Below are 115343 nucleotides of genomic sequence, written 5' to 3' on the forward strand. Positions count from 1 at the left end.
TGCCTTCACGTAACTTCCACAAAGAGATTTAGATCACACCGGTTTCGGGGTAACCATCCGGTGGGTTCGTGAGTCTTAGAGTGCGAGCCAAGGATGTCTTGGGGGACGTCCGATGGAGTGTCTTGGGGGACGCTCCTGTGGCAAGCGTTGGCCGGGGCACGTGCACCGGGGAGCTTTGAGCGGCCCTCCCGTGCGTACGTACCCCGGCGGACCGCGGCACAACAGAACAACGGGAGCTTCGGCTCCCCGCAGACGCCCGGCCGGATCCCGTGGGGGGAATCCGCTCCGGGATATGGGAAACGCCCCGACCGTCGACCCGTGGGGGGATCGGCGGCGGGGTGTTTCTCGCTTTCCAGCCCGCTCAACCCCGTACGCGCCCGCAGGAGCCCGCTCAACCCCGTACGCGCCCCGCGCAAGCCCCGTACAACGCCGAATCGCCCCGGACACCGCGCTCTGTGCGAAGCGCGGTACGCGGGGCGAAGGCAGTCGGCCGAAGAGGCCGGGCAGTACAGGGGGTTACGAGGTCCGGGTCAGCGGCCCTCGACCGGGACGAAGTCGCGCAGGACCTCGCCGGTGTAGATCTGACGCGGGCGGCCGATGCGAGAACCCGGCTCCTTGATCATCTCGTGCCACTGGGCGATCCAGCCGGGAAGCCGGCCGAGCGCGAAGAGCACGGTGAACATCTCGGTCGGGAAGCCCATGGCCCGGTAGATCAGACCGGTGTAGAAGTCCACGTTGGGGTAGAGGTTGCGCGAGACGAAGTACTCGTCGGAGAGCGCGTGCTCCTCCAGCTTGAGCGCGATGTCGAGCAGCTCGTCGGACTTGCCGAGCGCGGACAGCACGTCGTGCGCGGCGGCCTTGATGATCTTGGCGCGCGGGTCGAACGACTTGTACACCCGGTGGCCGAAGCCCATCAGGCGGACGCCGTCCTCCTTGTTCTTCACCTTGCGGATGAAGGAGTCGACGTCGCCGCCGTTGGCCTGGATGCCCTCCAGCATCTCCAGGACCGACTGGTTGGCGCCACCGTGCAGGGGACCCCACAGCGCCGAGATGCCGGCGGAGATCGAGGCGAACATGTTCGCCTGTGAGGAGCCGACCAGACGCACGGTGGAGGTCGAGCAGTTCTGCTCGTGGTCCGCGTGCAGGATGAGCAGCTTGTCCAGCGCCGAGACGACGACCGGGTCCAGCTCGTACTCCTGGGCGGGGACCGAGAAGGTCATGCGCAGGAAGTTCTCGACGTACCCGAGGTCGTTGCGCGGGTAGACGAAGGGGTGCCCGATCGACTTCTTGTAGGCGTAGGCCGCGATCGTCGGAAGCTTCGCCAGGAGGCGGATCGTCGAGAGGTGACGCTGCTGCTCGTCGAACGGGTTGTGGCTGTCCTGGTAGAACGTGGACAGCGCGCTGACGACCGAGGACAGCATGGCCATCGGGTGGGCGTCGCGCGGGAAGCCGTCGAAGAACCGCTTGACGTCCTCGTGCAGCAGCGTGTGCTGGGTGATCTCGTTCTTGAAGGTCGCCAGCTCGTCGACCTTCGGCAGATCGCCGTTGATCAGCGTGTACGCGACCTCGAGGAACGACGAGCGCTCGGCGAGCTGCTCGATCGGGTATCCGCGGTAGCGCAGAATGCCCTGCTCACCGTCGAGGTACGTGACGGCGGATTTATAGGCGGCGGTGTTGCCGTATCCGCTGTCCAGCGTCACCAGGCCGGTATTGGCCCGGAGCTTCCCGATGTCGAAGCCCTCGTCGCCGACGGTGCTGTTGATCACCGGGTAGGTGTACTCATCGTCGCCGTACCGCAGTACTACAGCGTTGTTGGTGTGCTCGCTCACGTCATCCCTCACCGACGTAGTGCCTCTTCTTCGAGGTGCCCTGACTGTCTTCCACCCTCCCCCATTCGGCTCAGGAGAGTGCACTCGGGGTCGTCCATTGGACTCATTGGCGGCACTGAGTGCCGCCAACTTACTCATCCTGCCCCCTTGACTGCGGTTCCGGAAGACCTCCGTGATGTTTCCCACCGATTTGATCGATCATTTTTGCCACGGCTCACACGAAGTCTTCTCCCGAGCCGCCCTGGAGCCGGAAATCCAGTGCCGTACAGCGTCTGCCTGCGGAAACCGTGCGGACCGCCTGGCCGATCGCCTTACGGGAGCCGACCAGGACCACCAGCTTCTTGGCCCTCGTCACGGCCGTGTAGAGCAGGTTGCGCTGGAGCATCATCCAGGCACTGGTGGTGACGGGGATGACGACGGCCGGATACTCGCTGCCCTGGGAGCGGTGGATGGTCATGGCGTACGCGTGGGCGAGCTCGTCCAGCTCGTCGAAGTCGTACCCGATCTCCTCGTCCTCGTCGGTGTGGACGGTGAGCTTCTGTTCGTCCAGGTCAAGGCCGGTGACGACGCCGACCGTGCCGTTGAAGACGCCGTTCTCGCCCTTGTCGTAGTTGTTGCGGATCTGGGTGACCTTGTCGCCGACCCGGAAGACCCGGCCGCCGAACCGCTTCTCGGGGAGGTCGGGGCGGCCGGGGGTGATGGCCTGCTGGAGCAGCCCGTTCAGATTCCCCGCCCCCGCCGGGCCCCGGTGCATCGGGGCGAGTACCTGCACGTCACGGCGGGGATCGAGGCCGAATTTGGCCGGAACGCGACGGGCCGCCACATCGACGGCGAGTTTGCCCGCGTCCTCCGTCTCGTCCTCCACGAAGAGGAAGAAGTCGCTCAGCCCCTCCGTGAGCGGCGGCTGCCCGGCGTTGATCCGGTGGGCGTTGGTCACGACGCCGGACTGCTGGGCCTGGCGGAAGATCCGGGTGAGCCGGACGGCGGGGACCGGGCCGCCCTCCGCGAGCAGATCGCCCAGCACCTCCCCCGCGCCGACCGAGGGCAGCTGGTCGACGTCGCCCACGAGGAGGAGGTGGGCACCGGGTGCCACCGCCTTCACGAGCTTGTTGGCGAGCAGCAGGTCGAGCATCGACGCCTCGTCGACGACGACCAGATCCGCGTCCAGCGGGCGGTCCCGGTCGTAGGCCGCGTCCCCGCCCGGCTTCAGCTCCAGGAGCCGGTGCACGGTGGACGCCTCGGCCCCGGTCAGCTCCGAGAGGCGTTTGGCGGCGCGCCCGGTGGGGGCGGCGAGCACGACCTTGGCCTTCTTGGCCCGGGCCAGCTCGACGATGGAGCGTACGGTGAACGACTTCCCGCAGCCGGGGCCGCCGGTCAGGACGGCCACCTTCCGGCTGAGCGCGAGCCGTACGGCCTGTTCCTGCTCGGGCGCGAGGGCGGCCCCCGTACGGGTGGCGAGCCAGGCCAGGGCCTTGTCCCAGTCCACGTCCCGGAAGGCCGGCATGCGGTCCTCGCCGGTGTTCAGCAGGCGGCGCACCTGCCCGGCGAGGGACAGCTCGGCCCGGTGGAAGGGGACGAGGTAGACAGCGGTGATCGGTTCGCCGCCCTCGGGGGACGGCACCTTCTCCCGTACGACGCCCTCCGGATCGGCGGCCAGCTCGGCCAGGCACTCGATGACCAGCCCGGTGTCGACCTGGAGCAGCTTGACGCCGTCCGCGATGAGCCGCTCCTCGGGGAGGTAGCAGTGCCCTTGGTCGGAGGACTGGGACAGGGCGTACTGGAGGCCGGCCTTGACCCGCTCGGGGCTGTCGTGCGGAATGCCGACGGCCTGGGCGATCCGGTCGGCGGTGAGGAAGCCGATGCCCCAGACGTCGGCGGCCAGCCGGTAGGGCTGGTTCTTCACGACGGAGATCGAGGCGTCCTCGTACTTCTTGTAGATGCGGACGGCGATGGAGGTGGAGACCTCGACGCTCTGGAGGAAGACCATGACCTCCTTGATCGCCTTCTGCTCCTCCCAGGCGGTCGCGATCATCTTCGTGCGTTTGGGGCCGAGGCCGGGGACCTCGACGAGCCGCTTCGGCTCCTGCTCGATGACGTCGAGGGTGTCGACGCCGAAGTGGGTGGTGATCCGGTCGGCCATCACCGGCCCGATCCCCTTGATCAGCCCGGAGCCGAGGTAACGGCGGATGCCCTGGATGGTGGCGGGCAGCACGGTGGTGTAGTTCTCCACGGTGAACTGCTTGCCGTACTGGGAGTGCGAGCCCCAGCGGCCCTCCATCCGCAGCGACTCGCCGACCTGCGCGCCGAGCAGCGCGCCGACGACGGTGAGGAGGTCACCGGCTCCGCGTCCGGTGTCGACGCGGGCGACCGTGTACCCGTTCTCCTCGTTGGCGTAGGTGATCCGCTCCAGGACACCTTCGAGGACGGCCATGTTGGACATGACCCGACGCTACCGGGTGGCACTGACAGGGCGGTTCGCGGGCCGGGCCGGCCCCGTCAGGGAGACAGCGTGTGTCCGGCGGGTCATTCCGTGCCTGTCGCAGGCCCGCCCCAGGTCTCGCGGCGTGCCTGGTCTTCCGGGTGAGCTATGCGGCGCGGTCGTAGTGGAGGGGTTCGTCGGGGCAGCAGGGGTCGGCATCCCCGCACTCGGCGCCGGCGGTCAGGCGGTGAAGCCTCTTCTGGGCGGTCCGGAGAAGGGCCCAGGCGATGAACAGGACGGCGGTCAGCGCCCACATGACGACCCACCAGCCGGCCGTCGGCCCCAGCATGGCCTCGGCGGCGGTCAGGACCATAGCGGCCGCGTGGGCCCAGCACAGCAGAATGCCTGCCCATCGGGTGGCGTGGTCGATCGTTCGAAAGCCGGCCCTCTCCCCCGGTCCGCCCTGCTCCTGCTCCATGATCCTCCCGTTCCGCCATGCGCCTTTTTCCCGACCTTGACTGTTCATGCGTTCGAGTGCGCGGAACGGACGCGTCCGGGGTGCACTTTCGGCCCCGTCCTGGTTGACGCCACAACAGTTGCCACAAGGCAAGAGAGAGACCGCATGGGGCTTATTTCGGAGTGAATCGGACGGAGAAGTCGGCTCGTTCTGGCCGGTCTGCGTATTTCTGGTCGAGCGTGCGTTCACGTCTCGTGAAGAAGTCGTGGTGGTTCACGGAGTACGGGGGTCCGGGCCGGCGCCCCGGTACTCGTTCGCCAGCAGAGTGTCGTGGTCGCGCGCACCCCGCCGAGGAGCCGCTCGAACCGCTGAATCTCCTGCGGGGAGTACGCGGCCATCGCCTCGGCCATCCGCTCGACGTACGGGCCGAAGCAGGCGCTCAACTCGAGGGCTCGCGTCGGCCGGCGTTGAAGCGCGCCTTCTTCTGACGGTTGCCGCAGGTGTTCATGTCGCACCACTTGCGCGTACGGCTCTGGCTGGTGTCGAAGAATGCGGCCCGGCAGGTCGGGGAAGCGCACAGGGCCAACTTTCCGTCCCGCTCGCCCGAGATGACGTCGACCGCGTCGGCGGCGATCACGCTGAGGGCGTCCTCCACGGAGGAGGAGTCGAGCTGCCAGCGCCGCTCTCCCCCGGGTGTCAGGACCGCAGCGGCCCGCCCAGTGATGCTGCGGTCGCCGATGACCTGGACCGGGGCGACGGGAAGAGGCTCGTGCAGCGCGGCGGCCGTCGCGGCGGTGTGGATCGCCTCCCTCAGCTCCCGGGCGCGGTCGAGCTGGGCAGGGGTGCAGGAGTCCACGGCGAGCCCGTACACCGCCAGCCAGTCGATGAGCCGTTGCGGAACGGGGATGCGCTCCACGGCGTCGCCGAAACGCTCCGACAAGGTCCCGGTGAAGCTCGTCGCGAGCACGCTGCCGAGGCGGAAGTCAGGAAAGCCAGCACGCATGGAACCACCTTAGCCGGTTGCGACATCCACCTAGGGGCTGTTAGAACCGTCTTAGCCGGTTCACGATGAGTCGGCGTCGTTCCGGTGGCGGATCAGCACGAGTCCGCGGTGGATCGACGCCGGTCCCCACCATGGCCAGGAGGCCTCATGCCGCGTCCGATCAGCGATGTCCACGCCTACGAGACCCACGCGACCGACGCCGACCTCGACAATCTGCGGGCACGACTGGCCGCGGCGCGACTGCCGGAGGCCGAGACCGTGCAGGGCACCGGGCCCGGCCCACGCCGATGGGATCAGGGCGTTCCGCTCGCCGACCTCATCGATGTCGTGGAGTACTGGCGCACCGGGTACGACTGGCGGTCCTTCGAGAAGGGCCTCAACCGCATGGGCCAGTTCCGCACGGTCATCGACGGCCTGGGTATCCACTTCCTGCACCGTCGGTCCGCGCGCACGGACGCCACCCCGCTGCTCCTGACGCACGGCTGGCCAGGCAGCGTGGTCGAATTCCTCCACGTCATGGATGAGTTGGCAGACCCGGAGGACGCGGAAGCGCCGGCGTTCCACGTCGTGGCCCCGTCGCTGCCGGGCTTCGGGTTCAGCGACAAGCCGACCACCACCGGGTGGGGCACCGAGAAGATCGCGGCCGCGTGGGTGGAGCTGATGGGAAGGCTCGGCTACAGCACGTTCCTGGCCCACGGCGGCGACTGGGGCGGCAACATCACCACGGTTCTCGGCGGCAGGTTCCCCGATCACGTGCTCGGCGTCCACTCCACGTTCGCGGAGGCCCCGCCCGGCCTGACCACGGACGGCCTGACGGAGACCGAACGAAGGTGGACCGAGGAGACCCACCATTTCTGGCGCCGCCGCGCGGCCTACGCCAAGCAGCAGGCGACCCGGCCGCAGACCGTGGGCTACGCGCTCGTCGACTCACCGGTCGGACTGCTCGCCTGGATCCTCGACAAGTTCGCCGAGTGGACGGACACCGAGGACAGCCCGTTCGAGACCATCTCCCGGGACCGCATCCTCGACAACGTGACCCTGTACTGGTTGACGCGGACGGGTGCGTCGTCGGCCCGCATCTACTACGAGAGCCACAACTCGCTGGACCCCGAACTCCGGGTCGACGTCCCGGCGGCCATCACCATGTACCCCCGCGACATCGACAAGACGCCCCGCCCGTGGGCCCAGGAGCGGTACCGGAACATCGTGCGGTGGCGGTCTCCCGAGGCCGGAGGACATTTCCCGTCGCTGGAGATGCCCGAATTCTTCGTCGCCGATCTGCGGGAGGGTCTTGGGGCGGTGCTGGCCGCGCGCCGGTGAGCGGCAGGGAGGCCGCCCACGACGGGCCGTCTCACGGAAGGCGCTCGGCCGCTTCGCCTCCCCCCGTACACGGTTCGGACCGGTCCGGCAGGAGCGCGTCGAGCCGAGAGCCGCGGCTCTCCGCGACGCGCACGATCTGGTGCAGCGACTCGGTCAGCCTGCCCGCGAGAAAGCGGACCTGTGGTCCGGTGGCCCCGCCGTCGGCCAGCAGATCGACGGCATGCCCGAGGAGTTCGTCCGCCATGTCGAGCTGGATGCCCTCCACGTCATCGGCCATCCGCGAGACGTGGCCGGCGCCGTCCCCGACGACGTAACAGGGCTTTCCGCCCGTGCCGGTCCACGGCAGCAGCCGCATCGCGGGGGCGGCGGCACGGTCGGCGTGTTCGCTGCTCATCCTCATGCCGCGCCCCCGCTCAGCCGGCCGAGGTGCACTCCGCGAGCGGCGATCAGCAGCGCCCCGCCCCGGATACGCCGCCGCCTTGTCTCGGCCGCCCGCTCCTCGGCCACACGTCGTTCGTGCGCCACGAAGTAAGGGCGCACGAGCGGACTGTCCTCGCCGCGCGGAGGACGCTCGCCGGTGCGGTAGGTGGTGGGCCCACCGACGTAGGCGCAGGAGTAGGGGTAGAGGTCCGGCTCCAGGAAGTGCCGTTTGCGCGATGCGGGGACCAGGAAGTTCAGGAGCCGGGTGAGGGAGTGCTTCATGGGGCCTGCTTTCCCAGGGTGCGTGGAAGTGCGGAGGCCGCTTCTTTCTGTAGCGAACCCATCACAGAGTGAGGTCAAAGATCGCTACGCTTCCAGGGGGTCGGGCATGACAGCACACCGGTCAGGTCAAGGAGTTGCGTGCGGATGAATGCGAATGGCAGGCCGCGTACGGCACGGGAGAAGTACGGCGAGGAGCTGAAGCTGCGGCGCATCGCGGCGGGGCTGACGCAGGAGGCACTGGCCGATCTGGTCGTCTGCTCGCCGACGCTCATCAGCCACTTCGAGGCGGGGCGGCGGCTGCCGAACCCGGACGACGCGCAGCGGATCGACCGGGCGCTGAATACGGACGGGTTTTTCGCTCGGTGGCTGGAGGATCTGGACCCGGCGTTCGCGCACTACTTCGGCGTGGTCGCCGAGCTGGAGCGGGAGGCCAGCGCGATCCGCCAGTACGGCGGCTCACTCATCCCTGGGCTGCTTCAGACGAAGGCGTACTCGCGGGCCGTGTTCGAGGCATACCGCCCGAACTACTGCGCGGAGGAACTTGACGAACTGGTTGTCAGCCGTGCCAAGCGAGGCCTGTTGCTCGACAGCCCGTCAGCTCCGGAGGCGTGGGTTCTACTCGACGAGGGCGCACTACGGCGTCGTGTCGGCGGACCGCAGGTGATGGCGGAGCAACTGCACAAGGTGGCGGACATGGGCGACTCCGGTCGCGTACGCCTGCATGTGCTGCCTCTCTCTTCTGGAGCGCACGCGCTCCTGGAGGGCATGGTCTATCTGCTGTACTTCGCTGACGCGGCCCCCATGGCCTATATCGAGGGCCTTCAGAACGGACGCCTCTTGGATGATCCGGCGCTGGTTGCCGCCTGCCACACCTCCTACACTCTCGCCCTGAGTGACGCGGCACCACGGCACGAGTCGGTGGCGCTGGTCAGAAGCATCGCGGAGGAGCACGAACATGCACATCACCGAGCCCAGCATCGCTGACAGCGCCGGCCTGACCGGATGGCGCAAGTCCAGCTACAGCGGCGGGGCCAACGGCGAGTGCCTTGAGGTCGCGGACGGCCACACCACCGTCCCCGTCCGCGACAGCAAGACCCCCGCAGGCCCGGCCGTCGCCTTCTCCGCAGACGGCTGGTCGTCGTTCGTCACCGCGATCAAGGACGGCCGCCTCGCCTCCTGATCGCCCCTCTCCTGGAGTGGCCCCACGCGAGCGGGGCCGCCGAGCCGAGGTCACGCCCGGGACAGGAACGCCGCTCGCAGATCCCGGTCCCGCAACAGCCTCAGAGTCTCTTCCTCGCCGTCGAACAACAACGCCGCGGATCGATGGCCGGCTTGATGGAACATCGCGGCGAGTACGTCGGCGAGCGGACGGTTCCAGGCTGTTCTGACAGTCTGCGCCGCCTTGTCGTGCCGCCCTCGATCCGTGGCGGTGCGCCAGATTTCCACCGACTCCCTGGCAGTCTCGTAGGCGGTTCTGCGTCCCTCGACGAGGACCCCGCGCGTGTTGAGCCCGAACACAACTATGGAAGCGTCTCCCTGGGGTGTCAGCCCCTTGTACTCGCCGATCGGCAGCACCAGGCGGAGGTGCTCCAGTGGTTCCTGAAGCGTGGGGTCGAGAAGAAGCGGAGTACCGTTCTCCGCCGAGCAAGGGAAGATGGTCCGCTTCTGATTGCTGTTGCAGTACGCGCAGGCCAACAGATGGTTGAGCCACTCGAAGGTACGCAGCGGGGCGAGGCTCTTGGGTTCGAAGTGGTCAATGTCCGTGCCTTGGCTGTCACCGCAGTACATGCAGCGCTGGTGGCCGGGGGCCATGTCCGCAAGGATGCCCAGCAGCCCTCACGTACCCGTCGGCGGACGTTGGTGTGGGCCCACAGCTCGGCGGCCTTCTCCTTGCGGTCGACTTCGCTCTCCTGCTCGATCTGTTCGGTGCAGGTCTTGAGATGAGCCGTCGTATCGGGGGCAGTTGGGCCCGCGCCAGTCGGATCACCCCGCCTCGCCGCCCTCTCCGTCCCTGATCTCCTCGGCGATCCGGTGGAGTTGCGCGGACACCTCGTGGACACGTGCGGCCGGAGAACTGGTGAGCAGGTCCTTGAGCTTCTTGTAGCGCTCGACCGTCTCCGGTGCGGTGTCGCCCTCGTACACGCGGGACTCCAGCGTCATGAACTCGGCACGTCGGCGCTCGGCCTGCTCGGAGTACGGAGTGTCGAGCCCGAACAGGTCGGAGAGCACCGCGTCGTCGCCGCTTCCGTAGACCACTCGCTCGTAAAGGTCTTCCGACACGACCTCGGGAGCGGCGTTCTCCTCCACCCCGGGCAGGCGGATCAGGCCACCGGGATCAGCGGCCTGGCAGATGTACGGGCTGTGGGTCGTCACGATGAACTGGATGTTCGGGAAGTGCTCGGTCAGCCAGGGGCCGATGCGGCGCTGCCAGGAGACGTGGAGGTGGGCATCGATCTCGTCGATGATCACGACACCGGGCACCTGGAGAGGGCTGGGGCCGTCGCCGCCATCAGCCCCGACGAACGCGTCGTCGCCGAAGGCGTCATGGATCTGCTTGAGCAGGTCGACGACGAGCGCGGCCACTGTACGGAATCCGTCGCTCATCTCCCGCAACGGATACCGGTGGCCGTCGCGGGTGACCCACAGCCCTTCGGAGTCGACGTCCTCCACCCGGTAGCCGTCGGGGAGCAGTCCGTGGCCGAGGACCGACAACGCTGCCTGTTTGAGTGCTGCGGCCCCTTCCCGGTTCTCCAGCGCGCGCAGGTGCTGCTCGATCAGCCAGGCGACGCCTTCGGCAAGTGAGGCGTCTTCGTGAAACAGGCTTGCCTGCCTGGCCACCGGACCCGATGCCAGCATCAACCGCTGGACCTCTCCCGAGCCCCCGGCCATGCGCCGGAAAGGGCCATACGCGGCGCAGAACCAGCCCACCGGGTTGTCCGCCCAGGGGCCGCGTTGAGCGGGGGTGGCGCTGGTGGTGTTGGGATCCTGCCGGATGCCCTCCAGGGCCGGCTGGGCGCTCTTTCGGCTGCTCATGCCTTCCGCCGGAGCGGTCCAGCGCAGCCCCGCCCAGAAGTTGGTCTGGGTCCGTCCGGAGGAGCTGAACTTGTCGAAGCTCGCGTTCCTGACGATCTTCGCTTGGGCCGAGCCGGTGGCCTGCCCCCGCGACATCCAGTTCTCGAACCCCTGGACAAGGCCACGTGCCGCGACCGGCCCGCTGAGGGCCAGGGCCAGCGCCCGGAGCAGCGTCGTCTTTCCCGAGCCGTTCCGTCCCGCGAGGACCGTCCAGCCGGCGTGCGAACCGTCCGGGCGGGTCAGGGTCAGGTCGACGACGCGCGGGCCGTGGAACGACTTGATGTTCTCGACGTACACACGGGAGACGTACATGGTGGCGGTTCCGTCCGGTGTGGGAGGTGCGGGGCGGGCTGTTCCGGTTCCGCGTCGGCAGCTACTCGTCCATGTCGTTCCCACACCGTTGCCGCCGCCGCTCGGATCGCTCAGGCGGTCGAGTCTACGAGACGTGATGCGGCACGGACCGCCGCTCAGCCCATGCTCGCCGCGACCTCGCTGCGGAGCTGCGGCAGCTTGTCGTGGAGTACGCCCGGGCAGAGGGTGTCGCCGAAGTCCTTGTGCCCGTAGATGCGGCTCGGCGCGATGCCGTACTGGTGGCAGGTGTACGCGCAGAGCGCCACCAGGACCTCCCACTGCGCCCGGGGCGGCTGTGCGCCGTCGTGGTACGCGCCTTCGTTGGCGATCCCGATGCCCGCTCCGTTCTGGCCGGCGGTATGTGCACCCAGGACGAAGTCCCTGCCGGCCCGCAGCGTGCTGAGGCTCTGGTGGCGACCCTCGGTGATCCAGCCGCCCCGGCTGACGAGGAAGTGGTAGCCGGTGTCGGTCCAGCCGTTCTTGTCCATGTGCAGGTCCTGGACCCAGTGGGCGTGTTCGTGGGCCTGGGCGCGGGAGACGTCGGAGGTGTTGGCGCTGACCGTGTGGTGGACCACGATCATGGTGGGCCGCTTTCCGACCAGGTCGATCGGGCCCTGTGGCGGACGGGCTTTCCACTGGGACGTGCCGTCGATGTCCGGTTCGACGACGTCGAGGGCATGGGCCGTGCCGGGTAAGGCGACTGCCGCCAGACCGCCGGCACCGGCGAACAGGACGTGGCGGCGGGACGGCTGTGGAAGGTTCACGGCAGGCTCCTGGCGTGTTCGGGCAGTAGGAGTGACAACGGCGGTGACTGCTTCGGGTGTCGGCGGTACGGCCGGGTGAGCCGCCGTGCTCACCCGGCCGTACCGAGGGCGGGGCCTCTTACGCCGTGTTGTTGGCGAGGGCCTGGAGCCGGGTCATGGAGCCGTTGAACTTGTTGCGGTCCACGTCGCCGGATATCCCGGCGACCCGGCCGGTGGCCGTGTACTGCCAGATCGTCCAGGTGGGGAAGCCGCTGGGGATGTTCGGGCTGCTGGTGCCCCAATGGGCCACCCAGAGGGGCGACTTGGCGGCCATGCCGGTCCAGTTTCCGGTGCAGGTGTTCCACCAGCTGGCCGTCGTGTAGATGACGACGTCCCGGGTGGTGCGCGCCTTGTACGTGTTGTAGAAGTCGTTGATCCATGTGCGCATCTGGGTCGTGGAGAGCCCGTAGCACATGGCGCCGTACGGGTTGTGCTCGATGTCCAGCACCCCGGGCAGGGTCTTGCCGTCCTTGGACCATCCTCCGCCGTTGCCCGCGAAGTAGCCGGCCTGCGTCGCCCCGTTGGAGACGTCGGGGCGGGCGAAGTGGTAGGCGCCCCGGATCAGGCCGGCGTTGTAGGAGCCGGTGTAGTTCGCGCTGAAGCGGCTGTCCTTGAAGGACGTGCCCTCGGTGGCCTTCATGTAGGCGAAGTCGATGCCCGCGGCCTTCACCGAGCCCCAGTTGATCGCCCCCTGCCAGTGGGACACGTCGATGCCCTGGACGCCGCTGGTGTCCATCGGCGTCACGCCGCCCGCCGCCGAGGACGCCGGGCCCTGCTCGATGCGGGTCCCCGCCCCCATCCACGCCTGTCCGGACCGGACCGGCTCATCGGGGGCGGGAGGCGCGGCGGCGGCCGTGCCCGTGGCGGACAGGATCAGCGCCGCGGCGCTGCCGAGAGCCCCTGCGAGCAGAGCCCCTCTGGATCTCTTGAGCCGGCGGGACGGAGAGCGGTACGCGGGCATAGCAACCTCCGGGCACGTTGACGGGAAGAGATCCACGGCATCCGCCTGCCATCCGATTACCGGACGCCATGGACATGACATGAGTAACGCACGGGCGGCGAGAGGCGTAAAGAGGCCGTTCGGTCTAGACCTGTGCCGCCAGACCCCACCTGCGAAAACACCGCCGGAGCGGCGAGAACTTTCACTCCTGAAGGCCCCGGTGCCCGGTCCTGCCCCGCAGGCGCATCAGGACACATAGGTGCGGCGGCCGGACGACGGCCACTCCTTGCCCCAGTACTCAAATTTGACTACGCTGCGGGCATGACCGAGACGACCATCCCGATGCTGCCCTGCCGTACCTCGCTGATCGAGACCACCGTCGACTTCTACACCGCCCTGGGCTTCGAGACGACGTCCCTCCAGAAGAGCCCGTACGCGTACGCCGTCGTCGAGCGGGGATCGGTCGAGCTCCAGCTGTACGGCATGAAGGAGTACGAACCGGAGTCCTCCCACTCCGGGTGTTATGTCCTCACCGAAGATGTGGACGACCTGCATGCGGCGTTCCGCGCGGGCCTCAAGAAGGCCTACGGGCACGTCCCGGCGCGGGGGCTGCCGCGCATCGGCCCGCTGAAGGACATGTCGTACGGGGTGCGGCAGTTCCTGGTGACCGACCCGACCGGGAACACGATCCGGATCGGGCAGCCGATCAGCGAGGACCTGAACCACCGGCCCGCACCGAAGGAGACCTTCGCCCGCGCCCTGCACATGGCGGATCTCTTCGCGGACTCCAAGCAGGATCTGCCGGGCGCGGCGAAGATCATCGACCGGGCGCTCGGGCTGACGGACGAGCACCCGACTCCGGTGCAGAGGCTGCGGCTGCTCGTTCTGCGCGGGGACATCGCGCAGCGGACGGGGGACGGGGAGCGAGCGGTCGCACTGCTCGAAGAGGCTGCGGAGATCCGCCTCGGGGCCGAGGAACGGGAGGCCGCCGCCGACACCCTGTCCAGGCTCGCCGAACTGCGGAGCTGACGTCCAGGCTCGGCCGGGCGGGGGTCAGCTCGTCAGTTCGTGCGGCGCGCCGCTCGCCGGGTCCGCCCGCACCGCGCCCCGACTCACCTCGGCGGGTCCTCGCCCGTCAGGCCGTCGACCGACTCACGGATGAGGTCGGCGTGGCCGACGTGGCGGGCGTACTCCTCGATGAGGTCCAGGAGGATGCGGCGGAGGTTTGGGCGTTCGCCGCCGCGCGTGACGTGGGCGCCGAGCTGGTCCAAGCCGCCGCCCGCGCTCAGTGCCGCGTCGACGACGGCCCGGGAGCGGGCCGCCGATTCCCGCCAGAGCGCGCGGAATTGCTCGGGGGTGTCCTGGGCGGCGGAGCGGTAGGCCCAGTCGGGGTCGCTGTCCCAGTCGACCGCGTCCCAGGGGGCGCCGACCGGAGTTCCGAGCCACAGGCGGGCGAAGTGGCTGTCCTCCACGTGGGCCAGGTGCTTGAGCAGGCCGCCCAGCGTGACGGCGGACGCGCCGACCGTGGTGTTCAGTCCGGCGGCGTCCAGGCCGGAGCACTTCCAGGCGAGCGTGGCCCGCTGGCGCTCCAGGGCGCCTAGGACGGCTGCCGCCTCGGTGCCGGCGAGGGGCGGCTCGGGCCACGCTTCCGCCGCACTCTCCGTCATGGCTTCCGCCGCGTTCTCCGTCGTGGCTTCAGCCGTCTTCTCCGTCGTGGCAGAACGGTAACGCGAGGCCAGAGACGCGAAATGGGGCCCGGCCTCGCGGCCGGACCCCCTCGCTTTCCCCTCCCGTCGGGTCTTCCCGTTCCCCCCGGACCCCTCCCCGGAAGTCCCGACGCCATGTGTGACACGGGAGGGTACGCAAAGGTTGCACCCCTTGACGATCTCTTTACCCGGGGCCCCGCGCGCGGCTCTCAGCAGGCGTGTCGCACATAGCGCTCCGCGACTTCCGCCAGGGCCTCCGCCCCGTCCCGGGCCCACAGCGCCTCGTTGAAGATCTCCACCTCGATCGGGCCGTCGAAGCCGGCGGCCTCCACCTGGCGGCGGAACGCGCGGAAGTCCACGCTGCCGTCGCCCAGTTGACCCCGGCCGAGCAGGACGCCCGCCGGGAGCGGGGTGATCCAGTCGGCCAACTGGAAGGAGTGGATGCGGCCGCCCGCACCCGCGCGGGCGATCTCGGCCGGGGCCCGGTCGTCCCACCAGAGGTGGTACGTGTCGACGACCACCCCGACCTGCTCGGCCGGGAATCGTTCCGCGAGGTCCAGGGCCTGGCCGAGCGTGGAGACGACGCAGCGGTCGGAGGCGTACATCGGGTGCAGCGGCTCGATCGCCAGGCGGACGCCGCGCGTCGCCGCGTACGGGGCCAGTTCCGCCAGCGCGTCGGCGACCCGCTCCCGGGCCCCGCGCAGATCGCGGCTGCCGGGCGGGAGGCCGCCGGAGACCAGGACCAGGGTGTCGGTGGACAGGGCCGCCGCCTCGTCGATCGCCGCCCGGTTGTCGTCCAGGGCGCGGGCGCGTGTCCCCGGGTCGAGGGCGGTGAAGAAGCCGCCCCGGCAGAGGCTGGTGACGGTGAGCCCGGCATCGGCCAGGAGCCTGCCCGTACGCTCGACGCCGTACGCCTGCACGGGGGCCCGCCACAGGCCCACCATGCCGATGCCCGCCTTGACGCAGCCCTCGGTCAGCTCGGGCAGCGACCACTGTTTGAGGGTCTCCTGGTTGAGCGAGAGGCGGGAGAGGTGGTCGTGGCTCATCGTGCGCCTCCGTGGACCGCGAGCAGGGAGCGCATCCGGTGTTCGGCCAGCCCTGGGTCCGGGAACAGGCCCAGTCCGTCGGCCAGTTCGTACGCCTTCGCCAGATGCGGGAGCGAGCGCGCCGACTGGAGTCCGCCCACCATCGTGAAGTGGTCCTGGTGGCCGGAGAGCCAGGCCAGGAACACCACACCCGTCTTGTAGAAGCGGGTCGGCGGCCGGAAAAGGTGGCGGGAGAGCTCGACCGTGGGGTCCAGGAGGGCCCGGAAGCCGTCCACGTCTCCCGTGTCCAGCACCCGTACCGCGTGCGCCGCCAGGGGGCCCAGCGGGTCGAAGATGCCCAACAGGGCGTGGCTGAAGCCGCGTTCGTCGCCCGCAATGAGTTCCGGGTAGTTGAAGTCGTCGCCCGTGTAGCAGCGCACCCCGCCCGGGAGGCGGCGGCGTACGTCGATCTCGCGCGCCGCGTCCAGGAGGGAGATCTTGATCCCGTCGACCTTGTCGGGGTGTTCGGCGATGACCTTGAGGAAGGTGTCCGTGGCCTCGTCGAGGTCGGCGCTGCCCCAGTAGCCCTCCAGGGCCGGGTCGAACATCGGGCCCAGCCAGTGCAGGACCACCGGCTCCGACGCCTGGCGCAGGAGGTGGGCGTAGGTGGCGAGGTAGTCCTCCGGGCCCCGCGCGGCACGGACCAGCGCGCGGGAGGCCATGAGGATCGGCTGGACGCCGTTCTCCTCGGCCAGGGCCAGTTGTTCCTCGTACGCCGCCGTGACCTCGGCCAGGGTGGGCGCCGGGCCGTCGGGCAGTTGGTCGGTGCCGACGCCGCAGGCGATCCTGCCGCCCACCGCCTTCGCCTCGGCGGCCGAGCGGCGAATCAGTTCGGCGGCGCCCGCCCAGTCCAGGCCCATGCCGCGCTGCGCGGTGTCCATCGCCTCCGCGACGCCCAGGCCGTGCGCCCACAGGTGGCGGCGGAAGGCGAGTGTGGACTCCCAGTCGACGGCGGCCGGGCCGTCCGGGCTGATGTCCGCGTACGGGTCGGCGACCACGTGCGCCGCCGAGAAGACCGTACGGGAGGTGGGGGCCGGCGCTCCCGGAACGAGGCCGAGCGGTGTGGCGCGGGGCGTGTAGGGGCCCTGCGGGAGGTGGATCGTCATGTCAGCGGCCTCCGGCGGCGCCGCGAGGCGGTCGCGTGGATCGTCATGTCAGCGGCCTCCGGAGCCGCGCGCCGGTCGCGCGGGTCACAGGGTCAGCTCCGGGACGTCGAAGCGGCGGCCCTCGGCGGACGACTTCAGCCCCAGCTCGGCCAGTTGGACGCCCCGGGCGCCGGCCAGCAGGTCCCAGGCGTACGGCTCGTCCAGGACCACATGGCGCAGGAACAGCTCCCACTGCGCCTTGAAGCCGTTGTCGAACTCCTGGTTGTCGGGGATCTCCTGCCACTGGTCGCGGAACGACTCGGTGACCGGGAGGTCCGGGTTCCAGACCGGCCTGGGGGTCGACGAGCGGTGCTGGACACGGCAGTTGCGCAGGCCCGCGACGGCGGAGCCGTGGGTGCCGTCGACCTGGAACTCGACCAGTTCGTCGCGGTTGACCCGTACCGTCCAGGAGGAGTTGATCTGCGCGACGGCCCCGCCCGCCAGCTGGAAGATGCCGTACGCGGCGTCGTCGGCGGTCGCCTCGTACGGCTGGCCCTGCTCGTCCCAGCGGCGCGGAACGTGCGTCTGCACGTGGGCCGTTACGGAGGTGACCGAGCCGAAGAGCTCGTGGAGCACGTACTCCCAGTGCGGGAACATGTCGACGACGATGCCGCCGCCGTCCTGGGTGCGGTAGTTCCACGACGGGCGCTGGGCCTCCTGCCAGTCGCCCTCGAAGACCCAGTAGCCGAACTCCCCGCGTACGGACAGGATCTCGCCGAAGAAGCCGCCGTCGATCAGACGCTTCAGCTTCAGCAGGCCCGGCAGGAAGATCTTGTCCTGGACGACACCGTGCTTGATGCCCGCGTCCCGGGCGAGCCGGGCCAGGTCGAGAGCCCCCTCGGCGTCCGTGGCGGTCGGCTTCTCGGTGTAGACGTGCTTGCCCGCCGCGATCGCCTTCTTGATCGCCTCCACCCGGGCCATGGTGACCTGGGCGTCGAAGTAGACGTCGATCGTGTCGTCCGCGAGGACCGCGTCCAGGTCGGTCGACCACTCGGCCAGGCCGTGGCGCCCGGCGAGCTCCTCCAGGGCGTGGGCGCGGCGGCCGACGAGCACGGGCTCGGGCCACAGCACCTCGCCGTCGCCGAGATCCAGGCCTCCCTGCTCACGGATCGCGAGGATCGAGCGCACCAGGTGCTGCCGGTATCCCATGCGTCCCGTGACGCCGTTCATGGCGATGCGCACTGTCCTGCGTGTCACGAAAGTCCCTCCATACAGCCGTAGCAAGCGCTTTCTATCCAGGATGACGCTAGCCTGCCGACAGCGGCCGGACAAGAGGGGGCCGCACGTGATCTCACGGAGGACAGCGATGACAGTCACCCTGGCGGATGTGGCGGCCCGCGCCCGGGTGTCCCCGGCCACCGTCTCGCGTGTGCTGAACGGCAACTACCCGGTGGCGGCGTCGACCCGGGAGCGGGTCCTGCGCGCGGTGGACGACCTGGACTACGTGCTCAACGGGCCCGCGAGCTCGCTCGCCGCTGCCACCTCGGACCTGGTCGGCATCCTGGTCAACGACATCGCCGACCCGTTCTTCGGGATCATGGCGGGGGCGGCCCAGACGCAGATCGGCGGCCCCGGGGACGGTTCCGGACGGGCGGGCGGCGAGAAGCTGGCCGTCATCTGCAACACCGGCGGCTCCCCGGAGCGCGAACTCACCTATCTCACCCTCCTCCAGCGCCAGCGCGCCGCCGCCGTCGTCCTCACGGGCGGCGCGGTCGAGAACCCGGCCCACCAGGCCGCGATGTCCGCGAAGCTGGCGAAACTCGCGGACGCGGGCACCCGGATCGTCTTCTGCGGGCGGCCCCCGCTGCCCGAGGGGGACGCGCTCGTCGCCGCGCTCGCGTTCGACAACCGGGGCGGTGGACGTCGGCTCGCCGAGCACCTGATCTCGCTCGGCCACCGCAGGATCGGTTACGTCGCAGGGCCCCCGGAGCGCACCACCACCCGGCACCGGCTGGAGGGCCACCGGGAGGCGCTGCGCGCCGCCGGCCTGGCCGCCGCCCCCGGCGATGCCGACGGGGGCCGGGGCTCCGACGATCAGCAACTCCTCACCGTGCACGGCCCCTACGACCGGCGCTCCGGCTACGAGGCCACCCTCGAACTCCTGCGCAGGGCACCGGACGTGACCGCGATCGTGGCCGCCAACGACACCGTGGCGCTGGGCGCGTGCGCGGCCGTCCGGGACCAGGGGATGCGGATCCCCCAGGACATCTCGGTCGCGGGCTTCGACGACCTGCCGTTCTCGGTGGACGCGGTGCCGGCCCTCACGACGGTGCGGCTGCCGCTCTTCGAGGCGGGGGCCCGGGCCGGGCGGCTGGCGATGGGCAAGGAGGACCCGCCGCCCGGCGGCATCGCGACCATCGCGGCCGAGCTGATGATCCGGGGGTCCACGGCGGCGCCCCGGGGGTGAGCGGGCGGCCCGGGGGGGGGCGGGGGCCTGCGGGGCCGGGGGCTCTGCGGGGCGCGAGGGCCTTCGGGGCGCGGGGGCCGGGGCCTGCGGACAGCCCTTAGCCCAGCAGTCCGAGCAGCCGTCCCAGCGCGTCCGCGACCGGCTGGGCCACGGGCCCCAGGCTGTTCGCGAGCTGGCCGAGCCGCGCCAGGGTGAGGCCACGCTCGGTCATGGCCTCGCGGTCCAGGGCGAGCACGGGCAGGGTCTCTTCGACCGTACGGGCCTGGTCCGGGGTGAGGTGGGCGGTGAGATCGCGGAGCCGTGCAGTCAACTCCCCTACCGCAGCGCGGAGTTCAGGATCCTGTGCGGCGGCTCCGACGATGCCGTAGTTGATTCCGATCACCTGCTCCCCCCGCTGGTTGAAGACGGGGCCGTTGTAGGTCGAGTGGTGCGTCGGTTCGGTCATAGCCTGATCCCCGTGTTCTGACCGCCGTTCTGGTTGAAGACGGGGCCGTTGTAGTTGTTCAACTGGTGCACGTGTGCGGTGAACTCGGCTTCCGGATGGTCGATCGCGTGCACTATCTGCCCGGCGATCACTCGCAGTTCGTCCACGCTCGGCAGGGTCACGAGCACCAGGGAGCCGCCGGCCGTCTCCACGACCAGGACCGGCCTCTCCGGTGCGATGAGCGCCTTGACGAAAAAGAAGACCAGGACGAACAGCAGGACGAGAACCGGCGCCCAGTCGGTCATCGAATAGACGAAGGCGACCACCGCCAGGCCCGCCAGGAAGCGGAACACGTTCCGCTCCGGCTTGATCTTGATCGCCTCGACCCGAGTGAGGTTGTGCAGCGGCAGGGCCGCCGCTCCTATCCAGAGCATCCGGCGCTTGACCGAGATCTCCAGGATGCCGCCCGGACGCGGCAGCGGCGGTAGCGGCGGTGGCGGCGGTGGCGGCGAGGGAGGTCCGGCCGGAGGATTCGGTGGTGGTGAGGCAGGCGGTCCAGACGGTGGTGTCGGCGTCGATGGCGGCCCGAAGTTGCCCGTGGCGTTCATGCGTTCCCCCGTGCACTCGTCTCCCACCCCGCATGCGCGGGAGCCCTATTAAGCATCAGCCCGGCCCTGAGCGGCAGGCGAGAAACCGCCAATCCTGCTGCCACGGAGGCGCGTTACGGCCACCTGCGGGGGCCGAAGGGCGAAAGATGGGGGCGACTCCCCCATGCGCCCCACCCGCTCCCCCGCCACGATGAAAGCGGGCGGCCCGACCGGGGCCGGCCCGGGACCGGGGAGGTGCGGAGCTGTGGCGGAGAAGGATCTGATCGACAGAGGCGCGAGCCGTCGCCCCTCCCCTGCTGTATCCGTCGAGCCGGTCCCTGCTCTATCCGTCGATCCGGTCCCTGCCGTTTCCGTCGCGTCCGCTTCCGTCGAGTCCGTCGAGTCCGCCCCCGCCGCTTCCGTCGAGTCCGCTCCCGCCGCTTCCGTCGCGTTCAGGGACGCGGCAGGAGCGCCGTGGTGGCTCCCCGGTGTCGTCGGCGGCAGTCCCGCCGGCGAACCCGGCTGGGCGGTCTTCGCCCGGGAGGCCGTCGCCTCGGCGCCGCGTGACGTGGTGGTCCCCGACCGCGCGTACCCCGGGCTCAGCGGCTTCGGGCCGGTCGTCGCACCGTTCGTCGAGGCGGCGGTCCGGCGGCTCCGGGACGCGCTCGCGAAGGACGGCCCGGCGGCCGGCAGCGCGGGCAACGGCAGCTCGGGCAACGGCAGCCCGGGCAACGGCTCGGGGAACGGCCGAGCGGTCGGTCCGGCGGCAGACGGCTCCTCGCCCCTCCTGGCGGACTTCCGGCGGCAGCTGACGCGTCGGCTCTCCCGGATCGCGGCGCGCACCCTCGTCACGGAACTGCACGAGGCCCGGCGGCTGGACCGGCTGAGCGGCGAGGGGTCCGAGGAACGCTTCCGGGACTTCGTACGGCGGACCGCCCGCCGCGACGGTCTCGCCCTGCTCGTCACCGGCTATCCCGTGCTGGCCCGCCTCCTCGCGACGGCCTGCCTGAACGCGGGGGACGCGTTCGCGGAGATGGCCGCGCGGCTCGCCGCCGACCGGCACCTGCTGACCTCCTCGGGAGTGCTCGGCGACCGGGCCGGTTCCCCGGAGGGCAGGCGCGGCGGGAGCGCGGGGCCCGGGGCGCTCACCGGGGTCGAGGCCGGGGCGGGCGACAGCCACCGCGGCGGCCGGTCGGTGATGCTGCTGCGGTTCGCCGACGGCGCCCGGCTCGTCTACAAGCCGCGTCCGCTCGCGGCGCACCGGCACTTCAACGCCCTGGCGGAGTGGTTCAGTTCGCTGCCCGGCGCGCCGGAGCTGCGGGTGCTGCGGGTCCTGGACCGGGGGGAGTACGGGTGGGCCGAGTTCGTCGAGGAGCGGCCCTGCGCCTCGGCCGCGGAGACCCGGCAGTTCTACCGGCGCCAGGGTGCGCTGCTGGCGCTGCTGCACACGCTGGACGGTACGGATCTGCACCACGAGAACCTGATCGCCCGCGGCCCGCACCCGGTGCTGGTCGATGTGGAGACGCTGTTCCACCCGCCGCTGGGACCCGCCCGGTCCGCCGATCCGGCCGCCCGGGCACTGCACGACTCGGTCCACCGGGTGGGCCTGCTGCCCCAGTTGCTCGTCGGGGACACCACCGCGATCGACATGTCCGCGATCGGTGGGGGCCGGGCCGCGTCGTCGCCGATCGAGACCGCCGACTGGGCGGACGCCGGTACCGACCGCATGCGGCTGGTGCGGCGGGCGGGCCGGTTCACCGAGTCCGCCAACCGGCCCCGACTGGGCGGAGTGGCGGCCGACCCCTCCGCGTACACCGAGGTCCTGTGCGGCGGCTTCCGCGCCGGATACACCGCGATCAGCAAGCACCGTGGCGAACTTGTCGGCGACGAGGGGCTGTTGAGGCTCTTCGCGCGGGACGAGGTGCGCGTCGTGCCCCGGCCGACCTGGACGTACACGACGCTGCTGGACGAGTCGACCCACCCCGATCTGATGCGGGACGCCACCGAACGCCACCAGGTCCTCTCGCTGCTGCGCACCCCGCTCCTGGGCATGCCCGCGCTGCCCGGCGTGGAGGACGAGGAGGTCGCGGAGCTGTGGCGCGGTGACGTGCCGGTGTTCGGCACCCGGCCGGGAGACACGGAGTTGTGGAGCGGCACCGGCCGTACGGTTCCGGGGCCGGTCGGCGGCGGCCCCGTCGGCCCCACCGGGCTGGCTCGGGTCGAGGCGAAGGTGCGCGCGATGGACACCGTGGACCGCCAGGACCAGGAACGGATCATCCGGGCCGCCATGGTGAGCACCTCGCCCGAGCCGCCGCACCGGGCGGCGCCGGGCGGCCGGTCGCGGAGCGCGGCGACCGCGCCGGAGCCCGAGCAACTTCTGTCCGCCGCAAGGTCGGTGGGCGACCAGCTCGTCTCCCTCGCCTACCGGCACGAGCGCCGCACCAACTGGATCGGGCTCGAACTGCTCGGCGAGCGCTACTGGCGGCTCACCCCGATGGCCGCGGACCTCGCGGGCGGTTACACGGGGCCCGCGCTCTTCCTGGCGCAGCTGGCCGCGCTCACCGGCGCCTCCCGGTACGCGGAGGCGGCCCGTGAGGCGCTCGCCCCGGTCCCGGGGCTGCTGGACGCGCTGCACGGGCGGGCCGACGAGCTCGGCTCCCTGGGCTCCGGCGCCTTCGCGGGCCTCGGCGGCATCGCGTACGCGCTGACCGAGGTGGGCACGCTGCTGGGCGACCGGGAGGTGCTGGACCAGGCCGGTCCGGCCGTCCGGCTGAGCTGCGCGGCGAGCGCGGCCGAGGACGGGTACGGGGTGCGCGGCGGGGCGGCGGGCGGGCTCGTCTCGCTGCTCGCGGTGCACCGCGCCACCGGCCGCCCCGAGGCCTGGCGTGGCGCCGAGCGCTGCGCCGAGCGGATCGCCGCCGCCCCGCTCCCCGACGCCGGGGGCTTCGCCGACGGGGCGGCGGGGATCGGCTGGGCGCTGCTGCGCTTCGCCGGGGCCGGGGGCGGCGCCCGCCACCGGAGCGCCGGACTGGACGCCCTGCGCCGGGCGACGGCCGGAGCGAACCGCGTGACCAGCGCCGGAGCGCCGCAGAAAGCGACCGCCGGGCCGGTTCACGAAACGGCGGCCGGGCCATCGGCCGGACCGGCCTGGTGCGACGGGGCGGCCGGCATCGCGCTGGCGATCGCGGACAGCCCCGACGCGCTGGCGGACCCGGAGCTGTCCGGCTGGCTCGCGGCGCGCTCCGGCGAGCTGGCGGGCATCGGTCCGCTCGCCGACGACAGCCTGTGCCACGGGGAGTCGGGGCTGCTCGAACTCCTCGGCCACAGCGCGCTCCCCGCGGCGCGGCCCGCGTGGATGCGCCGGGCCGGGACGCTGCTGGCCTCGGCGGACCGGGCGGGCCCGCAGTGCGGGACACCCGGCCGCGTACCGCACCCGGGGCTGCTCACCGGGCTCTCGGGGATCGGGCACGGGTTGCTGCGGGCCGGGTTCCCCGACCGGATCGGGTCCGCGCTGCTCCTGCGCCTCTCCGGGACCCCTTGACCGAACCACGGCTTTGACGACGACGACCACATCACCACCATCACGGAAACCACCACCATCACCGTCACCACCGAGAGAATGAGGCAGAGATGAAGCAGTTCGGCGAAGCGGCCCTGCGGGCGTCCGGCGAGATCGCGCACGAGGGCACACCCGAGCACCCGGCGGGGCAGATCTCCTTGGGGTCCACCGGAGGCCTCGGTGCGCGCGGCAGACTTCTCAGCGCCTCGGAGGGCGAGAGCGGCTACAGCCACGACCTGCCGTGGACCACCATGACGGCCCCGTGGTGACCGGTTCCGGCCAACTCAACGGTAAATGAGCCGAATTGGCCCGCTGTCGTAGGGGTTGGGGCTCCAGTAGCCTGCGGCCATGCGAGCCACTTCGCCGGTCATCGTCGGGCGGGACGAGGAGATCGGACTGCTGAGCAGCGCCCTGGACGCCGTACGACGGCGTTCGGGGCGCGCGCTGTTCCTCCTCGGGGAAGCCGGTATCGGCAAGTCCCGGCTGGTGGGCGAGTGCGCCTACCGGGCGTACGGGCTCGGCATGCCCGTGCTGCGCGGCCGGGCCACCTCGACCGGGCTCGTCGTGCCCTTCCGTCCACTCGCGGAGGCGCTGGCGTCCCGGTTCCGGGCCGCGGGCACCCCGACCGATCCGGAGCTCGCGCCCTACCACCCGGCGCTGGCCCGGCTGGTCCCGGAGTGGCGCAAGGACGGGTCCCCCGGCTATCCGGAGACGGTCGTTGAGCTGGCCGAGGCCCTGCTGCGGCTGCTGTCCGTGCTGGGCCGGGAGGCGGGTTGCGCGATCCTGCTGGAGGATCTGCACGACTGCGACACGGAGACCGTCGCGGTCGTCGAGTACGTCATCGACAACCTGGCCGATCTGCCCATCCTGTTCCTGGGCACCCTGCGTCCGGAACCGGGCGCGGCCCTGGACCTCGTACGCTCCGTCGAGCGCCGGCACGCCGCGACCGTACGGGAGCTGGGTTCGCTCCGCGAGGACCGGGTGCGGGCGCTGACGGGCGCGTGTCTGGAGGCGCGGCCGGAGGAGATACCCGATGCGGTGCACCGCCGGCTTTCCGAACGCGCCGCGGGCAACCCGTACTTACTGGAAGTTCTGCTGGCGGACCTGCTCGACACCGGTCGGCTCCGGCGGACGGACGACGGGTGGGAGGCGGTGGAGCAGCCGGGCGGTTCGGTCCCCTCGGACATCGTCCGCAGCTGGGCCCGCAGGCTGGAGCGGCTGGACGAGCCGGTGCGGGACCTCTTACTGGCGTCGGCCACCCTGGGCAGCCAGTTCTCGGTGACCGTGCTCCAGACCGTCACCGGTTTCGAGGACCGGGCCCTGTTCACGCATCTGCGGTCGGCGGTGGAGGCCGGTGTCATCGCCCCGGACGGCGCGGCCCCCGACCGCTACGCCTTCCGGCACTCGCTGACCGCCGAGGCCCTGATCTCCTCGCTGGCGCCGGCCGAGCGCGCCTCGCTGGCCCGCCGTGCCGCCGGGGCCATCGAGCACGCGGGGCAGCCGCTGGACGAGGACGGCCGGCAGCTCGTGGCCGCGCTGCAACTGGCCGCGGGCAACCGGGCCGGGGCGGCCCGCCAGTTCGCGGAGGCGGGAAGACGGATGCTCGCTTCGGGGGCGCACGGCTCCGCCGTGGTGCTGCTGGAGCGGGCGCACCCGCTGGCCGCCGAGAGCGACCGGGCCGCCGTCGCCGAGTCGTTGGCGGTCGCCCGTGCCGAGGGCGGCGATCTGGACGGCGCACTGGCGCTGGCGGACGCGCTGCCGCCGGTTCCGGCGCGTTCCGAGGCCGCCGCCCGGCGCGGCCTGATCCACATCGAGCTCGCCTGGGCGGCGGTCATGGCGGAGCGCCCCGCCGACGCGGCGCTCCAGGTCGAGGCGGCCCGCGTCCTGCTGGGCCCGTCGCCGCCGGCGGGCCGCCGGGCCGCGCTCGTGGTGGTCGACGGGTATCTGGCGCTGCTCCCCGGACACGGGCAGAAGCCCCGGGACCCGGCGGAATCCGAGCGTGCCGTGCGGGAGGCCGCCGAGACCGCCGAGGCCGAGGGGCTGCCCGTGGTGGCCTGTCAGGCCTGGCAGTTGCTGGCGCTGCTGCGGCGTGAGGAGGGTTTCGACGCGGCGGACGCGGCACTGGAGCGGATGCTGTCGATCTCCGCCGAACACGCCCTGCCGGTCTGGCGGGTGGAGGCGTTGGTGCGGCTCGGGGCGAACGCCTTCATGCGGACCGGGGACGCGGCCCGGCTGCTCTCCGCGCGGGCGGCGGCCACCGAGCTGGGGGCGCTGCTGCTGACCCGTACGGTCGACGGGCTGCTCGCGATGAACGCGGTGATGTGCGCCCGGTGGGAGGAGGCGCAGGAGATCATCGACCGTTCGGCGGAGGCCAGTGCCCGGGTCGGTGACCGGTCCGCCCACCGTTATCTGCTGCTGGCCGGGGCGACGATGGCCGCGCACCGGGGGCGGCGGCGGGACATGGACCGGGCGCTGGCCGCGTTCCGGCGGGCCGGGGGCGAGCAGTCGCTGCTGGTGCCGCTCCGGTCGGGGCTGTGCCGGGCGTTCGGCGCGCTCCTGGAGGAGGACCGGGAGCGGGCGGCGGCGGGGCTCGACGAGGCGCTGGCCTGGGAGGCGGACCACCCGAGCTACTACTACCTGAGCGGGCGGTACGGGCTGCGCCCGCTGCTGCGGGTGCTGGCGGGCGACGCGGGCCGGGCGGAGCTGGCGGAGGCACGGGCGGCTCCCGGGGGGTGTCTCGCCTGGAACCGGCAGTTCCTGGAGCTGGCGGACGCGGTGCTGCTGGGCCGGGAGGGGGATCCGGCCGGGGCCGCCCGGCTGATGGCGTCGTTCGATGTGCGGTCCGCGCCCTTCCCGGTCGCCCGCCACCTGGGTCTGCGGCTGGTCGCGGACGCGGCCCGCGCGGACGGGTGGGGCGAGCCGGTGGCGTGGCTGCGGTCCGCCGAGGAGTACTTCTACGCGGCCGGGGTGCAGCCGGTCGCCTCCGCGTGCCGGGCGGCGCTGCGGCAGGCCGGGGCCAGCGTGGGCCAGCACCGGGGCGGCTGGGACCGGATCCCGTCGCCGCTGCGGGCCGGCGGGGTGACCCCGCGCGAGTACGAGGTGTTCGTGCTGCTGCCCGAGCGGCCAGGGAACCAGCAGATCGCCCGGCGGCTGTCCATCTCGCCCCGCACGGTGGAGAAGCACATGGCCAGTCTGCTGAGCAAGACCGGGCGCGCGGACCGGGCCGCGCTGTGCGAGTTCGCCGCCGAGTGCGCCGCCGAACCGGCCTGAGGCGGGGTCCGCCCGAGCCGGCCCGATGCCAGGTCCGCCCGAGCCGACCCGACGCGCGGCCCACCCGAACCGGCCCGACGCGAGGCACTCTCCGGGGCCGTGGGGGCCGGGGCGGGCAACATGGGGGCGCCGGGCGGTTTCGGTCGGGTGGCCGGGCGGAAAATGCGTGCGGGGCCCCGATGTGCGGGGGCCGGGGCGGCAGCAGGATCGGGGCGTACGTACGGCCCAGTCCGCCGCCCGTCCCCGTTCCGGAGGCCCGCTGATGACCCGACCTCCCGCCCGTCCCCGTTCCGCCGGCCCGCTGATGACCCGACCTCCCGCCCGTACCGGTTCCGCAGGTGCGGTGTACGTCTCGCTGCTCGGCCCGCTCACGGCCCGGCTGGACGGCCGTGAGCTGCCGCTCGGCCCGCGAAAGCAGCGCCTGGTCCTCGCCACACTGCTGGCCCGCCCCAACACCTCAGTACCGGTAGGGGTGTTGACCGACGCGGTGTGGCCGGACGACCCGCCCCGTACCGCCCGCAAGAACCTCCAGGTCTACGTCAGTGCCGTCCGTGCCCTCCTGGGGCCCGCCGGGGACGGGGGCCGGGACCGGGTGGTGCACGGCTGCGGGGGCTACCTCCTGCGGATCGCCGAGGACGAGCTGGACACCCTGCGGTTCGGGGCGCTGGCCCGCGCGGGGCGGGCGGCGGCCGGTCGGGGCGATCTGCCCGGCGCGGCCCGGCTCCTGCGTGAGGCACTGGACCTGTGGGAGGGGCCGCCGCTGAACGATCTGCGGGACTCCGCCGAGGTCGCCGGGGAGGCCGGCCGGCTGGAGGCCCGTTGTCTGACGGTGTTCGAGGACTGGGCGGAGACCGAGATCGAGCTGGGGCGGGCCGCCGTCGCGGTGGACGGGCTGCGGGATCTGGTGGAGCGCCATCCGCTGCGGGAGCGGCTGCGGGCCGCCTGGATGACCTCCCTGCACCAGTCGGGCCGGCAGGCCGAGGCGCTCGCGGTGTACGACGACTACCGGCAGCTGATGTCGCGGGAGCTGGGGCTGGAGCCGAGCCCGGCGATGGCGGCGCAGTACCGCTCGATGCTCGGCCGGGGGCGCGAGGCCCGGCGGCCCGCCGCTCCCCGGGAGGCGGGAAGCGCCGAGGCGCTGCCCGCCTGTACGGGGGCCTTCACCGGCCGTCGCGATGAACTGCGGGATCTGCTCGACGTGTTGGGTGGCGGCGAGGAGCGTGTGGTGGTCGTCTCGGGCCCGGCCGGGACGGGGAAGTCGGCGCTCGCGGTCCGGGCGGCGCATCTGCTCGCCGACCGCTTCCCCGACGGCCGCGTCCATGTCCGGGCGCGCCGGGAGGACGGTACGGCGCGGAGCCGGGCGGAGGTGCTGGCGGAGCTGGGGCGGCTGTGCGGGGTGGCGGGTGGCGCACTCGCGGAGCCGGCAGGCGGGCCGGCAGGCGGGCCGGCGGACGGGCCGGCGGACGTCCGCGTGGCGACGGCCGCCCTCGCGGACGCCTGGCAGGGGTGGCTGGCCCGGCACCGGGCGCTGGTCGTCCTGGACGACGTGCCGGACGAAGCGGCCGTACGGGGGTTGCTGCCCCGGTCCGGGAGGTGTTCCGTACTGGTCACCGCCCGGGGGCAGTTGGCGGGGCTCGCCCCGGTGCACCGGATCGCGTTGCCCGCGCTGGCGGACGGTGAGGCGCTGGAGCTGCTGGGGAAGCTGATCGGGGCCGGGCGGCTGCGGACCGACCCGGCGGCGGCGTTGCGGATCGTCCGGGCCTGCGGGGCGCTGCCGCTCGCGGTGGAGGTGAGCGGGATGCGGCTGGCGGTGCTGCGGCATCTGCCACTGGCGGAGTACGCGGCCCGGCTCGGCGACCCGTCGGCCGCACTGGACGAACTGGTCGCCGGGGACGTCTCCGTACGGGAGCGGATCGCGTCCGGCTGGCGGGATCTCGCGGACGGCGACCGGCGGGTGCTGGGGCGGCTGGCGGGGTTCGCCGAGGACGGGGGGTTCACCCTGGACCGGGCCACGGCGGCGCTGGGCTGCGGGGAGCGGGCGGCGATCCGGGCCGTCGAGTCGCTCATCGGCGCCGGTGCGGTGACCTCGCCCGCCGGGGAGGTCACCGCACACGCCGCGCTGTACGAGGTGCCGAGGCTGCTCGGCCTGTACGCCCGCGAGCGGGAGACCGCCCCGGACCGGCCGGGCGTATCGGCCAGAGGGAAGGAGGCTTCGGACCTCCCGGGAGGGCCGGCCGAGCGCGAGGCCTCCCACCGGCCCGGAGTACCGGCCGGGCGGGAGGAGACCCACGACCGCCCGGGAGGACCGGCCGAGTGCGAGGCCCCCGACCGACCCGGCGTACCGGCCGAGCAGGAGGAAGCCTTGGACCGCCCGGGACGACAGACCGAGCGCCAGGCCCCCGACCGACCCGGCGTGCCGGCTTCCGCGCTCATCCCAGGGTGAGCAGCTCCAGCAGACCGTGCGGCCGGTCGCCGGCGCGGGCTCCGTGGGAGGGGCCGCCGGCTTCCGCGCCGGCCAGGTGGTGCAGGGCCATCAGCAGCCCCGCCGCGCCGGTGGCCAGGTCGGCGGAGCAGCGCAGCAGCCCAGCCCCCGGGACGAGCAGCCGGTCCTCGTCGGCGACCAGGTGCCAGGACAGGTTGCGTACGGAGGCCAGGACCTCGGGGGCCGTGCGGCCGTCCGGCGACAGGGCGCCCGCCACGGCCATGAGCCCCGCCCGGCCGGTGAACAGGCCCGGCTCGCGGACGAATTCGAAGGCGCAGCCCTTGGCCACCCCGGGCAGCAGGGCGGCCAGTGCCGCGTCGGCCGAGGTGTGCGACGGGGCGAACCCCGGCCGACGCCGCACTGGCTCCGGGGAGGCGCGGCGGGCCAGATAGGCCCGGGCCACCAGGGCGAAGCCGCTACTCCCCTGGTCCAGGTAGAGGAAGTGCCGCCGGCCGTCCTTCACCTGGACGGTGCCGTCCGGCATGGTCACGCAGTGGGCCGCCTCCGCCGCGAGGGCCCGGCCCGCGGCCGCCAGGAACTGCTCGTCGCCGGTCAGGGCGTGCAGTTCGAGGTGGAGCAGGGCCGCGCCGCTCAGCCCGCGCAGCAGACCCGCCGACGCGGGTGTGCGCAGCCCCGGCAGGGACTCGCCCCGCACCAGCCGGTCCAGGTCGTGGGCGGTGCGGGCCGCGGCGTCGACGAGGTCGTGGTCGGTCTTGGCGTCGGGTGATCCGTCCCCCGCACGGTCCGGCCGGGCCAGGCGCAGCGCGGCGAGCGCGATGCCCGCGCGACCGTTCATCAGGTCGGCCGAGGCGGACGGGGGCGCGGCGGCGGACCGTTCGAAGAGTTCCCGGCCCTCCTCGCGGCGGCCCAGCGCGGACAGCACCACCGCCGTGCCCGGCAGCCCGCCGTAGAGGCCGCCCGGCGCCGCGGGGTCCCGCCGCCGGGCCGTGTCGACGAGCCAGTCGGTCCAGGCGCGCGGCACCGGGGCGCCGATGCGGTGCAGGGCGTGGAGCACCCCGGCCGCCCCGTGCGCGACGTCGCTCCCGCCGGTCGAGAAGACGTCGGGGTCTCCGGGGAAGAGGCGGTCGGTGCGGTCGGGCGTCGCCCCCGCGTGGATGCCCCGCAGCAGCCGGTCCCGCAGCCCGGCCCAGTCCGGCTCGGGGCCGTCGAGCAGCGCGGCGGTCTCCCTCTCGCGGCCGTCGGCGCTCTCCGCGGCCCGCAGCGCGGCGGGCCGGCGCGGTCCCGCTCCGGCGTCGAGGCCGTACCTCCGGCGGGCCCACCGTTCCAGGGTCAGGGCCTTGGCCCGGTCGTGGCCGGCCATCTCCATGATGGGCATCAGCATGTAGAGCCAGGTCGCCCAGAGGGCGTAGGCGTCGGCCTCCGCGCCGATGGTCCCGGCGGGCGCCTGGAGCCCCGGGGCGCCCGCTACCGGCGTGTCCGGGTCGTCGAGGGCCGTGGCGTACTCGAAGTCGATCAGGGCCACGCGGCCGTCGGGCCGGACGATGATGTTGTTGGGGTGGAGGTCGCCGAAGCGCAGCCCGCGCCCGTGTACGGCGGCCAGCGCCTCGGTCAGCCGCTCGGTCACCGCGTCCACCCAGGCGATGTACGGGGCGAGTTCGGCGGCCGTGCCGGTGCTGTGGAGCAGGGCGAAGCGGCCGACGATCTCCTCCAGGAGGGTGGTCCCCTCGATGTGCTCCTCGATCAGGAAGTGGTGCTCCCACACGGTCCGTACGCCGTACACCTCGGGAACGCACTCCAGCCCTGCCAGCGTGGTCAGGGCCCGGTGCTCACGGTGCAGCCGTGTCACCGCGTCGTCGCCCGCCTCGTCGAGACCGCTGTGCGGCCGGGCCTCGCGGAGCACCACCTGACGGCCGGTCTCCCGGTGCCGGGCCAGGTAGATGCCGCCCGCGTTGGAGAACTGGAGGGCTTCGGACACGTCGTAGGGGAAGGTGGCGTCCCCGGCGGCGGCGCGGGCCGCCAGGTGCGGGCGCAGTTCGTCGGGGACGGTGACCCACGGCGGCACCCGGAACACCACCCCGCGCTCGTCGGGCACCAGCTCGCCGGACGGGTGGCGCAGGGCCAGCACCCGTTCGCCGTTCTCGTCGAGGCACCAGCGGGAGACGAACGCCCCGTACCGGACGTACACCGGGGCGTCGCCGATCCGCAGGTCGCTGAGGATGTAGGGGCCTCGGCGGCCGGCGAGGGCGCGGGTCAACTCGTCCAGCACCCGCAGGAAGACGGTCTCGTCCGGTGGGTAGAGGGTGATGAACTTCCCGGCGCCCGCACGGGACATGTACTTGCCGGACATCAGCAGGAGCGCCCGCTCGCTGCGGAGGAACTTGAACGGCACCCCGTGGGCCCGGCAGATCCCGGCGGTGTGGAGCAGCGTCTCCTCGGCCTCATCGGGGACGGTGGAGACATGGATCTTCCAGCCCTGCCCGGCCGGTTCGCGGCCCTCGGGGAGCAGGGAGGTCCACAGGCCGCCGGCGACCCGGCGCCAGCCGTCGGCCGGCGGTTCGGAGTCCAGCGGGTAGCGGGTGCCCGCGTCCTCCAGCCGGGCGGGGGTCTCGTAGTACGTGCGGTCGGCGAGGCAGTAGAGCTGGGTCTGGTGGAGACCGGGCACGGGGTTCCTCCTCAGGGTGCGCCGGGACCCGCGGCGTCGGGGGCCGACCCGGCCGTGGTCCGCTCCGGGGCGGTCGCCGGGCGGGTGGAGACGGTTGCGGCCGGTTGCGGGCGGTCCGGCTGGTCGGACGTCGGCGGCGTCTGTGGCGTCTGTGGCGTCTGTGGCGTCGACGTCTTCTCCGGCGGCTCAGGTGTCCCGGCCCTCCCCGGCTCCCCGGCCGCCGCCTCCGGCTTCTCCCGGGACGTGCCCGCCCCGGCGCGGACGGAGGGGGCGCGCGTCACGACGGCCGCCGAGACGGCCAGGACGCAGCCGATCACGACGAAGGCGGCGCTGCCGCCCAGCGTGGTCAGCAGGAAGCCGCCGACGAGCGGTCCGAACGGCTGGACGATCGAGGAGAGGAAGCCCGCGGCGCTCTGCACCCGCCCGATCCGGTCCTCGGGGGTGACGACCAGCAGGGTCGAGAGGAAGCCGATGCTGGCGACCGTCGAGAGGCCCATGCAGAGCGCGCAGAGCAGTCCGGCCACCAGCGGGCTGCTGAGCCAGGCCAGCACGGCGGCCGTCCCCACGCAGCTCCAGCAGGTGAGGACGATGAGCGTCCGGACATGGCGCTCCGCCGCGAACCGGGGCGCGATCAGGGCGCCGGCGAGGGCGCCCGCCGAGACGCAGGTGATGACGAAGCCGCCGCCGAGGCCGGAGCGCCCGCTGTCGGAGAAGACGGCGAGCGCCGTGAAGGTGAGGGCGCCGAAGGAGAAGTTCATGCCCAGCCCGAAGACGAGCAACACCGTCCGCAAGTAGGGGAGTTCCCACAGGAAGGAGAGCCCTGCGGTGAGTTCCCGGCGGCTGAACACCGAACCCGCCCTGGTCCTGGCCTCCGAGCGGGTCCGCACGAGCGCCACACAGACGGTCGAGAGGAACAGGCCGAGGAACTGGGCGGTGAAGGGCAGGGCCTGGTGCACGCCGAACAGCGCGCCGCCGACGAGCGGGCCGACCAGCCGGGCCGTGGAGGTGCGCGCCTGGAGCCGGGCGGTCGCCGTGCCCATCTGGTCCGGCGGCACGACCGCGCGCATCAGGCCGAACGCGGCGGGGGCGTAGAAGCTGTTCAGTACGGCGCCGGAGGTCGCGACCAGCAGGACGAGGACCATCGGGGCGTGCCCGTTCCACACGGCGACGGCCAGGGCCGTGACGGCCGCCAGGCTGCCCGCGTCGCACAGCCGCATCAGACGGCGGCGTTCGACCCGGTCGGCCATGACCCCGCCCGGCAGCATCGTGATCAGCACGGCGCAGACGGCCACGGTTCCCACGGCGCCGGCCTGCACGGCGGAGCCGGTCTCCTTGAGGATCAGCAGGGGCAGCGCGATGGCGCTCATCTGGCCGCCCAGAGCGGCGAAGAGGCCGCTCAGCCAGAGCAGCCGGAAATCCCGGTTGGAACGGAGCGGCTCAGCCATCGGGGCTCCTGTCGTCAGTGGCCGTCGGACGCGCGGGACGGGGCGGCCTCCGTGGTGCGCGGAGGCCGCCCCGGCTTCGGCCGGCGCCGCGACTGCGGCGCTACGACCGGGTGGTCCGTGCGATCAGCCCAGGACGAGGCTGATGGTGCTGACGCAGTTGCCGGGAGGCTGGATGATGTCGTGGTTGTTGGCCGTCTCCTGGAGGTCCAGGACGGAGTGCGCCTCGACCTCGGGGGTCTCCTCGGCGTCACCGGCTGCGGGCTTGGTGTTCTCGGACATGGTGGTCTCCATCCACTCGTCACAGCGGGGCCGGGTTCCGTCGGGGGTCGCCCCTCGGTTTCCGGTGCGGCCGGCCGGTGCCTGCCGTTGCCGAGAAAGTTAGGGAGCCGGGCCTGGCGATCGCTTCGGCGGCGGTATGGCCCTGGTATCGGGCCAGTTGACGGCGTACGGAGCCCCGCCCCCGGGCCTCGGCGGCGGGCCCGGCACCCGCCCCGAGCTGGGCCCATACCGCCGCCGAAGCACCGCCGGACCGTCCCCGAACCGGTGGCGCGCAGCCTGGGTACGCGCCCGACGCGCCCCGGCCCCGAAGGAGGCGGCCCGCATGCAACTCGCCGAACTCGTCGCACGGCGGCCCTTCCCGGCCGCCGGTCTGCTCCTCGGCCTCACCCGGCGCTGCCCGCTGAGCTGCGCACACTGCTCGACCGGGTCGGACCTGTTCACCCGGGAAGAGCCGGACGGCGGTCAACTGGAGCGCTTCGTCGGCTCGTTCAGCGCGCAGGACCGGCCCGATGTCGTCATGCTCACCGGCGGGGAACCGCTGCTGCTGCCCGCCCTCGCCGAACGGCTGAGCACACTGGCGCGCCGCGCCGGGTCCCGTACCGCGCTGCTCAGCGGCATGTTCTTCGCCCGGTCCGGGAGCCGGCGGGGCCGTAGAGGTGCTGCGATTCCTCCCGCGATCCTGCGCGCGATCCGCTCCGTCGACCACTTCTCGGCCTCCCTCGACGTCCACCACGAGCGCGAGGTCCCGCGCGCCGACGTGTTCCGCGCCCTGCACCGGATCCGGGACGAGGGCGTGGCGGTGAGCTTCCACCTCACCGGGACCGGCGCGTCCGACCCGTATCTGGCCGACATCACCCGGGCGGTGGGGCGGGAGTTCGGCGGCCGGGTCCCCTGTCTGGTCAACGAGGTGCGGCCGTTCGGCCGGGCCGCCTCCTGGGCCAGGCCCGCCCGCACCGGCCCCGACCCGGCGGCGGCGTCACCGTGCTCGATGGCCGCCTGGCCGGTGGTCGCCTTCGACGGGCGGGTGCTGGCCTGCTGCAACCAGGACACCGTCGACCGGCGGCCCGTCCCGGCCCATCTGGACCTGGGGCACATCGGCGTCGACGACTGGGCGACCGTACGCGGCCGGGCGCTGGAGTCGCCGGTGCTGCGGATGCTCCGCACGGTCGGGCCCACGCATCTGGCCGCCCGGTACGGCTCCGGCCCCGGGACGGGCTCCTACTGCGACGGCTGCCGGGCACTGGGCGGCGACGAGGCGGCGGCGGCCGGGGCCCTCGCCGTGGCTGGCGGGGCGGCCGGGGCGCTGCTGGACCTGACGGCCGCGGTGCGCGGCTCCCGGGAGGGCGCGCAGGGCGTCGTGCGCCGTCACGGCTGCGCGGCGTACGCGCCCCTGGTCGTCACGGGCGGGCCTCCGCAGCCGGAGACCGACAGGCAGGACGTCCGATGAGCACCACGACCGACGGGCGGGATGTCCGATGAGCACGGCGACCGACGGTACGCGGCTCGGGCGCGCGGGGGCCTCCGCGCGGCTGCGGGTCAAACTCCTCCTGCTGGAGCCGGAGTTCCGGGACGCCACGCACCACATGTGGCGTGCCGAGGGGCTGTTGCCGCGCTACCGGACGTATCTGTGCACGATGCACGCCGTCATCCGCGCCTCGGTCCCGCTGATGGAGCTGGCTCTCGACCGCGCCCGCTCCCTGGCCGCGTCCGGCGATCCGCTGGCAGCGCCGCTCGCCGCGTACCTGGAGGAGCACATCCGGGAGGAGGAGGGCCATGACGCCTGGCTGCTGGAGGACCTCCGGGCGGCGGGCGGCACGCCCGAGGACGCGCTCGGTCCGCTGCCCTCTCCCCTGGTCGCCGCGCTCGTCGGGTCCCAGTACTACTGGATCGAGCACCATCACCCGGTCGCCCTGCTCGGCTACATCGCCGTACTGGAGGGCTACGCCCCCGCCGCCGGCCTCACCGCCCGCATCGCCCGGCTGACCGGGCTGCCCGCCGCCGCGCTGCGGACCGTACGGGAACACTCGGTGATCGACACGGAGCACCTGGACGAGCTGTACGCGCTGCTGGACCGGCTGCCGCTCGACCGGGGGCCGGAAGCGGCCGTGGCGGTCAGCGCACTGCACTCCCTCGACGCGCTCACCCAGCTGTTCGTCCGGCTCGGGCGCTCCGCACCGGCGCCGTCGCTGCGGGGGGCCGGACTCGTCCCACCGATGGGAGTCACACCATGACCGGACCACCCGAGAACCGCGGACGGCACGAGCTGCCCGCCGCGTTGTACGAGGCGGGCTTCCCCGTGGATCTGCTCACCGAGGAGCAGCGCGAGGTGCTGTGCGGGCTGACGCCGGAGGAACTGGCGGTGCTGCTGGACGTCAAGGGCCGGCTGGACGCCGTGGGGCCGGAGGTCCAGGCACACGGCGAGATCGCCGGCGGGGCCCTGTTCTGACCAGTGCCCTGTTCTGACAGGCGCCTGTCCTGACCGGCGGGCGTCCTGACCTGGCGGGCGTCCTGACCTGGCGGGCGGTGACCGATCACCGTTGCGGGCCCGGCGGCGGGTGCACCGCCGTCGGGTCCGTACCCGCCGGGGCGCGAGCGCCCGGTGCGACCGCCCGCCGCCCCTGACCGCACGGCACTCCGACCGCTCGGCCCCCGACCGCACGGCCCCCGGGAGAGAAGGACCCGCCATGAACTGCTCCTCGTGCCAGCAGGATCTGCCGCCGACGGCCCGGTTCTGTTCGTCCTGCGGGACGCCGTGCGCGACCACCGGGGCCGCCGGGACCGGACCGGCCCCCGCCGCACCGCCCGGTGACGAACGCAAGCCGGTGACCGTGCTGTTCTGCGATCTCGTCGGGTCGACCGCGCTGTCGGGGGTGCTCGACCCGGAGACGCTGCGCGCGGTGACCCTGCGGTACTTCGAGGCGATGAGCGCGGAGATCGTGGCGCGGGGCGGCACCCCGGAGAAGTTCATCGGGGACGCGGTGATGGCGGTGTTCGGCGTACCGGTGGTCCGTGACGACGACGCCCGCCGGGCGCTGGCGGCGGCGCTCGGGATGCGCCGGGCGCTGGCCCGGCTGAACGAGGAGCTGGGCGCCACCCTGGGCATCGAGCTGACCACCCGGGTCGGTGTCAACACCGGTCAGGTGGTGGCGGGTTCGGACACGACCGCCCGGCAGGCGCTGGTCTCCGGGGAGACCGTCAACATCGCCGCCCGGCTGGAGCAGAACGCGGGCCCCGGCGAGATCCTGATCGGTCCGGAAACCCTGCTCGCCGCCGGCCCGACCGTGCGGGCCGAACCCACCGGGCCGCTGCGGCTGAAGGGCAAACGGGACAGCGTGGAGGCCCACCGGCTGCTGGCTCTGGGCGCGGACGACCCCGAGCTGCTACGCCGCTTCGACGTCCCCTTCGTCGGCCGCGACGCCGAACAGCGGGCGCTGGACGCCGCTCTGGAGCGGGCCGTCCGGGGCGGCGGGGCCGGGCTGCTGCGGGTCACCGGGGAGGCGGGCATCGGCAAGACCCGGCTGGTACGGGAGTGGCTGGCGCAGCGGTCGGCGTCCGGCTCACTCACGTACTGCGCGGGGCGGTGCCGCAGTTACGGGGACCACGGCACCCTCGCCCCGCTGGCCGACGCGGTGCGCACACTGGTGGCGGCGGGGTCCAGGCCCACGTCCGGGGCGGGTCCCGGGCAGCCCGGCGCCGGGCCGGAGGCTGATCCCGGGCAGGTGTCCGATGCCGGGGCGGCATCCGGCTCCGAGCCCGGGCCGGTGCCCGATTCCGGGGCCGCGTCCGGCTCCGAGCCCGAGTCGGCGTCCGGTCGGTTGCCCGGTCCCGTGGACGACGGGAAGGACGCGGTCGGCGGTCTCGCGGTCGACGGGAAGGACGCGGCCGGCGGTCTCGCGGTCGACGACGCGATGGCCCTGCTGTCCGGGGGCCTGCTGCGCGACGGCACGCCGAACGCGCCCTTCGAGGACATGTGCGCGGCCCTGACGGCGGCTCTGGAGCGGGCCGCCCGGACCCGCCCGGTCGTCCTCGTGCTGGACGACTGGCACGCTGCGGCCCCCTTGCTGGTCCGCACGGTGCGCCGACTGACCGACGGCTCGGGGTGCGCGGGGGTATTGGTGCTCTGCGCCGGGCGGCCCGACGGGCCGGACGATTCGGACAGTGTGGATGGTTCGGACAGTGCGGAGGGTTCGGACGGGCCGTGCGGACCGGACGAGGGAGCCGAGGGAGCCGAGGGGGACGAGTCGTCCTCCGTCGGTGCGGGACGCCTCCAGCTCACCGGCCTGCCGCCCGAGGAGGCGGCGCGGCTCGCCGCCGGCCTCGCGGGGCCGGACGCCGGGACGGCCCCGGTGGACGACCGGCTCCTGGCGCGGGCCGGGGGCAATCCGCTCTACCTGGAACAGCTGTTGGTCGGCGACCGGGCGGACCCGGCGGTCGCCGCCCGCCCGGGGGAACCGGCCGCCGAGGAGGATCTGCCGCCCACGCTCCAGGCCCTGCTGGGCGCGCGCATCGGGGCCCTGGCCCGGGCGGAGCGCGGGGTGGTGGACCTGGCCGCGGTGATCGGCCGGGAGTTCACCGCGCCGGAGCTGGTTCGGCTGGAACTGTCCGTACGGGCCGGGGAGGGCCACGACGCCGGGCAGCTCGCCGGGGCGACCGGCGCCGCCGGGGCTGCTCCGGAGCACCGGCGGCGCGTCGAGGAGGCGTTGGCGGCGCTGGGCCGGCGCCGGCTGGTGGAGTCGGGGGCCCCGGGGGCCCGGGAGTCGGCGCCGTACCGGTTCAGCAGCGGACTGGTGCACGAGGTCGCGTACGCCTCGCTGTCCAAGCGGGCCAAGGCCGAGCGCCATGCCTGGGCCGCTGAGCTGCCCAGCGTGCTGCGGAGCGGCGACGGCGCGGTCGGCGGCCATCTGGAGCGCGCCTACCGCTACCGGGCGGAGCTGGGTCTGCTGGACGATCCGGCCCGGCGGCTGCGCGAGCGGGCCGCCGCCGCGCTGGGCCGGGCCGGGGCGCAGGCCGCCGCCCGGTCCGATCTGCACTGGGCGCACGGTCTGCTGGAGCGGGCGGTGGACCTGTGCCCCGGGGACCCGGCGGCGACACGGCGGCTCGGCGAGGTACGGGTGGCGCTCGGCCGAACCGGTGAGGGAGCCGAACTGCTGCGCCTCGTAAGGGACTCGGGGGCCGACCCGGTGGAGGCCGCGCATGCCCGCCTCGCGCTCGCGGTGCTGGATCCGGGCGGCCCGGGTGCCGGCCCCGCCGCCGTGGCCCGGGCCGTGCTGCCGGTGTTCGAGGCGGCCGGGGACTCGGCGGGCCGGGCCCGGGCCCATCTGCGGCTCGCCCAGCAGTTCCAGCGGTCCGGGCGGCACGAGGAGGCGGAGCGGGACCAGGCGCGCGCCCTGGAGCACGCGGTGCTGGCCGGTGCGGAGCCGGAGCGGGCCGGGGCGCTCGGCGCGATCGGCGTCTCCCTGTGGCGGGGTCCGGTTCCGGTGCCCGCCGCGGTGGTCCGCTGCCGGTCGCTGCTCTCCGCGCACGGGGCGGGCCGGCCCACGGTCCGGGTCACCCTCAACTGCCCGCTGGCGGTGCTGTACGCGCTCCAGGAGCGGGCCGACGAGGCGTACCGCTGCCTGGCCGAGGCGGAACGGCTGGCCGGGAAGCTGGGGTTCGCCGAGGCGGAGGTCTTCCTCCCGGTGTTCCGGGCGACGGTGGAGGGGCTGCTCGGCAACGGCACGGAGGCCCTGGGCCTGCTGGCCCGGGCGGACGCGGCGGCCCGGCGTGCGGGGGCGGCCGGGATGCGGACGGCGGTGGCGCTGGACGCGGCCCGCCTGGAGCTGGACGCGGGCCGGGAGGTGCCGGCGGCCGCCCGGCTGGCGGGCTTCGGCGACACGTCGGGGCTGAGCCGTGCGGACGCGGTGGACCTGGCGGGGCTGCGGGCCCGGCTGACCGTGCGGGACCGCCCGGAGGAGGCGGCGGAGCACGCGGACCGGGCGGTCAGGGCCTCGCTGCTCACGGACTCCCCGCTGGTGCAGGCGACCGCCGAGCTGGACCGGGCGCAGGCGCTCGCCGCCCTGGGCCGGTGGCCGGAGGCCGTGGCCTCGGCCCGGTCGGCCGGGGCGCACTTCACGGGCAAGGGGCATCTGCCGGGGACGCGCCGGGTCTCCGGCTTCCTCGCGCACCCGCCCCGGCCCCTGGCCACGACGAGGGAGAGGAGCTGACCGATGACGACCACGGAACCGGAACGGCCACGGGCGGAGGCGGAACAGCCGGGGACGGAACCGGAACGACCACAAACGGAAACGCGACAGCCGGGAACGGAACCGGAACGCCCGCGAACGGAGACCCGACAGCCGGTGACGGCCCCGGGAGCGCGCGGGGCCCCGGGGCTGGGGCTGACCTGGAGTCTGCGCGGCCGTGGCCCGGAGGACGTACCGGTGCTGGCGGACCCCGGGCCGCCGCTCGGCCGCCCCGCCGGGCCTGCCACCGGGCACGGGGTACGCGTGTGCGTGGTGGATTCGGGCGTGGAGCGGGACCATCCGCTGATCGGCCCGCTGGCCGGTTCCTGGGTGGTCGTCAAGGACGCGGAGAGCGGGGAGATCACGGTCGAGCCGACGACCACCGGGGACACCTGCGGGCACGGCACCGCGTGCGCGGGCATCGTCCGCCGGACCGCCCCGGAGTGCGAGATCCACAGCGTGCGGGTGCTCGGGGAGCGGTTCTCCGGCACCGGCGACGTCCTGATGGCCGGGCTGCGCTGGGCGGTGGAGCAGGGCTTCGACGTGGTCAACCTCAGCCTGTCGACGACCCGCACACGGTTCGCGCAGGAGCTGCACAGCCTGGCCGACAGCGCCTACTTCGCCCGTACGGTGATCGTCGCCTCGGCCCACAACACCCCGGTGGAGAGTTTCCCCTGGCGGTTCGCGTCCGTCATCTCGGTGGGCAGCCACCAGGAGGACGACCCCGAACTGCACCTGTACAACCCGGAGCCCCCGGTGGAGTTCTTCGGCCCCGGCCAGAACGTGACCGTGCCGTGGCTGGGCGGCCGGACGATCCGCACCACGGGGAACAGCTTCGCCACGCCGTACGTCGCCGGGCTCTGCGCCCGCGTCCTGTCCGCGCATCCGCGGATGACGGCCTTCCAGCTCAAGAACGCCCTCTATCTGTCCGCGGCCAATGTGCGCCACACGCCGCGTCCTTCCACTGCGGCAGGAGATATCCGTGATGACTCCGAGAACTGATCCCGCTCCCTCCCTCTCCCCCACCGCCGCCCCGGTCGCCGACGCCGACGCCCGGACCGCCGACGCGCCGCGCCGCGAGTTGCTCCAGTCGGTGGTCGACGTGGCCCGCGCCATCTTCGGGGCCGAGGCCAGCTCGGTCTTCCTGCTCGACGAGGAGGCGGACGAGCTGGTCTTCCAGGCCGTGTCCGGGCAGGGCGAGGAGTTCCTCGTGGGCCGCCGCTTCCCGGCCGGCCGCGGGATCGCCGGATGGGTGGCGACCTCCGGCGAGCCGATGGTGGTGGACGACCTGAGCGCCGATGCGTCCTTCGACCGCTCGCTGGCCGAGTCGACCGCGTACGTGCCGAACGCCCTGATGGCGGCCCCGCTCATCAGCGACTCCCGGATCCTCGGCGTACTGGAGGTGCTGGACCCGTCCCCGCAGGCCAGGTCGGGCCTCCGGGAGCTGGACCTGCTCGCGATGTTCGCCCGGCAGGCCGCCGCGGCGCTGCGGGTGGTCACCCCGGAGCGGGTGCGGGAGGCCGAGCAGCGCGCGGCGTCCGGCGCGGGCCTGCTGGAGGGTGCGCGGCGCGAGGACGCGCTGAAACTGCTGGGTAGCCTGGAGCGACTGCTGCGGGGCGTCGGCTGAGGAGGCCGGCGGCCGCACCCGTCGTCCGGACGGGAGTAGCCACCGGCCCGGCGGGCAGGAGCGGGGCGTCGGCACAAGGAAAGGGACCCGAACGATGAAGCTCGCATTCTCCACCCTCGGAGTGCCGGGAACGCCGGTATCCGAGGTCGTCCGGCTCGCCGCCGGGAACGGCTACGGCGGGGTGGAGCTGCGCGTCCACCCCGAGGAGCCGGTGCACCTGGGGCTCTCGTCGCTGGAACGGGCCGATGTGGTCGAGGCGTTCAAGGCCGGCGGGGTGGAGATCCTGGCCCTCGCCGGTTATGTGAAGGCGGCTGCCGAGGGGGACGACGAGCCGGTCCTGGCGGAGCTGTCCGAGCTGGTGAAGCTCGCCCGGGACCTGGGCGCGTCCTACGTCCGGGTCTTCCCGGGCGGCGGCGACCAGGAGCAGGCGGAGGCCGACGCGACGGCTGCCCGGCGGCTCGGTGCGGCGGCGCCGGCCGCCGCCGACATGGGTGTGAGCATCCTGCTGGAGACCCATGACTCGCACCGGGCGGGCCTCGACGTCGCCCGGATCGTCGCCGCGGTCGGGCACCCCCGGGTCGGCGCGATCTGGGACGTGCTGCACACCTGGCTCGCCGGTGAGGAGCCGGCCGCCAGTCAGGCGGTGCTCGCCCCGCACCTGGGCTACGTCCAGGTGAAGGACGTCGCGTCGGCGGACGACCTCACCCCGGTGGCGCTGGGCTCCGGGGTGGTTCCGCTGGCGGTCTGCCTGGACGGGCTCGATCCGGACACGTGGGTGTGCTGGGAGTACGAGAAGCGCTGGCACCCGGAGGCGGCGGAGCTGCCGGGGCTGCTGGGCGCGGGGCGCGAGTACCTGCTGCGGCTCGGAGCGCCCAAGCAGTAGAGGCAAAGCGGCAGAGCCAAAGCGGCAGCCGCAGGGCGGCAGCGGCAGGGCAGCAGCGGCGGGGCGGTACGAGGGCGCGGGGGCCGACACGGAGCGGCGCACCCCGCGCTTTCGCGTGCGCGCGGGCGGTGTACGCCCGTGCGCTCCGTGTCCGTGCGGGGCGGCGCGCCCCTGCTTCCGGCCCGCCCGCTCCCGCCCCGCCGTTCGCGTGCGGGTCGTGACGTGGGCGGCCGGGCCCCTTGACCGGAAGTTATTTTCCATATAAGCGTACTCACTTGGAAGTTTCTTTCACCCCGGGAAGGAGCTCACGTGCCCCACCGCACCTCAAGACGCACCCTCCTCACCGCCACCGCTGCCGCCACGGCGGCGGCGGCCACCGGCGCCCTCGCCGCCACCCCCTCCGCCGCGTCCGCGCCCACCACGAACGCCTCCACCGACCGCCGGCTGCGACGGATCATCGCCGGGATGAGCCTGGAGGAGAAGGTCGGCCAGCTCTTCGTGACGCGGGTCTACGGGCACTCCGCCACCGACCCCGACCAGGCCGACATCGACGCGAACCTCAAGGAGATCGGGGTCCGTACGGCCGCCGAGTTGATCTCCACGTACCACGTCGGCGGCATCATCTACTTCACCTGGGCGCACAACACCCGCGACCCCCTCCAGATCGCCGACCTCTCCAACGGCCTCCAGCGCGCCGCGCTCGCCGAGCGCTCCCGGCTGCCGCTGCTCGTCTCCACCGACCAGGAACACGGCATCGTCTGCCGGGTCGGCGAACCCGCCACCCTCCTGCCCGGCGCGATGGCGCTCGGCGCGGGCGGCTCACGCTCCGACACCCGCCGGGCGGCCTGGATCGCGGGCGCCGAACTGGCCGCGCTCGGCGTCAACCAGAACTACGCGCCGAACGCCGACGTCAACGTCAACCCGGCCAACCCGGTCATCGGCGTACGGTCCTTCGGCTCCGACCCCACCGCGGTCGCCGCCCTGGTCGCCGAGCAGGTGAAGGGCTACCAGGGCGCGGGCATCGCGTCGACCGCCAAGCACTTCCCCGGTCACGGGGACACCAGCACCGACAGCCACACCGGGCTGCCCGTCATCAACCACACCCGCGCCCAGTGGGAGGAGCTGGACGCCCCGCCGTTCCGCGCGGCGATCCGGGCCCGTATCGACTCGATCATGACCGCGCACATCGTGGTCCCCGCACTCGACCCGTCCGAGGACCCGGCCACGCTCTCCCGGCCGATCCTCACCGGCATCCTCCGCGAGGAGCTGGGCTACGACGGGGTGGTGGTCACCGACTCGCTCGGCATGGAGGGGGTGCGCACGAAATACGGCGACGACCGCGTGCCGGTCCTCGCGCTGCTGGCGGGCGTGGACCAGCTGCTGAACCCGCCGAACCTCTCCGTCGCCTGGAACGCCGTGCTGGAGGCGGTACGGGGCGGCGAGATCAGCGAGGCGAGAGTCGATGAATCGATCCTGCGGATCCTGCGGCTGAAGAGCCGACTGGGTCTGTTCCGCGACCCGTTCGTCAGTCGGCGGGGCGTCGAGCGCACGGTCGGGAGCCGCGCCCACCGGGCCGCCGCCGACCGGATCGCCGAGCGCACGACGACCCTGCTCGCCGATCCTGGCGCCCTGCTGCCGCTCTCCCGCCGCAGCCACCGCGACCTGCTGGTGGTGGGGGCCGATCCGGCCTCCCCCTCCGGGACCACGGGCCCGCCGACCAGCACCCTGCGCGACGCCTTCGGCGAACTGGGCTTCGCCGCGACGGCGTTGTCCACCGGTACGGCTCCGAACCAGGCGAAGATCGCCGAAGCGGTCGCCGCCGCCGAGGGCAGGGACGCGGTGGTCGTGGCGACGTACAACGTCACGGCGACCAGCTCGCAGCGCACCCTGGTCACGGCCCTCGTGGCGACCGGCGTCCCGGTGGTCACCGTCGCGGTCCGCAACCCCTACGACGTCGCCCACCTCACCGGGACCGGAGTCGCCGCGAGCCTCGCCGCGTACTCCTGGACCGACGTCGAACTGCGCGCCGCCGCCCGGGTGATCGCGGGCCACGCCGATCCGGAGGGCACCCTCCCGGTCCCGGTGCAGCGCGCGGACGACCCGACGCGGGTGCTGTATCCGGTGGGCCACGGGCTGTCGTACTAGGGCCTTTCGTCCGCGAGGCCGCCCCAGCCCTACGGCGACCGGACGGCACCGCGCCCCGTACACCTGGCGTGGCCCGCGCCGGGTGTACGGGGCTGCGCCCGCCGGTCACCGGGAGAGTGACCGAAGGACGCAGCCCCTGGGGACGACGGCGCCGAGAACCGCACGTGGGCCGCCGCTACGGCCGCCGCTACGGCCGCCGCTACGGGCGCAGCGTGGCCTCGTCGCGCTCGATCTCGCCGTTGCGCTTGTCCAGCTTCTTGTCGAACTTCGCCAGCGGCTTCGCCTTGGCCGGGTCCGCCTCGACGGCCGCGGGGGCGACGCCCGCCCAGCGCAGGATCGCGGCGGTGGCCTTCGCCTTCTCGTCGGCGACGAGACCGGAGACCTTCGCGCCGTGGTTGCCGCCGGGGACGGTGTAGACGTAGCTGTCCTTCGCACCGCGTCCGAGACGGAACGGCTCCGCGCTCCACGGGTCGTTCTCGCCGTTGACGTACATCATCTGCCGGGCGTTGCGCTTGACCCAGCGGTCGACGTCCCGCATCGCGCCCCGGTCGAACTTCATCGGGATGGAGCGGGGCACGAAGTTGCGCGGGGGCTGGTAGCCGTAGCGGCTCAGGTTGCCGAGCCAGGGCTGCTTGATGTCCGGCGACCCGAGCTGGGTGCCCGCCTGGTAGTAGTACGGGGTGTACGTCTCCAGGCCCTGGTCGATGTAGCCGGAGAAGCCGGCGATGGCGTCGACGGAGTTCCAGATGTCCTCGTCGGTGGCCTTCTTGGCGTCAGCCGGGATGTCCACGCAGTCGGCGAGCAGGCTGTACTGCCAGAACGCGAACGTGTAGTCCATGACCGTGGCCTCGTAGGCGCGGTCGAGGGAGCCGACGGTGTTGAAGGTCCAGCCGTTGGCGGCGGCCAGCTCCTTGTACTTCTTCTGGAGCGGGGCCCGGCGGATCAGCGCCTCGCGCTGCACGCCCGCCAGCTTGTCGCGGCACTCCTCGGTACCGACCTCGGCGAAGAACCGGTCGTACGCCGAGTCCTCCTTGTCGTTGATGTCGTTGGGCGCGACGTAGGCGACGACGCCGTCCATGTCCTTCGGGTAGAAGCGCTCGAAGTACGTGGCGGTCATGCCGCCCTTGGACCCACCGGTGGCCAGCCACTTCTTGTCGTAGATCTTCTTCAGCGCCGTGAACACCCGGTGCTGGTCGCTGGCGGCCTGCCAGATGTCCAGCTTCGACCAGTCGGCGGGGGCCGGCCGGGACGGGGTGAAGTAGCGGTACTCCAGCGAGACCTGGTTGCCGTCGATGATCTGCGTCGGCTCGCTGCGGCTGGGGTTCGTGGAGACGTTGTAGCCGCTGGTGAAGAAGACCGTCGGGCGGCTCACGTCCTTGTGCAGCAGCGTCAGGCGCTGCTGGAACGTGCCCTTGGACGGCCGCCGGTGGTCGACCGGCTGGGTGTAGTTGAGGACGAAGTAGCGGTAGCCCGCGTAGGGCTTCTCCTCGATCAGGCTCATGCCCGGGATGGCCAGGATGCGGTCCTTGATGTCCTCGTTGCTCGCTTCGCCGCCCTGGGCGGCGCCGCTGCTCCGCTGCGCGGCCGGCTCCGCGGCGGTGGCCGCACCGGCCGAGGCCCCCGTGGCTCCGACCGTGCCTATGAGCACGGCGAGCGAGAGAACCCCTGTGAGTGACTTGCGCATGCACGCTCCCCTTGATTCACGACAGTCGCCGTGAACTTATCGGGGCAACACACGCCACGCCAGACCTGGTTGTCCGTGTCAGTGGAGAAGTCGGCCGAGAAGGGGAGGAGAGGGAGGAGAGGGCGGAGAAGGGGAGGAGTCGGCGGAAAGGTCAGCAGAGAATCCATCCGGTGGAGGCGGATTTCCTGCCGATCGCGCCGGTGGCCCGTACGCAGCGGTTGAGCGCGTTGACCGTGACCGGGCCGGCCATCTTCGTGTACTTGCCCTTGTCGGTGACGGCGCGGCCGCCGCGCGCCTGGAGCGTGACGCTCATCGTCCGCCGCTTGCCGGGCTTCTTGGCGACGGTCACCGCGCACGCCTGCGCGCGGCTCTTGTAGACGCGTAGTTCTCCCGTGGAGAACTCGACGGTCTTCGCGGGGCGGCCGGAGCAGCCGGAGGCGGCCCGCGCGACGCCGGGGGCGCCGAGCAGGGGGACGAGTCCGGCGAGCAGAAGCAGGACGAGGAAGCGGACCAGCAAGGGCCGTCCCGCCGGTCCCTGCGATCCCGCTGGTCCCGGCGATCCTGCCGGTCCTGGCCATCCCGCTGGTCCCGGCGATCCTGTCGGCCTCATGGGTCTCACCGGCTCCGCAGCTCTGCCGAACACATTCGCCCCCACCTGACGTCTGTACGCACCTGTGCGTCCCTGGCTACGACGCAGCAGACGCGTGGGAGGTTGCACCGCCGGACCCTATGGACCCGACGGCCCCGACGGCCCCGGCGGACCCGGCGGACCCGGTGGCCGTTCAGACGCCCGCCGGCTCGTCCTCCCCTATGCCCTCGCCGATGAAGGTGCGCCACAGCCGGGCGTACCGCCCGCCCCGGGCGAGCAGTTCGTCGTGCGTGCCGTCCTCGACGACGCGCCCGTGGTCCATGACCACGACCCGGTCGGCGCGGGCGGCGGTGGTCAGCCGGTGGGCCACCACCAGCGTGGTGCGGCGGCCGGCGAGGCGGTCGGTGGCCTGGTTCACCAGGGCCTCGGTGGCGAGGTCCAGGGCGGCGGTGGCCTCGTCCAGGAGCAGGATGTCCGGGTCGACGAGTTCGGCGCGGGCCAGCGCGATGAGCTGGCGCTGCCCGGCGGAGAGGTTGCGGCCGCGCTCGGCGACCTCGTGGAGGTAGCCGTCCTCCAGCGTGGCGATCATCTCGTGCGCGCCGACCGCGCGGGCGGCGGCCTCCACCCGGGCGTCGGTGGCGTCGGGCAGCCCGTAGGCGATCGCGTCGCGGACCGTGCCGGCGAAGAGGTACGCCTCCTGCGGGACGACGCCCAGGCGGTGCCGGTAGGCGGTCATGTCGAGGGTGCGCAGATCGGCTCCGTCGGCGGTGACCCGGCCGCCCGTGGGGTCGTAGTACCGGGCGACGAGCTTGACGAGGGTCGACTTCCCGGCCCCCGTCTCCCCGACGAACGCCACCGTCTGGCCGGCCGGAATACGCAGGTCGACACCGGTCAGGGCCTCCTCGTCGGAGCCGTACGCGAACGAGACGTCCTCGAACGCGATCTCGCCGCGCAGCGAGAGCACGTCGAGCGGCTCGTCCGGGTCGGCGGTCGAGGTGGGCTCGCGCAGCAGCTCCTGGATGCGGCCCAGGGAGACGGTCGCCTGCTGGTAGCCGTCGAAGACCTGGGAGAGCTGCTGGACGGGAGCGAAGAACAGTTCGATGTAGAGGAGGTAGGCGACCAGGGCGCCGACGGTCAGCGTGCCGTTGTCGACCCGGCCCGCTCCGACGATGATCACGGCGGCGGCGGCGATCGAGGCCAGCAGCTGGACGAACGGGAAGTAGACGGAGATCAGCCATTGGCCGCGTACCCGGGCCTGGCGGTAGTAGTCGCTGTGCTCGGCGAAGCGGACGGCCCCGTCGTGCTCGCGGCCGAAGGCCTGGACGATCCGGAGGCCGGAGACGGACTCCTGGAGGTCGGCGTTGACGGCGCTGATGCGGGTCCGGGCCAGCTCGTACGCCTTGACGCTGCTGCGCCGGAAGAAGACGGTGCCGATGATCAGCACGGGCAGGGTGGCGAAGACGACCAGGGCGAGCTGAACGTCCAGGACGAGCAGGGCGGCCATGATGCCGAAGAAGGTGACGACGGAGACGAACGCGGTGACGAGCCCGGTCTGGAGGAACGTGGCGAGCGCGTCCACGTCCGTCGTCATCCGGGTCATGATCCGACCGGTCAGCTCCCGCTCGTAGTAGTCGAGGCCGAGCCGCTGGAGCTGGGCGAAGATCTTCAGGCGGAGCGCGTAGAGGATCCGCTCGCCGGTCCGGCCGGTCATCCGGATCTCGCCGGTCTGCGCGACCCATTGGACGAGCACGACGACGAGCGCGATCGCGGACGCCGCCCACACCGCGCCGGTGGAGAGCTGGGAGACGCCCTCGTCGATGCCGTGCCGGATCAGGACCGGCAGCAGCAGGCCCATGCCCGCGTCGACGGCGACGAGCCCGAGGCTGATCAGCAGGACCGCGCCGAAGCCGCGCAGCAGCCGGCGCAGCCCGTAGGAGTCCTCCGCCCGCACGGCGGCGGTCTCGTCGACCTCGGGGGTGTCGGTGGCGGGCGGCAGGGCCTCGACCTGGGCGAGCAGCTCGGGCGTCGCGGGCATGCCGGCGACGGTGGTGTCCCGCTCCTCCTCCTCGCGGATCCAGAGCGCGGGGGTAATGCCGCGCTCCGCGTCGAACTCGGCGTCCAGCTCCTCCTGGAGCGCGCGGTCGTTCTCGGGGCCGGCCTCCGGGAGCGGCGGCCGGTGGCCGGGCGAGGTGCCGCCCAGCTCGTCGGGGTCGGTGAGGAGGCGGCGGTAGAGCGCGGAGGTGCGCTCCAGCTCCTCGTGGGTGCCGATCGCGGCGAGCTTCCCGCCGTCCAGGACGGCGATGCGGTCGGCGAGCTGGAGGGTGGAGCGGCGGTGGGCGATGAGGAGCGTCGTACGGCCCGCCATCACCTGCTTGAGGGCCTCGTGGATCTCGTGCTCGACGCGGGCGTCGACGGCGGAGGTCGCGTCGTCGAGGAGGAGGAGCCGGGGGTCGGTGAGGATGGCGCGGGCGAGGGCGACGCGCTGGCGCTGGCCTCCGGAGAGGGTGAGCCCGTGTTCGCCGACGGTGGTGTCGTACCCCTTCGGCAGGTCGGCGATGAACCGGTCGGCCTGGGCGGCGCGGGCGGCCTGTTCGATCTGCTCCTGGGTGGCGTCGGGGAGGCCGTAGGCGATGTTGGCGCGGATGGTGTCGGAGAACAGGAAGCTGTCCTCGGGGACGAGCCCGATGGCGGAGCGCAGGGACGCCTGGGTCAGCTCGCGGACGTCGTGGCCACCGATGAGGACGGCCCCGTGGGAGACGTCGTAGAAGCGGGGCAGCAGGAGCGAGACGGTGGACTTGCCGCTGCCGGACGCGCCGACGACGGCGACGGTCTCGCCGGGTTCGACGGTGAGCGAGAACCCGTCGAGGACGGGCCGCTCGGAGGCTCCGCTTCCAAGGTCCGTGTCTGTAGCGGAGGCGGAGCGAAGCGGAGCATAGCCGAAGCGGACGTCGTCGAACTCGATGCCGGCCGGGGCGTCGGCGGGCAGCTCCTTCGTACCGTCCTGCATGGAGGGCTCGGTGTCGATGAGTTCCAGGACGCGCTCCACACCGGCGCGGGCCTGCTGGCCGACGGTGAGGACCATGGCGAGCATCCGGACGGGGCCGACGAGCTGGGCGAGGTAGGTGGAGAAGGCGACGAACGTGCCGAGGGTGATCTCGCCCCGGGTGGCCAGCCAGCCGCCGAGGGCGAGCATGGCGACCTGGCCGAGCGCGGGCACCGCCTGGAGGGCGGGGGTGTAGCGGGAGTTCAGCCGGATGGTGCGCAGCCGCCCGGCGAACAGCCGGCGTCCGACCTCGCGGAGCTTGCCGGTCTCCTGGTCCTCCTGGCCGAAGCCCTTGACGACCCGGACCCCGGAGACGGCCCCGTCGACGACTCCGGCGACGGCGGCGGCCTGGCTCTGGGCGTACCAGGTGGCGGGGAAGAGGCGGGTGCGGGAGCGGCGGGCGATGAACCAGAGGGCGGGGGCGACGGCGAGGGCGACGAGGGTCAGGGGCAGCGAGAGCCACGCCATGATCACCAGGGAGATGAGGAAGAGCAGCACGTTCCCGATGGTCATCGGGAGCATGAACAGCAGCCCCTGGATCAGCTGGAGGTCGCTGGTGGCCCGGCCGACGACCTGCCCGGTGGACAGCTCGTCCTGGCGTTTCCCGTCGAGCCGGGTGATCGTCGTGTACATGTCCGTACGCAGGTCGTGCTGGACGTCCAGGGCGAGCCGGCCGCCGTAGTACCTGCGGATGTAGGTGGCTATGTAGACGAGGACGGCCGCGCCGATGAGCAGTCCGGTCCAGACGGCGAGGGAGCGGGTGTGGTCGGTGACCACGTCGTCGATGATCACCTTGGTGATGAGCGGGACGAGGGCCATGACGGCCATTCCGGCGAGCGACGAGCCAAGAGCGAGCACGACGTTGCGCCGGTACCGCCATGCGTACCCGGTCAGCCGCCGGCCCCACCCCTGTTGCTCTGCGCCCGTCACGCGTTGCCTCCCGTCGCGGCCTTCTCCTCGGCCTGTCCGCTGATCCAGCTGATCCAGCTGTTCCACGTGTTCCACCTGGCCTACCTGGTCTACCGGAAGGCACCAACGCCCGGGGCTGCGGATTTCATCCCGCCGCAACAAAGGGGGCGGCGAACGGGGCCGATGGTCGGGGGCGTCCGGTACGGGGTCCCAGGACCCGGGCCGGGGCCCCCGGCCCGGGTCCTGGGACCGGTTCGGAGCCACGGCCGGGCGGGTAGTCATTCGCAGCGGCATGGGCGGCCTCCTCGTCGGAAGGCCGTCGGAAGGGCCGCCGAAGGGGGCAGGAACCATGGCGACCGACCGGCTCAACGAGGCTTACCGCTGCGGACAGCTCTACGCGGCGCTCGCCGCGCTGGAGCGCCTCGGCGTGGGCACGCACCACTCCCTGGGGAGGCCCGGGACGCGGCGGCAGGTGTCCACCGAACCGCGCAAGCACCTCACCGTGCACCTGTGGCAGGCGGGCCGGTATCTGGCCGCCGCCGCCAACCGGGGCGAGGGGCCCGCCGCCGCGGTGGTGTTCCGGCAGGTGCCGGACCTTCTGCCACTGCGCCGGGAGCTGCCCGGGGAGATCCGGGACCCGGCGGAGCGGGCCCGGTTCCAGGAGGGCGTCCAGGTGCAGGAGGCCGCGATCGAGAAGGCGCTCGCGGAGCTGTGAGCGGGTCGGTCCCGGCCGGGGTCACCCCCGGCCGGGACCGGCCCACCGCGCCCCGTACGCGTACGGGGCTGCGCTTACGGCTACGCGTACCGCCTACGCATACGCATACGCATGCGGCCTACGCGTACGGCCCGCCCGTACCGCCTGCCCGTACGGCCTACAGGTGCGTCGGCTCGAACATCCGCAGCAGGGCCGGGAGCACGACGACGGACGGGCCCGGGGCCGCCAGCGCCTTGCCGAGGTCGGCGGCAAGGGACTCCGGTGTCGTCACGACGGCCGGTACGCCGAAGGACTCGGCGAGCGCGACGAAGTCCGGGCGGGAGAGCTCGGTGGCCGTGGCGGTGCCCTCGCCGAAGGCGTCCGTCATGTACTCGCGCAGGATGCCGTAGCCGCCGTCGTCGACGATCAGCCAGGTGAGCGGCAGGTCGTACTGGCGGGCGGTGGCCAGCTCCGCGATGGAGTACATCGCGCCGCCGTCGCCGGAGACCGCGAGCACGGGCTTCGTCGGGTCGGCGACGGCCGCGCCGATGGCCGCCGGGAAGCCGTAGCCGAGGCCGCCCGCGCCCTGGGCGGAGTGCATGGTGTTGGGGCGGCGGGCGTCGAACGCGGACCAGGCCCAGTACGCCAGGATCGTCATGTCCCAGAAGCTGGGCGCGGTGTCGGGCAGCGCCTCGCGGACGGCGGCGAGGACCTGCTGCTCCAGGGTCAGTTCCTGGGCGTCGATCCGGACCCGTACCTTCTCCAGCACCGTGGCCACGCGCTCCGCGGCGCCCGCGTCCTCGCGGGGCTCGACGGCCTCCAGGAGGTCGGCCAGGGCCTCGCGGGCGTCGGAGTGGATGCCGAGCGCGGGGTGGTTGGACTCCAGCTTCCCGGCGTCCGCCTCGATCTGGATCACCCGGCCGCGCGGGCGGAAGGTGTGGTAGTTCGAGGAGAGTTCGCCGAGCCCCGAGCCGACGACGAGGAGGACGTCCGCGTCCTCCAGGAAGTCGGTGGTGTGCCGGTCCTCCAGCCAGGAGCGCAGCGACAGCGGGTGCTCCCAGGGGAACGCGCCCTTGCCGCCGAAGGTCGTCACGACCGGCGCGTCGATCTTCTCGGCCAGCGCGAGGAGCTTGCCGGAGGCGTCGGAACGTACGACTCCGCCGCCCGCGATGATCACCGGGCGTTCGGCGTTCGACAGCAGGTGGGCGGCGGCGATCGTCAGCTCGGGGCGCGGGTAGAGCTCGCGCGGGGTGGCGTCCATGGCGCTGACGACCGGAAGCGCCGTCTCGGCGAGCAGCACGTCCTGCGGGATCTCCACCCAGACCGGCCCGTGGGGGGCGGTCAGCGCGGACTCCCAGGCGGCGGCGATGGCGGAGGGGATCTGCGAGGCGGACCGCACGGTGTGGACGGACTTCACGATGTCGCGGACGGATGCCTGCTGGTCGCGCAGCTCGTGGAGATAGCCGTGCCGCCCGCCGCCGAGCCCCGCCGTGGGGATCTGGCTGGAGATCGCGAGGACGGGCGCGGAGGCGGCGGCCGCCTCCTGGAGCGCGGCGAGCGAGGTCAGCGCCCCGGGACCGGTGGACAGGAGCAGCGGCGCCACCTCCCCCGTGATCCGGCCGTACGCGTCGGCGGCGAAGCCCGCGTTGTTCTCGACGCGGAGTCCGACGTACGAGAGGGAGGAGCGGCGCAACGCGTCGAACATGCCGAGCGCGTGCTGGCCGGGCAGCCCGAAGACGGTGGTCGCGCCGAGCCCCTGGAGGGACTCGACGACGAGGTCGCCGCCGTTGCGCCCGGCCGGCGGGTTCAGGACGGCGGCGGCCTGGGCGGCGGTGAGCCGCGGCCGGTCGTCGTGGTCGTGGCTCACTTGGCCGCGCCCTCCTTCGTCTCCTTCTCCGCCGCGATCTGGCGGGACATGATCGTCGTCAGCTCGTACGCGGCGTGCGAGGCGGCCACGGAGGTGATCTCGGCGTGGTCGTACGCGGGCGCGACCTCGACCAGGTCGGCGGAGACCAGGTGGCAGGAGGAGAGCCCGCGCAGGATCTCCAGCAGCTCGCGGGAGGTGAGGCCGCCGGCCTCGGGGGTGCCGGTGCCGGGGGCGTGCGCCGGGTCCAGGACGTCGATGTCGATGGAGATGTAGAGCGGACGGTCGCCGATGCGCTGGCGCAGCTGGTCGGCGATCTCGTCGACGCCGCGTCGCATGACGTCGGCGGAGGTGACGATGCCGAAGCCCATCTTCTCGTCGTCGGTCAGGTCCTGCTTGCCGTACAGCGGGCCGCGGGTGCCGACGTGGGAGAGGGCGGAGGTGTCGAGGATGCCCTCCTCGACGGCCCGGCGGAACGGGGTGCCGTGGGTGTACTCGGCCCCGAAGTAGGTGTCCCAGGTGTCCAGGTGCGCGTCGAAGTGGAGCAGGGCCACGGGCCCGTGCTTCTTGGCGACGGAGCGCAGGAGGGGCAGGGCGATGGTGTGGTCGCCGCCCAGGGTCATCAGGCGTGCGCCGGTGCCCAGGAGGTCGTCGGCCGCGCCCTCGATGGTCTCGACGGCCTCGTTGATGTCGAACGGGTTCGCCGCGATGTCCCCGGCGTCGGCGACCTGCGCGAGGGCGAACGGGGAGGCGTCCTGCGCCGGGTTGTACGGGCGCAGCAGCCGGGAGGCCTCACGGATGGCGTTGCCGCCGAAGCGGGCGCCGGGCCGGTAGGAGACCCCGGTGTCGAAGGGCACGCCGACCACGGCGACGTCGGTACGGCCTACCTCGTCGAGCCGGGGCAGCCGGGCGAACGTCGCGGGCCCGGCGTACCGCGGGACGCGGGAGGAGTCGATGGGGCCGCGCGGCGACTCGGTGCTGCTCATGGGGGTGTGCCTTTCCTTCGGGTTCGTACGGTGTCGAGTGTGCGGGCCTCCCAGCCCGTCCGGCCCAGACCCCCGGAAGACGGTAGGTGACCGAAAGCCAACTCTGAAGTGTACGTTTCCTCCATTCGCGACGCACTGAATGGATGAACCATCCATGCCGAACACCCCGAACACGCCGAACATGCCGAACATGCCGAACACGCCGAACACGCCGAACACGCCGAACCCTTCCGCGGGCACCCCGCAGGCGACTCCGCCGCCCGGCCCGCCGACCCCGCCCGTCCCGCTGGCCGAGCTCCTGGCGCGCGAGGAGCTGGGCCTGCGCCGGATCGCCGGCCCGGCCGACGCCGATCTGCTCTGGGTGCACACCTCGGAGATGGCCGATCCGTATCCGTATCTGCTCGGCGGCGAACTGCTGCTGAGCGCGGGCGTGCTGCTGACGGACCCGGACCACTACGTCGGCCGGCTGGTGGAGGCGGGGGCGGCGGCGCTGGGTTTCGGGGTGCGGCCGGTGCACGAGACGGTGCCCCGGGCCCTGATCGAGGCGTGCGAGCGGAAGGGCCTGCCGCTGCTGGAGGTGCCTCCGGAGACCCCGTTCACCGCGATCGCGCGGGCGGTATGGCGGCTGATGGCCGAGGCGCGCCACCGCGAGCTGCGCCGGGTGGCCCGCGCCCAGCAGGCGCTGGCGGCGGCTGCGGCCCGCCCCGACCCCGTACCGGCGGTCCTGCACCAGCTCGCGACGCGGCTCGGCGGCCGGGCGGCCCTGCTGACGGCGCGGGGCGAGGAGGTCCACGCGGCGGGCCGCCGCCCGACCCCGGAGGCGGCGGGGGCCCTGACCCGGCTGGCCCGGGTGGTCGCCCGCGAACGCCCCGGCTCCCCCTCCTCGGCCACCGACACCCACGGCGGCACCCACCTGTCCGCGTACGCGCTGGGCGGCGGCGAGGGGCTGGTCCTGGCGCTGGCGACCCGGCGACGGGAGTCCGGCGACCACACGGTGGCGGGCATCGCGGTGGTCCTCCTCTCCCTCCTGGCCGCCCCCCACCAGGGCGCGGACGCGGCGGGCCGTTCGGCGGCGCTGGTCCGCATGCTCCTGGGGGCCTCCCCCGCCGAGGTGGCGCCGCTCCTCGGCTCCACCGGCCCCTGGACGGTGATCCACGCCCTGCGCACGGATGGCACCCCGGCGGACGCCCTGACGGCCGAGGCCCTGGGCGCGTCGCTGGGCACGGCCCTGGTCGACGCGGGACGCGGAGCGGGCGAGGCGGTCCGGCTGCTGCTGGGCCCGGGCGGCGGCGAGGCAGGCTCGGCAGAGGGCGGGGAGCCGCTGACCGACGGTCCTGCGGGGACGGACCCATCACCCCGTTCCGCCCGGCTCACCCCGAGGCCCGGCTGGACGCTCGGCGCGTCCGCGCCCACCCCCGTCACCGCTCTCGCCGCCGCCGACACCCTGGCGGCCCGCGCCCTGGCCCACGCGCGGGCGACCCGTGCCCCGTTGACGGTGGACGCCCCCACGAGCGGCCTCGCCGCGCTGGTACCGCCCGAACAGGCGGCCACCCACGCCCGCGCTCTCCTCGCCCCGCTCACCGCGCCGCTGGCCGACACCCTGCGCTGCTGGCTCTCCCTCCACGGCAGTTGGGACCGTACGGCGGTGGCCCTGGGCGTCCACCGCAACACCGTCCGCCAACGCGTCGGGCGGTGCGGGGAGTTGCTGGGCGCGGACCTGGACGACATGGACGTACGGACGGAGTTGTGGTTCGCGCTGCGGCAGACATGACCACCGGCCCGGGCCCACCGAACACCCCGAACACCCCGAGCACCACAGGCACCACAGGCACCACAGGCACCCCGGGCACCCCAGGCACCCCGGGCACCCCGGGCACAAAAGTCTTCGCGCCTCCGTGGCGCGCTGACTAGTCTCCGCGCATGGCCTCACTCGCGCGGCACCGCCTGTCCCCCGCCGACACCGGCCCGGCGCTGCGCGCCCTGCGCGCGTGGACACCGCCCGACGCCCCGACCGGGAGCCTGCACCCCGGGGACGTGGGCTGGCTCCTGCGACTGGACGACGCGACCGTCTACCTCTGGACCGAGGAACGGGCCGACGCACGGACCGACGAACGGGCCTCCTCACAGGCCGCCTCACAGGCCGAGGTCCGGTCCAGCAGCGACGCGACCAAGTCGGCCCCCGTCGCGGTCGGCTTTCTCGACGGCCCCGTGCTGCGCGTGACCGCCGCGCCCGACGCCGACCTCGGAGCGCTCGCGGCGGACGCGGAGGACCTGCTCGTACCCGGCAACGACGCGACCGACGGCCTGCCCGTGCCCGGCTGGGAGCCGGACACGGAGGAGCCCTGGCTCGTCTTCTCCTGGACCCCGGGGCCGGTGTCGAGCCGCGCGGTACCGGTCACCGGGTCCGCCGCCGCCGACCGGGCGCTGGTGCACCGGGCCGCCTTCGCGGGATCCACGTTCTCCGTGGACCACTGGCGCAGGATGAAGGAGTCCCCCGCGGGCCACCTCGCCGTGGAGACGCTCGTCCGCACGCCCGCCCGGGACCCCGCCGCCGCCGCGACCGGCTGGTTCGGGGGCACGGGCCGATGCGGACTGCTCGAACCGGTCGGCACCCATCCGGACCACCGCGGTCACGGTTACGGGCGCGACGCCGTACGGGGCGCGTGCGCGGCGCTCGCCGACCGGGGTGCGAGCGCGGTGGCCGTCCTGACGCCGGCCGGCAACGAGGCGGCGGCAGCGCTCTACCGGTCGGCAGGATTCACCCTCGTACGCGAGAACCACGACTGGACGCGTCCCAGCCGGGTGTGAACACCGCTTCCCCTCACGTCACGTCACGTCACGTCACATCACATCCCCCTGGTGTGTACTCCACAACCGCCCCTCGGTATGTTGCAGTGGCAAAGGGGGATGGTGTGGCAAGGGATTACGACAGTCAGCTGCTGGAATCGGTGGGGGTACGCCGCCGCAGGACGCGGGACGCCCTGCTCTTCGGCGCGGGGCGCGCACGGCGCACCGCCGACGAGCGGCTCGGGAAGGTATTCGCGGGCATCGCCATCACCGCCGTGCTCTGCGCCGGGTGCGTCGGCTGGTCCTTCCTCCAGCACACGCTGGACAAACAGAAGGCCGAGCAGGAGAAACAGCAGCGGCAGGCGCAGCAGTACGCACCGCCGACGCATTCTTCCGGCCCGGCGAAGGGCCCCTGATCAACTCCGGCCGAGAAACGACGAAGTGGCCGGAAATTCACCAGGCGGGCACCTATCGCAGGCGAGATTTCGCCGAGCTCGGAAATGCGCCAACCACGCCATGCGCTATGCCTAATTGGCCCGAAATTTCGGAACATCACGATGATAGGTTTCCGTAAGTGGTGAGCACAGCAATGACGTCCCGATCGGAACTGAGCCGGGTGACCCTGGTCGGCGAGCGGCGCCGGGCGGACATCGTGCTGCCCTCGGACACACCCATCGGTCAACTTCTGCCGGACATACTGCAGTTGCTCGACGACCGCGCGGCTTCACGGCCGTTGACCCGGCAGTTGATCACCTCCGACGGTTCGGCCCTGCCGCACGACAGCACGCTCGCCTCGGCCGGCGTCAGCGACGGCGCCGTACTGCGCCTGGTCAGGACCCACGCGGCTCCGCCCGCCCCGGTCGTCCACGACGTCACGGACCAGGTGGCCGACAGCCTCGACCTACAGGCCTGGCGCTGGCGTCCGGCCGCTCGCAGGGTCTCCGCCGGGGCGTCGACCGTGGCCTTCGCGGTGATCGCCGCCCTGTTGGCCCGGCGCGAATTCCCGCTCGGCACCCTGGCCGTCGCGCTGGCGGTCGCCACCGTCGTCCTTCTGGTGAGCGGCGCGCTGTGCTCCCGGATCGGAACGGGCAATCGCGGCCTGGCGACCGCGCTGCTGTTCGTCTCGGGCGGCCTCGGCGTCCTCACGGCCTGGACCGCCGCCGACGCGCACGACTGGTCGGGCCCGGCCCGGCTCGCCGCGGTGGCGACGGCGGTGGCCCTGGCCCTGCTGCTGCTCGGGTTCTTCTCGCCGCTCGGCCGCGGTGGCCTGATCGGCGCCGGTGCCAATGCCGCGGTCACCGCGATGTGGGAGGCCGTCGCCGCCGTGGAGCCGGATCCGGCCCGGCTGGGCGCGGTGATGGCGGTGTTCTCCGTGGTGCTGCTCGGCGTGCTGCCCCGGCTCGCGCTGATGGCGTCCGGCCTCACCGCGCTGGATGACCGGCGGTCGGGCGGGGCATCGGTCAGCCGCCACGACGTGGCCGACGCGCTGACTGCCACGCACCGCGGGCTCGCCCTCGCCACCGTGGTCACCGCGGCGTCGGCGACGGCGGCGGGCTGGCTCCTCACGCTGACTGCCCGGCCGACCGTGTGGACGGTGCTCCTGCCCTCGCTGGCAGCGGTGGTGCTGCTGTCGAGGGCTCGCGCGTTCCCCCTGGTGGCCGAGGTGGTGGCCCTGTTCGCCGGCGCGGCGGTCCTGCTCGTACGCCTCGTCATGCTGTGGATGGAGCAGCCCTCCGCCGGCGCGGGCCCCGTCGTGGTGCTCGGCGTGGCGGCGCTGCTGCCCCTGCTCGCCCTGGCGGTGGAGCCTCCCGAGCATGTACGGGTGAGGCTCCGGCGCACCGCCGACCTGATCGAGTCCATCGGCATGGTGGGGCTGTTCCCGCTCGCCATCGGTGTGTTCGGCACCTACGGCCAGTTGCTCGACAAGTTCTGACATTCATGCGCGGGCGGCTCCGGTCGGGGCATCGGAGCGGAGGAGAAGGGCAGACATGCCGAACGCGGACAACTGGCAGGGTGATGTGCTGCGCGATCTGAGGGGGACGCCTCCTCCGCAGCGCGCGCAGAGCCACAGCGCGGCACACGGCCACCATCCGGCACAGGAGCAGCAGCAGCCTCCGCAGGAGCACCCACAGCCACAGCCACAGCCGCCGGAGCAGCCGCAGCCGCGTACGGGTGCGCGAGCACCGGGCCCGAACATCCCCGCGTCGTCCCCCGCTCCCGCCCCTCCCCCGGCACGTGCGCAACAGCCCGCCCGGTCCCCCGACTCACGGCCCGTGATCGACAGCGCGCTGTCCGGTACGGCACGCCGCCCCCGGCAGGGTGAGCCGGCCGCCGCGCGGGTCTCACGCGCGGTACGCCGGATCGTCTCCTCGTCGGCGGCCCGCGAGGTCGACGGGATCACCCGCACCGCCGAGCGGATCCAGCAGCCGGTGACGACCGGTCGGCAGATCGCCGTCACCTCCATCCGGGGCGGTGCGGGCAAGACGACGGTGGCCGCCCTGCTCGGCACGGCGTACGCGCACTACCGCCAGGACCCGGTCCTCCTCGTCGAGGCCGACCCGGCACTCGGCTCGCTGCCCCTGCGTCTCGGCGCCGAGACGCTGCGCTGGACCACGGCCGATCTGGCGGGCATCGTGGAACCGCAGATGTCTCTGCTCGACGTCACCGGATACCTCGTCCAACTCCCCGACAACGCCTGGCTGCTTCCCGGCAGTCAGGGAAGGATCGGGGCGATGCTGGACACAGCGGCGTACGAGCGGGTCATGGTCGCGCTCCGCCGCTACTTCGGGGTGACCGTCGTCGACTGCGAGACGCTGCCCGCCGAGGTCGCCCGGGTCGCGCTCTCCGCCGCCCAGGCCCGGGTACTGGCCGCGCCCACCACACTGGACGGCATCACCAGCACGTACGCGGTCCTCCAGTGGATGCAGGGGCTGCCGCGCCACATGATCGCCGGGACCGTGGTGGCGCTCACGAGCACCACGTCCCGCCCCGGGATCGATGTGGAGGCGGCCGCCGAGAAGCTGCGGTCCACCGGCGCGACCGTCCACGTGCTGCCCCACGACCGGCATCTGGCGGCAGGCGGAGCGCTCCGCACCGAACTGCTCGCCCGGCCGACGCGGCTGGCGGCCACCCGGCTGGCCGCCGAGGTCTTCCACCTCTCCCAGAAGCGCCGGTGACCGCGATGCGGGGCGCTGCGACCGCCACAGCCGAAGCCACAAACGCAGCCGTCGCAGCAGCCACCTCCGCCACTCGCACCACACCCGCCACACCTGCCGCACCCACCGCACCCACCACTTCCGCCACTTCCGCCACTTCCGCCACTTCCGCCACCGCGAACGCCGGACCACGCCCATGAGCACCCGACTGATCCACCGCCCCGCCCGGACCACCCGCCCCCCGGCCGCGCCCGCGCCCCGCACCATCGAGGCCCCGCCCAACCTCCCCGAGGGGAAGGCGGGCAACATCGCGATGTCGCTGCTGCCGGTCGCCGGGGTCATGTCGTCCGTCGTGATGATGACGGTCATCCGCAACAGCCAGTTCGCCGCCCTCGGTGCGATCATCCTCGTGGTCACCGTCCTCGGCTCCGTGGCGCTGCTCTTCTCGCAACGGGGCAAGGCCCAGCGCACCCGACGCACGCAGCGCGAGGCGTATCTCGCCTATGTGGAGGACCTGCGGGAGGAGTTGTCGGGCGAGGAGCGCGTACGGCGTGAGCGCGCCGATGTCCTGAACCCTCCGCCGTACGCTCTGTACGACATCGTGCGGGACCCGGCGCGGCTCTGGGAGCGGCGCAGGGTCGACGACGACTTCCTGCGGGTGCGGGTCGGCACCGGCGAGATGCCCGTACGGGATCTGGGAATCGCCGAGCCGGGCTCGACGGTCCTCACACCGCCCGACCTGTTCATGCTCAACGAGGCCTCGGCGCTGGTGAACCGGTTCCGCAACGGCACCGAACTGCCGCTCACCGTCCCGCTGGACCGGGTCGGCAACGTCAGTGTGATCGGCCCGCGCGAGGACTGTCTGCGGGTGGCCCGTGCCCTGCTGGTCCAGACGGCGGCCCTGCACGCACCCGACGACGTGGCCATCGCCGTCGCGGCGCCGGGTGATCGCATGACCGACTGGGAATGGGCCAAGTGGCTGCCGCACCTGCTCGACACCGAGCAGTTCGACGGGCCCGTGGCCGCCCGCCGCATCGCCCCGTCCGCCCCGCAGCTCGCCCGGCAGATCGGGGCGGAGCTGCGCCGCCGGGCCTCGTACGCGGCCGAGGTCCGCCGGGGCCTGGCCGGCCGGGACGCGCTGTCCATGAACTCCCGGCTGCTCGTCGTCACCGACGGGCACGGCGAGGACGCCGTGGACCTGCCGCGCCCGGACGAGGCCGTCGGCCTGCGTGAGATGGGCGTCACCGTGCTGCATCTGCTGGAGCGGCGGGTGCAGGAACCGGGACACGTCAGCGTACGGATCACGGTCGACGGCACGGACGTGACCATCGAGGAGCTGCGGACGCCGGAGCCCGTGGAGGCGTACGGCACGGTGGACGAGGCGGGCGCCCCGTTCGCCGAGGGTCTGGCCCGGATGCTCGCGCCGCTGCGGCTGTCCGCCGAGTCCCTGGCGGACGCCCCGCTCTCCGGACCGGTGGAGTTCGCGGCGATGCTCGGCGTCGACGACGTGGCCCGGCTCGACCTGGAACGGCTGTGGGCGCCGCGCGGCGAGCGCGCCTTCCTGCGCGTCCCGATCGGCATCAGCGACTCCCACGAGCCGGTGCTGCTGGACCTCAAGGAGTCCTCGGAGCTGGGGATGGGCCCGCACGGGCTGTGCGTGGGCGCGACGGGCTCGGGCAAGTCGGAGCTGCTGCGGACCCTGGTCCTCGCCCTGGTGGCCACCCACCCGCCGGAGGACCTGGCGCTCGTGCTGGTCGACTACAAGGGCGGGGCGACGTTCGCGCCGTTCGCGGACCTGCCGCACGTGGCCGGGGTCATCACCAATCTGGAGAACCAGGCGGGGCTCGTCGAACGGGTCCACTCCTCCCTCGCCGGTGAGGTCAAGCGCCGCCAGCAGGCCCTCAAAGACGCGGGGAACGTCGCGGACGTCGGGGACTACGCGGCTCTGCGCGCCGAGAAGCGGCCGGATCTGGATCCGCTGCCGCACCTGTTCGTGGTGATCGACGAGTTCGGCGAACTGCTCACCGCGAAACCGGACTTCATCGATCTGTTCCTCTCCATCGGCCGGATCGGCCGCTCCATCGGCGTGCATCTGCTGCTCTCCAGCCAGCGCATCGAGGGCGGCAAGCTCAAGGGCCTGGACACCTACCTGTCCTACCGTCTCGGCCTGCGGACCTTCTCCGCCGACGAGTCGCGCACCGTCCTGGACACGACGGACGCCTTCCACCTGCCTCCGCTGCCCGGGTTCGGCTATCTGAAGGTCGACACGAGCCACTACGCCCGCTTCAAGGCGGGCTACGTCTCGGGCGGCTACCGCGGTCCGGTCCGCGGCGCCGACGAGGAGGAGACCGGCCCGCTGGCGCTGCCGTACGAGGCGTACAACACCCTGGCCGGACCGGACGAGACTCGCCAGTCCGGGGAGCCGACGTCCCGTCGCCGCGAGACGGGTCCGACCGAACTAGGCGTTATGGTCGCCCAGTTGACCGGGTCGGCACCGCCCGTACGGAGCATCTGGCTGCCGCCCCTGCCGACGGCCACCGCGCTGGACACCGTCGCCGGTCCGCTGGACATCGGACCGCGCGGAATGCGGCTGACCGGGGCGGTCGCGGACGGGAGCCGGCGGCCTCTCCGCGTTCCCGTCGGGCTGCTCGACGACCCGGCCAGGCAGTGGCAGGGGCAGTGGTTCCTGGACCTCACGACGGCGGGCGGCCACGCGGCGGTCATCGGCGGCCCCCAGTCGGGCAAGACGACGCTGTTGCGCACACTCGTCCTCTCCCTCGCGCTCACCCACACCCCGCGCGAGATCGGCGTCTACGGACTGGACCTGGTCGGCGGCGGCCTCCAGGCGCTCTCGGGCCTGCCGCACGTCGGCGGTGTCGCGGGCCGCGCCGACCGGGAACGGGCGGCCCGCACCGTCGAGGAGGTCCGCACGATGCTCGCGCTGCGCGAGGACCTCTTCCGCGAGCACGGCATCGACTCGGTCGAGCAACTGCGCACCCTGCACGCGGCCGGCCGGCTGCCCGAACTCGCGTCGGCCGAGGTCCTCCTCGTCATCGACGGATTCGGCGCGCTGCGCGACGACTTCGACGAGCTGGACGACACGATCGCCGACATCCTCAAGCGCGGCGGCGGTTACGGCATCCACGTCGTCGCGTCCATGCTGCGCTGGAACGACGTACGCATCGCCATCCAGTCCAACTTCGGCACCCGCGTCGAACTGCGCCTCAACGACCCCGGCGAGTCCAGCATCGACCGCAAGCTCGCCGAGACCCTGTCACCCGGTGAGCCCGGGCGGGTCCTCACCGACGGGCGGCTCTTCGCCCAGGTGGCGCTCCCCCGTACGGACGGGATCGCCGACACGGCGGACCTCGGCGCGGTCCTGGAGCGTACGGCGCGTACGGTCCGGGCCACCTGGAGCGGCGAAGTGGCGCAACCGGTGCGCGTGTTGCCGCACCTTCTTGAGCCGCACTCACTGCCGGGGCCGGCGGCCGAGCCCACACGCGTACCGATCGGGCTCGACCAGTCGGCGCTCGCGCCCGTACTGCTCGACCTGTTCCAGCACGATCAGCACCTGCTGGTGCTGGGGGACAGCGAGTGCGGCAAGACGAACCTGCTGCGGACCGTCGCGCACGGTCTCATCGACCGCTACGGCGAAGACGAGTTGGTGTTCGCCGTGATGGACCCGCGACGCTCACTGCGGGGCGCGGTCCCGGAGGAGTTCAACGGGGGTTACGCGTACAACTCCAAGCTGTGCGCCGGTCTTTCGGCGGGCATCGCCACCGAGCTGGAGAAGCGCCTGCCCGACGAGAACGCCCGGCTGGAGGACCTGGAGCCCGGCAACTGGGGCGCGGGCCCGCGGATCGTCGTCCTCGTCGACGACTACGACGTCCTCACCACCGCCGGACAGTCACCGCTGTCGCCGTTCCTGCCGTACATCCCCTCGGCGGTCGACATCGGCCTCCACTTCGTTCTGACGCGCCGGGTCGCCGGCGCCTCCCGGGGCATGTACGAGCCGCTGGTACAGGGTCTGCGGGAGTCGGGGGCCTCGGCGCTCCTGATGGCCGGCGACCGCAGCGAGGGCCAGTTGTTCCCCGGCGTGTACGCATCCCAACAGGCTCCCGGACGAGGCGTCTTCGTCCGCCGTGGGCAGCCCAACCGCCTGATCCAGACGGTGTACGCGCCGATGTGAAGCTCCTCGGCGCGGAACAGCGCCCGCCCGTGCGTGACCACCGCGGAACGACGAAGGACCGAAAGGGGACGACCACTCCATGACCAAGGACGTCATCGCTCTCACCCCTCGTATGCCCGACCCGTGGGCCGTACTGGCGGGCCTGCTCTCCGGCGGCCCGGACAGGCTGGTGGGCACGCGGAGCGAGGGCGCGGTGATCCAGCTCTGCGACACGGAGGGACGCCCGCTCGTCTCCGTGGAGGCCCCGCTGCTGGTCTCCGTCGAGGGTGAGGCCGAGCGGCTGCTCGGCGCCACGGCCCCGCCGGTCCCGTACTGGTGGACGGAGGCCCGCGCCACCACGGGCGTCGCGGAGGCGGAGCAGCTCGCGGGGGTCTTCGCGACCCGGCTCGCCGCGTTGGTGGGCGGTTCCGCCTGGCCGCCGGACACGGCGGGATCGCTCGCCGTGGTGAAGGCCGACGGCGTGAGCGTCGCGCCGGAACCCGCCGCCGCCCAGCCGGCCATCGACGTGCTCACCGGCAAGGTCGCGGTGGTCATCCAGGACCGCCCGGTGGTGGCGATGACGGCCTGGCTGTCCGACGCCTTCCGGGCGGCGGCGAAGGCGGGTCTCGGCATCCAGATCGTCAGCCCGGCGGGCACCACGCTCTCCCCCGCCGTACGGGACGCGCTGGGCGGCTGGCCGTCCCGCTGGATCGTCCAGGACGAGCGGGACGGCTACTACGACGGCCTGACCGGGGCCGTGCTGCGCTGGCAGGACGGCGCGTTCGACCCGGTGCTCTCCCCCGACGCCACGGAGGACGACCCGCGCACCCCGGTGGCGGCCGCCTACCAGGAGGTCCACGACACCGGCGACCGCCAACTGGGCCTGACCTTCCGCATGGTGCACCCGGCAGACGAGCGGCTGGTGCTGGGCGGCGGCCTGGAGACGGTGTGGCGGGAGCTGACGGGCGAACCGCCGGCCGGCTGGGGCACGTCGGAACCGGCGACCCTCCCCTGGTCCCCGGGCCGGCTGACCGACGTCGCGTTCGAACGGGCACCGGAACCCACCTGGTTCGTCGTGGTCGGCACCCGCTCGCGACCGGGCATCGCGACCGTGCGCGTCACGCGGACGAAGGCCGGCGTGGAGGAGGAGGTCACCCTCGCCTTCGGCTACGGCGCCGACGAGGAGCCTCCGCTGGAGGTCCTGCCCGCGGCCGCCGAGGCGCTCGCCACGCGCCACCACCTCCAGTCGATGCTCGTACAACTCCGCAAAGCGCGCCGCGATGTGGCCGTACCGCCGCGCTTCGAGGGCCCCGGGGTCCCGCTGGCCTTCGTGCTGGGGGCGGAGGAGGTCCGCGCGATGCCCGGAGACCGGGCGCGACGCACACCCCTGGCGGAACAGCCGGTGCGGCTCGGCCCGAGAACCAGGCCGGCGCTGTACTACCCGCTGCCGGGGAACCCCTCGGATCTGGCGGGGTGGCAGGAGTTCGAGAGGCTGATGCGGCACCTCAAAGGGGCATAGGGGCCTACAGGTCTCGCCTGTCACAATCTGGCTGATTGCAGACTGCAGTAGTGATACGAGGGCTGATAGACGTTGACGGGCAAGGATGTACGCGCAGGTACGCGTGCGTTCGGTCGGTGTCATCGATGCATGCGATGTAACGGGGGATGTCATGAAGTTCGACATGGGGGCGTCGGTCCTGTCGAGGCTGTTGTCGGATTCGCAGGGTGCGAGTACGGATCTGGGGACGCTGATCCAGCAGTTGATCGCGGCGGCAGAGCCGTTGGAGGGGAAGTTCAACGGGGCGGGGAAGGTCGCGTTCGATGATTTCAAGGCGCGTTCGGACGAGATCACCAAGGCGTTGAACGCGTCGTTGTCGGGGATTCTGGGTGGTCAGTCGGGGATGGACGCGGCGTTCGGTTCGGGTGATCAGGAGCAGGACGAGAACGCGAAGTCGCAGATGGCGTCGGCGAATTTCGACGCGGCGCGTTTCGGCGGCCGCTGAAAGCGGTCATGGTGACCGGCTCGGCCACACTTTTCTGTCTGACGGGGAGTTGAAGGACTGATGGCGGGCAGCACGGATCGGCGTTCGTACGACACGGGGGCTTCGACCGAGGTACAGGCGGCTCTCCAGGTGGTGATCGGCCGCTTGGAGCAGGTGATCACGGCGCGGGACGCGCAGGTGAGAGCGGCGATGAACGACTTCGCGGCCGATGGCGTGGCGGACGAGTACCACGGCAAGGAACTGCGATGGAACGCGACGTCGCAGGAGGTGCGGAACATCATCCGGCTGCTGAGGACGACGTTGGAGAAGAACGACGGCACGGCCGCGCAGACGCTGGCGCGGGCAAAGGCCGCGGTCGACGGCATCGGCTGACCGCCGGGGGCAGGTGTTCACCCACCCTGCAGGGTGGGTCGGTTTCGTTGTGCGTACGGGGGCGTCAGATGACCGGGTGGGATATCAAACCGCAGGGCGTACGGGGCCAGTTGAAGGTAGTCGGCGGGCACGCCGCTGAGCTGGAGGAGGCGCTGAACGCGTTGATGACGCACCTGTCCGAGGCGGCGGAAGCAGCGGGGACCGCGGTGCCAGGGGGTACGGAGGTGGGGCAGCCGGTGGGTCCGGTGATTCCGCGCCGACAGGCCGGCCCGGTGGAGGCGCTCGTGGACACCCCGGCGATGACGGGTCCGGTGGCGGCGGCGCTGGGTGCGTACGTGACGGCGCGGCAGGCGCAGCTGAAGTCGATGTCCGAGCGGATCCAGGCGGCGGTGCTGGGTGCGGCGACGGCGACGAACGAGTACGTGGAGGGTGATCTCGACACGGCGAAGCAGGCGCAGGACGCGGCGAAGGCGGTCCGTCTGGACGTGCTGAAGGAACTGCGGGGTGGGAAGTGAGCGACAAGGAGCCGGTCGACCCGTCTGGCATTCCGGTGTTCACCGGGGATCTGGCGGTGCTGGGCCAGAAGGTGACCGCTGTGGTCGGGGACGGGGAGAAGATCGCGTCGGCCACGGGTGATATCCACAGCAGTTTCGGCGGGCTCCAGGCGTTCTACAAGGCTCCGGAGGCCGATCAGCTGTTCGCGACAACGCAACCGGTCGCGTACCGCGGGGCCGCGCTGGAGTGGGACCTGACGAGCATCGCCGGCGCGCTCGGCGCGTACGCGGACGACGCGCAGCCGCTGGTGGAGAAGCTGAAGCGGCTCAAGCGAGAGGCGTCGGCCTTCCTGGACGAGACGAACGCGGACGACAAGTGGCGCGAGGACGGCGGCCTGGTCGAGGAGAACAACCGCCGTCGTGGAGAGATCGCCGAGACGTGGGCGGCGTTCCAGGCGGCGGAGCGCGCCTGCTACAACAAGATCATCGCGCTGGTGCCCGGCGGCAAGCCGCTCAAGACCGACGACGGCTCCGGCGGCAAAGGCAAGTACGGATACGACGCCGAGGTCCTGAAGCAGGTCAAGGGCCTGCCGTGGGGCGACCCGGTCAAGGAGTCCACCCCGTGGTGGCACGTCCACGAACACGTCTACGACTTCGGGAAGGGCTTCGTCGTGGACGGCGTCTTGGCCACGGTCAAGGGCCTGGGCACCCTGGCCGGGTTCGACGGCTGGGACAGCATGAAGCAAGCCTGGACCGGTCTCGCGCAACTCTCCATCGCCGTGTCCATCACCGTGGCAACCACAGGCGCCGGGGGGGCGTACCTTCTCACCACGCCCGAGGAGAAGCTGCCCTCCTGGCTGCGGGGGCCGGGCCGGGCGATGAAGGAGACCGGCAAGGCCCTCATCGCCTACGACCAGTGGGGCGAGAACCCGGCCCGCGCCGGCGGTGCGGTCACCTTCAACGTCCTGACGACCGTCTTCACCGGCGGCACCGGAGGCGCGGCCTCCGGCGCCGGCAAGGCGGCGGCCGCGGCCAAAGCGCTGTCGCTCGCGAACAAGGCGGGCCGCTACGCCGACCCGACGACGTACCTCTTCAAGGGCGCGAGCACCGGCCTCACCAAGATCAGCGACGTCATGGCCGGCCTCAAGGGCACGGGCAACATCGAGATCCCCCCACTGCCGAACACCGTCTTCACGCTCCCGGAGGGCGGCATCCGCCTCTCCGACGGAACGGTCAGCCTGCCCGAGGGGGCAGCAATCCCGGAGGGCGCGGTCAAGCTGCCAGACGGGACGGTCAAACTCCCCGAAGGAGTCACCGCCCTCCCCGAAGGCACCGTCAGGTCACCACTCGATCATGGCCCGGCCTATATAGGCCGCGAAGGCAACCTCTACAACGAAGACGGCAGCATCGCCCAACGCGCCGAAGATTCCAAGGCCGAAAAGACTCCTGGGGACATCAACACAACCCCACCCCGCATCGAGAAGCCTGCACCCGAACCCACTCTGATCGACGCAGGGCGGACCGTCCACAGCGGTCCGGGAATCCCATTCCGCACTGACAGCAGCCCGGGCGACCATGTCAACGTCCCGGAGCGGTCTCGGGGAAGCCACCCAAGTCACCAGACACCCCAAAACTCTGTGGGCGGCAGCGGACGGGGGGAGAGTTTCAGCGGAGACCCCCTTGAGCCAGCAGTCGGCCATGGGCGCTCAAGCGAATCTGTGACAGGACGACCAGACACCTCGGCCAACGACATCAGCAGCGGCTCCACTGGAGGGCCTCACCATTCGTCCGATGCTTCGGGCGGGCCTACTGGTGGCTTCCCGGACGAGCCGGCCGTTGTTCGCCCAGATGGCCAGCCCCAAGATCAAGGTGGGGGTCTGCCCGAGGATCCACACAGTCAGCACGTCAACAGTCTCGATCACCCACCGCTGGAAGCGGCCTCTGCGGTCAGGCCGGACGGTGCCCGCTACGTTGACGAGCCCAGCGAATACTCGGGGAGAATCTTCGACGAGATCCGTGCTACGCCCGACTCGGTCGACCTCCCCGTCATTTCCGAACGGACAGGGATCAGCGAGGTTGTGCTACAGCACGTGAAAACCCACATGTTCCGCTCAGAGCATGTAGTCGTCTCGGAAAAGGGCGTAGCCAGGGAAGGGCTCTTCACTCCACGCGACGATATCGCCGACTTGTGGCAGGCAGCACTGCATCGAGAGCTCGACGGGAACGAAGCCGTGAAGTTCCAGCGGTTGATGGCTCATGAGTACATTGAAAGTCACCTCATGAAAGCTGGCCTCCCTTACCTCTACGACCATCCGCGATCCTGGACAGTCGACATGGTCAACGGTGTCGCTGACGGCCACTACCGAACCTGGCCAAGCAACTGGCGGGATGCCGGAGCCCACGAACTCACCATCAGTGAGCGCAGAGGCGGGTTCGCACAGTGGGAGACGCTCGGACTGCAAGCGCCTAAGGTTGAGTTGACACCAGACCTCTCCAATATTGACGAGGTCATGGAAGCAGCCTTTCAAGTACTGCGATCGAATGGAATCGAACTGAAATGACCGATGAGCTAAGCGTTGCCACCCTGCGAAGGCTGAGTCTAATTGACTGGGCCGACAGCTGGAAACCTGCTTTGACGCATGCCCAGTCTCGCCGCCTACTGATGCATGAATACCTCAGGCGATCCGCATTGTGGGCCAAAAATTTCGACGCCGAGAGCTCATGGCCATTTTTTGACATCACCGAGTTCATCAACCCGAGTTTCCACCTCCCTTCAGATCTGAGCTATGAGCTTGATGCTCTCCTTAGAAAGGTTTCGTACAGCGCCCGAAAGACGTGCGCGGGAGCTGTACGGCTATCGGCCATGGGCCCACCGAACTTCGGCAGGAGCACACACCTCCCTGACCTTTACAAGCCTCTGATTCTCTTTTATGAGCGGGGAGGGGAATTCCTCCAGGACGGAGCAGGCTTTATCGACCTGACTGGGATTTCCATCAAAATGAAGAGCCTTGCGGAACATCTAGACTCTATGCCATTTCTGTCGCTCTGCACTACCACGCTTGACGCAATGGACGCCAAGGGGGCGATCTCCTACTACAAGGTGACAGAAGGATCGGATCCGGGCGTCATCCGTCGCAGATCTACGGATGACGCAAAAAATTTGGATGAGACTATCCGCAGCAAAGGCTCCTGGGAGCGGACGGATAAGCTCAAGCTCACAGAGAGGGGGGAATCAGATATCACATACGCCCAGATTGGCGACATTGAAGCCGCCAAGATGATCGAGCAGATCCTCGGAGTTGCCCCTAATCATCGGCGAGGGAGCTAAAGTGCGATGCTGCCGTAGATGTCTGCGGCGCTGTCCTCGCTGAGGGTCCAGTAGGTCTTGTGGAGTTTTAGGGCGCCTGCGAGGGCGGGTGTGCACCGACATGCTCCGGAGGTTTCTCAGCCCCGGGCCCTGCGGGCAGTGCGTGGCGGATGATCCCTATAGCAATGGAAGGGTCCCCATGCTGATGTCGAAGTCGCCTGCCTCGTCAACGCCCGCCGAATTACCTCGATATCGAATCCGACCACCTACCCAAGCGCCGCCTCCAGCGCACCTGACTCGGCGAATTCTCCATTTGATCCCACAGTGCCGGGAGCAATGCCGCCCTACCCTCTACCCTGAAGCACCCCAGGTCACCACAATGCAGGTCGGATCGACCCTCTTCGCTGTGACCATCGCAAACGAGGGGCAAGTGGAATGCCGAATCGGCAGGAAGCTCCATTCCATCCCCGCCACCGGCCTCGTTCATTCGCTGATGCGGGCACCTGGCTGTCGGCTTTCTGGCTGGCCGTCATCTGCCGCGACCAGGAACGCCTGACCCAGCTCAGCGAGATTCCCCTGGAACGGCTGCGCTCACCCGAGGGCTCCTACGACGAGTACATCTACCACTGGGTCGACACCCTCCAGAGCTGGTGGCTCCGCCGCCCCAATCTCGCGGACAAGCTCATCGCCACCATCGAGGCATCCGACCCCGCCGTCGCCCGCATCGCACCACAAGACCTGCTCCAGGCCGTGCTCTACCCGCCGATCAGCCTCTTCTACCACTACGTCCGCAACGACCGGGACGGCTTCGCCCCCGCCCTCGCAGACGCCCTCAAACTCCACAAGACCTACTGGACCCTCAACGAGGACCGCGCCACAGACATCGACGGCAGCATCGCACTCGGCCCCCTCGCCATCGCCTGCCTCGCCTACGACGCCGACTTCCCCCTCGATATCGAATCCGACTACCTCCCCAAGCACCTCCTCCAGCGCACCTGGCTCTGCGAATTCCCCACCTGGTCCCCAGGACCACAAGCGGTACCGGCGACCTTCTACCCTTTTCACCATGGGCGTGTGCATCGATGTGCTGATCGTCGACTGGGACCACCTCATGTCGGTACCGGAGGATCAGCACTACGCAGTGCTGCACGAGGCCGGCACCTCGGTGGACGAAGAGTGGTGGGATGCCGAGCCGAACCGTCCGTCGTCTGTCGGGCCTCAGTGGTTCTGGCCCTCTCCCCCGGCCGTGGGCTGGTTCGGGAAGTTCAACTTCGGGGACGTCGGCTACTCGTACAAGGATCATTTCTGGGCGGGTGAGCGGTGGGAGGAGATCCGGTCATTCGTCGAGCCGGGGCTGCGCTCAGCCGTGGACCGGTTCATCGATCCCCTTTTCTGGGGCGGGCTTGAGTACATGTCCGATCGGAACGCCGACGACCCGTTGCTCATGTCGGGAGATGAGTCCAGTGCACCTTCGGACCATCTGTTGTGGTGTCGGCCAGACGCTGTCTCCTCGCTGAAGCGTCTCTCGGATTCCGTCGACCCTGAACTGGGCTCACTGAGAGGCCCGTTCGGACAGTACGCTCGCGCCGATTTCGGCTCACTCAATGGCTTCGACGCCTTCGCCGGGCTGCTCCGAGGATGGGGGGACGTCATCGGTCAGGCCGAGCTGCGTGGTTGGGGTGTCGTCGTGCTGCGCTGCTGAGGTCGGGCGCGCAACGATGCCCGGCGTGAGCGGATGGATCAGCCTCAGCCGACCCTACGCGTGGGCCCCGGCCCGCTCACCTCTCCTGGTCTCGCTCGCCGTCCTCGATCCGCTTGCCGCCCTGCTCCTGCTGCGCGGCAAGCGGATCGGGAGCAAGGAACGCCTCACCCCAGCCAGCCCCCGAAGCGGACCGCCGACGGCTTCACGCCCAGGCTCGACTCGCCGAAGGAGACGCTGCCCTTCACCGCCGGGCCCGTGCGGCTGCCCTTGAAGAGCCAGACGCCGCCCTGGTTGATGTTCTCCCCGAGGGCCGCCACCGCCAGCGTGGCCGGTACGCCCTTGGCCGGGGCCACTACGTGGACCTCGCCGCCGAACGCGTCGCCGTTCTCGTCGACTCCGGGGACGTTCGCCGTGGACTGGCCGATCACCTTCGTGCCGGCGGCCGTGATGCCCGAGGCGCGGCCCTTGAAGACCAGGACCCCGCCGGCGTCCTTGGCCGGGCCCACGTCCTCGCCCGGCAGGCCGACGACGACCTCGCCGTAGCCGTCGCCGTCCAGGTCTCCCACCGAGGCGCTCGCGCCCAGGTCGTCGCCCGTCTCGTCCGCACCCGGCACGCCTGCGGTGGCCTGGGTGATCCACTTCGGTTTCACGGCGGTGTTCTGGCCCTTGGGGCCTCCGAGGACGACCGCCACCGCGCCACCCTTGCTCGGGAAGTCCAGGTCGCTGTCCATGCCGGTGGGCCGGCGGGTGAAGACCAGGTCCGGGTAGGCGTCGCCGTTGACCGAACCGACCGTCACCGTGGAGTGCTTCAAGTACGTCCCAGGCGCGGTGACGATGGGCGTGTGGGTGAAGCCCGTACCCGTCGACAGGTACAGCGACCGCCCGCCGCAGTCCGGCTCGTCGTCGCAGCCACTGCTCACCAGCAGATCGTCCTTGCCGTCGTTGTTCACGTCCACGACCTGCACTCGCTCGAAGACGGTGACGCCGTTGGCGGTGAGCGCCGTGCGCGTGCTGCCGACCGAGCCGTCCGCGCCGATGTTCTCGTCCAACACGATCTTTCCGACCCACTCGGTGCGGTCGATGCCGGCCGCGTCCGTCCGGCCGTCGCCGTCGAAGTCGCCCACCGCGTACCCCTGGCCCCGGTACACGACGGCCCGGGTGCCGAGGCCGCTCCTGCCGCCGAACAGGATGACCCGCGGGCCGTTGCCGGCCGAGACCAGCAGGTCGGTGTACCCGTCCCGGTCGATGTCGGCGGGCGTTCCCGCGCCGAAGCGGGCGTTCGCGGCGGCCGTGCCGGGAACCCCGGACGTGTTCTGGTTGATCACCCGGTGGCGTGCCGGGCTGACGCCCTTCGCGTCGCCCGGGTAGACCACCAGGTACCCGGCCTTCTTGAGGCCGGACACGGTCCCGTCCGGCACCGAGGCGTACATGTCCTGGTATCCGTCCCCGTTGAAGTCGACCTGTTGACGCGCGGCGGCCACCGGCGCGGCTGCCACCGCCATACCGGAGAAGGCCGGTGCGGCGGCAGCCGTGGTCGCGAGCGTCACGAAGATCGCCGAAGCGGTACGGAGTCGAGAAGTCTTCATCGCGTTCATCCCCCTGATGTGCGCACGTGCTCACTGCTGAGGAAGACCATCCGTGCCGCGAATGGTTGTGTACTTCGGGACCGATCCCTTTGCGTCGGAGGGTGGCTCCGGCGTCATCTTCTTGCGTTATTGGCAAGCCGACATGCATCTGGCGCAAGAACCCGTACCCTCGATTTCATGGCTCACGAACACGAACACCAGCACCAGCACCAGCACCAGCACGGTCATGCGGCTCACTCCCACGACCCCACCGCGACGCCGAACGGTCTCCCCGAGATCCTCGACCTCGACGCCGCCCTCTTCGCGCCCCACCTGACCGCGCTCACCGGCCGTATCGCCTGCCTCGCCGGTGATGACGTCCGGAACATCGTCGACCTCGGCTCGGGCACCGGGACCGGCACGTTCGCCCTGCTGGAGCGTTTCCCCACCGCCCGGGCGACCGCCGTCGACAGCTCCCCCGAGATGCTGGAGCGGCTCGCCTCGGCGGCCCGGGCCCGCGGGCTCGGCGACCGCGTGCACACTCTGGAGGCCGACGCCGGCGCGGGGCTGCCCGGGGTCGTCGACGCCGACCTCGTCTGGGCGTCGGCGTCCCTGCACCACCTGGACGACCCCGCCACCGCCCTGGCCGGCATCCGCGCCGCGCTGCGCCCCGGCGGGCTGCTGGCCGTCGCGGAGGTGGACGGGATGCCGACCTTCCTGCCGGAGGGCGGGAAGGCGGGCGCGCTGGAGCGCCGCTGCCGGGCGGCCCTCGACGGCCTGCATGCCGAGCAGTTGCCGCACCGGGGAGCCGACTGGGGCTCGCTGCTGGCGGCCGCCGGCTTCTCCGTCGAGCAGGAACGCGCCGAGCCGTGGGAGCTGCGCGCCCCGCTGCCCGAGGGGGCGGGCCGGTACGCCCACCTCGTCTTCGAGCGCATCCGCGACAACCTGGTCGGGCGCGTCTCGCCGGAGGACCTGGCCGCGCTCGACCGGCTCATCGACGGCGGTCCTGAGGACGTACGTCACCGGGACGACCTCGTCGTACGGTCGACCCGTGAGACCTGGATGGCCCGCCGCCCCGCCCGCCGCCCCGCCTGACGCCGGGGCCCGCCCGGCCCGGTCCGGCCCGGTCCCCCCGGTCCCGGTCAGGTCTCAGACGGTGCGCAGCTCCCATCCCCGCGCCGTCCGCGTGACCTCGCGGAAGCCGTGGCGGTGCAGGGCGTCGATCTCGTCGAGGTCCTCGGGGTACGCGCAGGTGATGAGGCGATCGATGCCGCAGAGAGTCAGCCAGTCCCGGGCCTGGGCGAGCAGCCGGGCCAGGGTCTTCTCGGCCCCCTCCGGAGCGTCGGTGTCCAGATCGACATCGGCCAACTCCGCCAACCCGCCGCCACGACCGACGCGTTCGGGGCGGTCAAGCGTGGTGTCCAGCTCCAGGTGGCCCAGCACGCGGTCACCGGCGAGGGCGGTGAAGCGGGTGCCGAGGGAGCCGAGCGTGCGCCGAAGGGTCGGACTTTCCCGGCCGGGCTGCTCACCGGTGTCGGGAAGGTCGCTCACCTCGGCGAGCAGCAGCACCTCCGTGGCACCCGTGTGCACGAACCCTGCCCGCTCCAGCGCTGAGCGGACGTGCGGCCACGCATCGGGTACGCCGTACACCCCCGGGCAGGGAAGCGTTCCGTCGGCGTGGACGCTGCGAGCCTGCCAGCGGGCGGCGGTCGCCAGGCACGCGGAGAGCAGAAGATCCGCCGCGTCCGAGGAGACGGTGTCGCCGTCGCCGTCGCCGTCGCCGGGATGGTGCACGACCCATTGGATGGCTGCGGCTCCCCGGTAGTCGGGGCCGACGTCCGGCTCGTCGCGGTAGCGGTGCAGATGGGCCGCCGCGACGACGCGGCCGCGTTGCTCGGTCACGAGCGTGAGGCGCTCCGCGACCCACGGATCGACGACGTACTCGTCGGGACGCGCCTCAAGGCTGCTCAGGACGGTGTTGACCGAGGTACTGACGCCGGGAAGCACCGCGGCGGCATGGCGGTTCACCAGGTCGGTCAGCTGGTGACGGTCGCTGCGGCGGAAAGTGCGCACGGCAGGTGAAAAAGACATGGCGATCCTCTGGAGGGAAAGGAGGGAAGACCGCCATGCGATGCGGCACGCCACGACGCTAGCAGATTCACAGAAGGAGCCTCGGGCCCGGATGCGGCGGCTTCCAACAGAGCGGCGCGCTCCGCTTACGTGGTGACCGCGGCGACCGTGCCCGCGGAGACCGCCGCCACGGTCCGCATCACCGCGGCGTGCACCGCCTCCGCACCCCAACTGCTCCGCTCCAGTTCCTTCGCCCGCTTGTAGACCTTGCCGGACCACGGGATGGAGCGGTGCAGGGTCGGCAGGGTGCCGCTCGCGGAGAGCAGTCCGACCAGTGCCGCCGTACGGGCGTCGGGTTCCGCGCCGTCGATCAGGACGGCCCTGACCTTCTCCACCAGGGCCTTCTTGTATCCGGTGTCCGCGACCGTCGTCGACGTCGTACGGAACAGGCCCAGCGTCTTCCTGGTCTCCCGGCGCAGCACGCCCCGCTCGACGAGCCGGTCGAGGACCGTCTCCCGTGTGACCACCCCCGTACCGATCTCGATCAGCAGCGTCTGTACGCCGCGCACGTGCTCCCCGACCTTCGCGTGGGCGGCCCGGAGCAGCGGATCGGACGAAGCAGGACCGGCCACGGCGTGGACCTTCACGCCGTTCAGCCCCTTGTCGTCTGCGTCGGCCCTGATCCGGCCTGCGAGGCCCAGCTCGACGAGGACCGCGCCGCCCAGCGCGTAGTACAGCGTGCCCGCCCCCGCGATGGCTCCGGACCTGTCGTCCATCATCAGCAGCGTCAGGTCTTCGACGATGAGCATCTCGTTCTCGGTCTGCATGGTCGTGTCCCACCGTCGGCGTCGGATGTACCCGGCTCTCCCACCCAAGCCTGCCCCGCGGAGAGCGGGCAGGGCGGTGTGGGCTGTCACCACTGCTCATGACAGACGTCATGAAGGGTCCGTCGGTCGTCGTTTGCCCCCGATGAGTTTTCCCGCCCGCCTCGGTCCTACTGGTGAACGGCAACGGCGACAGCCCCTTCTCAGCGCAAGCTCCTGGACAGGCGGTATCAACGATGAACAGCACGATGAACAAGCTGAACAAGCAGTTCACCGCGACCCTGCGGAAGAGTCCGGAGAAGGGTGGCTGGACCTACGTCGTGTGGCCCGAGTCGGCCGAGTTCTTCGGCACCCGCGGCCTGGTGAAAGTCCGGGGCAGCATCGACGGTCAGCCGTTCCGCAGTTCGTTCATGGCCCTGGGCGACGGCACTCACAAGTTGCCGGTGAAGGCCGATGTACGCAAGGCGATCGGCAAGGAGGAAGGGGACATCGTGACCGTCCTCCTGGAGGAGCGGGTGGACGTTTGACCTCCGGATCGGCCGCCCTGGCGTGACAGCGGCGATCACCGCGGCGGTGACGAACCGGGCCCCACGATCCGCCGCTGCATTGGCTGCCGGGCAGGCAGGGGCAGGCAGGGGCAGGCAGGGGCAGCCAGGACGACGGATGAGGAGCGACGCGTGCGATTCGCGCTGGAAGCACTGCTGGTCGACGTGTCGGCCGAGCAGGTCGCCGAGGCTCGTGCCTTCTACCGGTCGAGGGTGGCAGGCCGGGGGCCCGGCCCGTACGAGGAGCTGACCGCGCTCGACCGGCTCATCGACGGCGGTCTCCGAGGACGTACGCCACCGGGACGACCTCGTCGTACGGTCGACCCGCGAGACGTGGATGGCCCGGCCCGTCCAGGGCGGCTGAGCCGGAGGGCCGGGGCGGTTCCCTCGCAGCCGGGGCGCGTTCGTGCCGCCGGGGCGCGTTCGTGCCGGAGGTCCACGCCGGAAGCCGGTGGGCCGGGAGCGGCAGGCAACACCGCCCGGCCCCCTGGGGCACGGTGTGCTGCCCTGCCGTACCTTTCGCCGGGCGCACGGGGTGGCGCAGTCTGGGGAGGATAGCCATCGATGCGACGAAGGAACTCCCTCTGTGCGTGCTCATGCCTCGGGAAAAGAGCCGGTCGACAGTCCTTCGCAGGGCCGGGCCCGGCCTGCGGTTCCGGCCCGCCTTCCGGGCGGCGGCGTCGGGACCCCTGCCTCCGCGCCTCTCCTCGCGTTGCAGCCCACCCTCGGCAACGCGGCGGTCAATCGCCTACGGGAACGGGAGGAGGAGTCGGCCCGGTCCGGCCCGGGCGAGGCCGCGACCGACGACGTGCAGCGCTCCACCGTCCACAACGTGCTCCGGTCCCCGGGGCGTCCCATGGATGGCCCGCTCAAGGACGATATGGAGAGCCGGTTCAACACCGATTTCTCCGACGTCCGCCTGCACACCGGCACCGCCGCCCGGGAGTCCGCCGCCGGGATCGGTGCTCGCGCGTACACCTCGGGCAACCACGTCGTCATAGGTGACGGTGGTGCGGACAAGCACACCCTGGCCCACGAACTCACCCACGTCATCCAGCAACGTGAAGGGCCTGTCACCGGCACCGACAATGGATCCGGACTGAAGGTCTCCGACCCGTCCGACGCCTTCGAGCGCGCCGCGGAGGCCAACGCGACCGCGGTCATGCGGGCACCAGCGGTGCAGCGGAGCCGCACCGCCGACGCGGAGCGGGCCACAGAGGCCACGGCACGAACGGGCTCCTTCGTGCAGCGCGCAGGGGGAGAAGAGAACGCGGAGCCCTACTTCGACGCCGACGGGGACGTCTACACGACCAGGGCCAGGACCTCATGACGTCACTCGCGGACAGGAACATGGTCCTGCAGTCGGGCGAGCCGGGAGGAGCCGTCGAGGTCATCGTTCCCTACGGCCTTGCCAACGCGCGCTGCAGCGTGACTGGCGAGCGGGAGCAGCGCGACCAGTAGGGCTCGACCGCTACCGCCCCCTGAGCGAGGCCTCCCAGCCTCGCGGCAGCGCCGATAGCATCCCGGTGCGACCCGGATGGATGACGAGGAGCGACACGTGCGATTCGCGCTGGAAGCACTGCTGGTCGACGTGCCGGCCGAGCAGGTCGCCGAGGCCCGCGCCTTCTACCGGTCGAGGGTGGCAGGCCGGGGGCCCGGCTCGTACGGGGAGCTGAAGGAGGCCCGCGCGAAGAAGCCCGCTCCTCGTGCCGCCGTGCCGCCTGCCGTCGAGGAGACGGTCGAAGCCGGCGGCGTACGGGTCCCGGTCCGGATCTTCCTCCCTGCTGGCGGCCCGCCCCGCGCTGTCTACCTGGGCATCCACGGCGGCGGCTTCTACATGGGCTCCGCGGCGCAGGGCGACGAACGCCACCGCGAACTCGCGGACGCGCTCCAGATCGCCGTCGTCGGCGTCGACTACCGGCTCGCGCCCGAGCACCCCTGGCCGGCCGCGCCCGACGACTGCGAAGCGGTTGCGCTCTGGCTCGTCGAAGAGGCCGAGGCCCGTTTCGGGACCTCCCGACTCGCGATCGGCGGAAGCTCGGCCGGGGCCACCCTCGCCCTGGCGACCTTGCTCCGGCTACGCGACCGGGGCGTCGTCGACCGGTTCGCAGGGGCCGCGCTGCGCTTCGGCACCTACGACCTGAGCGCACAGACCCCCGGCGGCCGCCGCATCGCGGACGAGTACTTCATCCAGGCCTACGTCGGCCAGGTCGCCGACCGCACCCTTCCCGACATCTCGCCCCTCTACGCCGACCTGGGCGGGCTCCCCCCGGCCCTGCTGGTCGTGGGAAGCGAGGACGTACTGCTGGAGGACAACCTGACGCTGGCCGGCCGCTTGTCGGCGGCCGGCAACAGCGTGGAGCTGCGCGTCTATCCCGAGTCGCCCCACGGCTTCACCGGCCACCCCACCGCCCTGGCCGCAACGGCGCTCGAAGGCATCCACTCCTGGCTGCGCGACAGGATCAGTCGCCCCTGACCCGGGCGTGCAGATGCATGTCGTGCCGGCCGTCGTCATGCACGGCCGCGTCGCGCTTGGTGCCCTCCAGGCGGTAGCCGGCCTTCGTAGCGACCCCGCACGAGGCGTGGTTACGCGTCGAGTGGTCCAACTCCAGCCGGTGGAAGCCGATGTCGTCCAGCGCCCACGCGCTGACCGCCGCGAGTGCGCGGGAGGCGACCCCCACGCCGCGTGCGGCCGGGAGCACCCAGTACGCGACGTTCGCGACGCCGTCGTCGAAGTCCAGGCCGCGCAACGCCATCCGGCCGAGCACCTCGCCACTGTCGCGGGCGACGGCCCAGTGGCAGCCCTTCTCCCGCTCCCAGTCCTGCCCGTACCCCTCGAACCACTCCCGGACCTGGGCCTCGGTCGAGGGCCGGTGCGTGTGCCAGCGGCGGGTCTCCTCGTCCCGGTAGGCGGAGAGGAACGCCGCCGCGTCGGTCCGTCCCCAGGGGCGCAGCAGCAGGCCGTCGCCGCCGCTTACCGGAAGCACGGGTTGCGGAGCACCGGCGAGGCAGCCGGAGATCATCGCGGGCGGTGTCGACAGGACTCGGGTCATGGCTCCCATTCTCCTTACGCTCCCTGCATGAACACGTTCCACGGCGGTAACGGCCGATACCTGGAGATGACCAACGGCGGCACGGCGGTGTTCGTGGACGTGCTGATGCTCGCCGTGTCCACGCTCGCCCACGACCCGTGGGACTTCCGCTTCGCCGCCCTGCTGACACTCCAGGACCAGAGCATCATGGGGCGCGGGGTGGTCGGCTTCGGCCTGGCGGACCTCGACTGGGGGGACACTCCGCAGGAGCGGGCCGCGGCGAAGGACTTCCTGCTCCGCGTCCTCGATCTGGCGCTCTCCCGCCACCGGTGGGAGGAACTGACGTACGAGCCTCCCCGCGCCGAGGGTTACCTGCGCACGTACCGGTCAATGGTGGAGGAGTTCGACCCTGCGACAGCGAAGGCCGACGCGGCTGCTCTGCCCGGGCCGGAGAGCGCCGCGATGGCCTCGTGCGTACGTCACCGGGTGCTGGACGCTTTGCCGTTCTGGGACGTGTGCGTGTTCTGTGCGGCCGGGGTCTGAGCGCCCGTTTTCCGCCCTCTCAGGAGCGTCCGCCGCGCTGCCAGCGCTGCGCACCGAGGGGCGTGGGTCCACCGGCGAGCTGCTCCGCGAACGGCTGGACCAGGCGCTGCGCCTCATCCGGGAACGCTTGCACGGCCGCGACCACTCCCCTCGTGCGGGCTCCCTCGTCGTCGACCAGAACAGCCACGAAGCTCAGTCGCCCGTCCGGCTCCGCGCCCAGCAGCCCCTGCTCGACCGGGCCCGAGGCACGGACCCGCGCAGGCCACCAAGCGGTGATCAGCGTGTACGGGGCATCCGCCGCCGGTTCGCGGCGCAGCAGCACCACCGTCGCGACCGCCGTGAACGTCCGGTAGAGACCGGCCTTCCAGAACGGCTCCTCGGTCGCGAACCGCTCGGCGGCGGCACGGTCGGCGAGGTCGACGACGTGGACGCTCCCCGTGTGCTCCTCCCCGTCGTCGGACAGGGTGGGTCCGCGGAGTATCAGCCGACTGTCGAAGCGGTCCATGTAGGACCAGTGCTCCTCGGACAGCTCCATCAACTGGTCGGCGACAGCCGGCTGGTCCTCAGCATGAACGTAGAACGGCATGTCGCGACCGTATCGGAGCGCCCGGAGCGTGCCCGGACGACCGCCCACGCCCACGTCTCACGGCCGCAGCCGGACCAGCCCAGGGCCCGACGGGTGATCGGGCTCGAAGGCATCGGGAATCCCCAGCCTGAGGCCCCGGCTCCGGGCGACCCGGTGGACGTCCCGCAGGGAGTGCGCCAGGGCGGCGGCGACATGGCGGAGCTGGACGGCCGTGGACCCGTCGTCCGCGACCATGTCGTCGGCGTGGTCGAGGAGTTCGTACGCCATGTCGAGCTGCATGGCCTCGACCTTGTCGGCCTCCCGCGAGACCTTGCCGTTGCCGTCGCCGGCTACGTAGCAGGGCCTGCCTTCCGTTCCGGCCCAGGGGAGCAGGCGCGCGGTGTTCTGGGGCTGTTCGTTCATGGGGGCGTCAACTCCGTGCACGGTGGGGGTGAATTCTTCGCTGCGTAGCGATCCACTCACAGCGTGCGAGCGGTACGGCTAGGCTCGCCAGGGGGTTTGTGGTGACATCGCGTTCGTCGCACGGGAGTTGGCTGTGAGTAATACCTATGGCAAGTGGTTGAAGGCCCAGCGAGAGGCGGCCGGGCTGACACAGCAGCAGCTTGCGGACCTGGCGTTGATGACGCGGTCGCATATCTCGCACATCGAGGCGGGGCGTCGCATGCCGAGCGAGGAGGATGCCCGGCGGCTCGACATGGCCCTGGGAACGGGCGACGTGCTGACCACCTTCCGGCCTGGCGCGGACAAGGACGCGGTCGCGGACTACTTTGCACCTGTGCAACACCTTGAGCAGCAAGCGGCGGTCATCCGTGAGTTCGCGCCCTCGCTGGTTCCGGGAATTCTTCAGACCGAGGCGTACGCCCGCGCGGTTATCGGCAGGTCGTCCCCCTCGATGAGTCCCACCGAACGTGACAGGGTGGTTGTCGCACGCCTGAAGCGCGCCGAAATCCTCAAAAACCTGGTCACGCCTGTGGTCTGGGCAGTACTCGATGAGGCAGTACTACGACGCCCAGTCGGCGGTGCCGCAGTCATGGCTGAGCAGATCGACCACATCGTCGCCCTGACGGAATCGGAACGCATCCGCACGCATGTGATTCCGCTGGGCCTCGGGTATCACCCGTTGCTGGACGGGATGCTGACGTTGATGTGGTTCGACGACCAGCCTCCGGTCGCCTACAGCGAAGGGTTGCGGATGGGCAAGCTGCACGATTCGCCGTCCGTGGTCGAGGCGTTCCAGGGCGACTACACTCTCAGCCTGAGCGACGCGCTGCCGCTGAAGGAGTCGCTGGCAGCGATGAAGGCGACATCGAAGGGCTTCAGAGACCATGGATAGCGAAACCGTCCCGCCGACGTCGCTCCTCAATGACTGGCGCAAGTCGTCCTACAGCAACGGTGACGGCGGCAGCTGCCTCGAAGTCCAGGACCACCACCCCACCGCCGTCCCCGTCCGCGACTCCAAGGTCCCCGGCGGGCCCGCCCTGCTCATCCCCGCCGCCGGGTGGGCCTCCTTCGTGGACGCCGTCAAGAGCGGGGCCCTCTCCGCCTGACCGAAGGTCAGGCGGAGAGGGCCCGGCGCCTCACTCCCCCACGTACTCCGCCAGGTGCTCGCCCGTCAGCGTGGAGCGGTCGGCCACCAGGTCGGCCGGGGTGCCCTCGAAGACGATCTGGCCGCCGTCGTGGCCGGCGCCGGGGCCGAGGTCGATGATCCAGTCGGCGTGGGCCATCACCGCCTGGTGGTGTTCGATGACGATCACCGACTTTCCGGAGTCGACCAGCCGGTCCAGGAGGCCGAGGAGCTGCTCCACGTCGGCGAGGTGCAGACCGGTGGTCGGTTCGTCCAGTACGAGGACCTGACGGTCGCCGCCCTTGTCGGCCATGTGCGTGGCCAGCTTCAGGCGTTGGCGTTCGCCGCCGGACAGGGTGGTGAGCGGCTGGCCGAGGCTCAGGTAGCCCAGGCCGACGTCCACGAGGCGGTCGAGGATCTTGTGCGCGGCCGGGATGGCCGCCTCGCCGGAGCCGAAGAACTCCTCGGCCTGGGCGACCGACATCGCGAGGACCTCGCTGATGTCGCGGCCCCCCAGGTGGTAGTCCAGGACCGAGGCCTGGAACCGCTTGCCCTCGCAGTCCTCGCAGGGGCTGGAGACGCTCGCCATCATGCCGAGGTCGGTGAAGATGACGCCCGCGCCGTTGCAGGTGGGGCAGGCGCCCTCGGAGTTGGCGCTGAACAGGGCGGGCTTCACGCCGTTGGCCTTGGCGAAGGCCTTGCGGATCGGCTCCAGGAGGCCCGTGTACGTCGCCGGGTTACTGCGGCGGGAACCCTTGATGGGGCTCTGGTCGACCGAGATGACGTTCTCGCCCGCCGGGATCGAACCGTGGACGAGCGAGCTCTTTCCGGAGCCGGCGACTCCGGTGATGACGGTGAGCACGCCGAGCGGGATGTCGACATCGACGTCGCGGAGGTTGTGCGAGGTCGCGCCGCGGATCTCCAGCGCGCCGGTGGACTTGCGCACCTCGTCCTTGAGGACGGCCCGGTCGTCCAGGTGGCGGCCGGTGACGGTGTCGGAGGCGCGGAGTCCGTCCAGGGTGCCCTCGAAGCAGACGGTGCCGCCCGCCGTGCCGGCCCCGGGGCCGAGGTCGACCACGTGGTCGGCGATGGCGATGGCCTCGGGCTTGTGCTCCACGACCAGGACGGTGTTGCCCTTGTCGCGCAGGCGCAGCAGGAGGTCGTTCATGCGCCGGATGTCGTGCGGGTGCAGGCCGATGGTGGGCTCGTCGAAGACGTACGTGACGTCGGTGAGCGAGGAGCCGAGGTGGCGGATCATCTTGACGCGCTGCGCCTCACCGCCGGACAGGGTGCCGGAGGGGCGGTCCAGGGCGAGGTAGCCGAGGCCGATCTCCACGAAGGAGTCCAGGGTCTGCTGGAGGGCTTCGAGGAGCGGTGCGACCGAGGGTTCGTCGAGGCCGCGGACCCATTCCGCGAGGTCGCGAATCTCCATCGCGCAGGCGTCGGCGATCGAGATCTTGTCGATCTTCGAGGAGCGGGCGCCCTCGGTGAGCCGGGTCCCCTCGCACTCGGGGCAGGTGGTGAAAGTGACCGCGCGGTCGACGAACTCCCGGATGTGGGGCTGCATCGACTCGCGGTCCTTGGAGAGGAACGACTTCTGGATCTTGGGGATCAGCCCTTCGAAGGTGAGGTTCGCGCCCTCGACCTTCACCTTGGTCGGCTCCCGGTAGAGGAAGTCCTGCATCTCCTTCTTGGTGAACTTGGCGATCGGCTTGTCCGGGTCCAGGAAGCCCGACTCCGCGTACGTCCGCACGGTCCACCAGCTGTCCGACTTCCAGCCGGGGATGGTGAACGCGCCCTCGGCGATCGACTTGGAGTCGTCGTAGAGCTGGGTGAGGTCGATGTCGGAGACCGAGCCGCGGCCCTCGCAGCGGTTGCACATGCCGCCGGTGCGGCTGAAGGTCGCCTTGACCGCCTTCTTGTTGCCCCGCTCGACCGTGATCGCGCCGCTCGCCGTCACCGAGGGGACGTTGAAGGCGAACGCGCCGGGCGGGCCGATGTGCGGCTTGCCCAGCCGGCTGAAGAGGATGCGCAGCATGGCGTTGGCGTCGGTGGCGGTGCCGACCGTGGAGCGGGGGTCGCTGCCCATGCGCTGCTGGTCGACGATGATCGCGGTCGTCAGTCCGTCGAGGACGTCGACGTCGGGTCGCGCCTGCGTGGGCATGAAGCCCTGGACGAAGGCGGGGTAGGTCTCGTTGATCAGCCGCTGGGACTCGGCGGCGATCGTGGCGAAGACCAGCGAGCTCTTGCCCGAGCCGGAGACTCCGGTGAACACCGTCAGCCGGCGCTTCGGGAGCTCGATGCTGACGTCCTTCAGGTTGTTCTCCCGCGCACCGTGCACACGGATCAGGTCGTGGCTGTCGGCGGCGTGCGGCGCGGGCGGCTGCTCGGTCTTCGTTCGCGGAGCCATGCTCGTCGTCTCTCCATTACTGGTGCGCGGGACCTGCTGATGCGTGGAGCCCGTTGGGTGCGGTGCGGGGGCCTTGCTGGTGCGGCTCGTGGCGGGTGGTGCGGCTCGTGGCGGGTGGTGCGGCTGGTGCGGCTCGTGACAGGTGGTGCGGCTGGTACGGGCGGCCCGCTGGTGCGCGGAGCCTACTGGTCGTGCGTGAGGGCCGGGGCCTCTTTCGGCCTCGGCCTCTCACGGGCTGGTGCTGGTGCTACTTCTTGGCCTGGGTGATGCGGAGCATGTTGCCGGAGGGGTCGCGGAAGGCGCAGTCGCGGACGCCGTACGGCTGGTCGATCGGCTCCTGGAGCACCTCGCCGCCCGCCGCGCGGACCTTCTCGAAGGCCGCGTCGACATCCTCGGAGGAGAGGATGACGCCGCGCAGCATGCCCTTGGCGAGCAGCTCGGCCATGGTCCGGCGGTCGGCTTCCGGGGCGTTCGGGTCCGCGAGCGGGGGTTCGAGGACGATCTCCACGTCCGGCTGTGCGGGGGACCCTACGGTCACCCAGCGCATGCCTTCGAATCCGACGTCGTTGCGCACCTCCATTCCCAGGGCGTCGCGGTAGAAGGCGAGCGCCTTGTCGTGGTCGTCGACGGCGATGAAGCACTGCGAGAGGTTGATGTTCATGCGTTTCACGCTACGGGCGGGGCTTGCGATCCGCTTCTCCATTCCTGACCGGTCGGGTGAGCATCTTGGCCACGCACGCCGGGATGGTCTCGCCCGCGTCGTGGGGGCGGGCCCGGTAGGCGCTCGGGCTCTCCCCGACCAGCTCCGTGAAGCGGGAGCTGAACGAGCCGAGCGACGTACAGCCGACGGCGAAGCAGACGTCCGTGACCGACAGGTCGCCCCGGCGCAGCAGGGCCTTGGCCCGCTCGATGCGGCGGGTCATGAGATAGCTGTACGGGGTCTCTCCGAAGGCCGCCCGGAAGCTGCGGGAGAAGTGGCCCGCCGACATCAGGGCGTCCCGGGCCAGCGAGGGCACGTCGAGCGGTTCGGCGTACTCGCGGTCCATGCGGTCGCGGGCCCGGCGCAACCGGGCCAGGTCCTCCAGCCTCACAGCCACACTCCTTCACCCTCCCCACCTCTTCACCCCCCACCTCTTCACCCTCCCACGGCCGCCGGCGCCCGGCCCCTCCCGCGGAAAAGGGGCCCGGTCACCACTCGCGCTCGGCGATCAGCTTCTCCGGGTCCGCGTCCACGAAGCCGTACGCCGTCGCGATGATCCAGAAGGCCTCGCCTATCTCCTCGCGGGCGACCGTCTCGATCTCGCTGCCCGCCGCCTCGAACTCCGCCTCCAGGTCGTTGAAGGCCCGGGTCGGCGGGGCGGTCAGGGCGTACAGGGCGGTGAGGTCCGCGGGCTCCTCGGCCTCGATCCGCTCGCAGAGGGCGCGCAGGACCGCCGTGCCCTTGTCCAGGAGGTGGTCGGGGAAGTAGTCGTCCTCGTACAGCAGGGCCAGGAACGTGTACTGCGCCAGCCGCTCGTTCGTGATGGTCACCGTGGTCTCCCCCATGCGTTCCGTACGTTCCGTCGCCGTCGTTCCGATACTCCCCCACGCCACTGACAATCGGGCCGCACGCGGGTGCCGGGGGTCCGGTGCGCACCGGGCGTCCGCGTGCCGAGCATCACCCTGGACAGCGGCCTCAACCGGCGGGTAACTTCAAAGGGAGTCTGAGCAAGCGCTTAGCCGAGCACGACGAGAACAACGCGATCGAATCGACTGCCGACCTAGGAGGCATCCCGTGCGCCGTACGGTATTCAACGAGGACCACGAGGCGTTCCGGGAGACCATCCGCGCCTTCATCGCGGCCGAGGTCGTGCCGGTCTACGACGAGTGGTTCGCCGCGGGTCAGGCGCCGCGCGACTTCTACCTCAAGCTGGGCGAGCTCGGCATCTTCGGCATCGAGGTCGACGAGGAGTACGGCGGCGCGGGCATCGACTCGCACAAGTACGAGGCCGTCATCTACGAGGAGACCGCCCGCGCGGGCGTCTCCTTCGGCGGCTCCGGCGTGCACACGCTGCTCGGCCTCCCGTACATCAAGATGCTGGCCACCGGCGACCAGAAGAAGCGCTGGCTGCCGAAGTTCGCGAGCGGCGAGGAGATGTGGGCCCTCGCGATGACGGAGCCGGGCACCGGCTCGGACGTCGCGGGTATGAAGACCACCGCCAAGCTCTCCGAGGACGGCACGCACTACGTCCTCAACGGGTCCAAGACCTTCATCACCGGCGGCGTCCACGCCGACCGCGTGATCGTCTGCGCCCGCACCGCCGCCCCGCGCGAGGACGACCGCCGCTTCGGCATCTCCCTCTTCGCCGTCGACACGAAGTCCGAGGGCTACTCGGTCGGCCGTAAGCTCGACAAGCTGGGCCTGCGAGTCTCCGACACCGCCGAGCTGGCGTTCGTCGACGTCAAGGTCCCGGTCGAGGACCTCATGGGCGACGAGAACAAGGGCTTCGGCTACCTCGGCACCAACCTGGCCTCCGAGCGCTGGGGCATCGCCTTCGGCGCGTACGCCCAGGCCGCGGCCGCCGTCCGGTTCGCCAAGGAGTACGTGCAGGACCGCACGGTCTTCGGCAAGACGGTCGCCTCGTTCCAGAACACCAAGTTCGAGCTGGCCGCCTGCCAGGCCGAGGTGGACGCGGCCCAGGCCGTCGCCGACCGCGCGCTGGAGGCCCTGGACGCCGGAGAGCTGACGGCGGCCGAGGCCGCCTCCGCGAAGCTGTTCTGCACCGAGGTCGCCCACCGCGTCATCGACCGCTGCCTCCAGCTGCACGGCGGCTACGGCTTCATGAACGAGTACCCGATCGCCCGCCTGTACGCGGACAACCGGGTCAACCGCATCTACGGCGGCACCAGCGAGGTCATGAAGTCGATCATCGCCAAGTCCATGGGCCTGTAAGGGATTACCTTCCCTCCATGAACGAGAGTCCCGACCCCCTGCTCGATCTGCTCCACCTGCTCGACCTGGAGCGGATCGAGCGGGACATCTTCCGGGGCGTGAGCCGCAGCGCGGTCGTGCCCCGGGTCTTCGGCGGCCAGGTCGCGGCCCAGGCGCTCGTCGCCGCGGGCCGCACCGTCCCCGCCGACCGGGCCGCCCACTCCCTGCACGCGTACTTCCTGCGGGCGGGCGACCCCGGCGCGCCCATCGTCTACAGCGTCGACCGCATCCGCGACGGGCGGTCCTTCACCACCCGCCGCGTCGTCGCCGTCCAGCACGGGCAGCCGATCTTCCACCTCTCCGCCTCTTTCCAGGCGTACGAGGAGGGCATGGAGCACCAGGCGCCGATGCCCGCCGCGACTGACCCGGAGACCCTGCCGACGGCCGCCGAGATGCTGCCCCGGTACGCGGACCGATTCAGCGATCCGGAGGTCGTGGACCGGCTGATCGAGGCGCGGGCCGCGGTGGACCTCCGGTACGTGGACGCGCCGCCGTTCGGCACGGTGGGCGAGGCGCGCGAACCCCGGTCCCAGGTGTGGTTCCGCACGAACGGCAAGCTCGCGGACGACCCGTTGCTGCACGTCTGCCTGGCGACGTACGTCTCCGACATGACCCTGCTCGACTCGGTGCTCCTCGCCCATGGGCGGGGCGGCTGGGCGGTCGGGGACGTGGTCGGCGCGAGCCTGGACCACGCGATGTGGTTCCACCGGCCGTTCCGGGCGGACGAGTGGCTGCTGTACGACCAGGAGTCGCCCTCCGCCTCCGGCGGCCGCGGGCTCGGCCAGGCCCGCATCCACACCGCCGACGGGCGCCTCGCGATCACCGTCATCCAGGAAGGCGTCGTCCGTATCCCCCGGCGATGAGCACCACCTAAAGGTCTATTTCGGACATACTCCCCACCATGAGCGACGCGAGAGCGGACAGTGAAGCTGATGGAGGGGAGTCCACGTTCACGGTGATCGTGGCGGCCGTCGCCAATCTCGGCATCGCCGTGGCGAAGGCCGTCGCCGGGCTGATCAGCGGCTCCAGCGCGATGCTCTCCGAGGCGGCCCACTCGGTCGCCGACACCGTCACCGAGGTCATGCTCCTCGCCGCGCTCAAGCGGAGCGAGAAGCCGGCCGACGAGGAGCACCCGCTCGGTCACGGCCCCGAGCGCTACATCTGGGCGATGCTCGCCTCCATCGCCACCTTCGTCGGCGGAGCCGTCTTCTCCCTCTACGACGGCATCCACACCCTGATCGAGGGCGAGGAGCTGGGCGACCCGCTCGTCTCCTACCTCGTCCTCGGCGTCGCCTTCCTCCTGGAGGGCTACTCGCTGCGCACCGGGGTCAAGCAGGTGCGGCGTGAGGCGTCCCGGCTGCGGGTGCCGGACGCGTACTACCTGCGCCACACCCCGGACACGGCGGTGAAGGCCGTCGTGATGGAGGACTCGGCGGCCCTGATCGGGCTGCTGCTGGCGGCGGGCGGACTGCTCGGCGGGCAGCTCTCGGGCTCGGGGGTCTGGGACGGGATCGCGTCCTGCCTGATCGGCCTGCTGCTCGTGTACGTGGCCTGGGTGCTCGGCCGCACCAACGCGCAGCTGCTCATCGGACGGCCGCTGCCCCCGGCGATACGGTCCGGGGTGCGCGAGGAGCTGCTGTCGGTGCCGCACATCGTGGACGTACTGGAACTGACCACGCTCATCCAGGGGCCGTCCGAGATCCTGATCGCCGCGAAGATCGACTTCCGGGACATGGCCACCGCCACGGAGGTCGAGTGGGCCTGCGAGGAGGCGGAGGCGCAGTTGCGCGAGCGGTTCCCGTCGGTGCGGCGGGTCTACCTGGACCCGACGCCGGGGCGGGCGCAGCGGCTGCGGCGGCAGCAGCAGCGCCCCGGTGCCTGAGGCCGGCGGCGTCGGCTCCTGAGGCTTGCGGCGTCGGCTCCTGAGGCCGGTGGCATCGGCTCCTGCCGCTTGCGGCGTGGGCGCCCGAGGCCGGCAGCACCCCGGCTCCTGACGCTTGCGGCATCGGCTGCGCCACCCGCCCTGCTCCCTACGGCGTCAGCTCCGCCACCGTCTTCGCGATCCGCCGCTCCCGCGTCTCCCGCGCCTTCGCTCCCTCGACGGACGTGACGTACGCCTTCTGCCGGCTGGGCGAGAGCGCGGCGAACGCATCCGCCGCCCCGGGGGCCGCGACCAGCGCCGCCGCCAGGTCCTCGGGCGGCTCCACCGTGCGGGACGCGGTGTCGAGGGTCAGCTCCACCTCGATGGCGTCCCCGCCGCCGATGCCGGTCTCCGCGCGCTTGTCGGCGCTGAACGGGATGAGGTACCGCCCGCCCATCGGGGCGATCGTCGAGCGGTAGGCGTACCCGTTGACCGTGACGTTCACCGGGGGGCGCTTTCCCTCGCCGAGGGCCTCGACCACGGCCTCCGGCACCTCGATGCCCGTGTTGTTCCCGGTCCGGAACATCGTCGTGCTGAACTTCATGGCCTGCCCCTTACGTCTGCGTCGTGCCACGTCTGCGTCGTGTCAGTGAAGACGCCCGCCGGGCCCGAAACTCATCGCCGGACACGCCCTCGTCGCCTTCCCTCACGCGGCGGGCTCCTCCGCGGGTTCCTCCGCCGGCTCCTCCTCCAGCAGCCCCGCCGCGTGCAGCAGGTACTCCGTCATCGGGTCGTAGAAGCGCGGGTCGGTGACGTGGTCGTCCAGCGGGACCGTGACCTGGAGGGTGCCCTCCGCCTCGCCGAGGAACAGGGCCGGGTCGTTGCAGTCCGCGTAACCGATCGCGTCCAGCCCGCGCTGTCCGGCGCAGCCCGCCCAGCCGTGGTCGGCGACGACCAGGTCGGGCAGCGGGCGGCCCAGGTGGGCCATGGCGTCCAGGATGGCGGCCATGGGGGCCGGGGAGTGGGTGTGCCAGAGGGTCGCCCCGCGTTCCAGCATCGCGACATCGGCGAACTGGAAGACCATGCCCTCGTCCGCCATCAGCCCGGACGGGATACGGACGATCTCGCAACCCGCGCGGCGCAGCGCGTCCGCCGTCTGCCGGTGCACGTCCAGCATGCCGCCGGGGTGCCCGGTGGCGAACAGGACGCGCTCGCGGCCGTCCGCGGCCTTGCGCAGCCGGGCCGCCATCCGCTCCAGGGCGTCGACCGTCAGCTCCGGGTCGATGGTGTCCTGGCCCTGCCGGTGCGCCGGGTCGTCGTTGACGCCGCAGCGCTCGGCCATCACGGCGAGCACGTCCTGCTCGTCGGTCCAGCGGTCGCCCAGCTCCAGGCCCAGCCAGTAGTGGCGGTCGCCGTTGGCGAGCTTGCGGTAGTGGGAGAGGTTGTTGTCGCGTGGCGTGGCGACGTCCCCCGCGATACGCGTACGGACGAGGTGGTCGACGAGGGCGGCGCGGCTGGGTATCGGCATGGACCCATTGTGCCGTCCGGTGTGCGGGGTGTTCCCGGTGTCTTGCCCGGCGGACGGATGTGCCGGGCGTTCCGTCCGGCGGAGGGTCCGCTTCCGGCCGGACGTGCGGGCCGACAGCCGTTCACGCGTCCGGCCCGCACGTCCGGCCCGGCAAGTCTTCGGGGACTGTTCACCCCCGCGTGACCTGCTTCTTCCCCCGTCGGGCGGGCGTCGGGCTCGAATAGAACCACCCAGAGGTCTGGACCAATTGAGTCGCGCCAAAGCGGTGTCCGATTCTCTCCGTCGGGGCGCTTTCGGACTGAGTGGTCTATACCTTTGGCATTAGGGTGGGCCACCTGAAACGGGCACATACACAGCCGTGGGGGGCTTTATGACCGTGCATCACCTTCCGCAACCTCCGTCCGACGACGAGCTCTACTGGTACTTCGGGCCGCAACGCCGGTGGGTGCTGGTGAGCAGTTCGCTGGCCTTCGTCTTCACTGCGGCGACCATGTTCACCTTCGCGTTACGGACCCCCGCGCTGTGGGCCTTCCTCGCGATCCTCGGGCTGAACGTCGTGGCCCTGCTGCTGTCCTCCGTGAACAGCCTCCGCCAGCGCCGGCTGACCCGGGCCTCGCACGAGGTGCTCGTCCGCGCCTGGCGGCCCGCCGCACTGCCGGGCGTGGACCTCTATCTTCCGACCTGCGGCGAGCCGCTGCCCGTCCTCGCCAACGCCTACCGCGCGGTCGCCGCCCTCGACTGGCCCGACGGGCTCACCGTCTGGGTGCTGGACGACGCCGACCGGGCCGAGGTGGCGGCCCTGGCGGCCGAGCACGGCTACCGGTACGTCGTACGCCCCGACCGGGGCCACCTGAAGAAGGCGGGGAACCTCAACCACGCGCTCACGCTGTCCGGGGCCGAGTACATCGCGATCCTGGACGCGGACTTCGCGCCCCGGCCGGACTTCCTGCGCCATCTGGTCCCGTACCTCGCGGACCCGGCCGTCGGCATCGTGCAGAGCCCGCAGTGCTTCGACACCGACGCGGGCATGGACTGGATCCAGCGCGCCGCCGGGGCCGCACAGGAGTGGTTCTTCCGCTGGATCCAGCCCTCGCGGGACGCCAGCGACGCGGCGATCTGCTGCGGCAGCAACGCCGTCTACCGCCGCTCCGCGATCGACCTGGCGGGCGGCTTCGCCCGGCTCGACCACAGCGAGGACCTCTACACCGGACTCGCCCTGCACGAGCGGGGTTTCCGTACCCAGTACGTCCCCGTCCTGGTCGCCAAGGGCACCTCGCCCGACACCGTCACCTCGTTCGTCAACCAGCAGTACCGGTGGGCGATGGGCAACCTGCACCTCCTCGGCACCCCCGTCCTCAAGCGCATGGGCGCGCCGTGGCGGATGCGGCTCTGCTTCTACGAGGGCGTCGTCGGCTACCTGACCACGGCCGTGAACACCTTCGCCGCCCCGCTGCCGCCGCTGGTGATGATGTTCTGGTACCCGGACCACATCCGCCCCTGGCACGTGCTGCCGCTGCTCGCCCCGCTGTGGCTGTGGCATGTGCTGCTGCCCCGGATCAGCCGCACCCGGTGGCGGGTCGAGGTCATCCGCGCCAACGTCCTCACCAGCGTGGCCGCCGCCACCGCGTTCTGGCACACCCTGCGGGGCCGCAGCGCCGCCTGGGTGCCCACGGGGGTCCGGAGCAGCGGGAGTTCGGGTTCGATGGCCCGCCGGGTCGTGGGCGTCTCGCTGGTCTGGCTGGTCCTGTCGAACGGGGCCGCCGCCGGGGGCCTCGCGCTGGTGGTGGCCCGCAACGGCTGGGAGCCCGCCTGGGGCCTCGGCCTCTACCTCCTGGTCCAGCTCCAGATCAACGTGCCCCTGATCCGGGACCTGCTGACCGAGCTGCGGCCGGACGGCCGGGCACCCGCCGAGGCCGTCGACGTCGGGTCGCCCGCCATCCACCGTTCGCGGATCGGGCCCCCTACTCGGCCCCGGACCCGGCCCCGGGCGGGTGTGCTGCCCCGCCGGTGGCCCGAGGCCCTCGCCGCCACCGCCGTCCTCCTGCTCACCGGCCTGCTCGCCTCCGGGTGGGTCGACCCGATGCTCCCGTGGCTGAGTTGAGCCGCACCGAAAGGCGCCACCCGATGCCGTTCCTCCTCGCCCACGGCCCCCGCCGGAAGCGGTCCGCTCCCCAGCCGCCATCGGCCGCACCTCCGCGTCCGGGGACCCCCATCGGTTCGGGCAACTCGGGCAACCCGGGCAGCTCGGGCAGCGAGTCCGGGCCCAGTCCGCACCGGTCCACGTTCCGCCCCGACATCGAGGGGCTGCGCGCCGTCGCCGTCCTCGCGGTCCTCGCCTTCCACGCGCAGATACCCGGGACGGCGGGCGGCTTCGTCGGGGTGGACGTCTTCTTCGTCATCTCCGGCTATCTGATCACCGGGCTCCTGGTCCGGGAGGCGATCGCCACCGGCCGGATCCGGCTCGGCGACTTCTTCTCCCGCCGGGCCCGCCGACTGCTGCCGTCGGCCGCCGTCGTCCTCGCCGCCGTCGCGGTGGCCGGGGCGTGGCTGACCGTACCGCTGCTCCGCGCCGACCTGGAGCAGGACGTCCTCGCGGCGGCGCTGTCCGTCGCCAACTGGCGGTTCGTCTCCCAGCAGACCGACTACCTGGCCGCCGGGCACGACCAGAGTCCGCTGCTGCACTTCTGGTCGCTGGCTGTCGAGGAGCAGTTCTACCTGTTCTGGGCCCCGCTGCTGGCGGTGATCGTGCTCGTCGCCGCCCGTGCGGTCCGCCGGGGCCGGGCCGTGCGCGCGGTCGTGGCGCTCGCAACAGTTGCGGTGGCGCTCGCCTCGTTCGCGCTGTCCCTGCACTGGACGCGGGACTCCGTCTCGCTGGCGTATCTCGGAACCCCCTCGCGGGTCTGGCAGTTCGCCGTCGGCGCGCTGCTGGCGCTGCTGCCCTGGCACCTGCTGCGCGGGCCGCGCCCGCTGCGGCTGGTCTGCGGGTGGGCGGGGGCCGCGGCGATCGTCTGGTGCGTCGTGTCGTACGACGCGTCGACCCCGTACCCCGGCTACGCGGCGCTCGTCCCCACCCTGGGCACGGCCGCCGTGATCCTCGCCGCGATCCCGGGCCGGGGCAAGCGCGAGGCCCAAGGGGCCCATGGTGTCGGGCGGTTGCTGAGCGGCCGGGCCCCTCGGGCGGTCGGGCGGCTCTCCTACAACCTCTACCTGTGGCACTGGCCGGTACTCGTCCTCGCCGAAGCGCGCCTCGGGGCGCTCGGCTGGCCCGCGAAGACGGCGCTGACACTGGCCGCCGCGCTGCCCGCCCTCGCCACGATGCGCTGGGTCGAGCAGCCGCTGCGCCGCAGCCGTACGGTCTCCGAACTCCCGCGCCGGGGACTGGCGGTGGGGGTCTCCGCCATCGTCCTGCCGGTGGTGCTCGCGCTGGTCGTCGGCACCACGACCCTGCACCTGATGGGCCCGGCCACCCCCGTCGACGCCAAGGGCCTCCCGCCGGGCGCGGCCGCCGGCCCCTCGCTGCTCGCCCGGGCCGACGGGTCCCCGCTCGCGGACGGCCCGCTGGTGCCGGGGCCGGCCCAGGCGCGCAAGGACTTCCCGCCGGACGGGGCCTGCCAGGTCGCCCCGGCGGTGACCCGCAGCCCGAAGTGCCTGTTCGGGGCGGTGGACAGCCCCGACCGCGTCGTCCTGCTCGGCGACTCGCACGCCGGGCAGTGGTTCTCCCCGCTGCTCGCGCTGGCCTCCCAGCGCGGCTGGGCGCTCCAGGAGCTGGTGAAGCAGGGCTGCCCGCTACCGGAACTGACCGTGAAGAACACCCAGTTGGGGCGCGAGTACCGGGAGTGCGCCACCTGGCGAGCCGACGCCCTGGACCGGTTGCGTACGGGGCCGAAGCCCCGGCTGATCGTGATCGCCTCGCTCAACCGGTACACCGCCGACCGTGAACTCCTCTCCGCCGCCTGGGAGAAGACGCTGAAGCCGCTGCGGGCGACCGGCGCGCCGATCGTGTACATCGAGGACACCCCCGTACCGGGGACGGACATTCCCGCGTGCGTGTCCGGCGCTCCGGACTCCACCGCCGCCTGCGCGTTCAGCCGGGCCGAGGCGGTCCCGGCGGACGGACTGGCGCGGCGCATCACGGCGGGCGCGGTGCCGGGCGTGCGGTCCGTCGGCGTGAACCAGGTGCTGTGCCCGGGGGACGGCCCGACCTGTCCGGCGGTACGGGACCGGATCCTGCTCTACCGGGACGACGCCCATCTGACGAACGTGGCGGCCATCGTGCTGGCCCCCCGGCTGGAGCGGCTGCTGACGGAGTCGGGCGCACTGCCCCCGGCCGGCGCCCCCGCTCCCGCACCTTCCGCCGCGCCCGGGGCGGACGGCTGGACCGAGCTGCTGCGGGACGACTTCGACGGGCCGGCGAACAGCCGCCCCTCCCCCACGCACTGGAGTCACGACCTCGGCACCTGCTACCCCGGCTGCCCGGCGCCTCGGTGGGGCACCGGCGAGATCGAGACCATGACCGACTCGACCGACAACGTGCGCCTGGACGGGAAGGGCGCCCTGGAGATCGTGCCCACCAGGAAGGGCGGGCAGTGGAGTTCGGGCCGGATCACGACCGTGCGGTCCGACTTCGCGCCGCCGCCCGGCGGGGTGCTGCGGATCGAGGCGTCGATCGCGCTGCCGGACGTGACGGGGCCGAAGGCGGCGGGCTACTGGCCGGCGTTCTGGACCCTGGGCGCGGACCTGCGCGACGGGTACACCGGCTGGCCCGGGGTCGGCGAGCTGGACGTGATGGAGTCGGTCAACGGCCGGGACGCCTTCTTCGGCTCGATGCACTGCGGGGTCCTGGAGGGCGGGCCGTGCGAGGAGCCCGTGGGGCTGACGTCGGGACCTCAGGCGTGCGCGGACTGCCGTGGGGCGTTCCGCACGTACGCCGTCGAGGTCGACCTCTCCCCCGGGGCGGAGGAGGTGCGCTGGTACCTGGACGACCGGGTGTACCACCGGGTGCGGGCCGACGCGATGGACGCCGGGACCTGGAAGCGGGCCGTGGACCACGGGGCGTTCCTGATCCTGAACGTGGCGGTCGGCGGCAAGCTGCCGGAGGCCGACGGGGCGACGGTGGGCCCCGCGACCGAGCCGGGTCACGCGATGCGCGTCGACCGGGTCAGGGTCTCGGTCAAGGGCCGGGCCGGCTGACCCAGGGGGCCGCGGGTCACCTCTCGCCCCGGCCCGTCAGGGGCTGGGCGGCTCCGGCCGGCTGGCGGGCCGGAACAGGGCGGGCCGAGACGGGATGGGTCGGAACAGGGCGGGCCGACCACGTCCGGGGCTCGGTCAGGGCCCGGGCCGACCGACCGGGGGCGCCCCGCCGCCCGGCGTTCACGGGCTGGGGCTGAGGCCTTCGACCGCGAGCGTGAAGAGGCGGTCGGCCTGGACCGACGGCTCGGCGTAGTGCTCGGTGGCCAGGGCGATGCCGACGACCAGGGTGATCAGGTCGTGGAAGGTGACGCCCGGCCTGACCGTCCCGTCGCGCAGCGCCCGCCGGAGCAGGGGGGCGGCCGCGCTGTCGAGCACCGCGCCGCAGGAGTGCGGCGCGTCACCGGCACGCGCGTCACCGGCACGCGCGTCGGTCGAGGGCGCATCGGTCGGCGGCTCGTAGGTCAGCGCGTCCGCGAACCCCCGGGCGGAGACGGCGTACTCCACGAAGGCGCGCAGCCAGTCCAGCAGGGCGGTACGGCTGTCCTCGGTCCGGCTCAGCTCGGCCGCGCGCCCGCAGAGGGCCTGGATGCGCTCCTGGAAGACCGCGTCCAGGAGGGCCTGGCGGGTGGGGAAGTGACGGCGCACGGTGGCGGAGCCGACGCCTGCCGTGCGGGCGACCTGTTCGAGGGAGGCGGCGGCTCCGTGCCGGGCGACCTCGGCCTCCGCCACGGCGAGGATGCGGCTGTAGTTGCGGCGGGCGTCCGCGCGCTGACCGGTCACGTTCTCACTCCAGTTGCTAAGTGGTGGGCCCCGCCATATCGTAGCCGGGAGGAAACGGCGGGCCCCGCCGTTTTGCGTTCCCCGGTTTGCGAGGAGATATCCCCATGGCATCACGTACCGCCCCTGTCCTGGTCACCGGCGCCACCGGCCGCCAGGGCGGGGCCACCGCACGGGCCCTGCTGGCCGCCGGCATCCCGGTGCGCGCCCTGGTGCGCGACCCGCACACGCAGCGCGCGAAGGACGTCGAGGCGTTGGGGATCGAGCTGGTGACCGGCGATCTGGCCGACCGGTCCTCCCTGGACGCGGCCTGCGCGGGCGTCCGGGCCGTGTTCTCGGTGCAGATGCCGCCGATGAGCGAGAGCGGCGTCGACTTCGCCGGGGAGCTGGCGCAGGCGACGCACCTCATCGAGGCGGCGCGGGCGGCGGGCGTGCCGCAGTTCGTGCAGTCCTCGACCAGCGGGGTCGGCGTGCACACTCAGACGCCGGGCTGGGCGGAGGGCCACTGGGAGGCGATGGAGCCCTACTTCGACACCAAGCAGGCCATCCTGGAGGCGGTGCGCGGGGCGGGCTTCGCCCGTTGGACCGTGGTCAAGCCCGCGTTCTTCATGGAGAACCTGCCCCAGCTGGCGCCGGACGGCCCCGGCGGCGGTCTCGCGACGGTGATCCGGCCGGACACGACCCTGGCGCTGGTGGCCTGCGAGGACATCGGCGCGGCCGTCGCCCACGCCGTACGGGACCCCGACCGCTTCCACGGGGTGGAGCTGGAACTCGCGGGCGACCGGCTCACGATGGAGCAGGTGGCCGGGGTGCTGTCCACCGCGTGGGGCGTGCCGGTGGAGGCCCCGTCCATGGATCTCGACGAGGCCCTCGCGGCGGGGATGCCCGCCTGGGGCGCCGGACACCTGTGGAGCAATGCCCTCACGCAGCCGGCCCGTCCCGAACTCGCCACGGAGCTGGGGATTCCGGTGACCTCGTTCGCCGCCTGGGCGGACCGGCACCTGACAGCTGCGCGGGCCTGACGGCCGCCTCGGCCCGGGTGCTTCCCCCGGGGGGCCCGAGTGCGGCCCGGATGCGGCCCGGATGCGGCCCGAGTGCGGCCCGGATGCGGCGGGAAGGCGGCCCCGGATGCGACCCAGGTGCCGCCCTACGTCACCACGGAGAGCACCGTCACCACGGTCACCGTGGAGATCGCCGCCTGGAGGTTGCGGATCGCCTCGCCCACGCTCACGCCCGCCCAGTGCCCTTCGGCGATGTGGGCCATGCGCGGGGCGACCTGCTTCTTCGGCAGACCGGGGAAGGCCTGGGGGTGCATGCCCGTGGCGTGCAGCAGGGCGACGAGGGAGCTGGTGCGGGCGTCCGGCTCGGCCCCGTGCAGCACCGCGGCGGCCAGCCGGGCGCGCAGCTCCCGCTCGACGGTCCCGTCGGCCTCCGGGTAGCGGCGCACGGGGAAGACGCCGAGGGCCCGGTGCTTCTCCTCGGTCACCAGACCGCGGGCGCAGAGGCTCTCCACGACGTCCTGGGAGCCCTTGGCGTGGTCCCGGGTCAGCCAGTCGGTGACCTTGCGGCTGCTGGACGCCCCGTGGACCCAGCGCGTCAGCCGGTCGAGCCGTCCGTCCAGGAGCGGATCGCCCGTGGGGGACGGGTCGAAGACCTCGACGCGGCCGCCCTTCACCGTGACGCGGCCCGCCATGACCAGCTCCAGGAGCATGCCTGCCGCCACGCCCCAGCGGGCGGCGGTCTCCCCCTTCGCCGCGCCGGTCGTGTCGTCCAGCGACAGCAGCATGATCTCTTCGCCCAGTGAGACGGCCATGGTGCGACTCCCCGCATCGTTAGGTGTCGAACGGACAGACGCGCGAGCCCGGTCCGGGGTTGCTCAGGAGGCGAAACCGCTACTCAAGAGGCGAAACCGCTGCTCAGGATGGTTCCGCGGCGGCGAAGGCGCCCCGGGCCAGCCGGTGCAGCAGGGCAGCGGTCACCGCCCGGCCGGGCAGGGTCTCGGGGCGGGCCAGGTGCGGGGTGGAGTTCAGCAGGCCGAAGACGGCGTGCACGGTGACACGGGCCCGGTTCTCGGCCAGCGACGGGTAGAGGGCGCGGACGACGCCGACCCAGACCTCGACGTACTCGCGCTGGAGCCGGCGCACCCGCTTGCGGTCCGTGTCGCGCAGCCGGTCCAGCTCGCGGTCGTGGAGGGTGATCAGGGGGCGGTCGTCGAGGGCGAAGTCGATGTGGCCCTCGATGAGCGCGTCCAGGAGGGCCTCCGGGGAGCCGTCGCCCCGGGCGGCGTCCTCCGACACCCGCATACGGCCGCCCTCCAGCAGCCGTTCGCTGATGCCCACCAGGAGCTCGGCGAGCATCGCGTCCTTGCCGGGGAAATGACGGTAGAGACCGGGACCGCTGATCCCGACGGCGGCGCCTATCTCGTCGACGCCGACGCCGTGGAAGCCGCGCTCGGCGAAGAGGCGGGCGGCCTCCCGGAGGATCTGCTCGCGGCGGGTGGGGGCCGCGACGCGGGCGGCGGCATGGGTGCTCATGAGGATTCATTCTAGACAGGGTCGTTAGCGCTCGTTAACCTGAGGGAAACGCGTTAACGATCACTAACAGCAGTGCCAGCACTGACAACAGTGTCAGCAGAGACAGCAGCGGTTGACTATCGCGGTACGGGCAAGGGGGCTCGACACGATGCAGCAGGCACCGGTCCTGGCGAGCGCGGCCGATCCCGCCTCGGAGGCCTGGCAGGCCAACGAGGCGGCTCATCGCGCGCTCTCCGACGAGCTGGCGGGACGCCTCGCCACGGCACGGCTGGGCGGGGGTGAGAAGGCTCGGGCCCGCCACGAGGCGCGCGGCAAGCTGCTCCCCCGGGACCGGGTGGACACCCTCCTCGACCCGGGTTCGCCGTTCCTGGAGCTGGCCCCGCTGGCCGCCGAGGGGCTGTACGGGGACGCCGCCCCGGCCGCCGGCGTGATCGCCGGGATCGGCCGGGTCAGCGGCCGGGAGTGCGTGATCGTCGCCAATGACGCGACCGTCAAGGGCGGCACGTACTACCCGATGACCGTGAAGAAGCACCTGCGCGCCCAGGAAGTGGCGCTGGAGAACCGTCTCCCCTGCCTCTATCTGGTCGACTCGGGCGGCGCGTTCCTGCCGATGCAGGACGAGGTCTTCCCCGACCGGGACCACTTCGGGCGGATCTTCTACAACCAGGCCCGGATGTCGGGGGCCGGCATCCCGCAGATCGCGGCGGTGCTGGGCTCCTGCACGGCGGGCGGAGCGTACGTCCCGGCGATGAGCGACGAGGCCGTCATCGTCCGGAACCAGGGCACGATCTTCCTCGGCGGCCCGCCGCTGGTGAAGGCCGCCACCGGCGAGATCGTCACGGCGGAGGAGCTGGGCGGCGGCGAGGTCCACTCCCGTACGTCGGGGGTCACCGACCACCTCGCGGAGGACGACGCGCACGCCCTGCGGATCGTCCGCAACATCGTCGCGACCCTCCCGGACCGCGCCCCGCTCCCCTGGACGGTCGAGCCGGCCGAGGAGCCGAAGGTGGACCCGGCCGGGCTGTACGGCGCGGTCCCGGTGGACTCCCGGACGCCGTACGACGTACGCGAGGTCATCGCGCGCGTGGTGGACGGCTCGCGCTTCCAGGAGTTCAAGGCGGAGTACGGGCAGACGCTGATCACCGGCTTCGCCCGGATCCACGGCCATCCGGTCGGGATCGTCGCGAACAACGGGATCCTGTTCTCCGAGTCGGCCCAGAAGGGCGCGCACTTCATCGAGCTGTGCGACCAGCGCGGCATCCCCCTCGTCTTCCTCCAGAACATCTCCGGCTTCATGGTCGGCCGGGACTACGAGGCAGGAGGCATCGCCAAGCACGGCGCGAAGATGGTCACGGCCGTGGCCTGCACCCGCGTGCCGAAGCTGACGGTCGTGGTCGGCGGTTCGTACGGCGCGGGCAATTATTCGATGTGCGGCCGGGCCTACAGCCCCCGCTTCCTGTGGATGTGGCCGAACGCCAAGATCTCGGTGATGGGCGGCGAGCAGGCCGCCTCCGTGCTGGCGACCGTCAAGCGCGACCAGCTCGGCGACGACTGGAGCCCCGAGGACGAGGAGACGTTCAAGGCCCCGATCCGCGCCCAGTACGAGACCCAGGGCAACGCCTACTACGCGACCGCCCGGCTCTGGGACGACGGTGTGATCGACCCCGTGGACACCCGGCAGGTCCTGGGCCTCGCGCTCACGGCCTGCGCCAATGCCCCGCTGCCCCAGAAGGACCCGGCCGGGCCCGGCTTCGGCGTCTTCCGGATGTGAGGAACAGATGACGATGTTCGACACCGTTCTGGTCGCCAACCGCGGCGAGATCGCGGTCCGGGTGATCCGGACCCTGCGGGAGCAGGGCGTGCGCTCGGTCGCGGTCTTCAGCGACGCGGACGCGGACGCCCGGCACGTACGGGAGGCGGACACGGCGGTCCGGATCGGCCCGCCGCCCGCGTCCGAGAGCTATCTGAACGTCCCCGCGCTCCTGGAGGCGGCCCGCCGCACCGGCGCGCAGGCCGTGCACCCCGGGTACGGATTCCTGGCGGAGAACGCCGGCTTCGCGCAGGCGTGCGCGGACGCGGGGCTGGTCTTCATCGGCCCGCCCGCCTCCGCGATCTCCCTCATGGGCGACAAGATCCGGGCCAAGGAGACGGTCGCGGCGGCCGGGGTCCCGGTCGTGCCCGGCTCCTCCGGAAGCGGCCTGACCGATGCCCAACTGGAGGAAGCGGCACGGGAGATCGGCACGCCGGTCCTCCTGAAGCCGAGCGCGGGCGGCGGCGGCAAGGGCATGCGCCTGGTCCGCGACGCGGCGGTGCTGGCGGACGAGATCGCGGCGGCCCGCCGCGAGGCACGGGCCTCCTTCGGCGACGACACCCTCCTCGTGGAGCGGTGGATCGACCGGCCGCGCCACATCGAGATCCAGGTGCTGGCCGACACCCACGGCAACGTGATCCACCTCGGCGAGCGCGAGTGCTCGCTCCAGCGCCGCCACCAGAAGATCATCGAGGAGGCCCCTTCGGTCTTCCTCGACGAGGAGACCCGGGCGGCGATGGGCGAGGCGGCCGTGCAGGCGGCACGCTCCTGCGGGTACGCGGGCGCGGGGACGGTGGAGTTCATCGTCCCGGGCGACGACCCGTCCTCGTACTACTTCATGGAGATGAACACCCGCCTCCAGGTCGAGCACCCGGTCACCGAACTGATCACCGGTGTGGACCTGGTGGAGTGGCAGCTGCGGGTGGCGTCCGGCGAGCGACTGCCGTACGCGCAGAAGGACATCACCCTGACCGGCTGGGCGATCGAGGCCCGCGTCTGCGCCGAGGACCCGGCCCGGGGCTTCCTGCCCTCCGGCGGTACGGTGCTGGCGCTGCGCGAGCCGCAGGGCGGCGGGGTGCGGACGGACTCGGGGCTCAGCGAGGGCGTGCCGGTGGGCAGCCTGTACGACCCGATGCTGTCGAAGGTCATCGCGTACGGCCCCGACCGCGCGAGCGCGCTGCGCAAGCTGCGGGCGGCCCTGGCGGACACGGTGATCCTGGGCGTCCCGACCAACGCGGGCTTCCTGCGCCGTCTGCTGGCCCACCCGGACGTGGTCTCCGGAGACCTGGACACCGGGCTCGTGGAACGCGAGGCGCAGGGTCTGGTGCCGGACGGGGTGCCGGACGAGGTGTACGCGGCGGCGGCAGCGGTCCGCCGGGAGGCGCTGGAGCCCCGGCCGGACGCGGGCGGCTGGACGGACCCGTTCTCGGTGCCGAGCGGGTGGCGGACGGGGGGTGTGCGGGCGCCGCTGACGTTCCCGCTGCGAGTAGCGGGACATGAACCCGTCGTCCGGAGCGCTCCGGCCTCCGCGACGGTCACGGCGGACCGGGTCACGGTCGAACTCGACGGCGCGGTGGGCCACTTCCACCGCTCCGGGGACTGGCTCGGCCGGGACGGCGACACCTGGCACGTCCAGGACCACGATCCGGTGGAGGCGTCCCTGAGCGGGGCGGGCCGGGGCGGGGCGGACACCCTGGCGGCCCCTATGCCGGGCACGGTCACGGTGGTGAAGGTCGCCGTCGGGGACGAGGTCGAGGCGGGGCAGAGCCTGCTCGTGGTGGAGGCGATGAAGATGGAGCACGTGATCTCCGCCCCGCACGCGGGGACCGTCACCGAGCTGGACGTCACGGCGGGCGCGACGGTCGCGATGGACCAGATTCTGGTGGTGGTCGTCCCCGTGGCGGCTGCTTCGGCCGAGGAGGGCTCATGACCACGCGCACGCTCCCCATGGAGGTCCCGACCCCCGGGCTGCCGGCCCGGGTCCGTATCCATGAGGTAGGCGCCCGGGACGGCCTCCAGAACGAGAAGGAGACCGTTCCCACGGAGGTGAAGGCGGAGTTCATCCGCCGGCTGGCGGTGGCCGGTCTGACCACGATCGAGGCGACGAGCTTCGTGCACCCGAAGTGGGTGCCCCAACTGGCGGACGCGGAAGCCCTGTTCCCCCTCCTCGGGGACATCGCGGACGTGGGTGACGTCTCCCTCCCTGTCCTCGTGCCGAACGAACGCGGCCTGGACCGGGCGCTGGCGCTCGGGGCCCGGTCGATCGCGGTGTTCGGCTCGGCGACGGAGACGTTCGCCGCCCGCAACCTGAACCGGACCGTGGACGAGTCGCTGGCCATGTTCGAACCGGTGGTGGCCCGCGCCAAGGCGGAGAAGGCGCAGGTGCGCGGCTATCTGTCGATGTGCTTCGGCGACCCGTGGGAAGGCGCGGTGCCCGTGGCACAGGTGGTCCGGGTCGCGAAGGCGCTGATGGATCTGGGCTGCGACGAGTTGTCGCTGGGCGACACGATCGGGGTGGCGACGCCGGGCCACGTAACGACCCTGCTGACAGCGCTGAACGAGGCCTCCGTCCCCACCCAATCCATCGGCGTCCACTTCCACGACACGTACGGCCAGGCACTGTCCAACACCCTGGCTGCACTCCAGCACGGGGTGAGCACGGTCGACGCCTCGGCGGGCGGCCTGGGCGGCTGCCCGTACGCGAAGAGCGCCACGGGCAATCTCGCCACCGAGGACCTCGTGTGGATGCTCAACGGCCTCGGCATCGAAACGGGCGTCGACCTCGACGAGTTGACCGCCACCAGCGTCTGGCTCGCCGGACACCTGGGCCGACCGAGCCCATCCCGCACGGTCCGCGCCCTGACCCCTTCCTCTTCCTCTTCTTCTTCCCCCTCCCACAAGGAGTGAGCCACCCATGCCCCTGGACCACCGGCTGACCGCCGAACACGAGGAACTGCGCCGCACGGTCGAGGCGTTCGCGCACGACGTGGTCGCGCCGAAGATCGGCGACTTCTACGAGCGCCACGAGTTCCCGTACGAGATCGTGCGCGAGATGGGCCGCATGGGCCTGTTCGGGCTGCCGTTCCCGGAGGAGTACGGCGGCATGGGCGGCGACTACCTGGCGCTCGGGATCGCGCTGGAGGAGCTGGCCCGGGTCGACTCCTCGGTGGCGATCACCCTGGAGGCCGGGGTCTCGCTGGGCGCGATGCCGCTGCACCTGTTCGGCACGGAGGAGCAGAAGCGGCAGTGGCTGCCGAAGCTGTGCGCGGGCGAGGCACTGGGCGCGTTCGGCCTGACCGAGCCGGACGGCGGCTCGGACGCGGGCGGCACGCGCACGACGGCCGTGCTGGACGAGGCCACGGACGAGTGGGTGATCAACGGCTCTAAGTGCTTCATCACCAACTCCGGTACGGACATCACCGAGTTGGTCACGGTGACGGCGGTGACGGGCCGCAAGGAGGACGGCCGCCCCCGGATCTCCGCGATCATCGTGCCTTCCGGCACCCCGGGCTTCACCGTCGCCGCCCCCTACTCGAAGGTCGGCTGGAACGCCTCGGACACCCGGGAACTGTCCTTCGCCGACGTCCGCGTCCCGGCGGCCAACCTCCTGGGCGAGGAGGGCCGGGGCTACGCGCAGTTCCTGCGGATCCTCGACGAGGGCCGGGTCGCGATCTCGGCGCTGGCCACGGGCCTGGCGCAGGGCTGCGTGGACGAGTCGGTGAAGTACGCGGCCGAGCGCCACGCGTTCGGCCGGCCGATCGGCGCGAACCAGGCGATCCAGTTCAAGATCGCCGACATGGAGATGCGCGCCCACATGGCCCGGGTGGGCTGGCGCGACGCGGCCTCGCGGCTGGTGGCGGGCGAACCGTTCAAGAAGGAGGCAGCGATCGCGAAGCTGTACTCCTCGACGGTGGCGGTGGACAACGCCCGGGAGGCGACGCAGATCCACGGCGGTTACGGCTTCATGAACGAGTACCCGGTGGCGCGGATGTGGCGCGACTCGAAGATCCTGGAGATCGGCGAGGGAACGAGCGAGGTGCAGCGGATGCTGATCGCACGGGAGTTGGGGCTGCCGGGCTGATCTGCCGCCTCCCGATACTCCGAGACTGCCGACCGGCCGCCGTGAAACATTCCGTGGCGGCCGGTCAAGCCCGATATGCCCCATGGTCTATGTCACGGGGTGCCATTCAGCGCAGTGCGCTCAACACCCTGCGGCCCAACTCCCCGCGAAGCGAGGGCATCTACCGGCAGCCACGCCGCATCCGTGACTTCTTCGGTCTGAAGCGTGCTGACGTCGGCCGCCTCCATCGCAGGCGCCGCCAGGGCATAGGCACTGAAACACGGAGCGGCTGGTCTGTCGTACCCAGCCTCTATTCTCTTCACTGTGGACGAAGCCATCGTGTGTGCCGCTCTCGCTGCTTTGGCCGATGGCCCGCAGTACACAGCAGAGGAAGCCCTTGAGGTGGTACCGCATGCGGCAGGCCTCTATGCGGTCCATGGCAAGGTGCTGGCGATCGGAGAACTCGCAACAGGTACGGCCGGCCGGCCCCTCTACGTGGGCAAGTCAGAGCGCAACTTGGTAGGGCGCGACCTGCGTACACACTTCGCAACGGGCAGGACTGGCTCCTCCACCCTACGGCGGACACTCTCGGCGCTCCTGCGGGAACCACTCGGACTACGAGCAGTGCCCCGCAACCTCGCTGAGCCTGACGGCAGCGCCAACTACTCCCTGGAGAGCAGAGGAGATGAGCGGCTGACGGAATGGATGCACGCGAGGCTGCGGCTCTCGGTGTGGGTAGGACCTGAGGGCACAGTCCTCGACGAGGTGGAGACTGCCGTGCTCCACGCGCTACGACCGCCTCTCAACTTGGCCAAGACAGGCAGCCCGGGCGACCGCAGGATCAAGCTGGCTCGTGCGGCGATGGCAGCGGAGGCGAGGGCCTGGCGGAAGCACGGTGGGGCGAAGGGCCCCGGGCGCCACTGATTGAGGAGAGACACCAGTGACGGGACCGACGGACATCCAGCAGGCCGTAAGCGACGAGCAGTGGGCGGGTGCCCGGCTGATCTGGGACTACCACCAGATGCGTCACGAACTTCGTCCGGCGGACGTGGCGATCGGGCTCGGCAGTCACGATCTCGGCGTGGCGACCACGAGCGCCGGGCTGTACCGGGCCGGGCTCTTCCCTGTCCTTGTCTTCACGGGCGGCAACAGCCCGACTACGGCGGCGCGCTTCCCCCGTGGTGAGGCCGTCCACTACAAGGAGCACGCCCTCGCCCTCGGAGTACCCGATGAGGCGATCCTCCTGGAGCCTTGCGCCGGGAACACCGGCCACAACATCACGTACTCCCGACAGGTGCTCGCTGATGCCGGAATTTCCCCGGCCTCGGTACTGCTGGTCTCCAAGCCGTACATGGAGCGCCGTTCGTACGCCACCGCCCGCAAGCTCTGGCCCGAGGTCGATGTGCGCTGTGCCTCCGAGCCCTTGGAGCTGGACAACTACGTCAAGAGCATCGGTGACGAGAAGCTCGTCCTGGACATGCTCGTCGGCGACCTCCAACGGGTGATCGAGTATCCCAAACTCGGATTCGCCGTCGAGCAGGAAGTCCCGGAGGATGTGCGCGCCGCCTACGAAACCCTCCGCACCGCAGGCTTCACCAGTCGCCTCGTCACACCCTGACAGGTCGGCAGCGGACGGACTCTGCTCCATCCACCACCCAACTTCTCCCCCGGTCTCTGCACGCCGGCCAAGCTGTGCGCGGCGGACTGCTGGATCGTGCTCGACAACGTGCAGTTCGCCCGCCACGACTACCAGCACCGGAGGACCCAAAACAGCAGCTGTGGCTCACTCTTGCCGCCCACCTGCCGCGGGAACGGCGGAGTCGCGTCAGAGAAGCGCGGATCGTGGGCTCGGCGCTCAACCGCAAGAGAGTGGACATGCTGCTGCGGCAGTACTTCGGCAGGAGCCCATACTGGTCCACGCTTGATGCCGTGATCGCACCCGTCCTGGAACTTCTGGCGGTCTCCGACCGCACGGCTGTGATCGCGGAAGCCTCCACCCGACTTCTGCTCAACCTGCTCGGCTGGCACGGTTCCGTCGCGCGCAGTAGCGCGTGCCCCGCGCACGTCGGCCGGGTGCCCGATCAGGTGAGGCTGAAGGAGAGCGTGTCCTGCGTGTACCAGGAAACGTGCTTCGTCGCCGTCTCCCATTCGTCGTGCTCGACATCGAGCTTGTCGATGAGTTCCTGAACGTCGTAGCGCAAGTCCGGGTCCATGCAGTCGAGGACGGCACGGTAGGCATCGGCCGCAGGCTTGGCCCTGTCCAGCGGAAGATGGCCGATGGCCGGGTACCCGTCCAACGCGTGCGGGATGTGGGGGAAGCGCTCCGGCAGACCGCCGTACAGGTAGCCGTGGGGCAGCAGGTCCAGCGGTACGCCGAGGCGGCGCATCTCCTCGTCGACGAGGCTGAAGAATGTCGACGGCTTCGAGTAGGTTCCCAAGTGCGACGGATCGGAGGCGTTGCGGTCGATGATGATCTGCAACGCCGCGGTGTATGAGTTGCCCGCGCACTCCGCCTCGGAGGAGGTGTGTCCCGCGAGGAGGTGATCGAGAGCCTCCGGGATGGACAGCCCCCAGTCGATGCCCTCGTGGTCGAGACCCTCCTGACGCGACTGCGCGAACTTCAGCATATTCCCAAGGCGCCGCTCCTGATCTGCGGTCAGCGCGCGGCTGTTGCCCAGGAACGCCAGGACGTCGGCCTGGTCGGCGGTGGAGTAGGCAATGTTGTAGCTCATGGGCGCAATGGTGCCAGCGGGGGCTGACACACCCGTCGCGGACTGCAACACTTCCTCGGGCCTCGTAGCGGTGGCCGGATGTGCCGCAGATACAGCAGGTCGACCCCGGTCCTTCTCCTTGATGGCCTTGGCCGCCGGACTTGGAGGGGCGGATGTCGGTGTCGAGTCCGTCAGGGAGTGCGTCGACGACCTTGGTGGCGCCGGCCCGGGCGGCGGCCAGGACGGCGGTTTCGCTCTGGTCGCCCTGGCCGAGGGTGATGTTCTCCCGGAGGGTGGCCCGGCGAGGGCGTCGCCGAGGACCTGGCGGCGGGCGGTGCCCTGCTGGAACGGGTCGCCGAACAACACCTTCGACGAAATCCGGTCGACCTGGACTCACCGCGAAGGGACCATGGACGAGTGACGTCCACCGAAGCAGCAGCAAGCGCTCTACAGGACCATGCCGCCCTTTGGAGCATAGGAGAAACCCGCGCGATCGACGTGGTAAATGCCGCCTGTGCTGCTCTCGTCGCCGGACTCGACACCCCCGGCCTTCGCATGCTCGCCGCCTGCACGCGCGCCGAGGCGGACTACGACGTCCACGACCTACTGCCCGCAGCACTCGACGAACTCGGCCTCGTCTTCTATCCGGTCGACAGCGAGACCGGTCAGGAAGCCGCCGCTCGAGCCCTCGCACGCCGCATGCTCGCCGGAGAGCTCAGGCCTTGGGAGTTCACCTTCCGGATTCACCAGCGCCACGGACACGAGCTGCCCCTGACCGAGCGCCTCGCAGAACTCGACGACGAGTACGACATCCTCGAATACGGCGACAGAACCCTGGACCAGGTCAATGCCGAGGTCACCGCCGAAGCCCGCCGCCTCGCAGCCCACCCCACGGTTCCCACCGAACGCACGGACTCGCCCAGCTGAAGCACACGGGCCGACCCTCGAGTTCCCGCTGAACAGACTTCGGTTTACCTTCGGCGCAGTCATTCTGTGTGCTGGGACGCCGCAGGGGCGTGGTCGGTGCTGGCCGCACCTCACATTCTGCCTGTTGGTGGATAACCTGCTCTCATGCTGGAGAAGGTGCCCAAAGCGATCAAGCGTGTGAACAAGCAGGACCTCGTAGAGCTAAGTTCGAGGAGTAAGCGCCTCAACCTCGGCAGGGGACGCGAGCCTGGATGGCTTGATCAGCACCTGGCCGACGATGCGAACGGGTCTCTGCGAGCGATCCTCCTTGAGCATCCTCCCAAGCCTTGTTATCGCTGCCTCGTCCTGATCAAGCGGGCCGACCGCGAAGTCGAGCACTTCCTGCTCGACGTGCTGTCGGAGGATTTCGACCGGCTTGAGGACATCGCCGGCGAGGCTCTACTGACCTACACGCGCTGGGCGTTGTCTCAGATCCCGTTGAATCCCCTTCCTGCGGAGTAGCAGGTTGCAGCCCGCCGCTCGGTGGCACTGCGACGCCGGAACCTGACCGGGCAGACGATCGAGGACATCATCAAACTCGGATCGGCACGTTCCCTCGCGGCCAACACCCGCGAAAACCAGAGCTGCAACCAACCAAGACCGACTACGCAGGCAACGTGGCGCTGCCTCAGTGCCCGGACCACCAAGGCGGAAGAGGCACGAGGCGAGGGCCCGCAATCGCAAGATGCTCGCCCTCCCGGCCTCAGCAGTGGCCAGGGCGTGCGTACACCGTGATCGCTGAGCCGTCGGCTGTGCGCGCGCTGCATGCCTCGAAGTGGTCAGCGAGCGTGTCCCGCTTCACGCGGGCCAGGGCGTCGTCTTCCACCGCGACGCCGGACGGCGAGTCGACGGCGACGATCCGGTAGCGCGTGAGCATCCGAGCGCGTAGTTCGTCGGGCGGCACCTCAGTGCCGTACAGGCTGTGCGAGGCGGCCGGGCCACGTGCCCGTGCAAGATCCACTCCGGCGCCGGGCCTGGAGTCGGCGAGTTCCCACGCACGGCGCTTTACGGACAGGTAGACCACGCCGGCATCGGGCCGGGTGGTCTCGCGCAGGGTTGCGGCGAGTGTGGTCATGTCGTCCGAGCGGCTCGCGGGGGTGCGCAGCTCAAGGGTGGCCGGCACCAATGCCACGCAGGCGACAACAGCCGCGATGACCGCACCCGCGCGGACCCCGGGCCTGAGCCGCAGCGCCTGATCGAACGCGGCACCGAGGAGCAGCGCAAGGCCTGCGTCGCCGTAGACCACATATCGGTCCAGGTACAGCGGCTTGGCCAGGGACAACAGCATCAGGAGTCCGGTCGGCGCGAGGAAGAGGCTGAGGCCGAGGGCGATCAGCCGACCCCCGTGTGCGGTGCGGGTCCGCCGCGCCCCGGCGAGCGCCGCCGCTGCCAGGGCCGCCCCGGCCATGAGTGAGAAGCGGGCGTACTCGCCCGGCTTCGTGGCGTCCAGCCAGCCCACCTGGCTGGACTGCCGCATGCTCACCAGCACAAGGGGGGCGAGCGCCACCACGACAGACACAGCCGTCTCGGCGAAGATCCGGCGCCTCGCACGCGGCACGAACAGGGCATGCGCGGCCAACGCGAGTACCGCGAACTCGTGCAGCAGACAGGCCGCGAGCAGCAGCCCCGCGTACGCCGCCCACATGCCCCGCCGGTCGCGCTCGACCGCTCGCACCAAGGTGTATGTCGCCCAGACAACAAGGGCGCACACCAGCGCGTACGAACGACCCTCCTGCGAGTACTGCTGCACCCCGGGCAGCGCGGCGAACACGATGCCCGCGCACAACCCGGCACGCGGCCCTGCCAGATGCGCGGCGAGTATCGCGACACCGGCCGTGGCCGCTGCCATCGCGAGCACGGAGGGCAGCCGCAGTACGACCACGTCGGTGCCGAAGACGCCGAAGAGGCAGTGCATCAACAGGTAGTAGAGACCGTGCACGGCGTCCACGCGTCCCAACGTCTGCCAGAGAGCGGGAAGATCACGACTCGCGAGCCCGATCGTCACGGCCTCGTCATGCCATACGGCATCACCGCGCCGAACCCCCCAGAGGCCGAGCGCGAGCGTGAGCAGCACCGGCACAACGACAACGCGCCGCCGACCGAGTACCGCCGGCACGCGAGGGTCGGGCGCGGCGCAGGACGGAGCGGGGGGTCCGAGGACCTGAGCGGTGGCGATGACTGGCTCCTGTGTGCCTCGACGGGTGGGGTAGGCCGAGTCCAGCCGCCGAGGAATTGATGCGCAGCCCCCGTCCCGAGCACCAATCAATTCCCGGCAGGTCGCCGAACAGCAGGAACGCCTGCCGATAGGGTCGTAGCGCTGATGGGGGACGCGGCCGTGGCAGGAGAGGCGCGCATCACGTGATGGGGGAGTTACCGATGGGGCGCCGCGAGAAGCCGCTCGACCCGGCTGCGGGCGCCGCCCCACGCCTCGCGTACGAGCTGCGGAAATTGCGCGGGGAAGCCGGCACACCCACATATCGGGCGATGGCTGAGCACGTCGGGTTCTCGGCCCCGACCCTGTCCGCCGCTGCGTCTGGTGGACGGGTGCCGACGCTGCCCGTGCTGCTCGCCTATGTGCGTGCCTGCGGTGGCGACGAGGCGGAATGGGAGCGGCGTTGGCGCACGGCCACGGCAGACGCTGCCGAGGAAGCCGGGGCCATGGAGGAGGTGGCGACCTCCCCCTACAAGGGCCTGGCCCGGTTCGAGCCCGACGACCGGGACACCTACTTCGGGCGCGGTGAACTCGTCGCGGAACTGGCCGCCGCCGTCGCCCGCCACCGCGTCGTCGCGCTGGTGGGCGGCTCCGGCAGCGGCAAGTCCTCCTTGCTGCGCGCTGGGCTCGTCCCCGCCCTGCGCGGCGAACAGGATCCGCGGCGCAGGCCCGCCCTCGTCCGTGTCATCACTCCGTCGGATCACCCCGACCCTGCCCTGCTCGCACCGGTTGCTGCCGAAGAGGGCGACACGATCGTCCTGATCGACCAGTTCGAGGAGTTGTTCACGCTCTGCCAGGACAACTCCTCCCGCGCCCGGTTCGTCGAAGCGCTGCTCGCCGCCCGCGCACCCGGGAGCCGAGTACGCGTTGTCATCGCCGTGCGCGCCGACTTCTACGGTCGCTGTGCCGACCACGGTCCGCTCGCCGACGCCTTGCGATCCGCCACGCTCCTCGTCGGCCCGATGACGTCCGCCCAGCTCAGGGAGGCCATCATCGGGCCGGCACAGCGCGATCGTCTTGTCGTGGAGAAGGCGTTGACCGCGCGCATCGTTGCCGACGTCGAGAGTCAGCCGGGTGGTCTGCCGCTCATGGCACATGCCCTTCTTGAGGTCTGGCGCCGGCGCCGGGGCAAGACCCTCACCGAGCAGGCGTACGACGCGATCGGGGGGATACGCGGAGCCATCGCCCACACCGCGGAGGCGGTGTATGCCCGCTTCACCGACGAGCAGGCCGCCGTCGCCCGTCGGCTGCTGCTGCGTTTGGTTTGGCCGGGCGACGGCACGCAGGACACCCGTCGGCCCGTGGACCGAGCCGAAATACCCTCGGCAATCGCGGAGTCGGCCGTCCTGGAGGAGTTGGTGCGGGCTCGGTTGCTCACCGTCGACGGTGCCACGGTCGACCTCGCACACGAAGCCCTGCTCACCGCATGGCCACGGCTGCGGGGCTGGATCGAGGCTGACCGGGAACGGCTGCGTCTGCATCGTGCGCTGACGGAGGCCGCCCGTGTGTGGGAGGCACTGGACCGGGATCCCGGAGCCCTGTACCGGGGCGTACGGCTCTCGGCGGCTCGTGAGGCGTTTGGTGATCGGTACGACCGGGTTCGGGAGGACGCGAGCAGTTCCGGCGAGCTGACGGCTTTGGAAGGCGACTTCCATCTCGCGAGCCTGGTCGCCCACGAGCAGGCACGACGCACACGCGTACGTGGTGCGCGCCGCCGCCGCTTTCTGCTGGCGGCCCTCGCGCTGCTGATGTGCCTGGCCGCGGTCGCCGGCACGGTGGCCTGGCAGCAGAGCCGTGTCAGCGACCGCCGCCACGACGAGGCCGAGGCCCGCCGTGTCGTCGCTGTCGCGACCGCCCTACGTGCCTCGGACCCGCGATTGGCCATGCGGCTGAGCGTGGCGTCCTGGCGGATCGCGGACCTGCCGGAAACCCGGGAGGCGGTGCGGGGTGCCGCTTCCCAGCGCGAGCAGTCGTCGTTCACACCGCGCGACGGCACGGGTGACCTGCAATCCCAGGGACGACTCAGTGCAGACGGCCGGATCCTGACAAAGGTCGGCAGGGACCGTGTGTATCGATGGGACTCACGCACCGGCCGCTCACTGGGCGAGGCCAGGATCCCGGGCGACGCCTTCGCATCGGTTCTCGCCGTCAGCCGCGACGCCGGGCGGGTCGCGTATCTCGACAGCCGGGGTGCCGTCGTCGTGCGGGACCTGCACGACGGACAGCGGTCGCACCGACTCGGTCGCCTTCAGGGGGGCTATCCGGAAGCGGAGTTCGGCCCCGACGGGCGGCTGCTCCTCACCGAGGACGCCGACAAGGAGCAGAGCGGGTCCAGGGTTCAGGTGTGGGACGTGGAGACGGGTCGGCTCGTGTTCACAGCGGGATCGCGCGAGGGCGACGGCCCCTTCGCCCAGCTGAGCCCCGACGGTAGGCTCTTGGCCGCCTGCGCATACGAGGGCGCCCGGCTTTCGGTCTGGGACATCGAGTCGAAGCGCCGAATGCCCGCACCCTGGACCCGCGAGGCGGGCCGCGAACTGTGCGACGAGGGAGCCCGGTTCACGTTCTTGCCCGACAGCCGCGCCCTTGCCGTCGGCGTGGACGGCGGAGTCCGTACCTGGGATGTGCGGGACGGCCGGGAACGGCCGAGGATCAAGACGGGCGGACAGGACAGGCCGGAAGCGTCCTTCAGCACCGACGGGGCGTACGCCGTCACCGCCCAGGGCCGTGACATAGCCCTGTGGCACGCCGCTCACCCGGACCGCCCGCTGACGACCTACACACCGGAGGGGCCCTACGTTGTCGAGCCACGGGTCGATCCGGGAGACGGGGTGTTGCGCTTCGTCGTCGGCGGGGCGAGCACCGTGAAGACGCTCGATGTTCGCGCCGTACTGGCGGCAACCGCATCCGGGCGGCAAGGACAGCGCTACCAGCAGGCCGAGTTCAGTGCGGACGGAGCCACGGCCGTGACGACACGGCGGGACGGCCAGGACTGGGAGTTCCGGCTGCACGAACGCGGCGGCAGGACGACCGCCCTGCCGGGCCG

General features: G+C 71.8%; 94 protein-coding genes and 4 pseudogenes (2 of these 98 running past the window's edge). 57 read left to right on the forward strand and 41 right to left on the reverse strand.

Features of this window, described 5'->3' with window-relative positions:
- Positions 1-13 (forward strand): annotated as a pseudogene (locus D581_RS0121700) (heavy metal translocating P-type ATPase) (its annotated part extends 263 nt beyond the left edge of the window); the annotation flags it as partial.
- A gap of 517 nt (positions 14-530) precedes the next feature.
- On the opposite strand, the gene D581_RS0121705 reads toward D581_RS0121700, so the two are convergent.
- The 4 genes from D581_RS0121705 to D581_RS0121720 form a co-directional block, all read right to left on the reverse strand.
- Positions 531-1829 (reverse strand): citrate synthase, encoded by a 1299-nt coding sequence (locus D581_RS0121705; protein ID WP_018959306.1) that lies wholly within the window; start codon positions 1827-1829, stop codon positions 531-533.
- 214 nt (positions 1830-2043) lie between these two features.
- Positions 2044-4269, reverse strand: a complete 2226-nt coding sequence (gene recD2 / locus D581_RS0121710) for an SF1B family DNA helicase RecD2 (protein WP_018959307.1) — start codon at positions 4267-4269, stop codon at positions 2044-2046.
- Between the two features lie 145 nt (positions 4270-4414).
- Complete coding sequence (locus D581_RS0121715) at positions 4415-4726, reverse strand: hypothetical protein (RefSeq protein ID WP_018959308.1); 312 nt, start codon at positions 4724-4726, stop codon at positions 4415-4417.
- Positions 4727-5144: 418 nt separating this feature from the next.
- Positions 5145-5708, reverse strand: a complete 564-nt coding sequence (locus D581_RS0121720; RefSeq protein WP_018959309.1) for a CGNR zinc finger domain-containing protein — start codon at positions 5706-5708, stop codon at positions 5145-5147.
- Positions 5709-5855: 147 nt separating this feature from the next.
- Between D581_RS0121720 and D581_RS0121725 the strand changes: the two genes are divergently transcribed.
- The gene (locus tag D581_RS0121725; RefSeq protein WP_018959310.1) at positions 5856-7028 is read left to right on the forward strand and encodes an epoxide hydrolase; all 1173 of its coding nucleotides are present in this window, start codon (positions 5856-5858) and stop codon (positions 7026-7028) included.
- A 31-nt stretch (positions 7029-7059) separates the two neighbouring features.
- Here the strand turns inward: D581_RS0121725 and D581_RS0121730 are convergent, their stop codons facing one another.
- Together D581_RS0121730 and D581_RS1000000141675 are read right to left on the reverse strand one after the other, a co-directional pair.
- Positions 7060-7422: a hypothetical protein gene (locus D581_RS0121730; protein WP_018959311.1), complete on the reverse strand. Its 363-nt coding sequence runs from the start codon at positions 7420-7422 to the stop codon at positions 7060-7062.
- A 2-nt stretch (positions 7423-7424) separates the two neighbouring features.
- The gene (locus D581_RS1000000141675) at positions 7425-7730 is read right to left on the reverse strand and encodes a hypothetical protein (protein ID WP_018959312.1); all 306 of its coding nucleotides are present in this window, start codon (positions 7728-7730) and stop codon (positions 7425-7427) included.
- 144 nt (positions 7731-7874) lie between these two features.
- Between D581_RS1000000141675 and D581_RS0121745 the strand changes: the two genes are divergently transcribed.
- Together D581_RS0121745 and D581_RS0121750 are read left to right on the forward strand one after the other, a co-directional pair.
- Entirely contained in the window at positions 7875-8714 is an 840-nt protein-coding gene (locus D581_RS0121745; protein ID WP_018959313.1) for a Scr1 family TA system antitoxin-like transcriptional regulator, read from the forward strand.
- Positions 8686-8910: a DUF397 domain-containing protein gene (locus D581_RS0121750; RefSeq protein ID WP_018959314.1), complete on the forward strand. Its 225-nt coding sequence runs from the start codon at positions 8686-8688 to the stop codon at positions 8908-8910. The genes D581_RS0121745 and D581_RS0121750 overlap by 29 nt, the downstream gene beginning before the upstream one ends.
- Positions 8911-8960: 50 nt before the next feature.
- On the opposite strand, the gene D581_RS0121755 is transcribed toward D581_RS0121750, so the two are convergent.
- The 4 genes from D581_RS0121755 to D581_RS0121770 form a co-directional block, all read right to left on the reverse strand.
- Positions 8961-9542, reverse strand: coding sequence for an HNH endonuclease (locus tag D581_RS0121755; protein WP_018959315.1), 582 nt, complete (start codon positions 9540-9542; stop codon positions 8961-8963).
- Positions 9543-9713: 171 nt separating this feature from the next.
- Positions 9714-11114, reverse strand: a complete 1401-nt coding sequence (locus tag D581_RS0121760; RefSeq protein WP_018959316.1) for an AAA family ATPase — start codon at positions 11112-11114, stop codon at positions 9714-9716.
- A gap of 155 nt (positions 11115-11269) precedes the next feature.
- Positions 11270-11917, reverse strand: coding sequence for a peptidoglycan recognition protein family protein (locus tag D581_RS0121765; protein WP_018959317.1), 648 nt, complete (start codon positions 11915-11917; stop codon positions 11270-11272).
- A 118-nt stretch (positions 11918-12035) separates the two neighbouring features.
- Complete coding sequence (locus D581_RS0121770) at positions 12036-12917, reverse strand: lysozyme (protein ID WP_018959318.1); 882 nt, start codon at positions 12915-12917, stop codon at positions 12036-12038.
- Positions 12918-13217: 300 nt separating this feature from the next.
- Here D581_RS0121770 and D581_RS0121775 point away from each other — a divergent pair, with 300 nt between their 5' ends.
- The gene (locus D581_RS0121775; RefSeq protein WP_018959319.1) at positions 13218-13925 is read left to right on the forward strand and encodes a bleomycin resistance protein; all 708 of its coding nucleotides are present in this window, start codon (positions 13218-13220) and stop codon (positions 13923-13925) included.
- 83 nt (positions 13926-14008) lie between these two features.
- Here D581_RS0121775 and D581_RS0121780 read toward each other — a convergent pair whose 3' ends face one another.
- The 4 genes from D581_RS0121780 to D581_RS0121795 form a co-directional block, all read right to left on the reverse strand.
- On the reverse strand, positions 14009-14563 hold the full coding sequence (locus D581_RS0121780; RefSeq protein WP_018959320.1) for a DinB family protein: 555 nt from the start codon (positions 14561-14563) through the stop codon (positions 14009-14011).
- Between the two features lie 248 nt (positions 14564-14811).
- On the reverse strand, positions 14812-15648 hold the full coding sequence (locus D581_RS0121785) for a sugar phosphate isomerase/epimerase family protein (protein ID WP_018959321.1): 837 nt from the start codon (positions 15646-15648) through the stop codon (positions 14812-14814).
- A complete protein-coding gene (locus tag D581_RS0121790; protein ID WP_018959322.1) occupies positions 15645-16793 on the reverse strand; it encodes a dihydrodipicolinate synthase family protein in 1149 nt (382 codons plus the stop codon). Before D581_RS0121790 ends, D581_RS0121785 begins: the two co-directional genes overlap by 4 nt.
- Before the next feature lie 84 nt (positions 16794-16877).
- The gene (locus D581_RS0121795) at positions 16878-18029 is read right to left on the reverse strand and encodes a Gfo/Idh/MocA family protein (RefSeq protein ID WP_032752867.1); all 1152 of its coding nucleotides are present in this window, start codon (positions 18027-18029) and stop codon (positions 16878-16880) included.
- Between the two features lie 109 nt (positions 18030-18138).
- Here D581_RS0121795 and D581_RS0121800 point away from each other — a divergent pair, with 109 nt between their 5' ends.
- Positions 18139-19239 carry a LacI family DNA-binding transcriptional regulator gene (locus tag D581_RS0121800; protein WP_018959324.1) on the forward strand — a complete coding sequence of 367 codons (1101 nt, stop codon included), beginning with the start codon at positions 18139-18141 and terminating at the stop codon, positions 19237-19239.
- Between the two features lie 97 nt (positions 19240-19336).
- Here D581_RS0121800 and D581_RS0121805 read toward each other — a convergent pair whose 3' ends face one another.
- Complete coding sequence (locus D581_RS0121805; RefSeq protein WP_018959325.1) at positions 19337-19684, reverse strand: hypothetical protein; 348 nt, start codon at positions 19682-19684, stop codon at positions 19337-19339.
- Positions 19681-20142, reverse strand: a complete 462-nt coding sequence (locus D581_RS0121810) for a DUF6232 family protein (protein WP_469220352.1) — start codon at positions 20140-20142, stop codon at positions 19681-19683. The genes D581_RS0121805 and D581_RS0121810 overlap by 4 nt, the downstream gene beginning before the upstream one ends.
- 373 nt (positions 20143-20515) lie before the next feature.
- Between D581_RS0121810 and D581_RS0121815 the strand changes: the two genes are divergently transcribed.
- The 4 genes from D581_RS0121815 (at position 20516) to D581_RS01000000137535 (ending at position 29522) form a co-directional block, all read left to right on the forward strand.
- On the forward strand, positions 20516-23791 hold the full coding sequence (locus D581_RS0121815) for a type 2 lanthipeptide synthetase LanM (RefSeq protein WP_018959327.1): 3276 nt from the start codon (positions 20516-20518) through the stop codon (positions 23789-23791).
- 89 nt (positions 23792-23880) lie between these two features.
- The gene (locus D581_RS0121820) at positions 23881-24078 is read left to right on the forward strand and encodes a hypothetical protein (RefSeq protein WP_018959328.1); all 198 of its coding nucleotides are present in this window, start codon (positions 23881-23883) and stop codon (positions 24076-24078) included.
- Between the two features lie 79 nt (positions 24079-24157).
- On the forward strand, positions 24158-27079 hold the full coding sequence (locus D581_RS0121825; RefSeq protein ID WP_018959329.1) for a helix-turn-helix transcriptional regulator: 2922 nt from the start codon (positions 24158-24160) through the stop codon (positions 27077-27079).
- A gap of 304 nt (positions 27080-27383) precedes the next feature.
- Complete coding sequence (locus tag D581_RS01000000137535) at positions 27384-29522, forward strand: AfsR/SARP family transcriptional regulator (protein WP_486585871.1); 2139 nt, start codon at positions 27384-27386, stop codon at positions 29520-29522.
- On the opposite strand, the gene lanKC is transcribed toward D581_RS01000000137535, so the two are convergent.
- The 3 genes from lanKC to D581_RS1000000141680 form a co-directional block, all read right to left on the reverse strand.
- Positions 29509-32184, reverse strand: a complete 2676-nt coding sequence (gene lanKC, locus D581_RS0121835) for a class III lanthionine synthetase LanKC (protein ID WP_018959331.1) — start codon at positions 32182-32184, stop codon at positions 29509-29511. The genes D581_RS01000000137535 and lanKC overlap by 14 nt on opposite strands.
- Positions 32185-32195: 11 nt before the next feature.
- Complete coding sequence (locus D581_RS0121840) at positions 32196-33629, reverse strand: MFS transporter (protein WP_018959332.1); 1434 nt, start codon at positions 33627-33629, stop codon at positions 32196-32198.
- Positions 33630-33752: 123 nt separating this feature from the next.
- Positions 33753-33908, reverse strand: a complete 156-nt coding sequence (locus tag D581_RS1000000141680) for a hypothetical protein (protein WP_199787826.1) — start codon at positions 33906-33908, stop codon at positions 33753-33755.
- A 322-nt stretch (positions 33909-34230) separates the two neighbouring features.
- On the opposite strand from D581_RS1000000141680, the gene D581_RS0121850 reads away from it, so the two are divergent.
- The 8 genes from D581_RS0121850 (at position 34231) to D581_RS0121885 (ending at position 44784) form a co-directional block, all read left to right on the forward strand.
- A complete protein-coding gene (locus D581_RS0121850) occupies positions 34231-35355 on the forward strand; it encodes a radical SAM family protein (protein ID WP_018959334.1) in 1125 nt (374 codons plus the stop codon).
- 28 nt (positions 35356-35383) lie between these two features.
- A complete protein-coding gene (locus tag D581_RS0121855; protein ID WP_018959335.1) occupies positions 35384-36139 on the forward strand; it encodes an iron-containing redox enzyme family protein in 756 nt (251 codons plus the stop codon).
- On the forward strand, positions 36136-36354 hold the full coding sequence (locus D581_RS0121860) for an aroma-sacti cluster domain-containing protein (RefSeq protein ID WP_018959336.1): 219 nt from the start codon (positions 36136-36138) through the stop codon (positions 36352-36354). Before D581_RS0121855 ends, D581_RS0121860 begins: the two co-directional genes overlap by 4 nt.
- A gap of 238 nt (positions 36355-36592) precedes the next feature.
- Complete coding sequence (locus D581_RS0121865) at positions 36593-40111, forward strand: adenylate/guanylate cyclase domain-containing protein (RefSeq protein ID WP_018959337.1); 3519 nt, start codon at positions 36593-36595, stop codon at positions 40109-40111.
- Between the two features lie 135 nt (positions 40112-40246).
- The gene (locus D581_RS0121870; RefSeq protein ID WP_018959338.1) at positions 40247-41131 is read left to right on the forward strand and encodes a S8 family peptidase; all 885 of its coding nucleotides are present in this window, start codon (positions 40247-40249) and stop codon (positions 41129-41131) included.
- A complete protein-coding gene (locus D581_RS0121875; protein WP_018959339.1) occupies positions 41115-41756 on the forward strand; it encodes a GAF domain-containing protein in 642 nt (213 codons plus the stop codon). The genes D581_RS0121870 and D581_RS0121875 overlap by 17 nt, the downstream gene beginning before the upstream one ends.
- A 94-nt stretch (positions 41757-41850) precedes the next feature.
- The gene (locus tag D581_RS0121880) at positions 41851-42639 is read left to right on the forward strand and encodes a sugar phosphate isomerase/epimerase family protein (protein WP_018959340.1); all 789 of its coding nucleotides are present in this window, start codon (positions 41851-41853) and stop codon (positions 42637-42639) included.
- A gap of 309 nt (positions 42640-42948) precedes the next feature.
- Positions 42949-44784, forward strand: a complete 1836-nt coding sequence (locus D581_RS0121885) for a glycoside hydrolase family 3 protein (RefSeq protein ID WP_018959341.1) — start codon at positions 42949-42951, stop codon at positions 44782-44784.
- Positions 44785-44983: 199 nt separating this feature from the next.
- Here the strand turns inward: D581_RS0121885 and D581_RS0121890 are convergent, their stop codons facing one another.
- The 3 genes from D581_RS0121890 to D581_RS0121900 all read right to left on the reverse strand — a co-directional run bounded on the left by D581_RS0121890 (position 44984) and on the right by D581_RS0121900 (position 51030).
- Positions 44984-46468 (reverse strand): S28 family serine protease, encoded by a 1485-nt coding sequence (locus D581_RS0121890; RefSeq protein ID WP_018959342.1) that lies wholly within the window; start codon positions 46466-46468, stop codon positions 44984-44986.
- Positions 46469-46619: 151 nt separating this feature from the next.
- Positions 46620-46985 carry a hypothetical protein gene (locus tag D581_RS0121895; RefSeq protein WP_018959343.1) on the reverse strand — a complete coding sequence of 122 codons (366 nt, stop codon included), beginning with the start codon at positions 46983-46985 and terminating at the stop codon, positions 46620-46622.
- A 265-nt stretch (positions 46986-47250) separates the two neighbouring features.
- Positions 47251-51030: an ABC transporter ATP-binding protein gene (locus D581_RS0121900; RefSeq protein ID WP_026290773.1), complete on the reverse strand. Its 3780-nt coding sequence runs from the start codon at positions 51028-51030 to the stop codon at positions 47251-47253.
- 328 nt (positions 51031-51358) lie between these two features.
- Between D581_RS0121900 and D581_RS0121905 the strand changes: the two genes are divergently transcribed.
- Positions 51359-51724, forward strand: a complete 366-nt coding sequence (locus D581_RS0121905) for a hypothetical protein (RefSeq protein ID WP_018959345.1) — start codon at positions 51359-51361, stop codon at positions 51722-51724.
- A gap of 157 nt (positions 51725-51881) precedes the next feature.
- On the opposite strand, the gene D581_RS0121910 is transcribed toward D581_RS0121905, so the two are convergent.
- Together D581_RS0121910 and speB are read right to left on the reverse strand one after the other, a co-directional pair.
- A complete protein-coding gene (locus D581_RS0121910; protein ID WP_018959346.1) occupies positions 51882-53570 on the reverse strand; it encodes a thiamine pyrophosphate-binding protein in 1689 nt (562 codons plus the stop codon).
- Positions 53567-54553, reverse strand: coding sequence for an agmatinase (gene speB, locus D581_RS0121915; protein ID WP_018959347.1), 987 nt, complete (start codon positions 54551-54553; stop codon positions 53567-53569). Before speB ends, D581_RS0121910 begins: the two co-directional genes overlap by 4 nt.
- A gap of 190 nt (positions 54554-54743) precedes the next feature.
- Between speB and D581_RS0121920 the strand changes: the two genes are divergently transcribed.
- The 14 genes and pseudogenes from D581_RS0121920 to D581_RS0121985 all read left to right on the forward strand — a co-directional run bounded on the left by D581_RS0121920 (position 54744) and on the right by D581_RS0121985 (position 72541).
- Positions 54744-56324 carry a PucR family transcriptional regulator gene (locus D581_RS0121920; protein WP_032752882.1) on the forward strand — a complete coding sequence of 527 codons (1581 nt, stop codon included), beginning with the start codon at positions 54744-54746 and terminating at the stop codon, positions 56322-56324.
- A gap of 149 nt (positions 56325-56473) precedes the next feature.
- Positions 56474-57361: a GNAT family N-acetyltransferase gene (locus tag D581_RS0121925; RefSeq protein ID WP_018959349.1), complete on the forward strand. Its 888-nt coding sequence runs from the start codon at positions 56474-56476 to the stop codon at positions 57359-57361.
- A 104-nt stretch (positions 57362-57465) separates the two neighbouring features.
- Positions 57466-57756 (forward strand): hypothetical protein, encoded by a 291-nt coding sequence (locus D581_RS0121930; protein ID WP_026290775.1) that lies wholly within the window; start codon positions 57466-57468, stop codon positions 57754-57756.
- Between the two features lie 173 nt (positions 57757-57929).
- Positions 57930-59273, forward strand: a complete 1344-nt coding sequence (gene eccD / locus D581_RS0121935; protein WP_018959351.1) for a type VII secretion integral membrane protein EccD — start codon at positions 57930-57932, stop codon at positions 59271-59273.
- A 55-nt stretch (positions 59274-59328) separates the two neighbouring features.
- On the forward strand, positions 59329-60516 hold the full coding sequence (locus D581_RS01000000137540; RefSeq protein ID WP_032752868.1) for a MinD/ParA family ATP-binding protein: 1188 nt from the start codon (positions 59329-59331) through the stop codon (positions 60514-60516).
- A gap of 175 nt (positions 60517-60691) precedes the next feature.
- Positions 60692-64684 carry a type VII secretion protein EccC gene (locus tag D581_RS0121945; protein WP_018959353.1) on the forward strand — a complete coding sequence of 1331 codons (3993 nt, stop codon included), beginning with the start codon at positions 60692-60694 and terminating at the stop codon, positions 64682-64684.
- A gap of 79 nt (positions 64685-64763) precedes the next feature.
- Positions 64764-66182, forward strand: coding sequence for a DUF6177 family protein (locus D581_RS0121950; protein ID WP_018959354.1), 1419 nt, complete (start codon positions 64764-64766; stop codon positions 66180-66182).
- A 151-nt stretch (positions 66183-66333) separates the two neighbouring features.
- Positions 66334-66666 carry a hypothetical protein gene (locus D581_RS0121955; RefSeq protein ID WP_018959355.1) on the forward strand — a complete coding sequence of 111 codons (333 nt, stop codon included), beginning with the start codon at positions 66334-66336 and terminating at the stop codon, positions 66664-66666.
- A 60-nt stretch (positions 66667-66726) separates the two neighbouring features.
- Positions 66727-67038, forward strand: a complete 312-nt coding sequence (locus D581_RS0121960) for a pore-forming ESAT-6 family protein (protein ID WP_018959356.1) — start codon at positions 66727-66729, stop codon at positions 67036-67038.
- 68 nt (positions 67039-67106) lie between these two features.
- Entirely contained in the window at positions 67107-67553 is a 447-nt protein-coding gene (locus D581_RS0121965) for a DUF6507 family protein (RefSeq protein ID WP_018959357.1), read from the forward strand.
- On the forward strand, positions 67550-70093 hold the full coding sequence (locus tag D581_RS1000000141685) for a hypothetical protein (protein WP_018959358.1): 2544 nt from the start codon (positions 67550-67552) through the stop codon (positions 70091-70093). Before D581_RS0121965 ends, D581_RS1000000141685 begins: the two co-directional genes overlap by 4 nt.
- Positions 70090-70860: a hypothetical protein gene (locus D581_RS1000000142195; protein ID WP_486585868.1), complete on the forward strand. Its 771-nt coding sequence runs from the start codon at positions 70090-70092 to the stop codon at positions 70858-70860. The genes D581_RS1000000141685 and D581_RS1000000142195 overlap by 4 nt, the downstream gene beginning before the upstream one ends.
- Positions 70861-71274: 414 nt before the next feature.
- A pseudogene (locus tag D581_RS1000000139925) lies at positions 71275-71763 on the forward strand (immunity 49 family protein); the annotation flags it as partial.
- 142 nt (positions 71764-71905) lie between these two features.
- On the forward strand, positions 71906-72541 hold the full coding sequence (locus D581_RS0121985; RefSeq protein WP_018959361.1) for a hypothetical protein: 636 nt from the start codon (positions 71906-71908) through the stop codon (positions 72539-72541).
- A gap of 164 nt (positions 72542-72705) precedes the next feature.
- On the opposite strand, the gene D581_RS0121990 is transcribed toward D581_RS0121985, so the two are convergent.
- Complete coding sequence (locus D581_RS0121990) at positions 72706-74127, reverse strand: FG-GAP and VCBS repeat-containing protein (protein ID WP_486585869.1); 1422 nt, start codon at positions 74125-74127, stop codon at positions 72706-72708.
- Between the two features lie 177 nt (positions 74128-74304).
- Between D581_RS0121990 and D581_RS0121995 the strand changes: the two genes are divergently transcribed.
- On the forward strand, positions 74305-75201 hold the full coding sequence (locus D581_RS0121995) for a class I SAM-dependent methyltransferase (RefSeq protein ID WP_018959363.1): 897 nt from the start codon (positions 74305-74307) through the stop codon (positions 75199-75201).
- 54 nt (positions 75202-75255) lie between these two features.
- Here D581_RS0121995 and D581_RS0122000 read toward each other — a convergent pair whose 3' ends face one another.
- Positions 75256-76197, reverse strand: a complete 942-nt coding sequence (locus D581_RS0122000) for a hypothetical protein (RefSeq protein WP_026290777.1) — start codon at positions 76195-76197, stop codon at positions 75256-75258.
- 125 nt (positions 76198-76322) lie between these two features.
- On the reverse strand, positions 76323-77003 hold the full coding sequence (locus tag D581_RS0122005) for a GOLPH3/VPS74 family protein (protein WP_018959365.1): 681 nt from the start codon (positions 77001-77003) through the stop codon (positions 76323-76325).
- A gap of 245 nt (positions 77004-77248) precedes the next feature.
- Between D581_RS0122005 and D581_RS0122010 the strand changes: the two genes are divergently transcribed.
- From D581_RS0122010 to D581_RS0122025, 5 genes and pseudogenes are all read left to right on the forward strand, one after another.
- Complete coding sequence (locus D581_RS0122010; RefSeq protein WP_018959366.1) at positions 77249-77527, forward strand: DUF1905 domain-containing protein; 279 nt, start codon at positions 77249-77251, stop codon at positions 77525-77527.
- A 150-nt stretch (positions 77528-77677) separates the two neighbouring features.
- Positions 77678-77794, forward strand: a pseudogene (locus tag D581_RS1000000142200) (alpha/beta hydrolase); the annotation flags it as partial.
- Positions 77786-77909 (forward strand): annotated as a pseudogene (locus D581_RS1000000142205) (SAM-dependent methyltransferase); the annotation flags it as partial. The pseudogenes D581_RS1000000142200 and D581_RS1000000142205, both read left to right, overlap by 9 nt.
- 348 nt (positions 77910-78257) lie before the next feature.
- Positions 78258-78875 (forward strand): eCIS core domain-containing protein, encoded by a 618-nt coding sequence (locus tag D581_RS1000000139935; protein ID WP_018959367.1) that lies wholly within the window; start codon positions 78258-78260, stop codon positions 78873-78875.
- Between the two features lie 228 nt (positions 78876-79103).
- Positions 79104-80021: an alpha/beta hydrolase gene (locus D581_RS0122025; RefSeq protein ID WP_018959369.1), complete on the forward strand. Its 918-nt coding sequence runs from the start codon at positions 79104-79106 to the stop codon at positions 80019-80021.
- On the opposite strand, the gene D581_RS0122030 is transcribed toward D581_RS0122025, so the two are convergent.
- Positions 80008-80598 (reverse strand): GNAT family N-acetyltransferase, encoded by a 591-nt coding sequence (locus tag D581_RS0122030; protein WP_018959370.1) that lies wholly within the window; start codon positions 80596-80598, stop codon positions 80008-80010. The genes D581_RS0122025 and D581_RS0122030 overlap by 14 nt on opposite strands.
- 27 nt (positions 80599-80625) lie before the next feature.
- On the opposite strand from D581_RS0122030, the gene D581_RS0122035 reads away from it, so the two are divergent.
- On the forward strand, positions 80626-81120 hold the full coding sequence (locus D581_RS0122035; RefSeq protein ID WP_026290779.1) for a hypothetical protein: 495 nt from the start codon (positions 80626-80628) through the stop codon (positions 81118-81120).
- A gap of 19 nt (positions 81121-81139) precedes the next feature.
- Here the strand turns inward: D581_RS0122035 and D581_RS0122040 are convergent, their stop codons facing one another.
- On the reverse strand, positions 81140-81706 hold the full coding sequence (locus D581_RS0122040; protein WP_020679229.1) for a YciI family protein: 567 nt from the start codon (positions 81704-81706) through the stop codon (positions 81140-81142).
- A 57-nt stretch (positions 81707-81763) separates the two neighbouring features.
- Entirely contained in the window at positions 81764-82108 is a 345-nt protein-coding gene (locus D581_RS0122045) for a hypothetical protein (protein ID WP_018959373.1), read from the reverse strand.
- Between the two features lie 133 nt (positions 82109-82241).
- Between D581_RS0122045 and D581_RS0122050 the strand changes: the two genes are divergently transcribed.
- Positions 82242-83039: a helix-turn-helix domain-containing protein gene (locus D581_RS0122050; protein ID WP_018959374.1), complete on the forward strand. Its 798-nt coding sequence runs from the start codon at positions 82242-82244 to the stop codon at positions 83037-83039.
- Complete coding sequence (locus tag D581_RS0122055) at positions 83032-83253, forward strand: DUF397 domain-containing protein (protein WP_018959375.1); 222 nt, start codon at positions 83032-83034, stop codon at positions 83251-83253. Before D581_RS0122050 ends, D581_RS0122055 begins: the two co-directional genes overlap by 8 nt.
- Positions 83254-83283: 30 nt before the next feature.
- Here the strand turns inward: D581_RS0122055 and D581_RS0122060 are convergent, their stop codons facing one another.
- From D581_RS0122060 to D581_RS0122075, 4 genes are all read right to left on the reverse strand, one after another.
- Positions 83284-85680 (reverse strand): excinuclease ABC subunit UvrA, encoded by a 2397-nt coding sequence (locus D581_RS0122060; protein WP_018959376.1) that lies wholly within the window; start codon positions 85678-85680, stop codon positions 83284-83286.
- A gap of 247 nt (positions 85681-85927) precedes the next feature.
- Positions 85928-86341 (reverse strand): VOC family protein, encoded by a 414-nt coding sequence (locus tag D581_RS0122065; protein WP_026290780.1) that lies wholly within the window; start codon positions 86339-86341, stop codon positions 85928-85930.
- A 10-nt stretch (positions 86342-86351) separates the two neighbouring features.
- Positions 86352-86771 carry a helix-turn-helix transcriptional regulator gene (locus tag D581_RS0122070; RefSeq protein ID WP_018959378.1) on the reverse strand — a complete coding sequence of 140 codons (420 nt, stop codon included), beginning with the start codon at positions 86769-86771 and terminating at the stop codon, positions 86352-86354.
- 97 nt (positions 86772-86868) lie between these two features.
- Positions 86869-87210 carry a DUF5713 family protein gene (locus D581_RS0122075; protein ID WP_026290781.1) on the reverse strand — a complete coding sequence of 114 codons (342 nt, stop codon included), beginning with the start codon at positions 87208-87210 and terminating at the stop codon, positions 86869-86871.
- A gap of 244 nt (positions 87211-87454) precedes the next feature.
- Here D581_RS0122075 and D581_RS0122080 point away from each other — a divergent pair, with 244 nt between their 5' ends.
- The 3 genes from D581_RS0122080 to D581_RS0122090 are packed head-to-tail and all read left to right on the forward strand — an operon-like array spanning position 87455 to position 90533.
- The gene (locus D581_RS0122080; RefSeq protein ID WP_018959380.1) at positions 87455-88612 is read left to right on the forward strand and encodes an acyl-CoA dehydrogenase family protein; all 1158 of its coding nucleotides are present in this window, start codon (positions 87455-87457) and stop codon (positions 88610-88612) included.
- Positions 88613-88629: 17 nt separating this feature from the next.
- Positions 88630-89514, forward strand: coding sequence for an acyl-CoA thioesterase (locus tag D581_RS0122085; protein WP_018959381.1), 885 nt, complete (start codon positions 88630-88632; stop codon positions 89512-89514).
- A gap of 38 nt (positions 89515-89552) precedes the next feature.
- On the forward strand, positions 89553-90533 hold the full coding sequence (locus tag D581_RS0122090; RefSeq protein WP_026290782.1) for a cation diffusion facilitator family transporter: 981 nt from the start codon (positions 89553-89555) through the stop codon (positions 90531-90533).
- Positions 90534-90681: 148 nt separating this feature from the next.
- Here the strand turns inward: D581_RS0122090 and D581_RS0122095 are convergent, their stop codons facing one another.
- Together D581_RS0122095 and D581_RS0122100 are read right to left on the reverse strand one after the other, a co-directional pair.
- Positions 90682-91116, reverse strand: coding sequence for a YdeI/OmpD-associated family protein (locus D581_RS0122095; RefSeq protein ID WP_018959383.1), 435 nt, complete (start codon positions 91114-91116; stop codon positions 90682-90684).
- Positions 91117-91218: 102 nt separating this feature from the next.
- On the reverse strand, positions 91219-92040 hold the full coding sequence (locus D581_RS0122100; protein WP_018959384.1) for a phosphatase: 822 nt from the start codon (positions 92038-92040) through the stop codon (positions 91219-91221).
- Positions 92041-92410: 370 nt separating this feature from the next.
- Here D581_RS0122100 and D581_RS0122105 point away from each other — a divergent pair, with 370 nt between their 5' ends.
- Together D581_RS0122105 and D581_RS0122110 are read left to right on the forward strand one after the other, a co-directional pair.
- Complete coding sequence (locus D581_RS0122105) at positions 92411-94141, forward strand: glycosyltransferase family 2 protein (RefSeq protein ID WP_018959385.1); 1731 nt, start codon at positions 92411-92413, stop codon at positions 94139-94141.
- A 23-nt stretch (positions 94142-94164) separates the two neighbouring features.
- Positions 94165-97230 (forward strand): acyltransferase family protein, encoded by a 3066-nt coding sequence (locus D581_RS0122110; protein ID WP_018959386.1) that lies wholly within the window; start codon positions 94165-94167, stop codon positions 97228-97230.
- 180 nt (positions 97231-97410) lie between these two features.
- Here D581_RS0122110 and D581_RS0122115 read toward each other — a convergent pair whose 3' ends face one another.
- On the reverse strand, positions 97411-98010 hold the full coding sequence (locus tag D581_RS0122115; RefSeq protein WP_018959387.1) for a TetR/AcrR family transcriptional regulator: 600 nt from the start codon (positions 98008-98010) through the stop codon (positions 97411-97413).
- 104 nt (positions 98011-98114) lie between these two features.
- On the opposite strand from D581_RS0122115, the gene D581_RS0122120 reads away from it, so the two are divergent.
- Positions 98115-99029, forward strand: coding sequence for an NmrA family NAD(P)-binding protein (locus D581_RS0122120; RefSeq protein ID WP_018959388.1), 915 nt, complete (start codon positions 98115-98117; stop codon positions 99027-99029).
- A gap of 125 nt (positions 99030-99154) precedes the next feature.
- Here the strand turns inward: D581_RS0122120 and D581_RS0122125 are convergent, their stop codons facing one another.
- Both D581_RS0122125 and D581_RS0122130 read right to left on the reverse strand, forming a co-directional pair.
- Positions 99155-99820 (reverse strand): GOLPH3/VPS74 family protein, encoded by a 666-nt coding sequence (locus D581_RS0122125; protein WP_018959389.1) that lies wholly within the window; start codon positions 99818-99820, stop codon positions 99155-99157.
- Positions 99821-99923: 103 nt separating this feature from the next.
- Complete coding sequence (locus D581_RS0122130; protein WP_018959390.1) at positions 99924-100541, reverse strand: SACE_7040 family transcriptional regulator; 618 nt, start codon at positions 100539-100541, stop codon at positions 99924-99926.
- 148 nt (positions 100542-100689) lie between these two features.
- Between D581_RS0122130 and D581_RS0122135 the strand changes: the two genes are divergently transcribed.
- From D581_RS0122135 to D581_RS0122155, 6 genes are all read left to right on the forward strand, one after another.
- Positions 100690-102312 (forward strand): carboxyl transferase domain-containing protein, encoded by a 1623-nt coding sequence (locus tag D581_RS0122135; RefSeq protein ID WP_018959391.1) that lies wholly within the window; start codon positions 100690-100692, stop codon positions 102310-102312.
- 7 nt (positions 102313-102319) lie between these two features.
- Entirely contained in the window at positions 102320-104281 is a 1962-nt protein-coding gene (locus D581_RS0122140; protein WP_018959392.1) for an acetyl-CoA carboxylase biotin carboxylase subunit, read from the forward strand.
- Complete coding sequence (locus tag D581_RS0122145; RefSeq protein WP_018959393.1) at positions 104278-105258, forward strand: hydroxymethylglutaryl-CoA lyase; 981 nt, start codon at positions 104278-104280, stop codon at positions 105256-105258. The genes D581_RS0122140 and D581_RS0122145 overlap by 4 nt, the downstream gene beginning before the upstream one ends.
- Positions 105259-105265: 7 nt before the next feature.
- A complete protein-coding gene (locus D581_RS0122150) occupies positions 105266-106432 on the forward strand; it encodes an acyl-CoA dehydrogenase family protein (RefSeq protein ID WP_018959394.1) in 1167 nt (388 codons plus the stop codon).
- Between the two features lie 303 nt (positions 106433-106735).
- Positions 106736-107335: a GIY-YIG nuclease family protein gene (locus tag D581_RS1000000141345; RefSeq protein ID WP_158688623.1), complete on the forward strand. Its 600-nt coding sequence runs from the start codon at positions 106736-106738 to the stop codon at positions 107333-107335.
- Positions 107336-107351: 16 nt separating this feature from the next.
- Positions 107352-108029 carry a YdcF family protein gene (locus tag D581_RS0122155; protein ID WP_018959395.1) on the forward strand — a complete coding sequence of 226 codons (678 nt, stop codon included), beginning with the start codon at positions 107352-107354 and terminating at the stop codon, positions 108027-108029.
- A gap of 463 nt (positions 108030-108492) precedes the next feature.
- Here the strand turns inward: D581_RS0122155 and D581_RS0122160 are convergent, their stop codons facing one another.
- Complete coding sequence (locus D581_RS0122160; RefSeq protein ID WP_026290783.1) at positions 108493-109143, reverse strand: DUF7691 family protein; 651 nt, start codon at positions 109141-109143, stop codon at positions 108493-108495.
- A gap of 396 nt (positions 109144-109539) precedes the next feature.
- Between D581_RS0122160 and D581_RS0122170 the strand changes: the two genes are divergently transcribed.
- Both D581_RS0122170 and D581_RS0122175 read left to right on the forward strand, forming a co-directional pair.
- Positions 109540-110049, forward strand: coding sequence for a hypothetical protein (locus D581_RS0122170; protein ID WP_026290784.1), 510 nt, complete (start codon positions 109540-109542; stop codon positions 110047-110049).
- A gap of 144 nt (positions 110050-110193) precedes the next feature.
- A complete protein-coding gene (locus D581_RS0122175) occupies positions 110194-110550 on the forward strand; it encodes a hypothetical protein (RefSeq protein ID WP_018959399.1) in 357 nt (118 codons plus the stop codon).
- A 241-nt stretch (positions 110551-110791) separates the two neighbouring features.
- Here the strand turns inward: D581_RS0122175 and D581_RS01000000137555 are convergent, their stop codons facing one another.
- A complete protein-coding gene (locus D581_RS01000000137555) occupies positions 110792-112036 on the reverse strand; it encodes a glycosyltransferase family 39 protein (RefSeq protein WP_486585870.1) in 1245 nt (414 codons plus the stop codon).
- 536 nt (positions 112037-112572) lie between these two features.
- Between D581_RS01000000137555 and D581_RS0122185 the strand changes: the two genes are divergently transcribed.
- On the forward strand, positions 112573-115343 hold the 5' portion of the coding sequence (locus D581_RS0122185) for a WD40 repeat domain-containing protein (RefSeq protein ID WP_051114620.1). 853 nt of this gene lie beyond the right edge of the window; only the first 2771 of its 3624 coding nucleotides appear in the window; it begins with the start codon at positions 112573-112575; the stop codon falls past the right edge of the window.

Source organism: Streptomyces sp. CNB091 (assembly GCF_000377965.1).

Bases quoted from the DNA above. Each gene is read 5' to 3' on its own strand.
- D581_RS0121890 (WP_018959342.1), bottom strand. From the start codon at position 46,468: ATGCGCAAGTCACTCACAGGGGTTCTCTCGCTCGCCGTGCTCATAGGC.
- D581_RS0122105 (WP_018959385.1), top strand. From the start codon at position 92,411: ATGACCGTGCATCACCTTCCGCAACCTCCGTCCGACGACGAGCTCTAC.
- D581_RS01000000137540 (WP_032752868.1), top strand. From the start codon at position 59,329: ATGCCGAACGCGGACAACTGGCAGGGTGATGTGCTGCGCGATCTGAGG.
- D581_RS0122030 (WP_018959370.1), bottom strand. From the start codon at position 80,598: ATGACCCGAGTCCTGTCGACACCGCCCGCGATGATCTCCGGCTGCCTC.
- eccD (WP_018959351.1), top strand. From the start codon at position 57,930: ATGACGTCCCGATCGGAACTGAGCCGGGTGACCCTGGTCGGCGAGCGG.
- D581_RS0121950 (WP_018959354.1), top strand. From the start codon at position 64,764: ATGACCAAGGACGTCATCGCTCTCACCCCTCGTATGCCCGACCCGTGG.
- D581_RS0122045 (WP_018959373.1), bottom strand. From the start codon at position 82,108: ATGAACGAACAGCCCCAGAACACCGCGCGCCTGCTCCCCTGGGCCGGA.
- D581_RS0121860 (WP_018959336.1), top strand. From the start codon at position 36,136: ATGACCGGACCACCCGAGAACCGCGGACGGCACGAGCTGCCCGCCGCG.
- D581_RS0121820 (WP_018959328.1), top strand. From the start codon at position 23,881: ATGAAGCAGTTCGGCGAAGCGGCCCTGCGGGCGTCCGGCGAGATCGCG.
- D581_RS0122135 (WP_018959391.1), top strand. From the start codon at position 100,690: ATGCAGCAGGCACCGGTCCTGGCGAGCGCGGCCGATCCCGCCTCGGAG.
- D581_RS0121745 (WP_018959313.1), top strand. From the start codon at position 7,875: ATGAATGCGAATGGCAGGCCGCGTACGGCACGGGAGAAGTACGGCGAG.
- D581_RS0121805 (WP_018959325.1), bottom strand. From the start codon at position 19,684: ATGACCGAACCGACGCACCACTCGACCTACAACGGCCCCGTCTTCAAC.
- D581_RS0121770 (WP_018959318.1), bottom strand. From the start codon at position 12,917: ATGCCCGCGTACCGCTCTCCGTCCCGCCGGCTCAAGAGATCCAGAGGG.
- D581_RS0122120 (WP_018959388.1), top strand. From the start codon at position 98,115: ATGGCATCACGTACCGCCCCTGTCCTGGTCACCGGCGCCACCGGCCGC.
- D581_RS1000000141675 (WP_018959312.1), bottom strand. From the start codon at position 7,730: ATGAAGCACTCCCTCACCCGGCTCCTGAACTTCCTGGTCCCCGCATCG.
- D581_RS0122090 (WP_026290782.1), top strand. From the start codon at position 89,553: ATGAGCGACGCGAGAGCGGACAGTGAAGCTGATGGAGGGGAGTCCACG.
- D581_RS0121715 (WP_018959308.1), bottom strand. From the start codon at position 4,726: ATGGAGCAGGAGCAGGGCGGACCGGGGGAGAGGGCCGGCTTTCGAACG.
- speB (WP_018959347.1), bottom strand. From the start codon at position 54,553: ATGAGCAGCACCGAGTCGCCGCGCGGCCCCATCGACTCCTCCCGCGTC.
- D581_RS0121790 (WP_018959322.1), bottom strand. From the start codon at position 16,793: ATGACGATCCACCTCCCGCAGGGCCCCTACACGCCCCGCGCCACACCG.
- D581_RS0122000 (WP_026290777.1), bottom strand. From the start codon at position 76,197: ATGTCTTTTTCACCTGCCGTGCGCACTTTCCGCCGCAGCGACCGTCAC.
- D581_RS0121730 (WP_018959311.1), bottom strand. From the start codon at position 7,422: ATGAGCAGCGAACACGCCGACCGTGCCGCCGCCCCCGCGATGCGGCTG.
- D581_RS0122005 (WP_018959365.1), bottom strand. From the start codon at position 77,003: ATGCAGACCGAGAACGAGATGCTCATCGTCGAAGACCTGACGCTGCTG.
- D581_RS0122130 (WP_018959390.1), bottom strand. From the start codon at position 100,541: ATGAGCACCCATGCCGCCGCCCGCGTCGCGGCCCCCACCCGCCGCGAG.
- D581_RS0121775 (WP_018959319.1), top strand. From the start codon at position 13,218: ATGACCGAGACGACCATCCCGATGCTGCCCTGCCGTACCTCGCTGATC.
- D581_RS0122085 (WP_018959381.1), top strand. From the start codon at position 88,630: ATGAACGAGAGTCCCGACCCCCTGCTCGATCTGCTCCACCTGCTCGAC.
- D581_RS0122160 (WP_026290783.1), bottom strand. From the start codon at position 109,143: ATGAGCTACAACATTGCCTACTCCACCGCCGACCAGGCCGACGTCCTG.
- D581_RS0121825 (WP_018959329.1), top strand. From the start codon at position 24,158: ATGCGAGCCACTTCGCCGGTCATCGTCGGGCGGGACGAGGAGATCGGA.
- D581_RS0122145 (WP_018959393.1), top strand. From the start codon at position 104,278: ATGACCACGCGCACGCTCCCCATGGAGGTCCCGACCCCCGGGCTGCCG.
- D581_RS0122095 (WP_018959383.1), bottom strand. From the start codon at position 91,116: ATGAAGTTCAGCACGACGATGTTCCGGACCGGGAACAACACGGGCATC.
- D581_RS0121945 (WP_018959353.1), top strand. From the start codon at position 60,692: ATGAGCACCCGACTGATCCACCGCCCCGCCCGGACCACCCGCCCCCCG.
- D581_RS0122010 (WP_018959366.1), top strand. From the start codon at position 77,249: ATGAACAAGCTGAACAAGCAGTTCACCGCGACCCTGCGGAAGAGTCCG.
- D581_RS0121985 (WP_018959361.1), top strand. From the start codon at position 71,906: ATGGGCGTGTGCATCGATGTGCTGATCGTCGACTGGGACCACCTCATG.
- D581_RS01000000137535 (WP_486585871.1), top strand. From the start codon at position 27,384: ATGACCCGACCTCCCGCCCGTACCGGTTCCGCAGGTGCGGTGTACGTC.
- D581_RS0122060 (WP_018959376.1), bottom strand. From the start codon at position 85,680: ATGGCTCCGCGAACGAAGACCGAGCAGCCGCCCGCGCCGCACGCCGCC.
- D581_RS0122065 (WP_026290780.1), bottom strand. From the start codon at position 86,341: ATGAACATCAACCTCTCGCAGTGCTTCATCGCCGTCGACGACCACGAC.
- D581_RS0121725 (WP_018959310.1), top strand. From the start codon at position 5,856: ATGCCGCGTCCGATCAGCGATGTCCACGCCTACGAGACCCACGCGACC.
- D581_RS0121785 (WP_018959321.1), bottom strand. From the start codon at position 15,648: ATGAGCCACGACCACCTCTCCCGCCTCTCGCTCAACCAGGAGACCCTC.
- D581_RS0121995 (WP_018959363.1), top strand. From the start codon at position 74,305: ATGGCTCACGAACACGAACACCAGCACCAGCACCAGCACCAGCACGGT.
- D581_RS0121955 (WP_018959355.1), top strand. From the start codon at position 66,334: ATGAAGTTCGACATGGGGGCGTCGGTCCTGTCGAGGCTGTTGTCGGAT.
- D581_RS0121800 (WP_018959324.1), top strand. From the start codon at position 18,139: ATGACAGTCACCCTGGCGGATGTGGCGGCCCGCGCCCGGGTGTCCCCG.
- D581_RS0121965 (WP_018959357.1), top strand. From the start codon at position 67,107: ATGACCGGGTGGGATATCAAACCGCAGGGCGTACGGGGCCAGTTGAAG.
- D581_RS0121925 (WP_018959349.1), top strand. From the start codon at position 56,474: ATGGCCTCACTCGCGCGGCACCGCCTGTCCCCCGCCGACACCGGCCCG.
- D581_RS0121755 (WP_018959315.1), bottom strand. From the start codon at position 9,542: ATGGCCCCCGGCCACCAGCGCTGCATGTACTGCGGTGACAGCCAAGGC.
- D581_RS0121855 (WP_018959335.1), top strand. From the start codon at position 35,384: ATGAGCACGGCGACCGACGGTACGCGGCTCGGGCGCGCGGGGGCCTCC.
- D581_RS0121850 (WP_018959334.1), top strand. From the start codon at position 34,231: ATGCAACTCGCCGAACTCGTCGCACGGCGGCCCTTCCCGGCCGCCGGT.
- D581_RS0121840 (WP_018959332.1), bottom strand. From the start codon at position 33,629: ATGGCTGAGCCGCTCCGTTCCAACCGGGATTTCCGGCTGCTCTGGCTG.
- D581_RS0122150 (WP_018959394.1), top strand. From the start codon at position 105,266: ATGCCCCTGGACCACCGGCTGACCGCCGAACACGAGGAACTGCGCCGC.
- D581_RS0121750 (WP_018959314.1), top strand. From the start codon at position 8,686: ATGCACATCACCGAGCCCAGCATCGCTGACAGCGCCGGCCTGACCGGA.
- D581_RS0121865 (WP_018959337.1), top strand. From the start codon at position 36,593: ATGAACTGCTCCTCGTGCCAGCAGGATCTGCCGCCGACGGCCCGGTTC.
- D581_RS0122055 (WP_018959375.1), top strand. From the start codon at position 83,032: ATGGATAGCGAAACCGTCCCGCCGACGTCGCTCCTCAATGACTGGCGC.
- D581_RS0122100 (WP_018959384.1), bottom strand. From the start codon at position 92,040: ATGCCGATACCCAGCCGCGCCGCCCTCGTCGACCACCTCGTCCGTACG.
- D581_RS1000000141680 (WP_199787826.1), bottom strand. From the start codon at position 33,908: ATGTCCGAGAACACCAAGCCCGCAGCCGGTGACGCCGAGGAGACCCCC.
- D581_RS1000000142195 (WP_486585868.1), top strand. From the start codon at position 70,090: ATGACCGATGAGCTAAGCGTTGCCACCCTGCGAAGGCTGAGTCTAATT.
- D581_RS0122040 (WP_020679229.1), bottom strand. From the start codon at position 81,706: ATGCCGTTCTACGTTCATGCTGAGGACCAGCCGGCTGTCGCCGACCAG.
- D581_RS0121875 (WP_018959339.1), top strand. From the start codon at position 41,115: ATGACTCCGAGAACTGATCCCGCTCCCTCCCTCTCCCCCACCGCCGCC.
- D581_RS0121920 (WP_032752882.1), top strand. From the start codon at position 54,744: ATGCCGAACACGCCGAACACGCCGAACACGCCGAACCCTTCCGCGGGC.
- D581_RS0121905 (WP_018959345.1), top strand. From the start codon at position 51,359: ATGGCGACCGACCGGCTCAACGAGGCTTACCGCTGCGGACAGCTCTAC.
- D581_RS0121720 (WP_018959309.1), bottom strand. From the start codon at position 5,708: ATGCGTGCTGGCTTTCCTGACTTCCGCCTCGGCAGCGTGCTCGCGACG.
- D581_RS0121780 (WP_018959320.1), bottom strand. From the start codon at position 14,563: ATGACGGAGAGTGCGGCGGAAGCGTGGCCCGAGCCGCCCCTCGCCGGC.
- D581_RS0121880 (WP_018959340.1), top strand. From the start codon at position 41,851: ATGAAGCTCGCATTCTCCACCCTCGGAGTGCCGGGAACGCCGGTATCC.
- recD2 (WP_018959307.1), bottom strand. From the start codon at position 4,269: ATGTCCAACATGGCCGTCCTCGAAGGTGTCCTGGAGCGGATCACCTAC.
- D581_RS0121760 (WP_018959316.1), bottom strand. From the start codon at position 11,114: ATGTACGTCTCCCGTGTGTACGTCGAGAACATCAAGTCGTTCCACGGC.
- D581_RS0122125 (WP_018959389.1), bottom strand. From the start codon at position 99,820: ATGGCCGTCTCACTGGGCGAAGAGATCATGCTGCTGTCGCTGGACGAC.
- D581_RS0122175 (WP_018959399.1), top strand. From the start codon at position 110,194: ATGCTGGAGAAGGTGCCCAAAGCGATCAAGCGTGTGAACAAGCAGGAC.
- D581_RS0122140 (WP_018959392.1), top strand. From the start codon at position 102,320: ATGACGATGTTCGACACCGTTCTGGTCGCCAACCGCGGCGAGATCGCG.
- D581_RS0122110 (WP_018959386.1), top strand. From the start codon at position 94,165: ATGCCGTTCCTCCTCGCCCACGGCCCCCGCCGGAAGCGGTCCGCTCCC.
- D581_RS0121960 (WP_018959356.1), top strand. From the start codon at position 66,727: ATGGCGGGCAGCACGGATCGGCGTTCGTACGACACGGGGGCTTCGACC.
- D581_RS0122035 (WP_026290779.1), top strand. From the start codon at position 80,626: ATGAACACGTTCCACGGCGGTAACGGCCGATACCTGGAGATGACCAAC.
- D581_RS0121990 (WP_486585869.1), bottom strand. From the start codon at position 74,127: ATGAAGACTTCTCGACTCCGTACCGCTTCGGCGATCTTCGTGACGCTC.